The sequence below is a fragment of the Amycolatopsis sp. NPDC045836 genome (genome assembly GCF_056431745.1).
This window is the reverse complement of the sequence record NZ_JBWKKF010000009.1, coordinates 228,299-341,888: the sequence shown is the minus strand read 5'-3', so window position 1 is coordinate 341,888 and position 113,590 is coordinate 228,299. Positions and strand designations below refer to the sequence as shown.

Annotated in this window: 103 protein-coding genes, 3 tRNA genes and 2 pseudogenes (2 of these 108 cut by a window edge); 51 read left to right on the top strand and 57 right to left on the bottom strand. The window is 70.6% G+C overall.

All coding sequences use genetic code 11. The annotated features are described in order from the left end of the window. The 3 genes in view from AC07EG_RS20225 to AC07EG_RS20215 are tightly spaced (each overlapping or abutting the next) and all read left to right on the top strand, a layout consistent with a single transcriptional unit that may run on beyond the window. On the top strand, positions 1-1,201 hold the 3' portion of the coding sequence (locus AC07EG_RS20225) for a glycosyltransferase family 4 protein (protein ID WP_478254650.1). It extends 410 nt beyond the left edge of the window; the window shows 1,201 of its 1,611 coding nt (coding positions 411-1,611); its start codon lies beyond the left edge, outside the window; its stop codon occupies positions 1,199-1,201. Continuing rightward, positions 1,194-1,757 carry a hypothetical protein gene (locus AC07EG_RS20220; protein ID WP_478254649.1) on the top strand — a complete coding sequence of 188 codons (564 nt, stop codon included), beginning with the start codon at positions 1,194-1,196 and terminating at the stop codon, positions 1,755-1,757. Before AC07EG_RS20225 ends, AC07EG_RS20220 begins: the two co-directional genes overlap by 8 nt. Beyond that, on the top strand, positions 1,757-3,520 hold the full coding sequence (locus AC07EG_RS20215; protein WP_478254648.1) for a glycosyltransferase family protein: 1,764 nt from the start codon (positions 1,757-1,759) through the stop codon (positions 3,518-3,520). Before AC07EG_RS20220 ends, AC07EG_RS20215 begins: the two co-directional genes overlap by 1 nt. Before the next feature lie 502 nt (positions 3,521-4,022). Here the strand turns inward: AC07EG_RS20215 and AC07EG_RS20210 are convergent. From AC07EG_RS20210 to AC07EG_RS20200, 3 genes are all read right to left on the bottom strand, one after another. Beyond that, positions 4,023-4,469 (bottom strand): hypothetical protein, encoded by a 447-nt coding sequence (locus AC07EG_RS20210; RefSeq protein ID WP_478254647.1) that lies wholly within the window; start codon positions 4,467-4,469, stop codon positions 4,023-4,025. A gap of 96 nt (positions 4,470-4,565) precedes the next feature. Beyond that, positions 4,566-5,237 (bottom strand): response regulator, encoded by a 672-nt coding sequence (locus AC07EG_RS20205; protein ID WP_478254646.1) that lies wholly within the window; start codon positions 5,235-5,237, stop codon positions 4,566-4,568. Further along, positions 5,234-6,385, bottom strand: coding sequence for a sensor histidine kinase (locus AC07EG_RS20200; RefSeq protein ID WP_478254645.1), 1,152 nt, complete (start codon positions 6,383-6,385; stop codon positions 5,234-5,236). The genes AC07EG_RS20205 and AC07EG_RS20200 overlap by 4 nt, the downstream gene beginning before the upstream one ends. Positions 6,386-6,451: 66 nt before the next feature. Between AC07EG_RS20200 and AC07EG_RS20195 the strand changes: the two genes are divergently transcribed. After that, a complete protein-coding gene (locus AC07EG_RS20195) occupies positions 6,452-6,787 on the top strand; it encodes a hypothetical protein (protein WP_478254644.1) in 336 nt (111 codons plus the stop codon). Between the two features lie 3 nt (positions 6,788-6,790). On the opposite strand, the gene AC07EG_RS20190 is transcribed toward AC07EG_RS20195, so the two are convergent. Beyond that, entirely contained in the window at positions 6,791-7,777 is a 987-nt protein-coding gene (locus AC07EG_RS20190) for a LysR family transcriptional regulator (protein WP_478254643.1), read from the bottom strand. A gap of 174 nt (positions 7,778-7,951) precedes the next feature. Next, positions 7,952-8,500: a hypothetical protein gene (locus AC07EG_RS20185; RefSeq protein ID WP_478254642.1), complete on the bottom strand. Its 549-nt coding sequence runs from the start codon at positions 8,498-8,500 to the stop codon at positions 7,952-7,954. A 77-nt stretch (positions 8,501-8,577) separates the two neighbouring features. Between AC07EG_RS20185 and AC07EG_RS20180 the strand changes: the two are divergent. Together AC07EG_RS20180 and AC07EG_RS20175 are read left to right on the top strand one after the other, a co-directional pair. After that, positions 8,578-8,872, top strand: a pseudogene (locus AC07EG_RS20180) (RNA polymerase subunit sigma-24); the annotation flags it as partial. Further along, a pseudogene (locus AC07EG_RS20175) lies at positions 8,815-9,722 on the top strand (VOC family protein). The pseudogenes AC07EG_RS20180 and AC07EG_RS20175, both read left to right, overlap by 58 nt. A gap of 40 nt (positions 9,723-9,762) precedes the next feature. Here the strand turns inward: AC07EG_RS20175 and AC07EG_RS20170 are convergent. Continuing rightward, the gene (locus AC07EG_RS20170) at positions 9,763-11,532 is read right to left on the bottom strand and encodes a gamma-glutamyltransferase family protein (RefSeq protein WP_478254641.1); all 1,770 of its coding nucleotides are present in this window, start codon (positions 11,530-11,532) and stop codon (positions 9,763-9,765) included. A 20-nt stretch (positions 11,533-11,552) separates the two neighbouring features. Next, positions 11,553-12,125 carry a TetR/AcrR family transcriptional regulator gene (locus AC07EG_RS20165; protein ID WP_478254640.1) on the bottom strand — a complete coding sequence of 191 codons (573 nt, stop codon included), beginning with the start codon at positions 12,123-12,125 and terminating at the stop codon, positions 11,553-11,555. Positions 12,126-12,195: 70 nt separating this feature from the next. Between AC07EG_RS20165 and AC07EG_RS20160 the strand changes: the two genes are divergently transcribed. Continuing rightward, entirely contained in the window at positions 12,196-13,083 is an 888-nt protein-coding gene (locus AC07EG_RS20160) for a DMT family transporter (protein WP_478254639.1), read from the top strand. Here the strand turns inward: AC07EG_RS20160 and AC07EG_RS20155 are convergent. After that, positions 13,022-14,332 carry a UDP-glucose dehydrogenase family protein gene (locus AC07EG_RS20155; protein ID WP_478254638.1) on the bottom strand — a complete coding sequence of 437 codons (1,311 nt, stop codon included), beginning with the start codon at positions 14,330-14,332 and terminating at the stop codon, positions 13,022-13,024. The two genes, AC07EG_RS20160 and AC07EG_RS20155, sit on opposite strands and share 62 nt — an antisense overlap. 142 nt (positions 14,333-14,474) lie before the next feature. Between AC07EG_RS20155 and AC07EG_RS20150 the strand changes: the two genes are divergently transcribed. Further along, positions 14,475-15,233 (top strand): SDR family NAD(P)-dependent oxidoreductase, encoded by a 759-nt coding sequence (locus AC07EG_RS20150; RefSeq protein WP_478254637.1) that lies wholly within the window; start codon positions 14,475-14,477, stop codon positions 15,231-15,233. Here the strand turns inward: AC07EG_RS20150 and AC07EG_RS20145 are convergent. Further along, on the bottom strand, positions 15,230-16,861 hold the full coding sequence (locus AC07EG_RS20145; protein ID WP_478254636.1) for a TM0106 family RecB-like putative nuclease: 1,632 nt from the start codon (positions 16,859-16,861) through the stop codon (positions 15,230-15,232). The genes AC07EG_RS20150 and AC07EG_RS20145 overlap by 4 nt on opposite strands. Positions 16,862-16,977: 116 nt before the next feature. Between AC07EG_RS20145 and AC07EG_RS20140 the strand changes: the two genes are divergently transcribed. Continuing rightward, positions 16,978-17,442, top strand: a complete 465-nt coding sequence (locus tag AC07EG_RS20140) for a DUF6474 family protein (protein ID WP_478254635.1) — start codon at positions 16,978-16,980, stop codon at positions 17,440-17,442. Between the two features lie 53 nt (positions 17,443-17,495). On the opposite strand, the gene AC07EG_RS20135 is transcribed toward AC07EG_RS20140, so the two are convergent. Genes AC07EG_RS20135 through AC07EG_RS20115 form a run of 5 tightly spaced genes read right to left on the bottom strand, consistent with a single transcriptional unit; the run spans position 17,496 to position 22,827 of the window. Beyond that, a complete protein-coding gene (locus tag AC07EG_RS20135; RefSeq protein ID WP_478254634.1) occupies positions 17,496-18,461 on the bottom strand; it encodes a glycine betaine ABC transporter substrate-binding protein in 966 nt (321 codons plus the stop codon). Continuing rightward, entirely contained in the window at positions 18,458-19,243 is a 786-nt protein-coding gene (locus AC07EG_RS20130) for an ABC transporter permease (RefSeq protein ID WP_478254633.1), read from the bottom strand. The genes AC07EG_RS20135 and AC07EG_RS20130 overlap by 4 nt, the downstream gene beginning before the upstream one ends. After that, the gene (locus AC07EG_RS20125; protein ID WP_478254632.1) at positions 19,240-20,436 is read right to left on the bottom strand and encodes an ABC transporter ATP-binding protein; all 1,197 of its coding nucleotides are present in this window, start codon (positions 20,434-20,436) and stop codon (positions 19,240-19,242) included. Before AC07EG_RS20125 ends, AC07EG_RS20130 begins: the two co-directional genes overlap by 4 nt. Continuing rightward, positions 20,423-21,070 (bottom strand): ABC transporter permease, encoded by a 648-nt coding sequence (locus AC07EG_RS20120; protein ID WP_478254631.1) that lies wholly within the window; start codon positions 21,068-21,070, stop codon positions 20,423-20,425. Before AC07EG_RS20120 ends, AC07EG_RS20125 begins: the two co-directional genes overlap by 14 nt. Further along, positions 21,067-22,827: a BCCT family transporter gene (locus AC07EG_RS20115; protein WP_478254630.1), complete on the bottom strand. Its 1,761-nt coding sequence runs from the start codon at positions 22,825-22,827 to the stop codon at positions 21,067-21,069. Before AC07EG_RS20115 ends, AC07EG_RS20120 begins: the two co-directional genes overlap by 4 nt. A 321-nt stretch (positions 22,828-23,148) precedes the next feature. Here AC07EG_RS20115 and AC07EG_RS20110 point away from each other — a divergent pair, with 321 nt between their 5' ends. The 8 genes from AC07EG_RS20110 to AC07EG_RS20075 all read left to right on the top strand — a co-directional run bounded on the left by AC07EG_RS20110 (position 23,149) and on the right by AC07EG_RS20075 (position 31,756). Then, on the top strand, positions 23,149-23,688 hold the full coding sequence (locus AC07EG_RS20110) for a hypothetical protein (RefSeq protein ID WP_478254629.1): 540 nt from the start codon (positions 23,149-23,151) through the stop codon (positions 23,686-23,688). A 43-nt stretch (positions 23,689-23,731) separates the two neighbouring features. Then, a complete protein-coding gene (locus tag AC07EG_RS20105) occupies positions 23,732-24,514 on the top strand; it encodes a YcnI family copper-binding membrane protein (RefSeq protein WP_478254628.1) in 783 nt (260 codons plus the stop codon). Continuing rightward, positions 24,511-25,050 (top strand): copper resistance CopC family protein, encoded by a 540-nt coding sequence (locus tag AC07EG_RS20100; protein ID WP_478254627.1) that lies wholly within the window; start codon positions 24,511-24,513, stop codon positions 25,048-25,050. Before AC07EG_RS20105 ends, AC07EG_RS20100 begins: the two co-directional genes overlap by 4 nt. Then, the gene (locus tag AC07EG_RS20095; protein WP_478254626.1) at positions 25,047-26,069 is read left to right on the top strand and encodes a copper resistance D family protein; all 1,023 of its coding nucleotides are present in this window, start codon (positions 25,047-25,049) and stop codon (positions 26,067-26,069) included. Before AC07EG_RS20100 ends, AC07EG_RS20095 begins: the two co-directional genes overlap by 4 nt. Positions 26,070-26,277: 208 nt before the next feature. Further along, entirely contained in the window at positions 26,278-27,474 is a 1,197-nt protein-coding gene (locus tag AC07EG_RS20090) for a helix-turn-helix domain-containing protein (RefSeq protein ID WP_478254625.1), read from the top strand. 588 nt (positions 27,475-28,062) lie between these two features. Next, on the top strand, positions 28,063-28,575 hold the full coding sequence (locus tag AC07EG_RS20085) for a helix-turn-helix domain-containing protein (protein ID WP_478254624.1): 513 nt from the start codon (positions 28,063-28,065) through the stop codon (positions 28,573-28,575). 94 nt (positions 28,576-28,669) lie between these two features. After that, positions 28,670-29,593: a helix-turn-helix domain-containing protein gene (locus AC07EG_RS20080; RefSeq protein ID WP_478254623.1), complete on the top strand. Its 924-nt coding sequence runs from the start codon at positions 28,670-28,672 to the stop codon at positions 29,591-29,593. Between the two features lie 177 nt (positions 29,594-29,770). Beyond that, positions 29,771-31,756: an ATP-binding protein gene (locus AC07EG_RS20075; protein ID WP_478254622.1), complete on the top strand. Its 1,986-nt coding sequence runs from the start codon at positions 29,771-29,773 to the stop codon at positions 31,754-31,756. Between the two features lie 187 nt (positions 31,757-31,943). Here AC07EG_RS20075 and AC07EG_RS20070 read toward each other — a convergent pair whose 3' ends face one another. After that, positions 31,944-32,831 carry a phosphotransferase enzyme family protein gene (locus tag AC07EG_RS20070; RefSeq protein WP_478254692.1) on the bottom strand — a complete coding sequence of 296 codons (888 nt, stop codon included), beginning with the start codon at positions 32,829-32,831 and terminating at the stop codon, positions 31,944-31,946. A 43-nt stretch (positions 32,832-32,874) separates the two neighbouring features. Continuing rightward, complete coding sequence (locus AC07EG_RS20065; RefSeq protein WP_478254621.1) at positions 32,875-34,266, bottom strand: helix-turn-helix domain-containing protein; 1,392 nt, start codon at positions 34,264-34,266, stop codon at positions 32,875-32,877. 365 nt (positions 34,267-34,631) lie between these two features. On the opposite strand from AC07EG_RS20065, the gene AC07EG_RS20060 reads away from it, so the two are divergent. Together AC07EG_RS20060 and AC07EG_RS20055 are read left to right on the top strand one after the other, a co-directional pair. Next, positions 34,632-34,892, top strand: coding sequence for a hypothetical protein (locus tag AC07EG_RS20060; protein ID WP_209663346.1), 261 nt, complete (start codon positions 34,632-34,634; stop codon positions 34,890-34,892). Between the two features lie 13 nt (positions 34,893-34,905). Further along, positions 34,906-35,304 carry a hypothetical protein gene (locus AC07EG_RS20055; protein ID WP_478254620.1) on the top strand — a complete coding sequence of 133 codons (399 nt, stop codon included), beginning with the start codon at positions 34,906-34,908 and terminating at the stop codon, positions 35,302-35,304. A gap of 334 nt (positions 35,305-35,638) precedes the next feature. Here AC07EG_RS20055 and AC07EG_RS20050 read toward each other — a convergent pair whose 3' ends face one another. Both AC07EG_RS20050 and AC07EG_RS20045 read right to left on the bottom strand, forming a co-directional pair. Then, a complete protein-coding gene (locus AC07EG_RS20050; RefSeq protein WP_478254619.1) occupies positions 35,639-36,880 on the bottom strand; it encodes an MFS transporter in 1,242 nt (413 codons plus the stop codon). Further along, the gene (locus AC07EG_RS20045) at positions 36,870-38,186 is read right to left on the bottom strand and encodes a GH1 family beta-glucosidase (RefSeq protein WP_478254618.1); all 1,317 of its coding nucleotides are present in this window, start codon (positions 38,184-38,186) and stop codon (positions 36,870-36,872) included. Before AC07EG_RS20045 ends, AC07EG_RS20050 begins: the two co-directional genes overlap by 11 nt. A 128-nt stretch (positions 38,187-38,314) precedes the next feature. On the opposite strand from AC07EG_RS20045, the gene AC07EG_RS20040 reads away from it, so the two are divergent. Further along, entirely contained in the window at positions 38,315-38,983 is a 669-nt protein-coding gene (locus AC07EG_RS20040; RefSeq protein WP_478254617.1) for a TetR/AcrR family transcriptional regulator, read from the top strand. Positions 38,984-39,729: 746 nt separating this feature from the next. On the opposite strand, the gene AC07EG_RS20035 is transcribed toward AC07EG_RS20040, so the two are convergent. Beyond that, on the bottom strand, positions 39,730-40,917 hold the full coding sequence (locus tag AC07EG_RS20035) for an amino acid deaminase/aldolase (protein WP_478254616.1): 1,188 nt from the start codon (positions 40,915-40,917) through the stop codon (positions 39,730-39,732). Positions 40,918-41,002: 85 nt separating this feature from the next. On the opposite strand from AC07EG_RS20035, the gene AC07EG_RS20030 reads away from it, so the two are divergent. Further along, positions 41,003-42,310 carry a D-arabinono-1,4-lactone oxidase gene (locus AC07EG_RS20030; protein ID WP_478254615.1) on the top strand — a complete coding sequence of 436 codons (1,308 nt, stop codon included), beginning with the start codon at positions 41,003-41,005 and terminating at the stop codon, positions 42,308-42,310. Here AC07EG_RS20030 and AC07EG_RS20025 read toward each other — a convergent pair. The 5 genes from AC07EG_RS20025 to AC07EG_RS20005 all read right to left on the bottom strand — a co-directional run bounded on the left by AC07EG_RS20025 (position 42,307) and on the right by AC07EG_RS20005 (position 50,270). Next, a complete protein-coding gene (locus AC07EG_RS20025) occupies positions 42,307-42,957 on the bottom strand; it encodes an NAD(P)H-binding protein (RefSeq protein WP_478254614.1) in 651 nt (216 codons plus the stop codon). The genes AC07EG_RS20030 and AC07EG_RS20025 overlap by 4 nt on opposite strands. Before the next feature lie 22 nt (positions 42,958-42,979). Continuing rightward, entirely contained in the window at positions 42,980-43,621 is a 642-nt protein-coding gene (locus tag AC07EG_RS20020; protein ID WP_478254613.1) for a hypothetical protein, read from the bottom strand. Positions 43,622-43,843: 222 nt separating this feature from the next. Then, the gene (locus AC07EG_RS20015) at positions 43,844-46,108 is read right to left on the bottom strand and encodes a serine/threonine-protein kinase (RefSeq protein WP_478254612.1); all 2,265 of its coding nucleotides are present in this window, start codon (positions 46,106-46,108) and stop codon (positions 43,844-43,846) included. Next, positions 46,105-48,291: a serine/threonine-protein kinase gene (locus AC07EG_RS20010; protein WP_478254611.1), complete on the bottom strand. Its 2,187-nt coding sequence runs from the start codon at positions 48,289-48,291 to the stop codon at positions 46,105-46,107. Before AC07EG_RS20010 ends, AC07EG_RS20015 begins: the two co-directional genes overlap by 4 nt. Continuing rightward, positions 48,288-50,270 (bottom strand): serine/threonine protein kinase, encoded by a 1,983-nt coding sequence (locus tag AC07EG_RS20005; RefSeq protein WP_478254610.1) that lies wholly within the window; start codon positions 50,268-50,270, stop codon positions 48,288-48,290. The genes AC07EG_RS20010 and AC07EG_RS20005 overlap by 4 nt, the downstream gene beginning before the upstream one ends. 260 nt (positions 50,271-50,530) lie before the next feature. Here AC07EG_RS20005 and AC07EG_RS20000 point away from each other — a divergent pair, with 260 nt between their 5' ends. The 6 genes from AC07EG_RS20000 (at position 50,531) to AC07EG_RS19975 (ending at position 56,814) form a co-directional block, all read left to right on the top strand. After that, positions 50,531-51,589 carry an HpcH/HpaI aldolase/citrate lyase family protein gene (locus AC07EG_RS20000; protein ID WP_478254609.1) on the top strand — a complete coding sequence of 353 codons (1,059 nt, stop codon included), beginning with the start codon at positions 50,531-50,533 and terminating at the stop codon, positions 51,587-51,589. Further along, on the top strand, positions 51,586-52,440 hold the full coding sequence (locus AC07EG_RS19995) for an HpcH/HpaI aldolase/citrate lyase family protein (protein ID WP_478254608.1): 855 nt from the start codon (positions 51,586-51,588) through the stop codon (positions 52,438-52,440). Before AC07EG_RS20000 ends, AC07EG_RS19995 begins: the two co-directional genes overlap by 4 nt. 25 nt (positions 52,441-52,465) lie before the next feature. Further along, positions 52,466-53,545 carry an AAA family ATPase gene (locus tag AC07EG_RS19990; protein ID WP_478254607.1) on the top strand — a complete coding sequence of 360 codons (1,080 nt, stop codon included), beginning with the start codon at positions 52,466-52,468 and terminating at the stop codon, positions 53,543-53,545. Beyond that, on the top strand, positions 53,538-54,185 hold the full coding sequence (locus AC07EG_RS19985; RefSeq protein WP_478254606.1) for a DUF4276 family protein: 648 nt from the start codon (positions 53,538-53,540) through the stop codon (positions 54,183-54,185). Before AC07EG_RS19990 ends, AC07EG_RS19985 begins: the two co-directional genes overlap by 8 nt. A 71-nt stretch (positions 54,186-54,256) precedes the next feature. Next, complete coding sequence (locus AC07EG_RS19980; protein WP_478254605.1) at positions 54,257-55,489, top strand: aspartate aminotransferase type Ic; 1,233 nt, start codon at positions 54,257-54,259, stop codon at positions 55,487-55,489. 41 nt (positions 55,490-55,530) lie between these two features. Next, positions 55,531-56,814, top strand: a complete 1,284-nt coding sequence (locus tag AC07EG_RS19975; RefSeq protein ID WP_478254604.1) for an MFS transporter — start codon at positions 55,531-55,533, stop codon at positions 56,812-56,814. On the opposite strand, the gene AC07EG_RS19970 is transcribed toward AC07EG_RS19975, so the two are convergent. From AC07EG_RS19970 to AC07EG_RS19935, 8 genes are read right to left on the bottom strand one after another with little or no spacing between them, the layout of a single operon-like run. Continuing rightward, the gene (locus AC07EG_RS19970) at positions 56,765-58,147 is read right to left on the bottom strand and encodes an amidase (protein WP_478254603.1); all 1,383 of its coding nucleotides are present in this window, start codon (positions 58,145-58,147) and stop codon (positions 56,765-56,767) included. The two genes, AC07EG_RS19975 and AC07EG_RS19970, sit on opposite strands and share 50 nt — an antisense overlap. A 15-nt stretch (positions 58,148-58,162) precedes the next feature. Continuing rightward, entirely contained in the window at positions 58,163-58,927 is a 765-nt protein-coding gene (locus AC07EG_RS19965) for an SDR family NAD(P)-dependent oxidoreductase (RefSeq protein WP_478254602.1), read from the bottom strand. Next, positions 58,924-60,360 carry an aldehyde dehydrogenase family protein gene (locus tag AC07EG_RS19960; RefSeq protein ID WP_478254691.1) on the bottom strand — a complete coding sequence of 479 codons (1,437 nt, stop codon included), beginning with the start codon at positions 60,358-60,360 and terminating at the stop codon, positions 58,924-58,926. Before AC07EG_RS19960 ends, AC07EG_RS19965 begins: the two co-directional genes overlap by 4 nt. Further along, complete coding sequence (locus AC07EG_RS19955) at positions 60,357-61,115, bottom strand: ABC transporter ATP-binding protein (protein ID WP_478254601.1); 759 nt, start codon at positions 61,113-61,115, stop codon at positions 60,357-60,359. The genes AC07EG_RS19960 and AC07EG_RS19955 overlap by 4 nt, the downstream gene beginning before the upstream one ends. After that, on the bottom strand, positions 61,112-61,876 hold the full coding sequence (locus AC07EG_RS19950; RefSeq protein ID WP_478254690.1) for an ATP-binding cassette domain-containing protein: 765 nt from the start codon (positions 61,874-61,876) through the stop codon (positions 61,112-61,114). The genes AC07EG_RS19955 and AC07EG_RS19950 overlap by 4 nt, the downstream gene beginning before the upstream one ends. Next, positions 61,866-62,672 carry an ABC transporter permease gene (locus AC07EG_RS19945; RefSeq protein ID WP_478254600.1) on the bottom strand — a complete coding sequence of 269 codons (807 nt, stop codon included), beginning with the start codon at positions 62,670-62,672 and terminating at the stop codon, positions 61,866-61,868. Before AC07EG_RS19945 ends, AC07EG_RS19950 begins: the two co-directional genes overlap by 11 nt. Then, the gene (locus tag AC07EG_RS19940) at positions 62,669-63,616 is read right to left on the bottom strand and encodes an ABC transporter permease (protein ID WP_478254599.1); all 948 of its coding nucleotides are present in this window, start codon (positions 63,614-63,616) and stop codon (positions 62,669-62,671) included. Before AC07EG_RS19940 ends, AC07EG_RS19945 begins: the two co-directional genes overlap by 4 nt. Then, positions 63,613-65,106, bottom strand: coding sequence for an ABC transporter substrate-binding protein (locus AC07EG_RS19935; protein WP_478254598.1), 1,494 nt, complete (start codon positions 65,104-65,106; stop codon positions 63,613-63,615). Before AC07EG_RS19935 ends, AC07EG_RS19940 begins: the two co-directional genes overlap by 4 nt. An 83-nt stretch (positions 65,107-65,189) precedes the next feature. On the opposite strand from AC07EG_RS19935, the gene AC07EG_RS19930 reads away from it, so the two are divergent. Together AC07EG_RS19930 and AC07EG_RS19925 are read left to right on the top strand one after the other, a co-directional pair. Continuing rightward, a complete protein-coding gene (locus tag AC07EG_RS19930) occupies positions 65,190-65,942 on the top strand; it encodes a FadR/GntR family transcriptional regulator (protein ID WP_478254597.1) in 753 nt (250 codons plus the stop codon). A 4-nt stretch (positions 65,943-65,946) separates the two neighbouring features. Further along, entirely contained in the window at positions 65,947-66,999 is a 1,053-nt protein-coding gene (locus tag AC07EG_RS19925) for a patatin-like phospholipase family protein (RefSeq protein ID WP_478254596.1), read from the top strand. A gap of 8 nt (positions 67,000-67,007) precedes the next feature. On the opposite strand, the gene AC07EG_RS19920 is transcribed toward AC07EG_RS19925, so the two are convergent. From AC07EG_RS19920 to AC07EG_RS19910, 3 genes are all read right to left on the bottom strand, one after another. Next, a complete protein-coding gene (locus tag AC07EG_RS19920; protein WP_478254595.1) occupies positions 67,008-68,060 on the bottom strand; it encodes a trans-sulfuration enzyme family protein in 1,053 nt (350 codons plus the stop codon). A gap of 50 nt (positions 68,061-68,110) precedes the next feature. Further along, the gene (locus AC07EG_RS19915; protein WP_478254689.1) at positions 68,111-69,061 is read right to left on the bottom strand and encodes an SGNH/GDSL hydrolase family protein; all 951 of its coding nucleotides are present in this window, start codon (positions 69,059-69,061) and stop codon (positions 68,111-68,113) included. A gap of 83 nt (positions 69,062-69,144) precedes the next feature. Next, positions 69,145-71,952 (bottom strand): penicillin acylase family protein, encoded by a 2,808-nt coding sequence (locus AC07EG_RS19910; protein WP_478254594.1) that lies wholly within the window; start codon positions 71,950-71,952, stop codon positions 69,145-69,147. 170 nt (positions 71,953-72,122) lie between these two features. Between AC07EG_RS19910 and AC07EG_RS19905 the strand changes: the two genes are divergently transcribed. The 4 genes from AC07EG_RS19905 (at position 72,123) to AC07EG_RS19890 (ending at position 75,873) form a co-directional block, all read left to right on the top strand. Next, the gene (locus tag AC07EG_RS19905) at positions 72,123-72,497 is read left to right on the top strand and encodes an FKBP-type peptidyl-prolyl cis-trans isomerase (protein ID WP_478254593.1); all 375 of its coding nucleotides are present in this window, start codon (positions 72,123-72,125) and stop codon (positions 72,495-72,497) included. Positions 72,498-72,540: 43 nt separating this feature from the next. Further along, entirely contained in the window at positions 72,541-72,855 is a 315-nt protein-coding gene (locus AC07EG_RS19900; RefSeq protein WP_478254592.1) for a hypothetical protein, read from the top strand. Continuing rightward, entirely contained in the window at positions 72,852-73,670 is an 819-nt protein-coding gene (locus tag AC07EG_RS19895) for a hypothetical protein (protein ID WP_478254591.1), read from the top strand. Before AC07EG_RS19900 ends, AC07EG_RS19895 begins: the two co-directional genes overlap by 4 nt. Positions 73,671-73,782: 112 nt before the next feature. Next, positions 73,783-75,873, top strand: coding sequence for a serine/threonine-protein kinase (locus AC07EG_RS19890; RefSeq protein ID WP_478254590.1), 2,091 nt, complete (start codon positions 73,783-73,785; stop codon positions 75,871-75,873). A gap of 329 nt (positions 75,874-76,202) precedes the next feature. On the opposite strand, the gene AC07EG_RS19885 is transcribed toward AC07EG_RS19890, so the two are convergent. Continuing rightward, positions 76,203-76,285 (bottom strand) — tRNA-Leu (locus tag AC07EG_RS19885). A 133-nt stretch (positions 76,286-76,418) separates the two neighbouring features. Between AC07EG_RS19885 and AC07EG_RS19880 the strand changes: the two genes are divergently transcribed. From AC07EG_RS19880 to pknB, 7 genes are all read left to right on the top strand, one after another. Continuing rightward, a complete protein-coding gene (locus AC07EG_RS19880) occupies positions 76,419-77,717 on the top strand; it encodes a DUF3662 and FHA domain-containing protein (RefSeq protein WP_478254589.1) in 1,299 nt (432 codons plus the stop codon). 101 nt (positions 77,718-77,818) lie between these two features. Further along, the gene (locus AC07EG_RS19875) at positions 77,819-78,283 is read left to right on the top strand and encodes an FHA domain-containing protein FhaB/FipA (RefSeq protein WP_478254588.1); all 465 of its coding nucleotides are present in this window, start codon (positions 77,819-77,821) and stop codon (positions 78,281-78,283) included. Further along, positions 78,280-79,728: a PP2C family protein-serine/threonine phosphatase gene (locus AC07EG_RS19870; protein ID WP_478254587.1), complete on the top strand. Its 1,449-nt coding sequence runs from the start codon at positions 78,280-78,282 to the stop codon at positions 79,726-79,728. The genes AC07EG_RS19875 and AC07EG_RS19870 overlap by 4 nt, the downstream gene beginning before the upstream one ends. Next, positions 79,728-81,182, top strand: coding sequence for an FtsW/RodA/SpoVE family cell cycle protein (locus tag AC07EG_RS19865; RefSeq protein ID WP_478254586.1), 1,455 nt, complete (start codon positions 79,728-79,730; stop codon positions 81,180-81,182). Before AC07EG_RS19870 ends, AC07EG_RS19865 begins: the two co-directional genes overlap by 1 nt. After that, positions 81,179-82,648 (top strand): penicillin-binding transpeptidase domain-containing protein, encoded by a 1,470-nt coding sequence (locus tag AC07EG_RS19860; protein WP_478254585.1) that lies wholly within the window; start codon positions 81,179-81,181, stop codon positions 82,646-82,648. The genes AC07EG_RS19865 and AC07EG_RS19860 overlap by 4 nt, the downstream gene beginning before the upstream one ends. 4 nt (positions 82,649-82,652) lie before the next feature. Next, positions 82,653-84,002 (top strand): serine/threonine-protein kinase, encoded by a 1,350-nt coding sequence (locus tag AC07EG_RS19855; protein ID WP_478254584.1) that lies wholly within the window; start codon positions 82,653-82,655, stop codon positions 84,000-84,002. Further along, on the top strand, positions 83,999-85,972 hold the full coding sequence (gene pknB, locus AC07EG_RS19850) for a Stk1 family PASTA domain-containing Ser/Thr kinase (protein WP_478254583.1): 1,974 nt from the start codon (positions 83,999-84,001) through the stop codon (positions 85,970-85,972). Before AC07EG_RS19855 ends, pknB begins: the two co-directional genes overlap by 4 nt. Positions 85,973-86,037: 65 nt before the next feature. On the opposite strand, the gene AC07EG_RS19845 is transcribed toward pknB, so the two are convergent. Further along, the gene (locus AC07EG_RS19845) at positions 86,038-86,679 is read right to left on the bottom strand and encodes an aminodeoxychorismate/anthranilate synthase component II (protein ID WP_478254582.1); all 642 of its coding nucleotides are present in this window, start codon (positions 86,677-86,679) and stop codon (positions 86,038-86,040) included. A 155-nt stretch (positions 86,680-86,834) separates the two neighbouring features. Between AC07EG_RS19845 and AC07EG_RS19840 the strand changes: the two genes are divergently transcribed. After that, positions 86,835-88,151: a ferredoxin--NADP reductase domain-containing protein gene (locus AC07EG_RS19840; RefSeq protein ID WP_478254688.1), complete on the top strand. Its 1,317-nt coding sequence runs from the start codon at positions 86,835-86,837 to the stop codon at positions 88,149-88,151. Here AC07EG_RS19840 and AC07EG_RS19835 read toward each other — a convergent pair whose 3' ends face one another. Both AC07EG_RS19835 and AC07EG_RS19830 read right to left on the bottom strand, forming a co-directional pair. After that, positions 88,152-88,307 carry a hypothetical protein gene (locus AC07EG_RS19835; RefSeq protein ID WP_478254581.1) on the bottom strand — a complete coding sequence of 52 codons (156 nt, stop codon included), beginning with the start codon at positions 88,305-88,307 and terminating at the stop codon, positions 88,152-88,154. Further along, positions 88,307-89,170 (bottom strand): class E sortase, encoded by an 864-nt coding sequence (locus AC07EG_RS19830; RefSeq protein WP_478254580.1) that lies wholly within the window; start codon positions 89,168-89,170, stop codon positions 88,307-88,309. The genes AC07EG_RS19835 and AC07EG_RS19830 overlap by 1 nt, the downstream gene beginning before the upstream one ends. Positions 89,171-89,310: 140 nt before the next feature. Here AC07EG_RS19830 and crgA point away from each other — a divergent pair, with 140 nt between their 5' ends. Together crgA and AC07EG_RS19820 are read left to right on the top strand one after the other, a co-directional pair. After that, the gene (gene crgA / locus AC07EG_RS19825; protein ID WP_478254579.1) at positions 89,311-89,577 is read left to right on the top strand and encodes a cell division protein CrgA; all 267 of its coding nucleotides are present in this window, start codon (positions 89,311-89,313) and stop codon (positions 89,575-89,577) included. A gap of 67 nt (positions 89,578-89,644) precedes the next feature. Further along, positions 89,645-90,073 (top strand): PH domain-containing protein, encoded by a 429-nt coding sequence (locus AC07EG_RS19820; protein ID WP_478254578.1) that lies wholly within the window; start codon positions 89,645-89,647, stop codon positions 90,071-90,073. Here AC07EG_RS19820 and AC07EG_RS19815 read toward each other — a convergent pair. Continuing rightward, entirely contained in the window at positions 90,056-91,039 is a 984-nt protein-coding gene (locus tag AC07EG_RS19815; RefSeq protein ID WP_478254577.1) for a rhomboid family intramembrane serine protease, read from the bottom strand. The genes AC07EG_RS19820 and AC07EG_RS19815 overlap by 18 nt on opposite strands. Before the next feature lie 48 nt (positions 91,040-91,087). Then, positions 91,088-91,639 (bottom strand): peptidylprolyl isomerase, encoded by a 552-nt coding sequence (locus tag AC07EG_RS19810; protein WP_478254687.1) that lies wholly within the window; start codon positions 91,637-91,639, stop codon positions 91,088-91,090. 92 nt (positions 91,640-91,731) lie between these two features. On the opposite strand from AC07EG_RS19810, the gene AC07EG_RS19805 reads away from it, so the two are divergent. Beyond that, positions 91,732-92,472, top strand: a complete 741-nt coding sequence (locus AC07EG_RS19805) for a hypothetical protein (RefSeq protein WP_478254576.1) — start codon at positions 91,732-91,734, stop codon at positions 92,470-92,472. 60 nt (positions 92,473-92,532) lie between these two features. Here the strand turns inward: AC07EG_RS19805 and AC07EG_RS19800 are convergent, their stop codons facing one another. Both AC07EG_RS19800 and AC07EG_RS19795 read right to left on the bottom strand, forming a co-directional pair. Then, positions 92,533-92,985, bottom strand: coding sequence for a DUF6918 family protein (locus AC07EG_RS19800; RefSeq protein ID WP_478254575.1), 453 nt, complete (start codon positions 92,983-92,985; stop codon positions 92,533-92,535). A 165-nt stretch (positions 92,986-93,150) separates the two neighbouring features. After that, positions 93,151-93,675 carry a DUF2020 domain-containing protein gene (locus AC07EG_RS19795; protein ID WP_478254574.1) on the bottom strand — a complete coding sequence of 175 codons (525 nt, stop codon included), beginning with the start codon at positions 93,673-93,675 and terminating at the stop codon, positions 93,151-93,153. 47 nt (positions 93,676-93,722) lie between these two features. On the opposite strand from AC07EG_RS19795, the gene AC07EG_RS19790 reads away from it, so the two are divergent. Beyond that, a complete protein-coding gene (locus tag AC07EG_RS19790) occupies positions 93,723-94,580 on the top strand; it encodes a hypothetical protein (protein WP_478254573.1) in 858 nt (285 codons plus the stop codon). Here AC07EG_RS19790 and AC07EG_RS19785 read toward each other — a convergent pair. After that, positions 94,574-95,017, bottom strand: a complete 444-nt coding sequence (locus tag AC07EG_RS19785; RefSeq protein ID WP_478254572.1) for a DUF4262 domain-containing protein — start codon at positions 95,015-95,017, stop codon at positions 94,574-94,576. The genes AC07EG_RS19790 and AC07EG_RS19785 overlap by 7 nt on opposite strands. Before the next feature lie 111 nt (positions 95,018-95,128). Between AC07EG_RS19785 and AC07EG_RS19780 the strand changes: the two genes are divergently transcribed. After that, positions 95,129-95,767 carry a helix-turn-helix transcriptional regulator gene (locus tag AC07EG_RS19780; protein ID WP_478254571.1) on the top strand — a complete coding sequence of 213 codons (639 nt, stop codon included), beginning with the start codon at positions 95,129-95,131 and terminating at the stop codon, positions 95,765-95,767. Further along, complete coding sequence (locus AC07EG_RS19775) at positions 95,767-96,717, top strand: pyridoxal-phosphate dependent enzyme (RefSeq protein ID WP_478254570.1); 951 nt, start codon at positions 95,767-95,769, stop codon at positions 96,715-96,717. Before AC07EG_RS19780 ends, AC07EG_RS19775 begins: the two co-directional genes overlap by 1 nt. Here AC07EG_RS19775 and AC07EG_RS19770 read toward each other — a convergent pair. Beyond that, positions 96,714-97,487: a sporulation protein gene (locus AC07EG_RS19770; RefSeq protein WP_478254569.1), complete on the bottom strand. Its 774-nt coding sequence runs from the start codon at positions 97,485-97,487 to the stop codon at positions 96,714-96,716. The genes AC07EG_RS19775 and AC07EG_RS19770 overlap by 4 nt on opposite strands. 61 nt (positions 97,488-97,548) lie before the next feature. Between AC07EG_RS19770 and AC07EG_RS19765 the strand changes: the two genes are divergently transcribed. Together AC07EG_RS19765 and AC07EG_RS19760 are read left to right on the top strand one after the other, a co-directional pair. Then, a complete protein-coding gene (locus tag AC07EG_RS19765) occupies positions 97,549-98,607 on the top strand; it encodes a serine hydrolase domain-containing protein (protein ID WP_478254568.1) in 1,059 nt (352 codons plus the stop codon). 58 nt (positions 98,608-98,665) lie between these two features. After that, positions 98,666-99,844, top strand: coding sequence for an FUSC family protein (locus tag AC07EG_RS19760; protein WP_478254567.1), 1,179 nt, complete (start codon positions 98,666-98,668; stop codon positions 99,842-99,844). A gap of 90 nt (positions 99,845-99,934) precedes the next feature. Here the strand turns inward: AC07EG_RS19760 and AC07EG_RS19755 are convergent. Together AC07EG_RS19755 and AC07EG_RS19750 are read right to left on the bottom strand one after the other, a co-directional pair. Next, a tRNA-Ala gene (locus tag AC07EG_RS19755) sits at positions 99,935-100,007 on the bottom strand. Between the two features lie 37 nt (positions 100,008-100,044). After that, positions 100,045-100,230: a DLW-39 family protein gene (locus tag AC07EG_RS19750; protein ID WP_478254566.1), complete on the bottom strand. Its 186-nt coding sequence runs from the start codon at positions 100,228-100,230 to the stop codon at positions 100,045-100,047. A gap of 127 nt (positions 100,231-100,357) precedes the next feature. Here AC07EG_RS19750 and mbp1 point away from each other — a divergent pair, with 127 nt between their 5' ends. Continuing rightward, entirely contained in the window at positions 100,358-100,591 is a 234-nt protein-coding gene (gene mbp1, locus AC07EG_RS19745; RefSeq protein WP_478254565.1) for a microaggregate-binding protein 1, read from the top strand. Positions 100,592-100,643: 52 nt separating this feature from the next. On the opposite strand, the gene AC07EG_RS19740 is transcribed toward mbp1, so the two are convergent. From AC07EG_RS19740 to dnaN, 9 genes are all read right to left on the bottom strand, one after another. Further along, positions 100,644-101,144 (bottom strand): hemerythrin domain-containing protein, encoded by a 501-nt coding sequence (locus AC07EG_RS19740; RefSeq protein ID WP_478254564.1) that lies wholly within the window; start codon positions 101,142-101,144, stop codon positions 100,644-100,646. Between the two features lie 109 nt (positions 101,145-101,253). Further along, positions 101,254-101,327, bottom strand: a tRNA-Ile gene (locus AC07EG_RS19735). A gap of 50 nt (positions 101,328-101,377) precedes the next feature. Further along, positions 101,378-102,220 carry a DUF3566 domain-containing protein gene (locus AC07EG_RS19730; RefSeq protein ID WP_478254563.1) on the bottom strand — a complete coding sequence of 281 codons (843 nt, stop codon included), beginning with the start codon at positions 102,218-102,220 and terminating at the stop codon, positions 101,378-101,380. Positions 102,221-102,251: 31 nt separating this feature from the next. After that, complete coding sequence (gene gyrA, locus AC07EG_RS19725) at positions 102,252-104,762, bottom strand: DNA gyrase subunit A (RefSeq protein ID WP_478254562.1); 2,511 nt, start codon at positions 104,760-104,762, stop codon at positions 102,252-102,254. 38 nt (positions 104,763-104,800) lie between these two features. Next, complete coding sequence (gene gyrB, locus AC07EG_RS19720; protein ID WP_478254561.1) at positions 104,801-106,768, bottom strand: DNA topoisomerase (ATP-hydrolyzing) subunit B; 1,968 nt, start codon at positions 106,766-106,768, stop codon at positions 104,801-104,803. A gap of 199 nt (positions 106,769-106,967) precedes the next feature. Continuing rightward, the gene (locus AC07EG_RS19715; protein ID WP_478254560.1) at positions 106,968-107,603 is read right to left on the bottom strand and encodes a DciA family protein; all 636 of its coding nucleotides are present in this window, start codon (positions 107,601-107,603) and stop codon (positions 106,968-106,970) included. A gap of 101 nt (positions 107,604-107,704) precedes the next feature. Beyond that, on the bottom strand, positions 107,705-108,862 hold the full coding sequence (gene recF / locus AC07EG_RS19710) for a DNA replication/repair protein RecF (protein WP_478254559.1): 1,158 nt from the start codon (positions 108,860-108,862) through the stop codon (positions 107,705-107,707). A gap of 10 nt (positions 108,863-108,872) precedes the next feature. Next, positions 108,873-109,763, bottom strand: coding sequence for a phosphogluconate dehydrogenase (NAD(+)-dependent, decarboxylating) (gene gnd, locus AC07EG_RS19705; RefSeq protein ID WP_478254558.1), 891 nt, complete (start codon positions 109,761-109,763; stop codon positions 108,873-108,875). A gap of 32 nt (positions 109,764-109,795) precedes the next feature. Further along, on the bottom strand, positions 109,796-110,929 hold the full coding sequence (gene dnaN / locus AC07EG_RS19700) for a DNA polymerase III subunit beta (protein WP_478254557.1): 1,134 nt from the start codon (positions 110,927-110,929) through the stop codon (positions 109,796-109,798). 834 nt (positions 110,930-111,763) lie between these two features. On the opposite strand from dnaN, the gene AC07EG_RS19695 reads away from it, so the two are divergent. Beyond that, the gene (locus AC07EG_RS19695) at positions 111,764-112,369 is read left to right on the top strand and encodes a CGNR zinc finger domain-containing protein (RefSeq protein ID WP_478254556.1); all 606 of its coding nucleotides are present in this window, start codon (positions 111,764-111,766) and stop codon (positions 112,367-112,369) included. A 25-nt stretch (positions 112,370-112,394) separates the two neighbouring features. On the opposite strand, the gene dnaA is transcribed toward AC07EG_RS19695, so the two are convergent. Beyond that, a protein-coding gene (dnaA, locus tag AC07EG_RS19690; RefSeq protein ID WP_478254555.1) for a chromosomal replication initiator protein DnaA crosses the window boundary here: on the bottom strand, positions 112,395-113,590 show its 3' portion. Its footprint extends 478 nt past the window's final position; the window shows 1,196 of its 1,674 coding nt (coding positions 479-1,674); the start codon falls outside the window, past its right edge; its stop codon occupies positions 112,395-112,397.

Here is a 113,590-nt window from a genome sequence, read left to right as displayed (position 1 = left end):
CAGCCTGCTCACCCGGGTGCGCGCCGAGGCCGATCCGCGTCACGTGCTGGTCTTCGGGCACGGCCTGAACCTCGGCGGCGGGCAGCTGTGGCTGCAGGAACTGCTGAACGGGCTGGTCAAGCAGCACGGCTGGCGGGTCACCGTGGTGGCACCGGTGGACGGGCCGCTGCGGCAGGACTGCGCCGACCTCGGCGTCGACGTGCACCTGACCCGGCCGTACCAGGTGGACACCGTCGCCGCCTACGAAGGCCACGTCGCCGAACTGGCGCTGGTCGCGAAGGCGTCCGGCGCGAGCGTGGCCCTGGTCAACACGATCACCGCGTTCCCCGGGGTGGACGCCGCCCGGCGGGCCGGGCTGCCGACGACCTGGGCGGTGCACGAGAGCTTCCCGCTGGGCACCTTCGCCTACGAGACCTGGCGGTCCGGGATGAACCCGACCGTGCGCGCCCGCTGGGAGCAGTTGTTCGCCGAAGTCGAGCAGCTGACCTTCGTCGCCGATGCCACCCGGGAGATGTACGAGCGGTACAGCCCGCCGCACCGCGGCCGGACCATCCGCTACGGCTCGCCGATGGTGCGGTTCGACGGGCGGACCAGCGGTCGCGTGCGGCACGAGGCCAGGGAACGGCTGGGCCTGCCGCCGGACGCGCTGGTGGTGCTGAACGTCGGCATCATGGAACCGCGCAAGGGCCAGGCCGGGCTGATCGCGGCGATGGACCGGGTGCGGCGGCGGTTCCCCGAGGTGCTGCTGACCGTGGTCGGTTACCACGAGTCGCAGTACGGCCGGGCCACCGCGGACCTGGTGCGGAAGATGGGGCTCGGCGACTGGGTGAACCTGGTCGAGGTGCAGCGCGACCCGGTGCCGTGGTTCCAGGCCGCGGACCTGTTCGTGAACAGCTCGGACCTGGAGTCGCTGCCGCGGTCGATCCTCGAAGCGGTGTGCGTCGGGCTGCCGGTGGTGGCCAGTGACGTGTTCGGCGCGCGGGAGATCGTCGCGGACGGCCGCACCGGCTGGTTGTTCGAGCCGAACGACGTGGACGCGCTGACCGTCGCGCTGCTGCGGGCGCTGGAGACGCCGGCGCCGGAACGGGCCGAGATCGCCGCGCGGGCGTTCGGCGAGCTGGTCGGCTGGCTGGACCCGGCCGGTTACGCCGCCGAATACTCGCAGGTGCTGGAATCGCTGCTAGGGGACCACGATGGGTAACGAAGAAAGTCTGCCCGGCCCGATCCGGGCCGAGCTGACCCGGTTGCGGGCCGAGCGCGAGGTCTACACCGCCGAGCGCGAACGCCTGCGGGGTGAGCTGGCCGAAACCGAGGCGAAGCTGGCCGCGGTCGTCGCCGAGCGGGACGAGCTGGCGGAAACCCTGGCCGGGGAACGGTCCGAAGCGCACTTCGCCGAGCTGACCCAGCGCGCCGAGCAGGCGGAGGTGGTGGCTCGTGAGAAGAGCGCCGAGGCCGAGGCGCTGCGCCAGGAGACCACCGCCGCCCGCGCCGAGCGGGACACCCTGCGAGCCGAGCTGTCCGACCTCCGCGGTGAACGCGACCGCCTGCGGCTGACCCTGCTCGACGCCGAGCTGAGCCTGGCCGGGCAGCCGCTGCCGGTGCGCCGCGCCCCGCGTGGGCCGGTGGACGAGGAACGCGCGGGTCAGCTGGCGGCCGAGGTGGCGGCGCTGTCGAACGAGCTGGCAGCGACCAAGGCCACGATCAGCTGGCGCGTCACCGCGCCGCTGCGAGCCGTGCGGAAGCGGACCGCGCGCTGATGGTGGACCTGTGCTTCGTCTCCGGCATCGGCGGCTCGGTGTTCATGGACGAGCTGCTCGACGTGGTCGCCGACGCCGTGGTCCGGGTGGGCGGGCGCGCGCGGACCGCCTCCGGGCGGTTCCCGGAGCCGCGGGCGGACACGGTCTACGTGATCGTGCCGCACGAGTACTTCATCGTCACCCCGGAACACCTCCAGCCGACGCCGGAGCAGCTGGCCCGCACCATCGGCTTCTGCGTGGAGCACCCCGGCACGCTGTCGTTCGAGCGGACCGCGCGGTTCGTGCCGCGGCTGGCGTGCGGGGTCGACATCAACCTGGACTCGACCGAGGAACTCCGGCGCCAGGGCAACCGCATCGAGCACTTCCAGCTCGGGTACACCCCGCTGTGGGACCGCTGGGGCGGTGACCCGGACAGCCCGCGTGAGGTGGACGTCACCTATCTCGGCACCGAGGAACGACGGCGGTCGCGGCTGATCTCCTCGTACTGGCGCGATCTCGAAGGCGTGCGCTCACGCCTGTTCGTCCCCCCGCACGAGATGATGGGGCCCCCGCGGGTCGACTTCCTGCCAGGTTCGGCGAAGCACGAGCACCTGGCGAACTCGCGCACGCTGATCAACCTGCACCGCGGCACCACGGTCGCGCTGGAATGGGTGCGGGTGCTGGAGGCGCTGTGCAACGGGTGCGTGGTGCTGACCGAGCCGTCGGCGGACATGGCCCCGCTGATCCCCGGTGAGCACCTGGTCGTCGCGCGGCCGGAAGCCCTCGGCGCCGCGGCGGCGGCGCTGGTCGCCCAGCCGTCGCGCGAGCACGACCTGCGGATGGCCGGGTACGACTTCGTGCGGAACAAGCTGGATCTGCCGGGGTCGGCGCGGATGCTGCTCTCGCTGGCCGCCGAGCTGGTTTCGGGTTCTTCCGAACTGGTGGAAACGCCGTTGACGCGGCTCGCGGTCGGTTCGCGGTCACCGGCCGAATCGCTTTCGGTGGACACCCCTTCGTGGGACGTGCGGTTCGACCCGGCTGCCGGTGATTCGGACGCCGCGGCGTGCGCGATGGCCGTCGACCGGATCCGATACGCCCGGCGGGCGGCTTCGCGGCGCTGGGTCCCGGGCACGCCGGTTTTCGCGGAGGCCACCCGAGCCCCCGTCGACGTCCTGCTGGTGCGGCGGCCGGGTGAACCGGACCCGGTCGAGCTGGCGAACGACCTGCTCAACGGCACCGTCCTGCCGCGTCGGCTGCTCGTCGGCGAGGACGGCGCGCTGACCAGTTCGGCGACGCGACCGTATGACGTGCTGGAACACGAATTCGCGCTGGGCCGGGGTTTCACGCGGAACGCACTGCTGGAGCGTTCGGACGCGCCCTGGCTGCTGGTGGTCGACGCGGGACTGCGGGCTTCGCCGGAGCTGCTTTCGCGGTTGCTGGCCGCGGGCACGGAGTCGGCCGTGGTGCACTGCCTGATCGGCGACCCCGTCGAGGGCCTGGTCGCCGCCCTGCCCGCGGAGGCGCGCCGCCTGCGCCGGCTGCCGTACCTGGGTTGCGGCTACCTGGTGCACCGCTCGCTGCTCGACCAACTGGGCGGCTGGACCGAAGAGCCCCTGTTCGACGAGCTGGAGGACCACGTCTTCTGGCAGGGCGTGGCCGAGGGGGGTCACCGGAGCACCCTGGTCCAGCAGGTGCTGCTGCGCCGAACCCGCCCCGATCCGCCACCCCGCCCCCTCGACCTCGACCCGCAACGGGTGTGGGCGGCGGTTCAGGCGAACGGGTGAGGTCGGGCCGTGTCGGGGAACGCTTCCCCCCGCTGCGCGCCCCCATATCGGAACATCCGTTGGGAAAGGAGGCGTCATGTGGGTGGAAATCACCGTGGTCGCCGCACTGGCGGTCGTCTTCTTGATCCGCGTCGCCCGCCAACTCCGCCGAAACTGACCCACCTGCTCACGCAGACGGGCCGGTTGGCCACTCCTGCAGTTCCGTGCCTGTTTCGGCGCCGCTGCCAAATACCCGCACAACTGCTGCCCGGCCGATGCAACACCAACATGCCTCCGCCACTCCCAGGGGGGCGTCCCCAAGTCGATTCCATCGCCGAAAACCCCACTCGGGGGTGCGGTCGGTCGAGGTGTGGATGGTGGCGGGGGTTGTGGACAGCGAAGGTGCGTGTGCGGCTTTCGATTGCTGAATGTCGAGACTCGGCTGCACGGAAGCCCAACTTGGGACGCGTATGTGAGGCTCAGAACGCGGATGGCCGACTTCGCGAACGTTCGAGGTGAACGCTCAAGCAGCGACGACCGCGGTCAACTTGGCTTGGTACCAGTCCGGCATGTGCGCTTCGTCCCGGGGGAACTCGTGTTGTTCGGTGGCGACGTCGTGGTCACCGAGGGGGGCGCGGAAGGCCGGTTCGACGGTGTTGTTGTACTGGATGCTGAACTGCTCGGGACCGTCCAGCACGTAGCGGGCGGCGAACCAGGTGCCCTCCCCGTCCCGGTACATGCCGCCCCGCAGGTCCTGGAAGCGGTGCCAGGTCTCGGCCGGCGGGTTCCACACCTCGGTCTCGCCCGACTCGCCGGTCAGCCCGGTCCGCACGTCGATGTGCGCGCCGACCTGGCGGTATTCGATGGCCAGTTGCTGCCAGCCTTCCGGGAGCGCGGCGAGCACGGTGCTCGTCAGCTGCTCCAGCGTGGCGCGCTGCTGCTCATCGTCGAGAGACGGCCAGGCGGCCATGACGCATCGGTCCCCTCATGATCGAACTACTGTCCGAAGTGACCATATCGCTCCATTGGTGTAACCGCAGCGTTTTCATCGTGAGCTTTGTGACGTTTAGTGAGGGTCCCGAGGTTTGACCAGGCCGGACTCGTAGGCCAGCACCACCAGCTGCGCGCGGTCCCGTGCGGCGATCTTGGTCATGATGCGGCTGACGTGCGTGCGCGCGGTCGCCGTGGAGATCACCAGTTGCTCGGCGATCTCGTCGTTCGACAACCCGCCCGCGACCAGCGCCAGCACCTCCCGCTCCCGCTCGGTGATCTCCCGGATCGCCCCGGTGTCCACCCGGCGGTGTTCCGGTCGCCCGACGAACTCGGCGATCAGGCGCCGGGTCACCGTGGGGGCCAGCAGCGCCTCGCCGGAGGCGATCACCCGCAGGGCCCGCAGCAGTTCCACCGGTTCGGTGTCCTTCAGCAGGAACCCGCTCGCCCCGGACCGCAGCGCCTCGTAGACGTACTCGTCCTCGTCGAAGGTGGTCAGCACGAGCACCTTCACCCCGGCCAGCTCGGGGTTCGCGGTGATCCGGCGGGTGGCCTCCAGCCCGTCCGTGCCGGGCATGCGGACGTCCATCACCACGACGTCCGGCCGCTGCGCCGCGGCCAGTTCGACCGCCTCGGCCCCGTTGCCCGCCTCCCCGCAGACCTCGAAGCCGTCCTCGGTTTCCAGCAGCACCCGGAACCCGGCGCGCACCAGCGCCTGGTCGTCGGCCAGCACCACCCGGATCGTCATGCGCCGTCCTTCCCGTTCACCGGCAACCGCAGCCGGACCTCGAACCCGCCACCGGCCACCGGGCCCGCCTCGACGCTGCCGCCGAGCGCGTCGGCGCGCTCGCGCATGCCACGCAGGCCGTTGCCCAGCCGCGGCGGGGTGGCGCCCATGCCGTCGTCGCGCACGCGCAGCTCCAGCCCACCGCCGGGCCGCCCGAAATGTATGTCCACACTGGACGCTTGAGTGGCGTGCCGGACCACGTTGGTCAGCGACTCCTGCAGGATGCGGTAGGCGGCGCCGTCGGTGGGCGCGGGCAGCTCACCCGGACGGCCGTGCACGCGCACGGTCAGCCCGGCGGCCCTGGCGTGGTCGAGCAGCTCGTCCATCTGCGCCAGCCCCTGCACCGGCCCGCGTTCCTGACCCGAGCGCAGCACGGCCAGCGTGGCCCGCAGGTCCACCAGCGCGGACGCGCTCGCCTCCTTGATGTTGAGCAGCGCCTCCTTCGCCTGCTCCGGCCGCCGGTCGGCGACGTGCACGGCGACCCCGGCCTGCACGTTGATCATCGCGAGGCTGTGCGCGACCACGTCGTGCACCTCGCGGGCGATGCGCAGCCGTTCCTGCTCGGCCAGCCGCTGCTCGTGCTCCCGCGCCTGGTCCTGCGCGGCGCGCGTGGCCACCCGGCGCGCGCGGATCGCCGCGCCGACGCCGACCATCGCCACCGCGGCCCCGGCCAGCGCGCCGGAGGCGGGCGTCGGCAGCCAGTCGCCGGTGGACACCACGTGCGCCGCGTACATCGCGACCAGCAGCGTGCCGCCCGCGATCGCACCCGGCAGCACACCGCGGAGCACGGTCAACACGAAGAGCGAGATCGCCGAGGCCACGCTGACCGGCCCGCCGGGGTAATCGGTCCAGTAGTAGGTGAACGCCAGCGCGGAGCAGACGGCGAAGGCGGCGTACGGGAAGCGGCGCACGAGCAGCAGCGGCAGCACGGCGGCGACCAGCCAGCCGTAGCCGAGTGCGTCCAGCTGGCGGAACGGCTCGGCCGCCGGATCCCACCGGGCCTGCCACCGCGAGGCGCCGGAGGTGAAGCCCACCACGAACACCGTGACCAGCCCGGTGAGCAGCAGATCGCCCCATCCCGGACCGCGTGTTCGACTCCCCGTGACCACCCTTGAAAACTACGGCACCGGATGGACCAGCACGTCCGTTCAAAAGCGGCTGTTGGATTACGACGGGTGCCTTACGCGCGCAGCTTCGCCGCCGTCTCCTCGTTCGCCGGGGTGTACCAGGTGATCCGGCCCCGGCGAGCTGCGCGACCTCCTCGTGGCGCAGCCCGGGCGTGCGACGGCGGGGGTCGTGCGGCAGGCACCCTGACCCCCGCCGGGCTGACCACCGTGCAGCAGACGTCGACGGCGCTGGGCGTGGCCGCGTTCGGCACCCTGTTCGCCGCCGCGGCCGAGCCGTCCGCACTCGGCACGGGAAATGCGTTGGTGCTGATCATGACGATTCAGGTGCTCACTTCGGCGGCATTGTCCATTTTTTCGACTAAATTGCCGGGCCCGCGGTGGTAAAAGCTATTCCCGCCATTCCGAGTGCTGGCGGAGCAGGGCGTCCCAAAGCAATTTCACCGCCGGTGAGGACTCCCCGCGGCGGGCGAAGGCGCCGACGAGCACTTCCAGCCGCGGGTCCACGTCGTTGACCACCGGCACGACGCGCAGGCCGCCGCCCTCGGGGATCCGCCCGTCGGTGGCGGCCTCGCCGATGCCGCGGGTGACCAGCATGCAGCCGCGCACCAGCCCGGAGTGCAGCAGTTCGAACCCGTAGTTCAGCGTGTCGATCTCCGCGGCCACGTCCAGCTTTTCCCGGTAGCCCTGGCCGAACCAGCCACGCAGGATCTCCGCGATCAACCCGGTCGCGGAGATGACCAGCGGCAGCGTGTGCAGTTCCTTCGCGTGCAGCACCGGGCCGGGGAGCTGGGCCTCCGGCAGGTTGGTGATCACCGAGAGCCCGCTGCGGCGCCACTCCAGCACCTGGCACCCGGCGAGTTCGTCGCCGCCGGAGGTGACCACGCTGCCGCACACCACGTCGGCGCGCTTGTCGGCCAGCGCGGGCAGCAGGTCCTTGGTGCGCAGGTGCAGGAACCGCAGGTCCACGCCGAGGCGCGTGAGCTCGCCGGCGATCTGCTCGCTGACGTCGGTGACAAAACCGAGGGTGAACCGGGTGGTGCCGACGGTCAGCGTCTCGCCGGTGCGGCGGCGGCCCTCGTCGATTTCGTCGAGCCAGTCGGTGAGCGTGCGCCGGGCGCGTTCCACCATCGCCTTGCCGGTTTCGGTGAACAGCACGTCCTGCCCGCGGCCCTGCTTGACCACCAGCGGCTCACCGCAGAGCTCGCCGAAGTTGCGGTTGAGCGTGTCGAGCTGCTTCTGGATGCTGGACTGGGCGCGGCCGAGCGCCCGGGCCGCACCCAGCGCCGTACCGGTGTCACGGACCGCGATCAGCGTGCGCAGCTGATCCATCGTGGTGTCCAGCAATGTTTGCGGGCTCTGGAGCAACCGGCTCATATCCCGGAGTGTAGACCGGCCGAAACTGATCCCGGCACCACTTGAACAAATCTCAAAATTACTTCCGACAATTGCTTCTCAACGCCGCCCGCGGCGTGCCAGTATTTCGCCACCGCCAGCTGGTTGCCCGCGAACAACCGGTGTGCGCGCGCCGCGAAGGGGGTTCGTGAGCGGTCAGGGTTCCTCCGGCCACTCACGGGGCAGAGCGGGGCGCAGGTCGGGCCGGGTCGCCGCGTAGCGGTAGGCCCGGTCCTTGGCGGTCCACGGCACCGGGCGGGAGATGATCAGCACCCGGCGGGCCCGGCGCAGCTCGCCGGGTGTCTGCAACTGCCGCAGATCGTTGCCGAGCACCTCGGCGAAGGCGGTCGCCGCGGTGTCCTCGTCCACGAACAGGTCCGTGTACAGCGACTCCAGGATCGCCTCCGGTGGTTCGGGCGCCTCCAGCCGCCGGCGGTACTCGGCCCAGAACTCGTCGGTGTGCGCCGGGTCGAGCGCCCGCCGGATCTCCACCGTCACCGGATACGCGTCCAGCAGGTCGAGCAGGGCGAAGCCGTAGAGCAGCCGGGCGTAGCCGGTCAGGTAGGGCTCTTCGAGCAGCTCACGCGCCCATTCGTGGGCGACCTCGTCGGCGCTGATCTCTTCCCCGCGCGCCAGCCACACCCCGTCTTCGCAGGTCACCTCCCGATCGGCGAGCCAGCTCCGCACGCGTTCGACCACGTCCATGCCGCCAGGGTGCCCACGGGACGGGAGTTCTCACGCGAAGACGTCGGAGTTCCGTGCCACCGGACGACGATGGGGTGGTGAACGAACCCAGGGTGCAGCGGGACCCGGCGTTCGCGCTGCTCGAGCTGTACGACGCGGCGTTGCCGGAGGTCTACGGCTACCTCCTGGCCAGGTGCGGGGACCGGGTGGTCGCCGAGGAGCTGACCTCGGAGACCTTCTCGGCGCGGTCCGCACCTGCCGCAAGGCGGGTGCTGTGCCCGCGAAGAACGCGGGCTGCGCCTGGTGCACGACGAACAACCCGAAACCGTCGACCCGTGGGACGCCGAACTCGACGGGCTGCGGGCGCGGGAGGTGCTCGCTTCGCTCGGCGCCCTCCGCGGTGCCCCGAGCCCGTCGACCCGGACCCGCGATTCGCCGACGAACTGCGCGACCGGTTGCGCCGCGCGGTGCTGAACGGAGGAGAGATGACCACGACAACCGCCGTGACCCGGAGCGAGGTCCGCGCGCTGACCCCGTACCTGGTGGTGACCGACGCCCGGCGGGCGCTGGACTTCTACCTCGACGCGTTCGGCGCGACCCGGCGAGCCGATCCGCTCGTGATGGACGACGGGGTCGGGCACGCCGAACTGGCCATCGGCGACTCCGTGTTGTTCCTCGCCGAGGAGTTCCCCGAGCTGGGCAACGTGGTCGCGCCGGAAGGCGGTGCGCTGATCCGGGTGGAGGTGGCGGACGTGCACACCTCGGTGAACCGCGCGGTCGAGCTGGGCGCCGAGCTGCTGCGCCCGGCCGAGGACCACGGTTACGGGCTGACCGGACACCTGAAGGACCCGTTCGGCCAGCGCCAGCTGGTCGCCCGGGCGGCGGCGCGGCCGTTCGAGGACGCCCGGCGGTCCGGCACGGGCACGCCCGGTACTTCACCTTCCAGGTGCCCGACGACGCCGCCAAGGCGTTCTACGGCTCGGTGCTCGGCTGGCAGTTCAGCCCGGGCAGCGTCGAGCACGGCTGGCGGATCGAGGGCAACGGGTTGCCGGGCGGGCTGTGGGGCGGTGACCGCCGGGTCGGCTGGAAGCTGATGTACGCGGTGGACGACCTGGCGGCCGCGATGGACCGGGTCCGCGCGGCGGGCGGTCGCGTGCTCGACGGGCCGAAGCGGGAACCGTACGGCCTGACCGCCGACTGCGCCGACGATCAGGGGGTCGAATTCTGGCTCCGGGAAGCATGATCCAGCGCCGCGCAGCGGCTCCGTTGAAGGTGGTGGTGGGCTAGCGGCCGACGGCGTATCCCTGCATGCCGCGGGGGTTCGCCGCCGCGCGCAGGACGCCGTTTTCGCTGGACACCGCGGAAAGCCGCCCCAGGCCCCATTCGCCGCCGTCGAGGACCCGGTGGCCCCACGCCCGCAGCTGGTCCACAGTGGACTGACCCAGTCGTGACTCCACCACGATCTCGCGCGGGGTCCACGCCCGCGGGTAGAACGAGCTGGGGAAGGCGTTGGTGTGCCACGCCGGGGCGTCGATGCTCTCCTGCAGGTTCAGCCCGCCGACGGTGTGCGCCAGCCAGAAGCACAGCTGCCACTGGTCCTGCTGGTCGCCGCCCGGGGTGCCGAAGGCGAGCCGCGGCACGCCGTCGCGCAGCGCCATCGACGGCGACAGGGTGATGCGCGGGCGCTTGCGCGGCGCCAGCGAGTTCGGCAGGCCCTGTTCCAGCCAGAACATCTGCCCCCGCGAGTCGAGGCAGAAGCCGAGTTCGGGGATCGCCGGGCTGGACTGCAGCCAGCCGCCGGACGGGGTGGCCGAGACCAGGCTGCCGAACCGGTCGGCGACGTCGATGTGCACGGTGTCGCCGCGGGTGTCGCCGGTCGGCATGACCGTCGGCTCGCCGACCGCGCCGGCGGCGGCGGTCGCGTCCCGCAGCGAGTCGAGGATCTTCGGCAGCTTCGGCGTGCGGCCGCCGGGTGACCCCGGGCGCAGCTCGCCGCTGGCCTCGTCGCCGATCAGTTCGCGGCGCTGGGCGGCGTATTCGCGGGACAGCAGGTCGTCCAGCGGGACGTCCGTGTCGCCGTACCAGGCTTCCCGGTCGGCGAAGGCCAGCTTCGCCGCCTCGACGGCCAGGTGCACCGTGCGCGCGGTCGGCTTGCCATCCACATAGGACAATTCGTCCCGCAGGCCGTCCAGCAGCAGCACCTGCTGCGCCAGCGCGGGCCCCTGGGTCCAGCCGCCGGGCTTGACCAGGCTCCACCCGTCGAGGTCGACCACCACGGCGTCTTCGTAGGTCGCTTCCCAGTTCGCCAGGTCGTCGCCGGTGAGCAGGCCGGCGTGGTCGCGGCCCGAGTCGTCGCGGAAGCGGTGGCGGGAGAACGCGTCGACCGCCTCCGCGACGAACCCCTGCGACCAGGCGCGGCGGGCGGCGTCGATCTGCGCCTCCCGGCCGCTGACCGCCTCGGCTTCTTCGAGCAGCCGCGTCCAGGTGCGGGCCAGCGTCGGGTTGCGGTGCACGCCCTTGGCCGACTTGCCGTCCGGCAGCCAGATCTCCGCCGACGTCGGCCAGTGGTCGGTGAACAGCTCGGCCACCAGGTCGATCGTCGCGCTGACGCGGTCGACCAGCGGAACCCCGTGCTCGGCGTAGGAGATCGCGTAACCGAGGACCTCACGCAGGGACTTGGTGCCGTGGTCGCGCAGGAGCAGCAGCCAGCCGTCCCAGGCGCCGGGCACCGTGGCGGCCAGCAGCCCGCTGCCGGGGATCAGGTCGAGGCCCAGTTCGGCGAAGTGCTCCGGGGTGGCGGCCGCCGGCGACGGTCCCTGCGCGGCGAGCAGGCGCGGCGTCGGGTCGTCCGCCCTGGTGAACAGCGCCGGGACCTGCCCGGCCGGGCCGCAGAGGTGCGGTTCGGCGACCTGCAGCACGAAGCCGGCCGCGACCGCCGCGTCGAAGGCGTTGCCGCCGCTTTCGAGCACCGCCATGCCGGTGGCCGAGCCGAGCCAGTGTGTCGACGCCACCATGCCGTGTGTGCCGGTCAGCTCCGGCCGAGTCGTGAACACGATTCCGATAGTACGCGTTGCTAACGGTTTTGCTGAGCCCCGATCAGGCCCGCGGCGATGCCCTTCGCCGCCTCGACCGCGTCCGGCACCAGGTCCAGCGAACCGGCCACGGTCGCGCCTTCGAGCAGGATCAGCAACGCCCCAGCCAGTTCCTCCGGATCCGGCAACCCGGCTCGCTCGGCGAGTTCGCGCAGGTAGTCACGCAACCAGCGCTTCTGCTCGGCGATCGCGTGCCGGCCGGGGTGGTCGCCGTCGGGCAGTTCGGCGTGTGCGTTGACGAAGGCGCAGCCACGCGGGTTCATCGCCCGCATCCACCGGTCCAGCGCGTCGAAGACCAGCAGCAGGCCGTCGACCGGCGCCGCGTCGCCGACCACGGCGCGCACGTGTGCCCGCCAGCGCTCGTCCCGGCGCCGCAGGTAGTGGCCGATCAACGCGTCCTTCGAGCCGAACCGGTCGTACAGCGTCTTCTTGGTGACCCCGGCCTCACCCGCGATCAGGTCCACGCCGACCGCGTGGATGCCCCTGGCGTAGAAGAGCCTGCCTGCCACTTCGAGCACCCGCTCGGCCGCCGGGGTCAGTTCCTTCGCCGCCATCGTTTGACAGTACACCGATCTGTCTACTCTACTCGCACGAGTAAACCGTTCTGTTTAGTCAGGAGGCCCCGTGCGCACCGGATTCGTGCTGATGTGGAGTTCCGGCTTCGTCGGGGCCGCGCTCGCCGCCGGCACCGCGAGCAGCGGCACCACCCTGCTGTGGCGGTGCCTGCTCGCCGCGGTGCTGATCGGCGGCTGGTGGCTGCTCTTCCGGCGGCGCGCGCTGAGCTTCGCCGAGGTCCGGCTGCAGGTGGTGATCGGCCTGCTCTCCCAGTGCGCCTACCTGGCGGGCATCTTCTGGGCGGTCGGCATCGGCGTGCCGTCGGGCACGGCGGCGCTGATCGCCGCGCTGCAGCCGATCGTGGCCACCGTGCTCGGCCAGTTCGTGCTGGACGAACGCGCGTCGGGCGGGCAGTGGGCCGGGCTGGTGCTCGGCCTCGGCGGGGTGGCGCTGGTGGTCGGCGGTGACCTCTCCGGCGGCGGCGCGCCCGCGCTCGCCTACGCCCTGCCGGGGCTTTCGATGCTCGGCCTGGTCGCCGGCACACTGGTCGAACGCCGCGCCCGGGTCCGCACGCCGCTGGTGGACAGCCTGGCGATCCAGTGCACCACCAGCGCGGTGGTGTTCACCGCGCTGGCCGCCGCCACCGGGCAGCTGGTGCTGCCGTCGAGCGGTTCGTTCTGGCTCGCCATCGCCTGGCTGGTGCTGCTGTCCACCTTCGGCGGTTACGGCTTCTACTGGCTCAACCTGCGGCGCAGCTCGGTGGCCTCGGTGTCCGGCCTGCTCTACCTGACCCCGCCGACCACCATGCTGGCCGCGTTCCTCCTCTTCGACGAGACGCTGGACGCGCGCGGCCTGCTCGGCGTCGCGGTCTGCGCGGTCGCGGTGTTCCTGGTGCTCAGGAAACCGCGGTCTTCGGAAAAAGCGCCTCCCGAGCCCGGCCGATGCCCTGCCAGCTGAGCCCGGCGTCGAGCACCTTCCGCGGTTCGAGCAGGTTGCGGGTGTCCACCACGGCGTCGCCCGCCATCAGCTCGGCCAGGTACACCCAGTCCAGCCTGCGGAACTCGGCCCATTCGGTGAGCACCACCACCGCGTCCGCGCCCTTGGCCACCTGGTACGGGTCGTCCACCACGACCATGCCGGGCAGTTCACCGCCGACGGCCGGGTCGTAGGCGGTCAGCTCGGCGCCGTGCGCGGCGAGCACCGAGGCCACCGCCAGCGCGGGCGAATCCCGCAGGTCGTTCGTCCCGGCCTTGAAGGCCAGCCCGAGCAGGCCGATCCGGGCACCGGCCAGCGAACCGCCGACGGCACCGGCGATCTTGGCGATGATCCGGTCGCGCTGGGCCACGTTCTCGTCGATCGCCGCGCGCAGCAGGCCGAAGTCGAAGTCGGCGGCCTCGGCGATGCGGGTCAGCGCGTGGGTGTCCTTCGGCAGGCAGGAGCCGCCCCAGCCGGGGCCGGGCTTGAGGAACGAGCGGCCGATGCGCCGGTCGTGCCCCATGCCCTCGGTGACCGCCTCGATGTCGGCACCCAGCCGCTCGCACAGTTCGGCGATCGCGTTGACGTAGGAGAGCTTGGTGGCCAGGAAGCAGTTGGCCGCGTACTTGACCAGCTCGGCGCTGGCCGCGTCGGTGACCACGCTCGGCGCGGCCAGCTCGGCGTAGAGCCCGGCCACCCAGTGCGCCGCGGCCGGGTCGTCCGAGCCGACCACGATGCGGTCGGGGTGCAGGAAGTCGGCCACCGCGGTGCCCTCGCGGAGGAACTCCGGATTGGACACCACCGGCACGTCCGCGCGGCCGAGCAGTTCGCGGATCCGCCGCGAGGTGCCCACCGGCACGGTCGACTTGGTGATCAGCGCGCACCCGGCGGGCAGGACGGCACCGATCTCGGCGGTCACCGCCTCCACCGCCCGCAGGTCGGCCGAACCGCCCGCGCCCATCGGCGTCGGCACGCACAGGAAGACGGCGTCGGCCGCGGCGGCCGCGGGCCGCGCGCCCACCACGAAGGACAGGCGCCCGCTGGTCAGCCCGCGGCCGACCAGTTCGGCCAGGCCGGGTTCGAGGATGTCCACCCGGCCGGCGGCCAGCCGGGCCACCTTCGCCTCGTCCACGTCGACGCAGGTCACCTGGTGACCGAGCGACGCCAGGCAGGCGCCCGTGGTCAGTCCTACGTATCCGGTCCCCACCACCACGATCCGAGCTGGACTCATGCTGGTGAAGGTGACAGCCGGAGTTGACCGCGAAACCAACAGCAGCGAACGCACCCGCGTACTGCTGCGGACGGGTCGGCTCGACCGCTGCGAACGAGCGTTAACCTGATGGGGTACTGAGCCAGGAAGGACACAGCGAACCATGCAGATCACCGACACCGCGGCCGTAGTCACCGGGGGCGCGTCCGGGCTCGGCGGCGCCACCGCCAAGGCGCTGGCCGCCGGGGGCGCGAAGGTCTTCGCGCTCGACCTCGCCCCGTCCATCGAGAAGGCGGACCAGGTCGACGGCATCACCTACGTCGAGGCCGACGTGACCCAGCCGGAGCAGGTCCGGGCCGCGGTGGGGCGGGCCGCCGACTCCGGTGTGCCGCTGCGCGTGGTGGTGAACTGCGCCGGCATCGGGCCGTCCGCGCGCATCCTGTCCAAGAAGGGGCCGCACGACCTCGACCTGTTCCGCAAGGTCGTCGAGATCAACCTGATCGGCACGTTCAACGTGGTCACCGTGGCCGCCGAGGCGATCGCCAAGACCGAACCGCTGGCCGACGACGCCCGCGGCGTGATCATCAACACCGCGTCGGTGGCCGCGTTCGACGGGCAGATCGGGCAGGCCGCCTACGCCGCGTCGAAGGGCGGGGTGGTCGGGCTGAACCTCTCGGCCGCGCGTGACCTGGCCTCGCAGGGCATCCGGGTGATGACCATCGCGCCGGGCGTCATCGACACCCCGATGCTGGCCACGGTCAGCGAGGAGTTCCGCGCCGGGCTGGCCGCCGGGGTGCCGTTCCCGAAGCGCCTCGGGCAGCCGGAGGAGTACGCCAAGCTGGCGCTGTCGATCATCGACCACGACTACCTCAACGGCGAGGTCATCCGGATGGACGGCTCGCTGCGGATGGCTCCCCGCTAAAGGTCGCCCATGAAAGGCACGTTCTGCGCTTCGTCGCTCATCCAGCGGCGGAGCGTGAACGTGGCCAGCACGTCGTCCTCGTTGTAGCGCAGGATGCGTTCGGCCTGCTCCGGGCGCGGTTCGTCACCGTCCATGCCGACCGCGTCGCGGTACCAGCGCATCGAAGCCTCCCCGCTGGCCTCCGGGTCGCGCCAGCTGAACCCGGCCACCGGCGCGATCACCTTGAGCCCCTTGCCGTGCGAGCAGAGGAACTGGTCGGAGACCAGCTGGAACAGGTCCACCCACTGCTCGGAATCCACAAAGGACTGGATGGCCGAGCGCGGCGGGATGCCGTCCTGCCCGGCGAAGCGCTTGGCCGTGCCGAACAGCCAGCGGTTCTCGGCGAGCGCGTTGTAGCAGTAGGCGCGGAAGGTCAGCCCGGCCTTCTCGGCGCGCTCCCGGACTTCGGTGAGCCAGCCCCAGAACTCGGCGAACGAACGCGCCTCGTCGTCGGTGGGCAGCGGCTCCCAGGTGGCGAACGCGTGATAGCCCTGGCGCACCCCGACGTCGGCGCCGGAGAGCAGACAACCCCACAGGTAGGCGCCGGAATCGCCGAAGCTCTCCATGTCCACGTCGACCTCGACGTCGGCCCGCGGCACCTCGACCCGGTCCACCTTGCGCACCACGTTGAGATCGGCCAGCCAGGCCCTGGCCAGCATCACCGAGTTGCCGAAGGACTCCCCGGTCAGCGGCACCGGCGGTCCATCGGCCGGGTCCAGCGCGGCCAGCTTGTCCACAGTGGACACCCCGGCGCGGCGCAGCTCCACGCCGTCCTCCCCGCGCACCACCAGGCTGACGTCCCTGGCCGCGAGCAGCTGGTCACCGCAGATCGGCCACCACGGGCAGTGGCGGCACTCGAGCACGCGCGACGGCTGCGCGAGCGCCTCCTGGCCGGTGGCGGCCGCCTTGGCCACGGCGAGCCGATCGGCGAAGCGGGCGTCGTACTCGTCCAGCGCCCCACGGCCACCGGGCCAGGTCGGCGCGTTGAGGTCGTGCCAGAGCACCACGTCCGCGTCCAGCCCGATCACCCCGCCGAGCGCCCGCGGATCGGCCAGGCCCTGCTTCTGCAGCATCCGGCGGATGTGCGCCAGGCGCAGCTGGTCCCGCGGGTGCGAGCGGACCTTGCGCGCCGGGTCGGGGGTGGCGTTGTCCGGGTCGAGATCGGTGAGGCCGGTGGTCATCGCGCCCTCACCGCGATCGGTGATGCGGTGGCGCACCACCAGCACCGGCACGTACCCCGAAGCCGTGCGCACCAGCACCTCGACCCCGCCGCGGCGGCCGCCGTCGGGGTCCACCGGCAGCAGCGCACCCCAGATGAACGGCGCGCGGGTGGCCAGCGCGGATTCGGTCAGCGCGGCCCGGTCCGGCACCGGCAGCTCACGCGGCACGCTGGCCCAGCCCTCGCCGGTGGCCGCGATCAGCCGCCGGGCGATCTCGTCGCGGTGGGCGGCGGCGTCGGCGATCCGCTGCGCGGCGGACGGGTCCTGCGGGGCGCGCGGCACCTCGCGCACGGTCGGGTCGTGGTCGAGGTGCACCCGGCGACGGCAGCGGGTGACCGCTCCCGCGTCCAGCAACACCTCGTTCTCCATCCCCCCACTCTAGGTCGCGGGTACGACAGAAGATCACCGCCCACCTGGTGCGTGCCGAGGTGCTCCGGCCGGGGCAGGGCAGTAAGTTCTCGGTGGACACGGGAAGGTGGCGAGCGATGGGCCGCAGGAAGATCAAGGAAGAGGCCGAGGGCCTGTTCACCCCGAAGAAGGCCCGCAACGCCCTCGCAGTGGCGAAGGTGGTCGGGCCCGCGGTGCTCCCCGTGGTGGCGCCGTTCGCCGTGCGCGCCGCCGGGGCCGCCAGGGACGCCTACGACCGGTACCAGGCCCGCAAGCTCGGCGTCGACGTCGGCAGGCTCGGCGAGTTCACCGGCCGGGGCGCGCGGCTGCACGCGCGCATCGCCGGGGTCGGCGAGGGCCTGGACGACCTGCGTTCCGCCGCCAACGCCTCCCCGGAGGACACCAGGTTCGCCGACCGCGCCGCCGGCACGCTGCACCAGCTGGCCGCCTCGGTGCGGGCCGCGGAACGCATGCCGGCCGCCCGGCGCCGGGCCGCCCACCGGGCCGTCGCCGGCGAACTGGACCACCTGGAAGGCCAGCTGCTGCACCGCCTGGGCATCTGACCCGGCGAAGAAAGCGGGGCACCCCCTGGCCGGGGCTGCCCCACCTGCTGCGCTCAACCAGCCGTGACGAAGCCCTTTTCGACCATCCAGTCCCTGGCCACGGCACCCGCGTCCCGACCTTCGATGTCCACCTTCTTGCCCAGCTGGATCATCTGGTCGTTGGTCATCTCCGCGGCCACCGGCCGCAGCACGTCGGCGATCTCCGGGTGGGCGGTGAGGTAGTCCTGCCGCAGCGTCGGGCAGACGTTGTACTGCGGGAAGAACTTCTTGTCGTCCGCCAGCACGGTCAGGTTCAGCCCGGCGATCCGGCCGTCGGTGGTGAAGACCTCGCCGAACCGGCAGGTGTTGTTCGCGATCGAGGCGTAGATCGCCCCGGTGCCGAACTGCTTGACCTCGGTGGCCGGGAAGTCGTAGGTCTTCTGCACCCCGGGGAAACCGTCCTGGCGGCTGGCGAACTCCGTCTCCACGCAGAACACCGCCTCCTGCGGGTTCTGCTTGAGGAAGTTCGTCATGTCCGTGGTGGTCTTCAGGTTGTGCTGCTGCGCGAACTCCGCCGTGGTGGCGAAGGCGTAGGTGTTGTTCACCGGCGAGTAGTCCAGCCAGGCGATCCCGTTCTGCTCGAGGTCCGCCCGCCGCACCGCCTCGTACTGCTGCTGCTCGTCCGGGATCGGATCGGTGTTGCCGAGGTAGTTGATCCAGCCGGTGCCGGTGTACTCCCAGCTCATGTCGACCTCACCGGCGAGCAGCGCCTGCCGCGCGTTCGTCGACCCCTTGATGTCGGACAGGTCGGTGACGTCCATGCCCGCCGCCGACAACGCCAGTTCGGCCATGTAGGCCAGCAGGATGTTCTCGGTGAAGTCCTTCGAGCCGACCGTGACGTCCACACCGGACAGCGCGGGCACCGCCTTGATCGAGCCCGGCCCCACCGCGTACGGCAGCGCGGCGTTGGTCTCCAGCCCGCACGCGCTCACCGAGGCGGCCAGCAGCACGGCACCGAATACCGCCTTGAGCCGGTTCATCGCAGTCCCTTCGGTCCCAGGTACTGCTCGGCGACCGCGCCGAGCCAGTCCACGATCAGCGCCGTGCCCACCGCCAGCACCGCGCCCACCACGATCACGCGGTTGAGCTGCAGCTTGTACCCGGTGTCGATGAGCACGCCGAAACCACCGCCGTTGACGAAGACCGCCAGCGTCGCGGTGCCCACCGCGAGCACCAGCGAGGTCCGCAGCCCGGCCAGGATCAGCGGCACGGCCAGCGGCAGTTCGATGCGCCGGAGCACCGCCGGGGCGGACATGCCGATGCCGCGCCCGGCGTCGATCAGCGCCGGGTCCACCTGCTGCAGGCCGACCATGGTGTTCCGCAGCACCGGCAGCAGCGAGTAGAAGGCCAGCGGGATGGCGACCACCCACAGCCCCTCCCAGCCGGTCCACAGGAAGAACAGCACCAGCACACCCAGCGCCGGGGCGGCCTGCCCGATGTTCGCGATGGCCAGGAAGAACGGCGCCGCCGGTTTCGCCCAGCGCCGGGTCAGCGCGATGCCGAGCGGCACCGCGACCACCACCACCATGGCGGTGACCACCACGGTGATCAGCAGGTGCTCGCCGAGCGTGGTGAACAGCGTGCTCGCGTTGAGCGTCTTCTGCTCGTTCGGCTTCAGCTCGCTGGAGAACACCCACGCCAGCACCGCGCCGACGACCAGCACGACCACCAGCGGCTGCGCGAACAACCGCACCCGCTCGGCGCGTGCCGAACCCGATTCGGTGGTGAACCCGGAGGTGTCGGTCTGCGCCGCCGTGGTCATGCGTCGTCCCCGTGCTCGGCCCGCAGCTGCCGGACGGTGTCCATCACGGTCTCGATGTCCACCCCGCCGACGTACTCGCCACGCGGTCCGGTGACCACCGCGCGGCCGCCTTCGGTGAGGATCGCCTCCAGCGCGTCCTGCAGGGTCGACTGGGTGCTCACCGAGTCACCGATCGGCCGGGCCACCGCGCTCAGCGAACCGGCCGAGACCAGGTCGCGCACGTGCACCCAGCTCAGCGGGCGGCGCCGGTCGTCGAGCACCAGGCCGTAGGTCTTGCGGGCCTCGGTCAGCCGCTTGCGCGCCTCGGCGGGTGAATCGCTCAGCGACAGGGTGGGCAGGCCGTCGTCGCGGTAGTCGATGTCCCGCACGCGCAGCAGGGTCAGCTGCTTGAGCGAGGCACCGGCCCCGACGAACCCGGCCACCGTGTCGTTCGCCGGATTGGCCAGGATCGCGTCCGGGGTGTCGTACTGCAGGATCGACGACCGGTCACCGAGCACGGCGATCTTGTCGCCGAGCTTGACCGCTTCGCCGAAGTCGTGCGTGACGAAGACGATGGTCTTCTTCAGCTCGGTCTGCAGGCGCAGCAGCTCGTCCTGCAGGTTGCCGCGGGTGATCGGGTCGACCGCGCCGAACGGCTCGTCCATCAGCAGCACCGGCGGGTCGGCGGCCAGCGCGCGGGCCACCCCGACGCGCTGCTGCTGCCCACCGGAGAGCTGCCGGGGGAACCGGTCGCGGAACTGCGCCGGGTCCAGCCCGACCAGGTCCATCATCTCCTCGACCCGGTTGGCCACCTTCTGCTTGTCCCAGCCGAGCAGGCCGGGCACCACGGCGATGTTCTGCCCCACGGTGAAGTGCGGGAACAACCCGGCCTGCTGGATCGCGTAGCCGATGGTGCGCCGGAGCCGGTCCGGGTTCAGCGAGAGCGCGTCCTGACCGCCGATGGTGATCTTGCCCGAGGTGGGCTCGATCAGCCGGTTGATCATCCGCATGGTGGTGGTCTTGCCGCAGCCGGACGGCCCGACGAAGATGACGATCTTCCCGGCGGGCACCACCATGGAGAAGTCCTCCACCGCGGGCTGCTTCTGCCCGGGGTAGCGCTTGGTGACCTGCTCGAGCTGGATCTCCACCCCGGAGACCCCTTCGCCGCTGTCGGCGGCGGTCGCCGATGTAACCACGTTCTCAGCCACGGACACCCCTTGAGATGGTGAAACGGGAGATCAGGAAGTACACGCCCTCGAGCAGCAGCGCGAGGATCACCACGCCGATCGTGCCGACCAGCGCCTCGTTGACCGCGTTGGCGCTGCCCGCGCGGACCAGCCCGGAGAACACCTCGTCACCGAGGCCGGGCCCCTTGGCGTAGGCCGCGATCACCGCGATGCCCATCAGCATCTGGGTGGCGACCCGCATCCCGGCCAGGATGGCGGGCCAGGCCAGCCGCAGCTCCACCCTGGTCAGCACGCCGAACCGGCTCATCCCGATGCCCTTGGCCGCGTCGGCGATCGCCGGGTCCACCCCGCCGAGGCCGACGATGGTGTTGCGCACGATCGGCAGCAGGGCGTAGAGCACCAGCGCGATCACCGTCGGCTCGGTGCCGAGGCCGACCACCGGGATGAGCAGGCCGAGCAGCGCGAACGACGGGATGGTCAGGATCGCGCTGGCCAGTGCGGTGGCCACGGCCGAGCCGATCGGGGAGCGGTAGACCGCCACCCCGGTCAGCACGCCGAGCACCGCGGCGATGACCGTGCACTGCACGACCGCGCTCACGTGCAGCCACGCCTCGACCGAGATCCGGTCCCAGCGGTCGACGACGAACTCGAAGACGTTCACGGCCGGCGGCCCTTGAGCAGCCGCCGCCGGGGCCTGGCGCCCCCGCCGGTGCGTTCCTCGTGGATCTCTTCCAGTGACCTCATCATCTCGTCCTCCCGCAGTACCAGCGGATCACGGCGCAGGTCGCGCCAGACGGCGACGCAGAGACCGATCATCACCACCACGAACGGCACGGCGATGAGGATGGTCAGGTTCTGCAGGCCCTTCAGGCCCTCGTTGCCGCCGACCAGCAGCATCACCGCCGCGACGGCACCCATCAGCACGCCCCAGAAGATCACCACGTTCTTCTTCGGGTGCACCGAACCGCGTTGCGACAGCGTGCCCATCACCACCGACGCGGCGTCCGCGCCGGAGACGAAGAAGATCGACACCAGCACCATCACCAGGATCGCGATCGGGAGGAACCACGGCAGCGTCTCCAGCAGTTCGAAGGTCGCCGACTGCTCGCTGCCCGCACCGGCGATGTCCACCCCGTTCTGCTGGCGGTCGATCGCCGCGCCGCCGAAGATGGCGAACCAGATCAGGCTGACCACGCTCGGCACCGCGATCACGCCGATGATGAACTGGCGGATGGTGCGCCCGCGCGAGATGCGCGCGATGAACATGCCGACGAACGGCGTCCAGGAGATCCACCAGGCCCAGTAGAAGACCGTCCAGCCGGACAGCCAGGTCTGCATCTCCTCGCCGCCGGTGGCCCCGGTCCGGCCGGACATCTCGGCCAGCTCGCGGAAGTAGTCCCCGATCGCGCCGGGCACCAGGTTGAAGATCAGCACGGTCGGGCCGACCACCAGCACGAACAACGCCAGCACCGCGGCCAGCACCATGTTGGTGTTGGACAGCCACTGGATGCCCTTGGCCACCCCGGACACCGCCGAGGCGATGAACGCGATGGTCAGCACGGCGATGATGGCCACCAGCACGCCCTTGCCGGGGTTGTCGATCCAGCCGACCGCGCCGAGACCGCCGCCGACCTGCAGCGCACCGAGGCCCAGCGAAGCGGCCGATCCGAACAGCGTGGCGAAGATCGCCATCACGTCGATGGCCTTGCCCAGGGGACCCTCGGTGCGGCGCTGCCCGAGCAGCGGCGCGAACACCGAGCTGATCAGCTGGCTGCGGCCCTTGCGGAAGGTGCTGTAGGCGATGGCGAGGCCGACCACCGCGTAGATCGCCCACGGGTGCACGGTCCAGTGGAACAGCGTGGTCGCCATCGCGGTGTGCACGGCCTCGTCGGAACCGGCCGGGGCGGTGCCCGGCGGCGGGCTCGCGAGGTGCGAAACCGGTTCGTAGACGCCGAAGAACATCAGCCCGATGCCCATTCCGGCGCTGAACATCATGGCGATCCACGAGGAGGTGCGGAATTCCGGGCGTTCCTTGTCCTGGCCCAGCGGAATGCGGCCGTAGCGGCTGATCGCCAAGCAGACGGCGAACAACACGAATCCACTGGCGGTGAGCACGAATGCCCAGCCACCGTAAGGAATTACCGCTTTGTTGAGCAGGGTCTTGGCGACCGACGCGAGGCTCGACGGGGACGACACGCCCCAGGCGATCAGGGCGAGGGCGAGCACCGCGGCGACCCCGAAGACGACCTTGTCCGTCTCGGCCGGTCTCTCCGCGGCGAGTTCGAGTGGGATGTGCTCCTCTGGGCTGTGACCTGCGCCGGTGGTGTCCGGCGCGTTCGCGAGGTCGTGGGTGTCCGCGCGGTGCGCGCCCCCGACCTCCGCTTCGCCTGGCTTGCCGTCCTGCGAACCCGTAGTCATGTCCACACGCCGACGAATCGGCGCGACCTCCTTCCGGCCCCGTGGGTAACCCGTTCGGTGCAGCACCCTAACCCGTACCCCGTACGCGGCGTGCCTCGAATCGCTGACCAGGTCAAGCCGCCATTGGGTGGGACCACATTTGCGGAAGATCACCCGCTCGGCAAGCACAACGGCGTGTCAATCGGAACCCGATTGCCGCCGTCCGCCGTTCCAGCTGCGTGAATCTGGTATTTCTGCCAGTCGCGCGCCGGATTTCTCCACCGGTGCTCATCTCCCGGGAGGGGCTTCGCCGCAGGTGGGGCGGTCCCATACGCTGTTCTGGTGAGCAGGAGCCGTGAGCACAGCGCGTTGCGCGTCGTGCGCGGCGTGTTGCTGGCCTCGGCGTCGGCGGCGCTGGCGATCACCGCTCACGCACTGGCCGACGGCGCGGTGCCGAACTTCTCGCTCACCCTCCTGCTGACCGCCCTGATCGGGTGGACTTCGACCGCGCTCGCCGACCGCACGCGCGGCCTGCCCGGCATCCTGGCCGTGCTGGCGCCCGCGCAGGTGGTGATGCACTTCGTGCTCACCGAGCTGGGCGGGCACGCGGCGGCCCACGGCGTCCCGGCCGCTTCGCTGCCGATGACCGCGGCGCACGCGGTGGCCGTGCTCGGCACGGCGGTGCTGCTGGCCCGCGCCGAGTCGCTGCTGCTGGTCGTGCTGTCGAGCCTGCGGCTGCTGCTGCCGGTGGCCTGGTCGGCGCTCCCGGTGCGGGGTGAGCCGGTGCGCCCGGTCACCGTCCACCCCGAACTCTCCGCCGGGGCGGTCCCGGTGTTCCTGCGGACCGTGCTCGGCAGGCGCGGTCCGCCCGTCGCTGCCTGAACCAGCCCCTTTCGAAATCCCCCCTGTTCAGGAGCGAATCTTCATGTCGACGAAGCGATTTGTGCAGCGTGCCGCGGTGCTCGCGGGCGTGGCCGGGCTCACCGGCCTGATGGGTGCCGGACTGGCCTCGGCGCACGTCACCGCGGACTACTACGGGCAGGCCCCGCAGAAGGGCGGCCGCGCGCTGATCCTGCTGCGCGTGCCCAACGAGGAGGCCGACGCCGGTACCACCAAGGTCGAGGTCGCCTTTCCGGCGGAGTACGGCATCACCTCCGCCCGCACCAAGCCGGTGCCGGGCTGGACCGCCGAGATCGCCAAGGTGACCCTGCCCACGCCGGTGAAGAACGGCAAGGGCGCCGACGTCAGCGAAGTGGTTAGCAAGATCACCTGGACCGCGCAGGGCGGGACCAAGATCGCCGCCGGTTCCGGCGAGTACCAGGAGTTCGAGTTCAACGCCTCCACCCTGCCATCCACTGTGGACACGCTGGTGCTGCCGGCCACGCAGACCTACGAGAACGGCAAGGTGGTGGCCTGGGACGCGCCGCCGCCCCCGGAGGGCGGGGAGGAGCCGGAGCACCCGGCGCCGACGGTCAAGCTGGCCGCGGCGAGCAGCGGTGGTGACCACGGGCACGAGGCCGCGAGCCCGGCCACGGGCACGGGCTCGGGTGAGCAGGCCGGATCCGGGCACACCGACCAGGCCGCTTCGGCCACCGACGACACCGCCCGCTGGCTCGGCGGCGCCGGCCTCGCCGTCGGCGCGCTCGGCCTCGGTGTCGGCGCCGGCGCGACCATCCGCGCGCGGAAGTCGTCGAGGGCGGGCGCATGAAGCGGCTCCTGGTCGCGGTGCTGACCGCGACGGCCCTGCTCGGCCTGGCCTCCCCGGCGCTGGCGCACAACGTGCTGGTGTCGTCCGATCCGGCGAAGGGCGCGTCGCTGCAGGAAGGGCCGCCGCGGGTCACGCTGACCTTCGACCAGTACGTGCAGTCGGCCGACGTGAACCAGGTCGCGGTCACCGGCCCGGACGGCTCGCAGTGGGCCGAGGGCACGGTCGAGGTCAAGGGCAACGTGGTCAGCGCGCCGCTGCGCCCGCTCGGCCCGGCCGGTGAGTACACGCTGGGCTTCCGCATCCTGTCGGCGGACGGGCACGCGGTGACCGACGAGATCAAGTTCACCCTGGCGAAGGCGGGCAACGGCACCCCGGCGGCCGCGGACGCCGCCCGATCGGGTGACACCGGCGGCGGCACCGCGGACAGCGGTTCCGGCGGGGTGCCGCTGTGGGTGTGGATCGCCGGCGCCGTGGTGCTGCTCGCGCTGGGCCTGGTGTTCGCGTTGCGGGCGGGCAAGGAGCCGACGAAGTCATGACCCGGGCCGAGACCACCTCGCCGGTCCGGTACACCACGCTGGTCTGCGTGGTCGCCGCCGCACTGCTGGGCGCGCTGGTCGGCGTGGCCCTGTCGGCGACCGCGCCGATCCCGGGGGTGACCGAGGTCAGCGAGGCGGTCTCGGTGGCCATCCCGCTCGTGCGGGTGCTGCTGGACCTCGCGGCGGTCACCACGATCGGGTTGTCGCTGCTGTCGGTGCTGGTCGGCTACGACCGGCCGAAGCTGACCGAACCGGTGCTGCGCCTGGCCCGCCCGGCGGCGGTGGCCGGCGCACTGGTGTGGTCGGCCACCGCGTTCGTCGCGCTGGTGTTGCAGACCGCGGAGTTCCGGCCGCAGTCGGAGACCATCGGCGCGGGTGACGTGTGGGACTACATCGTGCAGATCGGCGCCGGGAAGGCGCTGCTCGTGGTGGGCGTGCTGGCGCTGGTGCACGCCGGGCTGGGCGTGCTGACCCTGCGCCACGGCGAAAAGGTGCCCGCCGAGGTGCGGGTCGGGCTGGGCCTGTTCGCGCTGCTGCCGCTCCCGGTCACCGGCCACGCGTCGAACTGGGACTACCACGACTACACGATGATCTCGATGGAGCTGCACGTGATGAGCGCCGTCGCCTGGACCGGCGGCCTCGGCGCGATGGCGGTGCTGCTGATCGGGAACCGCACCCTGCTCGCCCACGCCCTGCCGCGGTTCTCGAAGCTGGCCACCCTGTGCCTGCTCCTGTCCGCGGCCACCGGCCTGTTCAACGGCGTCGTCGAAATCAACCTGAACCCGACGATGGACCTGGTGACCGGCCTGCTCACCACCCCGTACGGCCAGCTGGTGCTGCTGAAACTGGTGTGCACCGGCGTCATCGCCCTGCTCGGCGCCCACGTGCGGTGGCGCCTGATGCCCCGGATCCTGCGCCACGAACGCACGGCACTGGCGATGTGGGCCACGCTGGAACTCACGGTGATGGGACTGGCCTTCGGTTTCGCGGTGGTACTGACCCGGGCACCGGTCGCCTGAACGATCCCTTGCGTCGGCAGTAGTGGACTGACTGCGTGCCTGGCCTGTACCGGGGGCGCTCAGCTGCCGCCAGGGTCTGGGTTGCCGCTGGCAGAGGTGCTTGCGATGCAATCACGGGTAGCCTGTGGAGGTATCTCTTCGCGGAGTACACGCCCCCGGTCGACGGGCCGGGGTTCCGCGGAGGGGACGAGCGCGAAGAGGTGCACTGATGGACGCTGACCTTGGCCGCCGCCTGCGCGAAATTCGAGAATGGCGAGGGCTCAGCCTTCGCGCTGCCGCCCAGTTGTCCGGCTATTCGTTCACCTACCTCGGCGAGCTCGAACGCGGTGACAAGCCGTTGAACAACCGGAAAGTCCTCGAAGCCCTGGCCCGCACGCTACGAGTCTCCCCCACGGAAATCAGCCAGCGCCCGCACCTCAGCGCCGACCCGCTCAGTGCGAGTGCTCGGGCTTCACTTCTGCGCATCGAGGCCATCCTCACGGAATGGCACCCGGGCGAAGTTCCGGACGATTACCCCCCACGTCCCTGGGAAGAGGTGTGGTCCGAATCCAACACGCTGGTCAATACCCTTCGCCCGGCCTCGGACTACGCCGGGCAGGGGGAGGTCCTGCCGAACTTGATCCACGATCTTCTGTGCCACGCCGCGCCCGCCAGCGAACATCGGACACGGGCCCTTCGTGTGCTGGTCGCCGCCTACCACGCCGCGGGCAACCTCGCCGCCAGAATGGGCACCAGGCACTTGGGATATGTCGCCGCCGACCGGGTCACCCAGGCCGCGGAGTTGCTCGGCGAACCGGAATGGCTCGGGGTCGCGGGGTGGACGCGCGCTCAGTTCCTGTCGTCGATCTCCCGTGCGCGTCAGTACCGCCTGGCCGTCGCCGCGGTCGACCTGCCCGGTGCCCGACTTGAGAGCCGTGGCATGTCCCACCTCACCGCTGCGCTCGCCGCGGCTGCCACCGGAGACGACTCCATGGCTCGGACGCACCTCGACGAGGCCGAGGCCATGGCCAACTGCCTTGACCTGGACAACTCATCGTGGGGAGCGGGCACGATGAATTTCGGGCGCGCGAACGTCGGCATCTGGAAGATCAGCATCGGCGTCGAGGTCGGTGACGGCGGGAGGGTCGCCGAGATCGCCAACGGAGTACCCCTGGCAACCGTGCCCACGTCGAGGCAAGGCGCGTTCTGGATAGACCTCGGCCGCGGTCTCATCGCCGAGAAGAAGACGCAGTCCGACGGGCTCCAAGCGCTGCTCAAAGCGGAAGAGCTGACCCCCCAGCAAGTCCGGAACAACAACTTCGCGCGAGAAGCAGTCGCGGCAGTTCTCCGTGTCGCTCGGCGAGACGCTGGGGGCCGCGAACTGCGAGGTTTGGCGTGGCGGATGGGAATTGCCCCGACTGGGTGAAACCGGCGGGTGTACGCAAGCAGCGTACAAAGCGCCCGCAGGGAGTCTTAGCGTCACCTCCTGATCACAAGGAGGTGCTCGACGGTGAGCGCGAAAGTTCAGTTACCGGTCTTGCGATGTGACGACCCGGTGGGCCGAGTGGCGGCGCTGCGCTGGTGGCACTCCTGCCGCCGGTGCCGCATGGTGGGCCGGTCGATCTTCGAAACCCTGCTGTCCCAACAGCAGTGCCAGGACGGCACCCCGTGAGGACCGGCAACTCCGGTGTCGGTGATCGCTGCGCTCTGACCCCTTGTCCCGTCGAGGAGGGCAGCGAGCCTGACAGCCCCGACTCTCCGCAGTCGGTTCTCGACGACCTCGTCAAGGCCGGATTGAGCTCCGCAATTCCGTGGGCCACCGATGAGGAAGTGGAAGCGTTCTGCGATTCCTCGCTTCGAGGAATGGCGCCATGACTTCGCCATCGTCGACGTTCTCCGAGGCGCGCCAGAAACAAGTCGATCGACTCGTCGCTCGATATCGCGCCCTGGCAGTCAGGCAACCGCCGGAGGTTGTGCGGAACACGATGCTGGACGAGCTGAGCCGGGGGCCAATGTGGTGGAGACCCAGGGCCTGGTGGAAGCCCGCGTGCAGGCGGCGCGTCGACCAATACGCGCTGCTGATCGTGGCGGTCGAGCGCTTGGCGGCCGGGTCATGACCTTCCAACGCGAACTCGGCCGGAACTTGCGGATGGAGCGGGTCAGGGCGGGCCTGAGCCGTGAGGACGTGGCGGCGCGGATGCTGACCGAGGTTTGCGCGGCCACGATCGGGTCGTATGAGACAGGCGCACGGTCGATCCCGATCGACAAGCTGCTCGAATACTGCCGGGTGATCGGCCAGCCGGTCCAGGTGGTGTGGCCGATGGCGGGGCGCCGGGTACAGGTGGTTCACACCCGGCGCTTGCGCGCCGTCGACGACCCGCGGTTGCAGCCCCTCGCGGCTTGGGCGAAGAACTACGGCAACGGCCTGATCCGATTGACACCGCAAGCCATCGAGGCGGCCGCACAGCTCTGCGGTGTACCGCCGGACTGGCTGCAACGGCGGTTGCTGGAGATCCAGCGCTTTTAGTCGCTCCGATTCCGCAGGAACGAGCGCGTCATTCCATCAGAACAGGAGTCGAGTGAACAGCGAGCGTGCACCGCGTTTCAACCCAGGAGGGTCCATGTCGATCTCCATCCAGGGCCGTCGGCCCGAACTCGGCGCTCTGTTCCGGCAACTCCGCGAAGGAGCCGGCGTCTCCCGCGAACAAGCCGCCGCCGTCCTCGGGTGCACGACCTCAAAGATCGGCGACCTGGAACTCGCGCGCTCGACCCCGAAACCGGCCGAGGCGGAGAAGCTGCTGGAGGAATACCGGGTTCCGGACGAACAGCGCGCCCGGATCCTGGCGCACGTGCGGCGGCAGGCCGGGCGCAAGCGGTACGGCACCTACGGCGACTACGTGCCGCCACCGCGGCTTCGCCGCATCGTCGAACTCGAAGCCCAGGCCGTCACCGCCTGCTACTACTCCGGCGAGGTGATACCGCCCCTGCTGCAGGTGCGGTCCTATGCCGAGGCGCTGAGCGCGTCCACCGAACCGACCACCCGCGGGGCCACGGACCTGGCGGAGTTCCAACTCACCCGCCAGCACCTCCTCCACCGGCCCGATACCAGGCCGCCGCTGCACTACCGCTGCTACCTCGGTGAAGCCGTGCTGCACACCAAGATCGGCGGCGAAGCCACCATGCGCGAACAACTCGCCCACCTGCGCGACCTCGCCCTGGACCTGTCCAACTTCGAGCTGCACCTCGTACCGTTCAACGTCGGCAGCCACCCACTGCTGGGCTGCTCCGCGACGCTCTACCACTTCCCCAGGCCGGCCCCGCCACAGCTCATCTCCGAAGTAGCCGGCCACAGCTTCACGCGCCGACACGGAGCTTCAACACTCAACCCGAGCGATGCGTTCGATCAGCTGGCCAAAACGGCCCTCAGCCGCAACGACACCGTCCTCCACCTGAGCACCCGGACCGGTTCCGCGCTCCCGACCCGTCAACTCAGCCCCGGTCGAAGGTACGCAACAGGGCCGTTCGGGCGGCGGGGATTGGGCTGAACGGGCGGACTCCCGGGCGAAGCCCGCTGTGGGGGGAACCACACGCCCGGATCGCTCGTCTGGACGCGTGTGCACAGCGGAGCAGCAGGCGTGAGCCCCAGCCCGAACCCCAGTCCCAGCCCGGCCGGCCAGGTCACCGCCCCGGCGCCGCGGCGGTCGCCCGAGGCGGAGCCGGTGGTGCCCAGGGAGTTGGAGCAGCCACCCGCCCACTTCACCAACCGCACCGAGCAGCTCGCGGTGCTCGACCGGTTGCTCGACGAGCCCGCCGACCGGCCGCTGGTGCAGGTGATCTGCGGGCTCGGCGGCATCGGCAAGTCGGCGCTGGCGCGCCACTGGGTGCACCGCGTCCGCACCCGCTTCCCCCGCGGTCAGCTTTACGCCGATCTCGGCGCCTTCAACGCCACCGGTCCCACCGAGACGGGTGAACTGCTCAAGCGCTTCCTCGTCGCCTTCGGGATCGACGCCAAGAGGCAGCCCGCCGGGCTCGACGAGCTGAAGGCGATGTACCGCACCGAGACCGCGGGCCGCCCGCTGCTGGTGGTGCTCGACGACGCCGTCTCCTCCGAGCAGGTGGCGCCGCTCATCCCCACCGCTCCCGGCACCGTGGTGCTGGTGACCAGCCGGTTCCGCCTCGGCGGCCTGCGTGCCAGCCACGGCGCGAAGCGCCTCGAACTGACCAAGTTCGAGCACGGCCACGGCATCCAGCTGCTCTCCGCGATCGTCGACGACGAGCGCACCGCCGAACCCGATCCGCACCTGCAGAAGATGGTCACCTTCTGCGACGGCCTGCCGATCGCGCTGCACGTGCTCGGGGTGAAGCTGGCCAACCAGCCCCACCTCTCCGCTGCGCGCGCGGTGGCCCAGCTGGAACGATTGCGGCTGGCGGCATTGGCGGACCAGAAGGAGAACCTCTCGGTGACCAGCACCTTCGACCTCTCGTACCAGGACCTGTCCCCCGACGCGGCGCAGCTCTACCGCGCGCTGGGCCTGCACCCCGGGCCCGAGTTCGGTCTCGGCGCGGCGACCGGGGCCGCCGGGCGGTCGGTGGACGACACCGAGGCGCTGCTCGGGGAACTCGTGCAGTCCGGCCTGCTCGAAGCGCAGAAGGGCCGCTTCGGCTTCCACGACCTGGTGCGCCTGCACGCCGAGGACAAAGCCGCCGAGAACCCCGAGGAAGCCGAAGCCGCACGGCGTCGCATCCTCGAGTGGTACCTGCGGGCCGCTCGCCGCACCGAGGACACGCTGACCGTGCCCGACCAGGACCGCATCCCGTACGAGTTCGGCGACCGCGGCCCCGACCCGGAGTCGCTGCCCGGCAACGACGACGCGTTGCCCTGGCTGGAACGCGAGCGCCCCAACCTGATCGCCGCCATCCAGACCGCGTACGAGCAGGAGCTGCCCGAACTCGCCTGGCAGCTGGCTGCCGCGATGTGGCCGCTGTTCCTGCTGCGCAAGCACTACCGCGACTACCTCACGGTCAGCCAGCTCGGGGTGAAGTGCGCCGAGCAGTGGGGCAACCCCTCGGCCAAGGCGCTGATGCTGAACCGCTCGGCGGGCGCCTGCCGCGGCGCCGGGCGGTTCGAGGAGGCCATCGAGTACTACAAGGCGGGCAAGGACGCCCTGGCCGGCGGCGGTGACCAGGCGATCGCCATCCGCTCGGTGGAGGGGCTGGGCCTGGTCGCGCTGGCCCAGGGCCGGGTCGAGGACGCGCTGACCCACTTCGAGGAGGAACTGGCCTACGCCCGCCGCCTCGAACGCGCCCACGACGTGAACCTGGCGCTGATCAACCTCGGGGCGACGCTGGTCAAGGCCGGTCGTGGCGCGGAGGCCGCCGAACGGCTGGCGCAGGCCAAGTCGCTGCTCGACGCCCAGGGTGACGTCTACAACCGCGCGCGGGCCCAGATCGACCTCGGGCGGGCGCTGGCGCACGACGAACGGTTCGGCGAAGCGCGTGCCGAGCTGCACGAGGCCCTCGCCACGATGGAATCGGCCGGTTCGGCGTTCGAACAGGCGCGGGCGATCCACGCCCTCGGCGACGTCGCGAAGCTCGCCGGCGATATCGAAGAGGCCAAGTCACGTTACGAAGCGGCATTGCCCATTTACACAGAGCTGAACCGGCCCGAGGCGAAACCGCTCGCGGAAGAGTTGCGCTCACTCCCCTGAGCAGGCAAGACGATCTTCGCCACCGGTTTTCGGTGGCGGTGGGTAATCAGTGCGCGTTCATTCTGCGTAACGAATGCTCGAGAAGGGGTGATCGGTCGGGCCGAATTCACTGCCTGCAGCTTGCCGTTCGGGCAGAAACGACGAACGGTCATTCCCCAGCGCCGAATGTCGCGTTTTTTACGACCGTTCAGCGGTACCGGCTCCACCGGGTACCGGTCCGCCCGGCCCGCAGGTCGGCCAGGCGCATGCGCAGCTGCCCCCGGACGTACGGGTGGCTGCGCAGGATGGGCAGCACGCTGGTGGTCAGCTTGAGTTCACGGGCGGCCCGCAGCGCCGGGAAGCCGGACCAGCGGGTCACGTCGAAGCCGTAGCCCTCGACCAGCTCCCGGTAGCGCCCGGCCGGATCACCGAACCGCTCCCGGCCGACGGCCAGCGGGATCAGGTCCCACTCCGGCGGGCCGACGCAGGAGGAGTCGAAGTCGCACAGCACCGGGCCGTCCGGCCCGGCGATCACGTTGCCGGGGTGCGCGTCGCCGTGCACCAGCGCGGCGGGCAACGCGAATTCGACCTGGGCCAGCTGTTCTTCGACCTCGGCGCACCGGTCCAGCAGGAACCGCCGGTCGCCGGGCGCCAGTTCCTCGGCGTCGGCCACGCGGGCGCGGACGTCGTCCAGCGGTGCCCACCCGCCGACGCCGTCCGGTGGTTCGAGCTGGTGCACCCGGCGCAGCAGCGCGGCCAGGTCGGCGGCCGTGCCGTGACCGGCCTCGCCCGGCACCCGCTCCCACACCGTCGCCAGGTGTTCGCCCAGCTCCAGGGGTTGCGGCAGGTCACCGAACAGGCGGATGGCCGGCACGCCGTGCCGGGCGAAGTGCTCGGCCACGGCGACCACCTTGTGGGCGCGGTGGCGCAGCGTGCGGGACCCGACGATGCGCACCACGATCGGCGCCCCGGCCAGCGAGTACACCGCGTTGTTGGTGAAGCGCAGCAGCCGCGCCCCGTCGGCGTCCACGCCGAGCAGGGCGCACGCCCGAGCGAGCGCCCCGTCCAGCTTCTCCCTGGTGAACCGGCCGTCCAAAGCGCCTTCCAGAGTCGCCGACACCGGGTCCCGCCCGCCTCGCTCAGGCGGCGTAGAACGCGTTGATCCGGTCGGCCAGGTCGCGGGCGTCGGCGTTGTTCCGGCGCCGTTCGGCCTCGACCTTGAGCGGCATCATCCGGTCCTTGATCCGCGCCGACTTCAGCCCCTCGGCCGCGTCCAGCGCCTTGCCGCCCACCTTCGCGCCCTGGTCGAGGTCGCCTTCGAGCAGGTGGTTGGTGGCCAGCGCGCTCAGGTTGAACACCCGGCTGCGGGCCATGTCGTCGCCGTAGGACTCGACCGCCCTGGTCAGCGCCGGAATGGCGTACTTGGTGTGGTCGGCCTTGCCCTCGATGGCCAGCGCGGTGTGCACCGTGCCGATCATCGCGTAGACGTCGGTTTCGTTGAAGAACTGCACCCAGGACTCGGCGTTGGCGATGTCCGCGCGGGCGAACTCGTCCTTGGTGCGGCCCAGCAGCTTGAGCGCCTGCTCCTCGTTGCCCATCATCGCGTAGGCCCACGCCTGGTTCGCGCAGAGCACGGAGATGGCCAGCTCGGAGCCCGACTCCTGGGCCGCGATCTGGCCCAGCTGGAACAGCTTGAGCGCGTCGTTCGGCGCGTCCTGGTGCAGGTAGACCCGGCCCATCCGGTAGAGCACGTTGGCCACCAGCGGGTTGTTGTCGCCCTGCTTGGCCAGGTCGAGCGCGTTGGCGAAGTGCCCCCGCGCCGAGTCGACCAGGCCGGTGTCGAACGAGGTCCAGCCCGCCAGGCTGTGCAGGTCGGCCAGTGCCACGTAGAGCCGGGACTTGACCAGTTCGGCACCGCTGGATTCGAGCATCTGCTGTCCCCAGGACAGCTGCGCCACCACCGCGTCGCGGCAGAACCCGCCGCCGTACTGGTAGTCCAATGCGCGCAGCGCCCGGGTGGCGGCCTCCATCTGCCGGACGTCGGTCATCCCGATCCGGCCTGGCGCCGGTGTCCTCGCGGGACGCGTCGCCCAAGCCTCGGACGCCGGTCCGAAGACCGCTGCACCCATGGTGACCTGCGCGGCGTGCGCGAGGAACTTCCGCCGTTTCACGGACTCGTCCTCCTCAGCCTGCGGGCCGTCGGCGTTGCCGACGACCTGTATCGCCGTGGCCTCGTCGTAGGCGAGGCCCATGTATCCCCTGGCGACACCCAGGCCGTCGGCGATCCGGACCAGGACGTCGTAGGCCATCACCTGCCGTCCCTTGAGGATCTCCGACACCTCGGACTGCGACTGGCCGGTCATCGCGGCGATCTGGCGCTGGGACACACCGTGCTTGCGCAGCTGGCGGTAGACCGAGCTGATCTCGCGAGCGGCGAGCGCCTCTCGCATCTCCGGCTGCTCCCAGGCAGTCGGCGGGATGGGATGACCAGCCTGTCCCTGGTGGGACCCAGTGCTGTTCATGGCGTCCATTCGCGCCCCCTCACAGTCCGTCGGGCGTCTGTCCACAGCGTAGGCACACCCATTCAACCGTGCGAAACGCCGATTGCCGAGCCTGATCGGCCGGGGTGAACTCCGCCGACCGCTTATCGTGGAACTCAGGCCGGTCGCCGCTATGACTGCGGTGCAGGGTTCTTTCCGCCTCGCTTTCACCGCAATGTAGATCTCAGTTCTCCGTGAGCGGTCCGGCACCCCGGGTGATCACGGACAGCGACCACCAACGGCCGCCCTTCACGGAGAGCTACGAAACACGGATATTGCGAGCGACGAGCAGAGCGGAGTAGCCGGTGGAGTTCCTGGACTCGATCCCGACAGGTCGTACGGCCACCGTGACCCCTGTGCGTTCTTCCGTCCCGCGCGCCGTGCCACAGGCGGTCGACCCGCGCTCGGCGAACCTTCGCCGGCACGAAGGCGGGCAGACGGTCTGGCGCGTGCAGTGCGGTGACCTGATCAACCGCGAGCGCTGCGTCACGGTTTTCGTCGACGACAGCCAGGTCGTGCTGGTCGGCCCGCCCGGTGAAACGGCGCGGATGACCGGCAGCCAGCTCGGCCAGCTCCGGACCGCGCTCAACGAAGCCGCCAAACTGGCGGAAAGGTAACGGTGAGTTCCAGGTGGACCAGATCCTCGGGCAGGTGCTCCGCAATGCCGTGTGGGAGCGCCTCGACATGCTCTCCGACCTCGCCAACCGCGCGGACGCGCAGTCACTGGTCTCGGTGGCCCGTTCCGAACTGCCGCGGTTGACCGAGGGGTGGCGCGCCATGCTCCGCGCCCACGAGCCGGACGAGCGCGGTGACTGCCCGACCTGCTCCACCCGGTGGCACCGCTGCAAGGCGCCGTGCTCGGTGTGGCAGGTGGCGCACGAGCACCTGGTGGCGGGCGGGCTGGCCCCGCAGCCGGACGTGCCCGGCCGCCGCGGGGGCCGCGTGCCGGCGCAGAACCGCGCCGAGAGCCGCGCCCCCGGCCGTCACGCGCTGGTCACCTCGCCGAGGCAGGCGATCGCCACCACCTGACCACCCACCGGTGAGCCCGATCCCCCGCGGGCTCCTCCCCGACCGGCGGTCGGCTCATCCGTACCCCCGAGCGAGATGAGTCGACCGCCCCCCAACTCCCCGATCCCCGCCGGTTCTACGATTAATCGTAGAAATTACGTGAATCGGCTAGCCAGCGCAGTAATCGAACGCTAACGTGAGCGTCAAGCCCACGGGCGCAAAATTGCACAACGCAACCCGTGGTCTGTCCCGCCCTCCCCCGAGCGGGCCCCGAAACCCCGCGGACCGGTGCCGTTGCACTCCCCCTCCCCCTCCCCCGACCGGCACCGGTCCGCGGTCCCAATCCCGCTTCTGGTCAGCGCACTGATCGGATTCGAGTGATCACCACCCCGGCCAGTCCGGTGGCCACCGCCGAAGCGGCGAACAATCCGGAATAACCGCCCAATCCGGCCAGGATGGCGGTTGCCAGCAGCGGGGCGGCCACCTGCGGCAGCGCGTTCGCGATGTTGACCACACCGAGGTCCTTCGCCCGGTCCTGGGCGGCGGGCAGCACCTGCGTCAGGATCGCCATCGCCACCGCCCAGTAGGTGCCGAACCCGATGCCGAGCAGCGGGGCCGCAGCCAGCGCGGCGGGCCAGGTCGGCGAAACGACGAGCAGCAGCGCGGCCAGCGCCATCGCCGCCGACGCCCAGACCACGTACGGCTTGCGGCGACCGGAGCGGTCCGACAGCACCCCGGCCCCCAGCGCCCCGGCGATCAACGCGACCCCGTACAGGCCCATCAGCACCAGCAGGCCGGTGTCCGGGTCCGGGTGGCCGACCGCGTCCTTCAGGAAGAACAGCAGGTAGAGCGTGCCGAGCGCGTTGCCGAGCCCGATCAGGAAGTGGCAGCCCCACGCCCGCGCGAAGTCCGGGTGGCGCCGCGGCGAAATCCACATCCGGCGTGGCAGCTCCCGCAGTGAACCGCCCGGCCGCCAGGCGAGCGGCAGGGCGGCGTCCGGGGTGCGCAACACGAACGCGGCGGCACCGGCGAGCACGACCAGCGCGCAGGCCAGGTAACCCCCCGGCAGGCCGGTGACCAGCACGGTGACCAGCACCGCGCCGAGCACCGTGCCGAACATCTGGCTGATGCCGATGAAGCCGCCGATCCGCGCGCGCTGCCCGACCGGCACCCGATCGGGCAGCGCGGAGGTCAGCGTGGCGAGCATGCCGTTCAGCCCGGCTTGGACCAGGCACCAGCCGACCGTCATCAGCAGCACGTCCGGCGCGACGGCCAGCAAGCCGAGACCGGCGGCGCCGACCAGCGCACCCACCGCCGTCCACGGGTGGCGTCGGCCGAAGCGCGAGGTGGTGCGGTCCGAGAGCAGGCCGATCGCCGGATTGGCGACCAGCGAGACGACCGCACCGACCCCGGTGACGACACCGAACACGAGTTCCTTGTGCGCCGCGTCGAGCAGCTCGGCCTGACGCGGCAGCAGCACCTGGATGGGTGCGTAGAAAGCCAGCCACAGCCCGAAGTTCGCCAGGAACAGCAGGCCCGTCCAACCCGGACGGACCCGGTCCACCGGTTCGGTGAGCGCCGCCGGCCTAGTGTCCATGGGCCGCGATCACTTCGCGGAACCAGGAGAAGGAGTCCTTCGGGGTGCGGACCTGGGTTTCGTAGTCGACGTGCACCAGGCCGAACCGGGGTGCGTAGCCCTTGGCCCACTCGAAGTTGTCGAGCAGGGACCAGACGAAGTAACCGCGGACGTCGACCCCGGCGTCCATCGCGGCACGCACCGCCCACAGGTGCTCACGCAGGAAGTCGATGCGCGCCGCGTCGGGCACGCGGCCGTCGGGCGTGACCTCGTCGGCGAAGCTGCAGCCGTTCTCGGTGATGTGGATGGGCGGGAGGCGGTCGCCGTAGCGGTCCTTGAGCTGCACCAGCAGTTCGCGGAAGGCGTCGGGCACGATCGGCGAATCGTTGGTGGTCTTCGGATATCCCTCGATCGGGCGGAGTTCGAAGGGCAGCGGGTTGCCCTCGCCGGGAGCGGCGGCGCCCTGCGGTTCGTAGTAGTTGACGCCGTAGAAGTCGAGCGGCTGCGCGATGACCGGCAGGTCGTCGGCGAATCCGGCGGGCAGGTGTTCGTGGAATTCCGCGGGGTACTCGCCGAGCAGCACCGGGTCGGCGAAGAGGCGGTTGAGCAGCGCGTCGAGCCGGCGGGCGCCCTCGACGTCGGCGGCGGACCCGGTGGCGGGCCAGATCGGCGAGTGGTTGTTGGCCGTGCCGATGGTCTTCGCCCCGGCAGCCCGGAGCGCCTCGACCGCGAGCCCGTGGGCGAGGTGCTGGTGGTGCGCGGTGGGGATGGCGCCGAGGAGCAGCGTCCGGCCGGGCGCGTATTCACCGGTGGCGTAGCCGAAGATCGACATGACCATCGGCTCGTTGAGCGGGATCCACATCTTCACGCGATCGGCGAAGCGCGTGCCGAGGACCTCGGCGTACTCGCCGAAGCGCTCGGCGGTGTCGCGGGCGAGCCAGCCGCCGGCGTCTTCGAGGGCCTGCGGGGTGTCCCAGTGGTAGAGGGTGGCGACCGGGTCGATGCCCGCGGCGCAGATTTCGTCGAGCAGGCGGTCGTAGAAGGCGAGGCCGCGGGGTTCGGGGGCGCCCTTGCCGGTGGGCTGGATGCGGGGCCAGGCGAAGGAGAACCGGTAGGCGTCGACGCCGAGCCGGGCCATCAGCGCGACGTCCTCGCGGTAGCGGTGGTAGTGGTCGGCGGCGACGCGCGCGTGCTCCCCGTTCGCGACGCGGGTGAATGTGTCCCAAATGGACGGACCGCGACCGTCCTCGGTGACCGCGCCCTCGATCTGGAAGGCGGAAGTGGACACGCCCCAGCGGAAGCCGGGCGGGAAGTTCGGGTGCTCCACCAGCTATTCGCCTTTCGCCCAGGCTTAATGTGAATAGTTCTCATATCCTAACCCGTTCCCTCGACCGGGGGGAAGGGTTCGCACGCGGTAGGGTCCTGACCAGCGGGGAGCGACATCGGCAAGATCGAATGCCGGGGCGTTGCGGCTGGGAGGAGCAGGACGTGTCCGAGAACAAGGCACCCGGCGCGGAAGCCACTCCACTGCGCCGCCAGCCGGTGCAGCAACGCAGCGCGAAGCGGGTCGAGCAGATGCTGGACGCCGGGGCCGCGCTGATCGACGAGGTCGGTTACGACGCGCTGACCACCACGCTGATCGCGAAGCGGGCCGGGGTGGCGGTGGGCTCGCTGTACCAGTTCTTCCCGGACAAGCGGGCCGTGGTGCAGGCGCTCACCCAGCGGAACCTGGACCGGTTCATGGCCGCCGTCGGGGAGCGGCTGAGCGGGGTTTCGCACTCGCACTGGTGGGACGTGGTCGACTCGATCCTGGACATCTACCTGGACATGCACCGGAACGTGCCCGGCTTCTCGAAGGTCCACTTCGGCGACGTCGTCGACCGCCAGTTGCTGGACGAAAGCCGGGACAACAACCGGGTGATCGCGGACGCTTTGACGGAACTGCTCTCGGAATACCTGGATGTGCCGCAGGAACGCCTTTGGTTCGCCATCACCATCGCGAACGAAGCCGCGGACTCGCTGCTGAAACTAGCCTTCCACCGCGACCCCAACGGGGACGCGGAGGTGGTGGAGGAAACCAAGTACCTGATCAAAACCTACTTGGCCAGCCGCCTAGGCGATTGACCCTTCGAGCCCGCAGCGAACTCACCCACAAGAGGCATCAGCGAGCAGAAGCCGCGAGATTCCTGCGAAAAGACCTTCGCAAGAGCCTCCGCAAAAGAATCACAAGGCGCCTCAACCGAGGCTTCTCCAAAGGAATATTCGCGAGGGGCGGCACCCAACGCAACCCACACCCCACCCCATCCCCGGTGCACAGCCCAAAACACGGTGGGGATTCCTTTGTCAAGGTACTCTTTCCCGCCTTGACAAAGGAATCCCCACCGTAGTCACAATTGAACACCGGGGTGGCCCAATCCCCTCCCCCATCCACAGGCAACCCCCACTGTGGACAACCCCGTCAAAATCCGGATCCGCCAAGGCCCCCTCGGATAGAGTGGACTTGGGAACGCCCCCCTGGGTGCGGCGGGGGCTGGAGTTCGAATTTTTGGGGTGGCGTGGAACAGGGGCTCGGCGCCTGGGAGGGCGGGTCAGGCGCGGCAAGGTGGGCTCAGCGAACTTGGGCATCGGCTACGTGCAGCAGGGCTGGCGAACTCGGCTGCCTCGATGCGTCAGTTGCACGAGCGTGGGTCGGATGCCTGAACGTGGGATCCGGCTCCGCGCGGGTGCCTCAAGGCAGAACGGCGCTGTACGACCATGCGGCTCGACTGCACAAGCTTGCGACTCGGTGCGCGAGCACGCGACTCGAAGCGGCCCCACGCCGCAGAAGTGGAGTGCGGCTCCCGCGCTCGCCAAGGTGAGGCACCGGGAAGTCAGCCGAAGTTCCGCTGTTCCCCCCGATAAGTGGGAACGGTTTCGGTCACGCGATCCCCCTGCACCAAGTGGTAGTGGGTGAAGCGTTCCGCCAGTTCCCCCGCCTTGGCGTGGCGCAGCCACACCCGGTCCCCCACGGACAGGGTCCGCGCGCCCTTGCCCGAGACCGGCGTCTGCACTTCGCCGGCGCCTTCGAGGGCGAGCAACTTCAGGCCCGCGGGCAGGTGGGGCGAGGGCAGGCGCGAAGCCTGCGCCGGGCCGGAGGCGACGTAGCCGCCGGCGAAGAGGGTGGCGATGGAGCGGGTCGGTTTGCGGACCACCGGCAGGGCGAACAGCGCTGCCGGGCGCGGGCGGAAGCGGCTGTAGCCGTCGAACAGGGTGGGGCCCAGCAGGCCCGAGCCCGCGGCGATCTCCGTGACCGCCCCGTCCGCACCGGTGAGCTCGACGCTGCCGGTGCCGCCGCCGTTGACGAACTCCAGGTCGGCGACCTCCCGCACCGCGCGCACCGCGGCACCCCGGCGTCGCAGCAGTTCCGCTGCCGACTTCCGCTGCATCCACTGGACCAGGCCGGACTGCGCGCGACCGCCCGCCGCGTCCGGGAAACCGGCGATCTGGCCTTCGTAGGCCATCATGCCCGCCAGCCGGAACCCCGGCCGCCGCGTGATGACCGCGGCGAAGTCGCGGGCCTGCCGCGGGGTGAACACCGGCGACCGCCGCGTGCCGACGTGCAGGGCAGGCAGCGGCCGCCACGAAGCGTCCAGTTCCAGGCAGACCCGGATCTCCGGGTGCTCCATGCCCACCGCCGAGTCGACCAGGTCCAGGTGCGCCGGTGAATCCACCATGATGGAAATGGCCGCGCGGGCCCGCTCGTCGGCGGCCAGGCGGCGCAGGGCGGCGTGGTCCACGGTCGGGTACGCGACCACGACGTCGTCCGTCGTACCGCTTTCGACCAGCCACAACGCCTCGGCCAGCGAGTAGCACATGACCCCGCGGAAGCCCGGCTTCGCCAGCACGCGTTCCAGCAGCGCCCGGCAGCGCACCGACTTGCTCACCACGCGGATGGGTTTGCTCGCCCGTCGCACGAGGTCGTCGGCGTTCGCGTCGAAGGCCGCCAGGTCGATGACCGCCAGCGGTGGATCGAGGTCCTTCGTCGCCAGTTCGAACGCCGTGGCGTCAGGGAGGGTCACCCCCGATACGGTACGACAAACAGGCTTGAAACGCGAATACTATTCACTTATCGTTCGCTTACCCATCCAGCGACGGGATCAGTTGATGACACGGTGGACGAACTGGGCAGGCACCGCGACGGCCAGCCCGCAACGCGTGCACAAACCGCGCAGCGTCGCGGAAATCGCCGAAGCCGTGGCTGATGCGGCGGTGGACGGCCGCCGGGTGCGCGCGCTCGGCAGCGGGCACTCGTTCACCCCGATCGCGGTCGCCGACTCCGACGCGATTTCACTCACCCAGTGGACGGGCTTGGCCTCGGTCGACCTCGACGCCAAGCGGGTCACCGTGCGCTCCGGCACCACGCTGCGCGAGCTGACCGCCGAACTCGACCGGCTCGGCCTGGCGATGACCAATCTGGGGGACATCGACGCGCAGACCATCGCCGGTGCCATCTCCACCGGCACGCACGGCACCGGTGCCGCGTTCGGCGGGCTCGCCACCCAGGTCGCCGCGCTGGAACTGGTGCTGGCCGACGGCACGGTGGTCGGCTGCTCGGCGGACCGGCGCCCGGAACTGTTCCAAGCCGCCCGCGTCGGCCTCGGCGCGCTCGGGGTGATCAGCACGGTCACCCTGCAGTGCGAACCGGCCTTCGTGCTGACCGCCGAGGAACGCCCCGAACCGCTGGAGGGCGTGCTCGAATCCTTCCACGACCAGGCCGACGCCAACGACCACTTCGAGTTCTACTGGTTCCCGTACGGCCGGAACGCGCTGGTCAAGCGCAACAACCGGCAGCCGGCCGGCACCGAGCCCGAGCCGCTGAGCCGGGCCAGGCAGTTCGTCGACTACCGGATCGTGGAGAACACCGCGTTCGGCGCGTTGTGCCGGATCGGCCGCACGGTGCCGGGGCTGGTCCGGCCGCTGGGGAGGTTCGCCTCGTCGGTGTTGTCCGCTCGCGAGTACAGCGACACCTCGCACCGGGTTTTTGTCACCCATCGGGGGGTTCGGTTCGTCGAATCCGAATTCGCCGTTCCGCGTGAATCCGTGCACGACGTGCTCGGTGAACTCCGCGCGCTGGTGCCGAAGCTGGAGAACCCGGTGGCCTTCCCGGTGGAGGTGCGGGTGGCCGCGGCCGACGACATCTGGCTGTCCACCGCCCACGGCCGCGACTCGGCCTACATCGCCGTCCACCAGTTCGTCGGCATGCCCCACCGCGAGTACTTCGCCGCGTTCGCGCGGATCGCGGGTGCGGTCGGCGGCCGTCCGCACTGGGGCAAGATGCACGACCTCGATGCGGCCGCGCTGCGTGAGCGGTACCCCCGCTTCGACGACTTCCTCGCGGTGCGCAAGGAGGTCGATCCCAGCGGGGTGTTCACCAACGCCTACCTGGACCGCGTACTGGGCCCGCGCGACTAAACCCTTTCCAGGGCTTCCTCGATCGGTGTGTGGCCGCCGACCAGTTCGAGGGTGCGGCGCACGGTCCGGGGCTCGTCCAGCAGCGCGACCAGCACGGCGGCCACGTCGTCCCGGGTGACGTCGCCGCGGTCGACGGACTCCGCCAGGTGGACCTGGCCGGTGCCCGGGTCGTCGGTGAGGCGGCCGGGCCGGAGGATGGTCCAGTCCAGGTCGCGGGCCCGCAGGTCCGCCTCGGCGGCGGCCTTGGCCTTCAGGTAGACGGCGAAGACCTCGTCCATGCCGGGGTCGTCGGCGCGGTCCAGGCCCATCGCGCTGACCTGGAGGTGCCGCCGGACCCCGGCGCGCTCGGCGGCGTCGGCGAACAAGGCCGCCGCCGCGCGGTCCACGGTGTCCTTGCGGGCGGTGCCGCTGCCCGGACCCGCGCCCGCGGCGAACACCGCGGCGTCGGCGCCCCGCAGGACTTCGGCGACGGCGTCCGGTTCGGCGTTCTCCAGGTCGAGCACCACCGGCTCGGCGCTGGAGTCACGCAGGTCGGCGGCCTGGTCGGCGTTGCGGATGAGGCCCACCGCGTGGTCCCCGCGCGCGGCGAGCAACCGCTCCAGCCGCAGCGCGATCTGTCCGTGTCCGCCGGCAATCACAACTCGCATGCCACCGACCCTAAGCGGAAACTCAGTCGACGGCAGCGGGCATCTCGTGGGCGAGCAGCAGCTCGTAGGCGACCTCGTTGACCCAGCGGGAGATCGGGTCGCCGGTGACCAGCAGCCGCTCGTTGTGGCCGAGCAGGTCGGTCCGCACCTCACCCTGCTCGTCGGCGGTCAGCACGGCCATGCCGTAGGTGCGCGCCCTCGGCAGGCAGTTGTCCACGTAGTCCTCGGTCAGCGTCGCGGCCGACGGCAGCACCATCGCGGTTTCGCCGTATCGGGCGAACGGCACCAGCGCGGCCAGGCCGGTCCGCCAGTGGCGCTGCACGGTGAGCACGCCGGTGATCTCCACCGCCGCGGCCGGCGCGCTGCCGACGAACTCGGGCCAGGTCCAGGTGTCCACCACGGCGCGGTCGGTGACCGGCGCCACGCCCATCGCGATGCGCTCGGCGTGGGCCACCGTGCGCAGCCGCGCGACCAGGTTGACCTTCCGCCCGAGCAGGCGGACCTCCGGCAGCACGACACCGGGCCAGCCGAGCCGCTCGGCGGCCGGGCGGGCCAGCTCGTCCGGCGTCGCGGGCAGCTGGTGCGGCGGCACGACGCGGCTCGGCAACGACCGGGTGCCGTTCGCACCGCCGGTCACCGCGACCTCTCCTGGTGTCACCGCCACGGGTCCGCCTCCTCTTTCCCTCGTCCGCAGGTTTCACGCGCCTCGTGAAAAGAGGCACATGGATTTGGTACCAGGGCCCCCAGCCGAGAGCGCCACGCCAACCGGTCACCTGCGATCGGCGGCACCCAGCCATCGGTGACCGGTCGACGGGCGGTCATCGGACTTCGGTCCTACGGTGCCGCCAAGCGGGTGAGGGACCGCCGAACGGCTGCTTCGCCGGGCTCAGTTCCATTCCGCGGAATTGAGCGCCGCCTCCAGTCCGGGCACGTTCCACTCGTCCGCGATCACCACGTTCTCCGAGGGCACGAACCAGATTCGCTGGCTCACCTCGACCCCGCTCGCAGCCGTGCCGGAACCACGCGGAACGCATTCCACGGTCCACCGCTCGAACCGCGCTTCCCGGCCGCCGACCTGCGTGGTCTTGCTCTCGTCCAGGGTGGATTCCCCGTCCTGCCACAGGTCCTTGCGGCCGGCGGCATTGCACGCGCGGCCGTTCGCGCTGCGGCGATAAGGCTTTCCCGGTTCATAAGCGGGTTGTTCCGCATTCGCTTTTGTGTTGTCGGTCACCATGAAGTAGCGGCAGTTGAAGTACTTGATCGGATCGGCGCATTGCGTGGTGTCCACCACCACCCGTTCCAGTCCCTGCGGGCGCTGGGTCCAGGTCGAGGGCGCTTGAAAGGTGAGCGGGCCCACATCGAGCGCGTCACCGGGGGCACCGGCACTGGCACTGGAACTGCTGGGCGGCGGCGCGGCGCCCACCCTCGCCGGCAAGCCGGGCGGGAGCAGACCACCGAGGCGGTCGTAGGAGACCTCGCTGTCGTTGACCCCGCACGCGGTGGAGCCGCCGTAGGACTGCATCTCCACGGTGAACTCGACGCCGTCCGGGGTCAGCATCGCCTCGAACGGGCGCTCGATGGGATCGGCTTCGGTCACCGTCTCGACCGGAATGGCCGGTCTGGTGGTCCGTTCCCCGCACGGGTCGCCGTCCGGCCAGAGCACCTCGGCCAGCTCCGCCATGCCCGCCGCGGTCAGCTTCTCCTCGGCGAGCGGGCTGACCACTTCGCCGGTGCGCAGGTCGAAGGTCAGCGCCGAACTCTTGAACATCCAGGTCGAGTGCGGTGGATTGGTCACCTCGTGCTGGTAGCGGATGGACAGCAGGTCGTCGTTGTGCAGGCCGATCACCGGCTCGGTGCCGATCACCGGCGGGCCGCCGCCGTTCTGCTCCCAGTCCGCCGCGGACCGGCTGACGTAGGCGACCCAGCGGTCGACCGGCTCCCGCAGCGCGGTGTTGATCCGCTGCACCACGGCCGGGTCCGCCCCACCGCCCACGCTGAGGAACTGCGCGCTGACGTCCACAGTGGACCCCGGCGCGCGGTCGGTGGTGGTGTTGGTGTTCACCTGCAACGCCACGTTCCGCACCACCGGCGGCGGGTCGTCACCGGCGTTGCCGACCACCACGATCACCCCGGTGCCGACCAGCGCCACACCGGCGAGGATCGCGCCCGCCTTCACCAGCACCCCGCCACCGGCACCCGCGGCGGCCACGCCACCGGAACCGGCGACCGCGGCACCCGCACCGGCGCCGGCCGGGGCCAGCACGGAGGCGCCCGCGAGCATGGCCAGCGGCGACAGCGCCAGCAGGGCACCGGCGCGTTGCGCGAGACGACCCCAGCCGCGTTGCTCCCAGTCCCGGCCGTACGCGGCGGCGGCGGTCGATTCCAGTTCGGCCAGGAAGGCGTCGGCGGAGGCGGGCCGCTCGCCCGGGTCCTTCGCCATGCCACGGGAAATCAGGCCGCGCACCGGTTCCGGCGCTTCACCGAACGGGATGGGCGCGTGTTCGTGCAGGGTGCGCAGCACCTCGGTGCTGTCCGCTTCGAACGGCCGGTGCCCGGCGACGCACTGGAAGAACACGCAGGTCGCCGCGTAGACGTCGGTCGCGGGTGAAGCCGTGCCACCCGACCACTGCTCGGGTGCCATGTACGCGGGCGTGCCGACGGTGAGCCCGGTCTGCCCGGCGAGCACGGCGATGCCGAAGTCGACCAGCTTGCTCCGGCGCTGGGTGTCGACCAGCACGTTGTCCGGTTTGTAGTCGCGGTGGACGATGCCCGCGTGGTGCGCGGCGGACAGGCCGAGCAGCGAGCCCTTGAGCACCGCCAGCGCCGCTTCGGGTTCGAGGGTGCCGTCGGTTTCCAGCAGCCCGCGCAACGGCACCCCCGGCACGGCCTCCATCACGATCGCCGCGCCTTCCGGCGTTTCGACGAACTCGTGCAGCTTCGCCACGTGCGGGCTGTCCACCTGCGACAACACGCGGGCTTCCTGGCGGAACGCCGCCACCAGCCGGGGGTCGGCCAGGTGCTGGGCGAACAGGTACTTGATCGCCACCGGGTGCCCGGTCCGGTCCTGGCGGGCCAGCACCACGCGGCCGAAGCTGCCCTCCCCCAGCCGGTTCACCTCGGTGAACCCCGGCAGCGCCCATTCGCCGCTCACCGCCACTTCGCACGCTCCAGGATCTCGTCCAGCCCGGGGGTGTTCCAGTCGTCGATGAAGGTGATGCCGGTCTTGGGCAGCACCCACGACCGTTCGACGAACTCCGCACCGCCGGAGCAGGTGAACCGCCACTCCTCGTAAGCGGCCTTCTTCGTTCCGACGGGGCGCAGGTCCTGCCGGATCCGCTCGGCGCCGGTGGTGAACTGATCCGGCGCGTTCGCCGGGGTGCACAGGCGACCCGGCACGTGCTCGCCGAGGCTGGCTTCGTAGGCGATCCGCACGCCGGGGCAGCCGTCCAGCACGCAGCCGTCGGAGTGCGCGAGGAGCGGGCCGGTGCTCGCCTGGTTGGCCAGCCGCCACTGCACCGGCACTTCGAGGGTGACGGAGCCGAGGTCGATCCGCTGGGTGGCGGGTGCCGGTCCACCGCGGTTCAGCAGTGCCGCGGTTTCCGGGGTCATCAGGTCGGCCACCTCGGCGTACGGGACCACGACCGTGAGGTGGTCACAAGCCATCGGACCGCCGAAGGCCGGGCCGTAGACGTCGAACTCGACCGCGTCGGCGGCGAAGATCGCCTGGACCGCCGGGTCGCCGTCGCCGGCGGTGTAGGGCTCGGTCAGGTGCCCCGGCTCCAGTGGACGGCGTTCGTCGGCGGGCACCCCACTGCAGAAACCGCCGGGTGAGCGCGCGAGCAGCCGGTCCTCCAGCGCGGTCGCCCCGGACCGGGTGGACGCGGCGTCGGCGAACACCTTGGGCGTGTCCAGCACTTCGCCGGTCTTCAGGTCGACGGTGACGCCGCGGATGCTGAACCCGCCGCGGTTGCCGAACTGCGGGGAATCGATCCTGCGGATGTAGCGCACCGAGACCACCCGGTCGTCCTGCCGCCGGATCTCGGCCTGCGTGCTCAGGTGCGGGGTGTCGGTGGCCGGATCGATGCCGACCTCGCGGACGTAGCCGATCCACTCGTCGACCGGGACCATCAGCGCCTGGTTGACGCGCTCCTGCACAGCCGGATCACCGATGCCGCTGATCGCCACGTACTGGCCGTTGAAGTCGAAGGTGCCGAAGTTCTCCGTGCGGGTGCGTAGATCGGCGGTCAGCGCGACCTGCTCGACGGCGGGCGGGGCGGCCGGCGGCGGTTCGTCCCCGGTGGTCGTGTTGACCACGATGACCGCGCCGGTGCCGACCAGCGCCGCACCGGCCAGGATCGCGCCCGCCTTGACCAGCAGGCCACCACCGGCGCCCGCGGCGACCACCCCGCCAGAACCGGCGACCGCACCCGCACCGGCGGGCGCGAGCATCGTCGCCCCGGCGAGCATCGCCAGCGGTGACACCGCGAGCAGCGCCCCCGCGCGCTGGGCCAGCCGCGTCCAGCCGCGGTTCTCCCAGTCCCGGCCGTATGCCTCGACCGCCACCGTCTCCAACTCGGCCAGGAAGGCCGCCGCGGTGCCCGGCCGTTGCGCCGGATCCTTCGCCATGCCGCGGATGAGCAGGCCGTGCAAGGGTTCCGGCAGTTCGCCGAACGGAATGGGCGCGTGGGTGTGCAGGTTGCGCAGGGTTTCGCGGTCGTCCGCCTCGAACGGCCGGTGCCCGGTGACGCACTGGAAGAACACGCAGGTGGCCGCGTAGACGTCGGTGGCGGGCGTGGCCGCGTTCCCGGCCCACTGCTCCGGTGCCATGTACCCCGGTGTGCCGACGGACAGCCCGGTTTCCCCGGCCAGCACGGCGATGCCGAAGTCGACCAGCTTGCTCTGGCGGTCCGGCCGCACCAGCACGTTGTCCGGTTTGTAGTCGCGGTGCACCACCCCGGCGGTGTGCGCGGCGGACAGGCCGAGCAGCGAGCCCTTCAGCACGACCAGCGCGCCTTCCGGGTCGAGGGTGCCGTCGGTCTCGAGGATTTCCCGCAGCGAGACGCCCGGCACGGCCTCCATCACGATCGCCGCGCCCCGCGGGGTCTCGATGAACTCGTGCAGCTTGACGACGTGCGGGCTGCTCACCTGCGCCAGCACCCGCGCTTCCTGGCGGAACGCGGCCACCAGGCGCGCGTCGGCCAGGTGCTCGGCGTACAGGTACTTGATCGCCACTTCGGCGCCGGTGCCGTCCTGGCGCGCCAGCACCACGCGGCCGAAACCGCCTTCCCCCAGTGCTTTCAGTTCGGTGAAGCCGGGGAGCGTCCAGTCGCTCACCGCCAGACCGCCTTCGCCAGCGCCGACTCCAGTTCGGGCACGCCCCACTCGTCGGCGATCACGTAGTTCTTCGACGGCACGAACCAGACCCGCTGGCTCAGCTCGGCTTCGGCCTCGTCGGTGCCGGGCCGGACGCACGGCACGGTCCACTTCTCGTAGGTGGCGTCCTGGTCGCCGACCTTCACCGTGGCGCTGTCGACCAGCGTGGGGGTGCCCTGCTGCTTGAGGTCCTTGCGGCCGACGGCGTTGCAGGCGCGGCCGGTCGCGCTACGGACGTACGGTTTGCCCGGTTCGTACTTCGGCTGCTCGACGCTGGCCTGGGTGTTGTCGGTGACCAGGAAGTACCGGCAGTTGTAGTAGCGCTTCGGGTCCGGGCAGCCGGTGCCGTCCACCACCACCTTCTCCAGGCCCTGGTGCTGCAGGGAGAAGCGGGTCGGCAGGCGGAGGTTCAGCGGGCCGAAGCGGAACGGCTCGTCCTTCGGCGGCGGGGTGGTCGTGGTCGGTGCCGGCGGCACCGAACGCTGGTCGGGGAGCAGTTTGAGTACCTCCGGGGAGAGCAGGTCGGTCATGCGCGCGTACGGGAGCACGACGGTTTCCGGCCGGCAGGCCAGCACGAACACCACGCCGTCCGGGGCGAGCGCTACCACCAAGTCGTCGGCGGTGAGCTTTTTGTTCTCGCAGCGGCGGGCGAGGTCCAACCGCTGGGACAACTGGTTGAGGCCGTCGCCGGTCAGCGCTTCGGGGGTCAGCAGTTCGCGCAAGCCCAGTGGCCTGCCGTCGTCGAGCGCGATGGTGGTGGTCCGGGTGTAGGGCTGCTCACCGCCGTAGGAGTTGTCGTAGCGGACGGACAGCAGTTCGTCGGTGTGCAACAGGATCTGCGGCTTCGAGGTGGACGGCTTGCCCGCCGGCTCGCCGTCGGCGTAGGCGGTGCGCGAGTTCGCCCGGTGGTCGTCGAACGGCTGGCGCAACGCCTGGTTCACGCGATCGCCGACGACGGGGTCGGCGTAGCCGTTGACCCGCACGATCGCGCCTTCGATGGTGAAGGCGTCCTCGCGCTCGGAGACCGGCTGCTGCTCGACGGTCAGCACCTGCTGCAATGGTTGCGGTGGGGCCGCGTGCGGTGGCGCGTCTTCCGCCGTCACGACGAAAACGACTCCGGCGGCGACCACGGCCAGGCCGAGCACCACGGCACCGCTCTTGAGCAGCAACCCGGTCGCGGCCGGTTCGACCGGCTCGGCCGCCAGGATCGCGCGGCCGCGGCTCTCCCACTTCTTGCCGTAAGCCTCGGTCGCCACGTTCTCCAGTGCGTCGGCGAACTGCTCGGCGTTGGCCGGCCGGTACGCCGGATCCTTCGCCATGCCCCAGTTGAGCAGGCCCCACAACGGTTCCGGCACCTCGCCGAACGGGATGGGCGCGTAGCGGTGCAGGTGCACCAGCGCGTCTGGGTCCTCGGCTTCGTAGGGCGGGTGCCCGGTGAGGGCCTCGAAGAACACGCAGGTGGCGGCGTAGATGTCGGCGGCGGGGGTACCGGTCTCGCCGGCCAGCGCGGTGATGCCGAAGTCGACCAGCTGGGTGTGCCCGTCGTCGGCGACCAGCACGTTGGCCGCCTTGACGTCGCGGTGCACCAGTTCGGCGGCGTGCGCGTCGGCCAGGCCGAGCAGGGTGTTCTTGAACACCGTGAGCGCGGCTTCGGGCGGGAGCGCGCCCCGGTCCCGGAGCACGCGGTGCAGCGAGACGCCCGGCACGGCCTCCATCACCAGTGCCCGCGAGGACTCGATGAACTCGTGCAGGCGGACCACGTACGGGCTGTTGAGGCGCTGCCAGGCGGCGGCTTCGCCGCGGAACTCGTCGAGCGGGTACCAGTCGAAGAGGTGCTTGACGGCGACCAACGCGCCGGTGCCGTCCTGGCGGGCGAGCACCACCCGGCCGAAGTTGCCGTCGCCGAGGGATTCCAGCTCCGTGAACCCCGGCTCGCTCACCCTGCCCTCCCGTCGCCCACCGCCACCCTCAATGGAGCCGCTTCGCGGCACTGCGCTTCCGTTCCGTCGCCCACCGCCACCCTCAACGGAGCCGCTTCGCGGCACTGCGCTTCCGTCCCGTCGCCCACCGCCACCCTCAACGGAGCCGCTTCGTGGCGCGGCGATTCCGATTGCCCCTATTGGAGGTGATGTGCACCGCAGCGGTTCCCGGCATCCAGGGTTAGGGTTACCCGTCGGTACGCCAACCCGCTGGAGGTTCGATGCGCTCGCCGAAGGACTTCTTCGCCCCGCTGGCCGTGGGCGCGCCGGAGCCGGTGCGGCAGATCCCCGCGCTGCCGTCGCGGATGATCCACTTCTTCGACCCCAGCAACGAGAAGATGGCCGCGAAGGCGCCGGAAATCGCCAAGAAGGTCGACGTGCTGCTCGGCAACCTGGAGGACGCGGTCAGGGCCGACCGCAAGGAGGCCGCGCGCGCCGGGCTGGTCGAGATCGCCAAGGCCAACGACTTCGGCCGCACCCAGCTGTGGACCCGGGTGAACAGCCTCGATTCGCCGTGGGTGCTCGACGACCTGATCACCCTGGTCACCGAGATCGGCGACCAGCTCGACGTGATCATGGTGCCGAAGGTGGAGGGCGCGCAGGACATCCACTACGTCGACCGGCTGCTGGCGCAGCTGGAGGCGCGCGCCGGGCTGACCAGGCCCCTGCTGGTGCACGCGATCCTGGAGACCGCGTCCGGCGTGGCCAACGTCGAGGAGATCGCCGGGGCCAGCCCGCGGATGCAGGGCATTTCGCTCGGACCGGCGGACCTGGCCGCGAGCAGGCGGATGAAGACCACCCGGGTGGGGGGCGGACATCCGGGTTACCTGGTGCGCACCGACCCGGTCGGCGAGGACCTCAACGCCGGGCGGACCACCTACCAGCAGGACCTGTGGCACTACACGGTGGCACGCATGGTGGACGCGTGTGCGATGCACGGGATCCTGCCGTACTACGGGCCGTTCGGGGACATCCGCGACGTGGTCGGCTGCGAGGACCAGTTCCGCAACGCGTTCCTGCTCGGGTGCGTGGGCGCGTGGAGCCTGCACCCGGCGCAGATCGACATCGCGAAGCGGGTGTTCTCGCCGTCGCCGGAGGACGTGGCGTGGGCGCGCCGGGTGATCGCCGAGATGGGTGACGGCACCGGCGCGGTGATGATCGACGGGAAGATGCAGGACGACGCCTCGGTGAAGCAGTGCCGGGTGGTGGCGGAGCTGGCCGACGCGCTGGCCGCTTCGGACCCGGAACTGGCCGAGGCCTACCGGGAGGCGCAGTCGTGAGACCACGCAGGTCCGTGCTCTACATGCCCGGCGCGAACGAACGCGCGCTGGAGAAGGCGAAGACGCTGCCCGCGGACGCGCTCATCCTCGACCTCGAGGACGCCGTCGCGCCGGACGCCAAGGAAGCGGCGCGGGAACGGGTGTGCGCTTCGGTGTCCCAGTACGGCTCGCGCGAGGTGACGATCCGGATCAACGGCCTGGACACCTCGTGGCACGACGCGGATCTCCGGGCCGCGGCCCAGGCGGGTCCGGCCGCGGTGGTGGTGCCGAAGGTGAACTCGCCGGGCGACGTGCACAACGTCGAGCGGGCGCTCGAGCTGGGCGGAGCGCCGGCCGGGACGAAGATCTGGGCGATGCTGGAAACCCCGGTCGCCATGCTGCGGGCCGCCGAGATCGCGGCGGCTTCGGACCGGTTGACCGTGCTGGTGATGGGCACGAACGACCTGGCGAAGGAGCTGCACGCGGAGTTCGTGCCGGGGCGGGGTCCGCTGCTGGGGAGCCTCTCGCTGGCCCTGCTCGGCGCGCGGGCGGCGGGAAAGGTCATCCTCGACGGCGTCTACAACGACGTGAAGGACGTCGAGGGTTTCGAAGCGGAATGCGTGCAGGGCCGCCAGTTCGGCTTCGACGGCAAAACCCTCATCCACCCGGCGCAGCTGGAGCCGTGCAACCGGATCTTCGCCCCCTCCGCGGACGAAATCGCTTCGGCGCGGAAGATCACCGCCGCCTTCGAAGAGGCACGGGCCGCCGGCCGCGGCGTGGTGACGGTGGACGGGCGGATGATCGAGAACCTGCACGTGGAAAACGCCCGCCGAATCCTGGACCTGGCCGAAGCCATCGGCAAGGCGGAGTGACGGGCGGACCGCCTAGAGTTGGCGCATGACCAGCGGGCTGCGTTCGATCGAGATCGAGGGGTTCACCTCGATCCGCTCCGCCGCGGTCGAGCTCGGGGCCCTCAACGTGCTGGTCGGCGCCAACGGCGCGGGCAAGAGCAACTTCGTGCACGCCTTCGAACTGCTCGGCCGGATCGCGGACCGCCGGCTCGGGATGTTCGTCGGCCTCGCCGGGGGCGCTTCCGCGCTGCTGCACCACGGCGCTGAGGAGAAGCGGATCGGACTCGAGGTGCACGCGGCTGACGGCGACTACCTCGCTGTGCTGGTCCCCGCGGCCGACGATGAGCTCGTTTTCGACATCGAAGCTTTCTCGGCCGGGACTTCACAGGAGCCGCCGGACCGCGGCGGTCACCGCGAGTCGCACCTGCACGACGAGCCGATCCTCGAACTGCTCCGCGCCTGCCGGGTCTTCCACTTCCAGGACACGAGCCGCGACGCCCCGGTCAAGCAACGCGTACCGACCGCCGACAACCTCTCCCTGCGCAACGACGCCGGGAACCTGGCGGCCGTGCTGCTCGGCCTCCAGTCCAGTGAGAACACTCAGGAACGGGCTGCCTACCAGCGCATCGTCCGCACCATCCGGCTGATCGCCCCGTTCTTCGACGATTTCGTGCTGGTTCCGGAGAGCAGCGAGCGCGTGTTGCTGCGCTGGCGTCAGCAGGGGTCGGACGCGGTGTTCTCCGGCAACCAGATGTCCGATGGCACCCTTCGGTTCGTCTGCCTGGTGACGCTGCTCCAGCAGCCGAACCTGCCCGCCGTCGTGGTGCTCGACGAACCGGAACTCGGTCTGCACCCGTCGGCCATCGTGTTGCTGGCGGACCTGATCAAGCAGGCGTCCGCGCGCAGTCAGGTCCTGCTGGCCACCCAGTCGGTCACCCTGATGAACCAGTTCAGCGTGCAGGACCTGATCGTGGTCGAGCGGGACGAGCGAGGGGGGTCGGTCTTCACCAGGCCCGACCCGGACCGGCTGCGGGACTGGCTGGACGAGTACTCCCTCGGTGAATTGTGGGAGAAGCACCTGATCGGCGGACAGCCGGGGACGCGAGGCAGCATCACCGATGCCTGACCGGTTGCACCTGCTGGTCGAGGGGCAGACCGAGGAGGAAGTCGTCCGGCTCGTGCTCCGGCCCCACCTCGCCGCCCGGGGCTGGCTCGTGACCTCGTCGATCGTGCGCACCCGGCAGGCCGCCGATGCCCGGCGGGGTGGGGTGACCAGCTGGGCCAAGATCGAACGGGACATCCGGATGTTGCTCGGCAGCACCAACCTCCGGAGGTTGACGACCTTGTTCGACTACTACGGCTTCCCTGCCGACGCACCCGGGATGGCGGATCGTCCCGCTTCGTCCGCGGTCGAGCGAGTGCGCCACGTCGAGCGGGCGCTGGCGGACAAGATCGGTGACCACCGGTTCGTCCCCCACCTGGTGCTCCATGAGACCGAGACCTGGGTGTTCGCCGCCGGGGCGGAGTTGGCTGAGTTGCGCGGCACCCCAGAACTGGCCGAGCGGCTCAGAGCCGACATCGCGGCGGCGGGTGGAGCCGAACTCGTCAACGACTCACCCGAGACCGCGCCGTCGAAGCGGCTCGGCGCGTACTGCGACGGCTACGCGAAGGTGGTCGAGGGGCCGTTGGCCATCGAAGACCTGGGAATCGATCGGCTCCGGGAGGGTTGCCCGCACTTCGCGGAGTGGCTGGGGCGTCTCGGCTGACCTGGTGGGCCGGGGGTGGAGGGGATGGCCGACAATCGGGGGAAAGCGGACCCTCCCCGTTAGGAAGTACGTTGACCGATCTCACCGCGTTGCGGGCAGAGCACGAGCGGCTGTGCGCCGAAGGACTGAAGCTCGACCTGACCCGTGGCAAGCCCGCGCCCGACCAGCTGGAGCTGTCCACCGCGTTGCTCGACCTGCCGGGGGCCGCCGGGTTCCGGGCGGCGGACGGCACGGACACCCGCAACTACGGCGGGCTGCAGGGGCTGGCCGAGCTGCGTGAGATCTGGAGCGAGGTGCTCGGCATCCCCGCCGCGCAGTTGATCACCGGGGGCAACTCCAGCCTGGCGGTGATGCACGACGCGGTGGTCGCGGCGCTGCTGAACGGGACCACGGACGGACCGGCGTGGGCCGGGCAGCAGATCAAGTTCCTCTGCCCGGTGCCCGGCTACGACCGCCACTTCGCCATCTGCGAGCAGTTCGGCATCGAGATGATCCCGGTGCCGATGGACGAGCACGGCCCCGACCTGGCCGAGGTCAAGCGCCTGGTGGCCGAGGACGCGCAGATCAAGGGCATGTGGTGCGTGCCGAAGTACAGCAACCCGAGCGGCATCTCCTACTCCGACGAGGTGGTCGCCGAGCTGGCCTCGATGCCGGCCGCGGCGCCGGACTTCCGGCTGTTCTGGGACAACGCCTACGCGGTGCACCACCTGACCGACACCGCGGTGGAGATCGCCGACGTGCTGGCGCTGGCCGCCGAGGCCGGCCACCCGGATCGGCCGTTCGTGTTCGCGTCCACCTCGAAGATCACGCTGGCCGGTAGCGGGGTGTCGTTCTTCGGCGGGTCCGAGGCCAACGTGAAGTGGCTGCTCGCGCACCTGAGCAAGCGCACCATCGGCCCGGACAAGGTCAACGAGCTGCGGCACGCGCGCTTCCTGCCGGACGCCAAGAGCGTCACCGAGCACATGCACCGCCACCGCGAACTCATCCAGCCGAAGTTCGACCTGGTGCTCTCCATCCTGGACGCCGAACTGGGCCAGGTGGACGGCGTGAGCTGGACCAAGCCCGAAGGCGGTTACTTCATCAGCCTCGACGTGCCGGACGGCTGCGCCAAGCGCGTGGTCGAGCTGGCCGGTGACGCCGGGGTCAAGCTCACCCCGGCGGGCGCGACCTTCCCGCTGGGCCAGGATCCGCGTGACCGCAACATCCGCCTCGCCCCGACCTTCCCGAAGATCGACGAGGTCGAGGCCGCGACGCGGGGACTCGCCGTGTGCGTGCGGCTCGCGGTGGCTGAAGCCCAGCGTTAAACCGGTGGCCCCATCCCCACGTAACGAATAACTTCGTGGGGATGGGGAAACAGGGGGCGCCGCGCAGCGGCTCAGTCGAGGGCGGTGGCGGGCAGGCGCCTGGGCTCGGGGGCGACTTCGCGCGCCTGTGGTCGGCGAACGCGGCGACCAACATCGGGGACGGGGTGGCGCTGGCCGCCGGTCCCCTGCTGGTGGCCTCCCTCACCAGCGATCCCCGGCTGGTGGCCGCCGCCGCTTTTGCCCAGCAGTTGCCGTGGCTGCTGCTGTCCCTGGTCAGCGGCGTTTTTGTGGACCGGCTCGATCGGCGGAAGCTGATCGCCGCGGTCAACGGGTTCCGCGCGCTGGTGATCGGCGGGCTGGCCGTCGCCATCCAGGCCGAGGTCGCCACGGTGTGGTTGATCTACCTGGCCTTCTTCCTGGTCGGCACCGCGGAAACGCTGGCCGACAACGCCTCCAGCACGATCCTGCCCAGCCTGGTGCCGGAACCGCTGCTGCCCAAGGCGAACGCCCGCCTGGTCGCGCTCCACATGGTCGCCAACCAGTTCGCCGCGCCCCCGCTGGGCGCGGCGTTGTTCGCGCTGGCCGCGGCGGTGCCGTTCGGGGTGAACGCGGTGATGTTCGTGGTCGCCGGGCTGCTGGTGCTCGGCATCAAGGGCGGGCAGCGCACCGAGCCACCCGGGGAGAAGCGCCCGATCCGCACCGAGATCGCCGAAGGCGTGCGCTGGCTGGCGAACCACCGGGTGCTGCGCATGCTCGCGGTGACCATCTGCCTGATGAACGTGACGCTGATGGCCGCGTTCGCGATCCTGGTGCTCTACGCCCGTGAACGGCTGGGCCTCGGCGAAGTCGGCTTCGGCCTGCTGCTCACCTCGACCGCCGTCGGTGGCCTCGCCGGGACCGCGCTGGTCGGGCCGATGCGGGCGCGGTTCGCCGATTCGACGCTGCTGCGCGTCGGGCTGGTCGTCGAGACGCTCACGCACGTCGGCCTCGCGCTCACGCAGACGCCGTGGGTCGCCGCGGTGACGCTGGTGGTCTTCGGGGTGCACGGCTCGATCTGGGGCGTGATCGCGATTTCCTGGCGCCAGCGGGTGGTGCCGGAGAACCTGCGCGGGCGCGTGCACAGCGCCTACATGCTGTTCTCCATCGGCGGGGCGGCGCTGGGCAGCGCGATCAGCGGCCCGATCGCGAGCCGGTTCGGCATCACCGCACCGTTCTGGGGGTCCGCGGCGGTGATGGGGTTGGTGACGTTGGTGGCTTGGCGGTTGCTGAAATCGGTCAGACCGGCCACGGACGTTGCTCCGGCCGAAGCTGCTCCACCGCGGTAGCCAGCCGCAGCACGCCGAGGTCGTCGAACCGGCGGCCCGAGATCTGCAAGCCGATCGGCAGGCCGTCGGCGGTGTACCCGCAGTTCACCGAGATCGCCGGTTGCCCGGACATGTTGTACGGCACGGTGAACGCGATGTGCTCGAACGGCCGCTCCGGATCGTTCGTCGGCGACGCGTGGTCCGCCGGTGGCGCGGAGACCGGGCAGGTCGGCGACAACACGAAGTCGTACGGCTCGGTGGCCCGCAGGGTCCTCGCGCTCATCACGTCGATGCAGGAGAACCCGCGGTACCCGGTCAGCCCGTCGACGCCGACGGCTCCCCGGGCCCAGTCGGCGATGTACGGCAGCACCTTCGCCTGGCGGTCGGCGGGCAGCGCGCTGATGTCCGACCAGGCCCGGATGCGCCAGAACACGTCGAGCCCGTTGAGCAGTTCGCTGGTCAGGAACGGTTCCACGGGTTCGACCGCGGCACCCGCCTGCTCCAGCCGCCGCGCCACCTCGGTGACCGCGGCCAGCGTCGCCGGTTCGACGGACAACCCGGCACCCGGGTCCACGTGCAGGCCGATGCGCAGGCCGCGCACGTCCGGCTCCAGCTCGAGCCACGGGATCTCCGCTGGCGGCAGGCTCAGGTGGTCACGTGCGTCCGGCCGCGCGATGACGTCCATCAGCAACGCGGTGTCGGCGACGGTCCGGGTCATCGGCCCGGCGACCCGGCCGATGTACGGCGGATCGACCGGCACCCGGCCGAAGCTCGGCTTCAGCCCGGCGAGCCCGCACCAGCCCGCCGGCAGCCGGATCGAGCCGCCGATGTCGGTGCCGACGTGCAGCGGCCCGTAACCCGCGGCCGCCGCCGAACCCGCACCGGCGCTCGAACCACCCGGCGTCCTCGCGGTGTCCCAAGGATTGCGGGAAGCGGTGTGGAAGCTGGACAGGCCCGAGGTGAGCATGCCGTAGTCGGGCATGGTGGTCTTCGCCAGCAGCACCCCGCCGGATTCGCGGATGCGGGCCGCCGCCGGGGCGTCCTGGCGCGCGGGCCGGAGTTCGGTGGCGGCCGTGCCCAGCGGCACCGGCGTGCCCTCGGTGGCGATGTTCTCCTTGAGCGTCAACGGAACGCCGTCGATCGGGCCGAGCGGTTCACCCGCCTGCCAGCGCGCCTCGGACTCCTTCGCCAGTGCTCGGGCGGACGACGGGTCGTAGGCGTAGAGCGCGTGCAACTCCGGTTCACGGGCTTCGATGCGGGTGAGCACCGCGTCGGTCACCTCGACCGGTGAGACCGTGCCCGCGCGGTAGGCCGCGACGAGTTCGGTGGCGGAGAGATCGGGCAGGTCGGTCATGCGTCCTCCAGCAACTCAGGCGGGCGGGGTGAAGCGGCCGTCGACGGCGGTCCAGCCGCCGTCCACCGCGAGCACCGAGCCGGTGACGAAGGTCGACGCGTCGGAGGCCAGGTAGACCACGGCGCCGGCGAGTTCCTCCGGTTTCGCCCACCGGCCGAGCGCGCCCTTGTCGGCGTACGCCCGGTACCAGTCGGCGTCGGCCTTGATCTGGGCGGTCAACGGGGTTTCCACCACACCCGGCGCGATCGCGTTCACCCGGACCCCGGCGGGCCCGAACTCGGCGGCGGCGGTGCGGAAGAACTGCACCAGCCCGGCCTTGGTCGCCGCGTACACCCCCTGCCCGGGTTCGACCGTCGTGCCGCGGATCGACGAGAAGCCGATGATGCTGCCGCGCCCGCGGTCCACCATGCCCGCGCCGAACGCCCGCACCACCTCGAAGGTGGCGCCGAGGTTCAGCCCGACCACGCGGTCGAACTCCGCGCGGGTGTAGTCGAGGATCCGCTTGCGCACGTTCATCGCGGCGGTGAGCACCACGATGTCGATGTCGCCGAGGTCGGCGGCGGCCCGGTGCACGGCGTCGGTGTCGAGCAGGTCGACCTCGTAGGACTCGCCGCCGATCATCTCGGCGGTGGCGATCGCGGTCCCGGCGTCACGATCGGCGCAGACCACCGACGCGCCCTGGGCCGCCAGCGCTTTCGCCGCTTCACGCCCGATCCCGCTGCCCGCGCCGAGCACCACGGCATGACGGCCGTCGAGCCGGAACAGCTTTTCGTAGTTCACGGCCGGATCACCGCCATCCGCGTCACCGTCAGCTCCTCGACGGCGAACCGCGGCCCTTCCCGCCCGATACCGGAGTCCTTGACCCCGCCGTACGGCATCGTGTCCGACCGGAACCCCGGCACCTCGTTGACCACCACACCACCCACTTCCAGCTGGTCCAGCGCCCGGAACGCGGTGTGCAGCGAGCGGCTGAACACACTGGCGTGCAGCCCGTACCGCGACGCGTTGACCAGTTCGAACGCTTCGTCCACATCGGACACGCGGCGCAGGCACACCACCGGTCCGAAGATCTCCTCCGCCCAGCAGTCGGCGTCGTCCGGCACGTCGGCGAGCACCGTCGGCCGCACGACCGGCCCTTCGGCACCCCCACCGCCGAGCACCTTCGCACCCGCTTCGACCGCCTGCTCCACCCATTCCAGCACGCGCCGCGTGGACCGTTCGTCGATCAACGCGGACACGCGCGTGCTCTCCTCGCGCGGATCACCGACGACCACTTCGTCCAGCCGCGCCAGCAGCTTCGCGGTGAACTCGTCGGCCACCGCGTCGACCACCAGCAGCCGCTGCACCGAGATGCACGCCTGGCCGGAGGCGTAGAAGCCACCACGCAGCACGGCGTCCGCGGCGGCGTCCAGGTCGGCGTCCTCGGCGACCACCAGCGCGGCGTTCGACCCCAGCTCCAGCAGCGTCTTGCGGGGTGCCGCGTCCCGGGCGATCCGGTGCCCGACCGCCGCCGAACCGGTGAACGACACCGCGCCCACCCGCGGATCGGTGACCAGCGTCGAGCCGACCTCCACGTCGCCGGTGACCAGCTGGGCCACCGGCACCGGCGCGCCCGCTTCCGCCGCCGCCTCGCGCACCAGGTGGACCAGCCACAACGTGGCCAGCGGGGTGGCGGGCGCGGGCTTGGCCACCACCGGGCAGCCCGCCGCGATCGACGGCGCGATCTTGTGCGACGCCAGCAGCAGCGGGTAGTTGAACCCGGCGATGCCGACCACCACGCCGATCGGCTTGCGCACCCAGAAGCCGACCAGGCCGTCCCCGGAGGGCAGCAGGTCCAGCGGCACCGTCTCGCCGTGCAGGCGCGCCACCTCCTCGGCCGCCGCCTCCCAGGTGACCAGCGTGCGCGCCACCTCGACCCGGCAGTCCACCAGCGGTTTCCCGGTTTCGGCGACCAGCAGCCCGACCAGTTCGTCCTGGTGGGCGGCCAGCCGGTCACGCACGCCGGTCAGCACCGCACGCCGGACGCGCGAGGGCAGCGCCGCCACCGCGGGCGCGACCGCCACCGCTTCGTCCAGCGCCCGCCGGGCCAGTTCCGCCGTGCCCACCGGCGCCGTGGCGACCACGCTGCCGTCGTACGGGAACCGCACCGGCTCGGTGTCCGGAGTGGACACCCAGGCGGTGCCGATCGGCAGGCCGTCCGGATAGCGCATCAGTTCTCCCCGAGTTCGCTCAGTACCGCCCGCAACGTCGGCGCCGCCGCGATCAGGTCGCGGGTGTACTCGTGCGACGGCGTGTCGTAGACCCGGTCGACCGGGCCCAGTTCGACGATCTCGCCCGCCCGCATCACCGCCACGGTGTCGCAGAGGTGCCGCACCACGGACAGGTCGTGCGAGACGAACACCAGCGTCAGCGCGAAGCGGTCGGCGAGATCGGCGAGCAGGTCGAGGACCTGGCCGCGCACCGAGACGTCCAGCGCGCTGACCGCCTCGTCGGCCAGCAGCACCGCAGGCCGGGGCGCCAGCGCGCGGGCGATGGAGATCCGCTGCCGCTGCCCGCCGGAGAACTGGTGCGGGTAGCGCTGCCCGGCGTCGGCGGGCAGGCCGACGGCGTCGAGCAGTTCGGCCACCCGATCCGCCCGGTCCGGCGACCGGCCCAGCGGTTCGGCGATGATGTCGCGCACGCGCATCCGGGGGTCGAGCGAGCCCATCGGGTCCTGGAAGACGAGTTGCAGCGAGGACCGCAGGAACCGCAGCCGCCGCTCCGGCACCCCGTCGATCCGCCTGCCCTGGAAGCGGATCTCGCCGGAGGTCGGCTGGTCCAGCGCGGCCAGCAGTCTGACCAGAGTGGACTTGCCGGACCCGGATTCGCCGACGATGCCGAACCGCTGCCCGGCTTCGACGGTGAACGAGACCCCGCGCAGGGCTTCGGCCCGCTGGTAGACCCGCCACAGGTCACGGACTTCGATCATCGCCGCGCCTCCAGGTCCGAGGCCGCCAGCAGCTTCTTCGTGTAGTCGTGGGCCGGGTTCAGGAACACCTCGCGCACCGGGCCCTCCTCGACGATCCGCCCGTCCAGCATCACCAGCACGCGCTGGCACATCCGCGCCACCACGGCCAGGTCGTGCGTGATGAACAGCAGCGCCTTGCCGTCGACCCCGGCGCGGATCAGGTCGAGGACCTGCGCCTGCACGGTGACGTCGAGCGCGGTGGTCGGCTCGTCGCAGATGAGCAGCGCCGGATCGTTGGCCAGCGCGATCGCCAGCACCACGCGCTGGCGCTGCCCGCCGGAGAGCTGGTGCGGATAGGCGCGGGCGATGCGTTCCGGCTCGGGCAGGCGCACCTGGTCGAGCAGGTCGATCGCGGCGCGTTTCGCCGCCTTCCGATCGGGTTGCGTGCGGTGCACCCGCATCACCTCGGCGACCTGGTTGCCGACGCGCATCGACGGGTTGAGCGCGGTCATCGGCTCCTGGAACACCATGGCCAGCTCGCGCCCGCGCAGTCCGGACAGCTCCCGCTCGGACGCCCGCAGCAGGTCGCGGCCGCCGAGTTCGACGGTGCCGGTGGCGGTCACCCCGTGCGGCAGCAGGCCGAGCACGGCGGACGCGGTCAGCGACTTGCCGGAACCGGATTCACCGATCAGCCCGACCCGTTCACCGCGGTCCACGGTGAACGAAACTCCGTGGACCAGGCCGTGGCCACCGGTGGACAGGCTCAGCCGCTCAACCCGCAACACGGCGCACCTCCAGCTTCGGGTCGAACCGGTCGCGCAGGCCGTCACCGAGCAGGTTGAAGCCGAGCACCGCGACCGCGATGGCGATGCCGGGCACCAGCGCCAGCCGCGGTTGCACGGCCAGCAGTTCCTGCGACTCCTGGAGCATCCGGCCCCACGACGGCGTCGGCGGCCGCGTGCCGAAACCGAGGAACGACAACGCCGCCTCGGCCAGCACGGCGATCGCGAACGACACCGACGCCTGCACGATCAGCAGGCCGGAGATGTTCGGGAACACGTGCCGGACCGCGATGTGCCACCGCGAGCGACCGGCCGCACGGGCGGCGAGCACGTACTCCGTGCTCATCACGCGCAGCGTGCCGGACCGGGCGATGCGCGCGAACGACGGCACGGTGGCGATGCCGATGGCGATCATCGCGGTGAGCGTGTCGGCGCCGAACACCGCGCCGAACAGGATGGCCAGCAGCAACGCCGGGAAGGCGAGCACCAGGTCGTTGACCCGCATGATGAACTCGCCCAGCCAGCGGTGCGACATCCCGGCCAGGATGCCCAGCGGTGTGCCGAGCACCGCGGCCACCCCGACCGCCACCACGCCGACGTACAACGTGGTGCGCGCGCCGACCATCAGCTGGCTGGCCACGTCCCGGCCGAACTTGTCGGTGCCGAACAGGTGGTCGCCGGTCGGCCCGAGCAGGCGTTCCCCGGCGCTGACCGCGGTCGGGTCGTACGGCGTCCAGAGGAAGGAGAGCAGCGCGGCGAGCGCCACGAGAACGACGAGGAGGCCACCGAACTTCACCGCGCACCTCGCAGCTTCGGGTCGAGCACCGTGTAGAGCAGGTCGACCAGGAAGTTCACCAGCAGCGCGCCGGCCACCAGCACCAGCACGATGCCCTGCACGGTGAGCAGGTCGCGGGCGGACACCGCGTCCAGCAGCATGCTGCCGAGCCCCGGCAGCACGAAGACGCGTTCCACCACCACGGCGCCGACCAGCAGCGTGGTCAATTGCAGGCCCAGCACGGTGACCACCGGGATCGCCGCGTTGCGCAGCCCGTGCCGGACCAGCGCCCGCCCCGGCATCAGCCCCTTCGACCGCGCGGTCCGCAGGTAGTCCTCCCCGAGCACGTCGAGCACCGACGACCGGACGTAGCGGGTCAGCACCGCGCCCTGCACCACCCCCAGCGACAACGCGGGCAGGACCAGCCCGCGCAGGAACTCGCCGGGGTCCTGGACCGGCGGTGTCCAGCCACCGGAGGGCAGCCACTGCAACCGCACCGCGAACACCTGCACCAGCAGGATCCCGGCGAGGAAGGCGGGTACCGCGATGCCGAGCTGGGAAGCCGCCGACACGACCGTGCCGCTGGCCCTGCGGTGGCGGACGGCGGCGAGCGTGCCCGCCGGAACGGCGATCAGCAAGGCCACCAGCATGCCCGCGCCGACCAGCCACAGCGTCACGCCGAGCCGGTCGGCGAGCTGCGGCCCGATGGCGTCGCGCGTGACGTACGACCGGCCGAAGTCGCCGGTGAGCACCCCGCCGATCCAGTCCAGGTACTGGGTGGGCAGCGCCCGGTCGATGCCGAACTCCTGCCGGGTCTGCGCGAGCAGTTCCGGGGTGGCGTTGACGCCGAGCGCCACCTGCGCCGGATCGCCGGGCAGCACCGCGGTGAACACGAACACCACGATCGACGCGGCCAGCAGGCTGACCACGAAGATCGCCGTGCGGCGCAGGATCCGGGCGGTCACTCGGACCTCCCCAGCGTGGTCAGGTCGAACGACTCGCTGACCTGGTTGCGCACCAGGCCGGTCACCTTCTTCTTGGCGGCGACCACGTTCGGGAACAGGAACAGCCAGTCGGCGGCGGCGTCCGCGCTGAGCGTCCGCGCCACTTCGCGCATCGCGGTGACCTGCTCCTCGGGGGTGCCGGAGTCGGCCTTCGCCAGCAGGTCACGGGTTTGCCGGCTGTCGTAGCCCCAGTAGAACGACGGCCTGCCGAAGGTGGTGATGTCGCGGGCTTCCACGTGCTGGATGATCGACAGGTCGTAGTCGTGGTCGGTGAACACCTGCTTCAGCCAGACCGCCGGGAAGTCCAGCGGCTCGATCGTCACCGTCACCCCGACCTCGGCCAGCTGCGACGCCACCACCTGCGCGCTCGACACCGCGTACGGCAGGTTCGGAATGCGCAGCCGCAGGTTCAGCCGGGGCTTGCCCGCCTCGGCGAGCAGGGCGCGGGCCTGCGCCGGATCGTGCGGGTAGGCGCCGGAAAGGTCTTCGTACCAGGGGTCCGTGGGCGGGACCATGCTGCCGATCAGCGTGCCGCGCCCGGCCCACGCGGTGTCCAGCAGCGCCCTGCGGTCGATCGCCATGGTCAGCGCCCGCCGCACGCGCACGTCGTTCAGCGGCTCCTTGGCGTTGTTGAACGCCAGCACCACCTCGCTGTTCGTGGTGCCCTGGAGCACGTTGAACCGGCTGTCCGCCTCGAACTGCGGGATCGAGTCGGGTGCGGTGATCGTGCCGATCACGTCGATGCCGTTGCTCAGCAGGGCGTTGTTCAACGCGGTCGGGTCCTTGTAGTACTTCAGGTAGACCGTGCGGTAGGCCGGCTCGGGGCCGCGGAAGCGCTGGTTCGCCCGCAGCACGACCGAATCGCCGCGCCGCCGGGAAGCCACCTCGTACGGCCCGGTGCCGACCGGCTTGTTCGCCAGGTCCGCGATGCCGGTGGGGGTGAACATCACGCCGACCCGGCTGGCCATGTCGAACAACCACGCGTTGCTCGGCTTGCTCAGCACCACCCTGGCGTGCCGCGGGCCGAGCACCTCGACCCGGTCCACGACGTCCATTTTGGACTTGATGGAAATGGTCCAGTCGGTCTTCACCCGGTTGATCGAGAACTTCACGTCCTCGGCGGTGAACTCGGTGCCGTTGCTGAAGACCACGTCCGGTTTCAGGGTGAAGTCGTAGGTGAGCCGGTCCGGGCTGACCGTCCACGATTCGGCCAGCAGCGGGACCACCCGGCCCTGGTCGTCGAGCTTCACCAAGCCCTCGTAGACGTTGTACAGCAGCGCCTGCGGAATGGCGGCACCATCGGTGCGGGTGAAGTCGAAGTTCTGCGGTTCGGCGGCGAAGCCGACGGCCAGCGTGGACCCGTCGTCGGGCACGAAGGCGGACGAGCCCGCGGAGCAGCCCGAAGCCACCAGCAGCAGCGTGAGCGCCGCGGCGAGAAGTCGGGCTTTCATCACTCCTCCAACCCAGTAGACTGGTCGGACCAGTAGCCGTTAGCGAAGCACCGCCGCCACCCCGAGGTCAAGAGGTGCCCGAGATGGAGTTCGAGCCGGTCGCCCCGGTCCGCGCCTACGAGCGGGTCGTCGAGCAGGTGGAGCAGGCCGTGTTCACCGGCCGGTTGAAGGCCGGGGAGCGGCTGCCCAGCGAGCGCGAGCTGATGGCGCAGTTCGGGGTGAGCCGGTCGACCGTGCGCGAGGCGCTGCGGGTGCTCCAGGCGGGCGGCATGATCCGGTCGAAGCCGGGCGATCCGCGCGGGCCGGAGATCCTGCCCGCGTCGCCGGTGAACCTGCACAAGTCCATGCACCGGCTGGCGCGCGCGGAGAGCATGAGCCTGGCCGAACTGCTCCAGTTCCGGATGCTGCTGGAGGGTTCGGCGTACCTGCTGGCCGCGCGGTTGCGCACCGACGAGCAGCTCGCCGAACTGGACGCGGCGATGACGGCGATGACCGCCGCGGCCGGGCGCGGGTACGAGGAGTTCAGCCGCGCGGACGTCGCGTTCCACGAGACCATCGCGCGAGCCACGCAGAACACGCTGATCGTGGTGTGCGGTGAGGTGGTGCGCGGCATCGTGCTGGACCTGATCGAGGACAAGCTCTCGCACGCCGACGACCGCCGCGCGCTGATGTCGGCCTGGCTGGCGCACCACGCCGAAGTGCTGGAAGCGGTGCGCGCCGGGGACGGGGTGCGGGCGCAGCACCTGGCCAGGCGGGCGATCTACGACCACTACTCCGATTACGTCCCGGAATCGGCTCGGAGCTTGCTGGCCCCCCTGCTGGAAGCGGCAGAATGAGCCGGTGACCACTGACAGCATCGGGCTCTGCCTGTCCGGTGGCGGATTCCGCGCGATGCTCTTCCACACCGGCGCGCTGTGGCGGCTCAACGAACTCGGTGTGCTGTCCCGCCTGGACGTCATTTCCAGTGTCTCCGGCGGTTCGATCACCGCGGGCGCGCTCGCCAGGGCCTGGCCGGAGCTGGAGTTCGAAGACGGGGTGGCGGTGAACTTCGTGCCCGCCGTCGCCGAACCCCTGCGGCGGCTGGCGAACCGCAACATCGACGTGCGGGTGGTGCTGCGCGGCCTGCTGCTGCCGGGCCGGACGGCCGGCGACGAGGTGGCCACGGTGTTGCGCGAGCACCTGCTCGGGGAGCGCCGGATGAGCGAGCTGCCGGAGTCGCCGCAGTTCGTGTTCAACGCGACCAACCTGCAGAACGGCGAACTGTGGTGGTTCTACCGCGACAAGGAGCCGCCGACCGCGGCCGGTGAACCGATCCTGCTGGCCACCGCCGTCGCCGCGTCCTCGGCGTTCCCGCCGTTCCTGTCGCCGGTGCTGGTGCCGACCAGCGCGAGCGAGCAGGAGAGCGGGTTGCCGGACAAGGCCGTGCTCAGCGACGCGGGCGTGTTCGACAACCTCGGCCTGGACCCGGTGCTGCCGCGCTGCGACACGGTCCTGGTCAGCGACGCCGGGCAGAAGTTCGACTTCCACCGGCGGGTCAAGCGGAGCTGGCCGATGCAGCTGCTGCGCGTGCTCGACGTGATCGACAACCAGGTGCGCTCACTGCGCAAACGCGGCCTCATCGAGTGCTACGTCGAAGGCGAGGCGTCGGGCACGTACTGGGCCGCGCACAGCGACATCGCCGACTTCGAGATGCCGGACACGCTGCCGGTGCCGAAGGAGCGCTCGGACCAGCTGGCCGCCGTTCCCACCCGCCTGCACCGGCTCGACCAGGAACTCCAGCGGGGCCTGATCAACTGGGGCTACGCGGTCACCGACGCCGCCCTCCGCAAACACGTCCTGGCCGACGCCGAACCCCCGGCGGACTGGCCGTACCCGGAGACCCCGCTGGGTTGAGCACGCGGCTAACCCAGTGCCCTTTGCAAGTCGCGCCAAAGGTCTTCGGGATCTTCGAGGCCGACGGAGAACCGGATCAGGCCCGGGGGCACGTGGGCGTCACCGGCCAGCCAGGCGCGGCGTTCCACGCAGCTCTCGACGCCGCCGAGGCTGGTGGCGTGCCGGATGAGGCGCAGGCCGGTGCACACCGCGTCGGCTGCTTCGGCGCCGTCGAGTTCGAAGGCGATCATCTGGCCCGCGCCCGGGTAGCGCACGCGCGTGACGTTCGGGTGCCCGCGAAGGCGTTCGGCGAGGAACTCCGCGCTGCGCGACGCCTCGGCCAGCCGCACCGGCAGCGTGCGCAGGCCGCGCAGCGCGAGGTAAGCCTCCAGCGCACCGGGTGTCGCGCCGTTGCGGGTGCGGGCGTCGCGAAGCGCCTTCGCCAGCTCCTCGTCCTTCGTCACGGTCAGGCCGAGCAGCAGGTCGCTGTGCCCGCCGATCAGCTTGGTCGCGCTGTGCACCACGATGTCGGCGCCCCGGTCGAGCGGCTGCTGGCCGAGCGGGGTGGCGAAGGTGTTGTCCACCACCACCTTCGCCAGGTGTCCCTTGGCCGCTTCGGCGACCGCGCCGATGTCGATCACGTCCAGCGTCGGGTTCGTCGGCGACTCCAGCCAGACCAGATCGGCCCACTCGGCGGCGGCCGTCCACGCGGCCAGGTCCGACGGCTCCAGCTCGACCGCCCGCAGGCGCCCGTTCTTCGCCGCGTGGCCGAGCAGGCCGCGCGTGCCGGCGTAGCTGAACCGCGGCACGGCCACCTCGGCCCCGACCGGCAGCAGGTCGATCACCGCCGCCGCGGTCGCGATGCCCGAGGCGAAGGCGGTCGCGTGACCGCCTTCGAGCAGGCCGATCGCCTCCTCCAGCGCCGCCCAGCTCGGCGTACCGTCCTCGCGTGAGTAGGCCCGCGCACCACCGGCGTGGAAGGTGCTCACCGGCACGATCGGGGTGTTCAGCGGCTCCCCCGGCTCCTGCGGCCGTCCCGCCGCCACCGCCCGGGTCCGGGGTGACCAGTCGTCGAAGTCCACCCGGTCAACCTAACCGCAGGTCAGCACTCCCGCTGGGGGACGGGTGGCGCCTAGTGACCGTGCACACTCGCCACCTGGCTCCGTGAGGCCACGGGCCCCGAGTACTCCGGTGCCTTCAGCTTCGCCGGGGACGAGCCGGTCAGCACGGACTGGACCTCGGTGGCCACCCCGACCATGCCCGACCGCCGCGGGTGGTAGTTCAGCGCGCCGAGCAGGTTGATGTCCTTGCCCTGGATCCACGCCGCCCCACCGGGTGCGCAGGCGTCGTGCCCGAGCGAAGCCGGGTACATGTCGACGAAGGTGGTGTCGCCGTCCTCCGCCGCGGCCTTCTCCAGCGCGCCGTTCAACGCCTGCTCGACGCTGTCCAGCCACCGCAGGTCACCGTCGGCGAAGGGCAGGATGTTCGGGCAGGTCCCGGTCGGCGGCCCGATCCGCGGATAACCGACCAGCACCACCTTCGCGTTCGGGGACCGCTCGTGCACGCCGTCGAGCACCTCGGTCACCCGGGTGCCGGTCTGCTCGATGCGCTGCTTGATGGTGTCCACACCGTCGACGGTGAACTTCTCCCGGCACGGCGAACCGGTCGGGTCCTGCTCCCGCAGCGGCGGGCAGTCACCGATCAGGGTGCCGAACACGCCGTGGTCGTTGCCGCCGATGCCGATGGTGACCAGGTCGGTGTCCGCCTTGAGCGCGTTGAACTGCGGCGGGTTCGAGCCGAGCGGCACCGACTGCGCGTTGGTCATGTTCGTGGTGTCCGCGCCGCCGCAGCTGACGTCGGTGAACGAGCCGACGTCGAGGTTGCGGGCCAGGTAGGCGGGGTAGTTGTTGGTGGACCGGGCGCAGCCCAGCGGATCCAGGCGCATCAGCGGGATCAGCGGGCCGGAGGTGTAGGAATCCCCCAGCGCGACGTAGTTCTCGTAGGCCGGAGCCGCCGAAGCGACCCCGCTCCCCGCGGAAATCCCCGCCAGCAGCGCAGCGGCGACCAATGCACCTTTTTTCATCACGCCCAACTCTCTGCTTGACCCTCAGTTAGCGCTCGAACTCACCCAGTATCGGCAGGTCGAAGCCGTCCGCACACCCCCCATCAGGCTGTTCCTCGCCGGGCGGCGAACTCGACCACCTGCTGGTAGGTGGGCCGGTTCTGGGTGCTGATCTTGTCCTGGGTGATGCCGCCGAGCGGCCGGTGGATCAGCGAGTCGGCGCACCACTGGTCGCCCGCGGCGCAGTCGGCGTCGCCCGGGTAGACCTCGTTGATCGGCTGGGCGGCGGCCTGCTTCACGGTGTTCAGCAGGATCGCCCGGCACGCCGCCACGTCCCCGCCACCGCAGTACTCGGCGCCGAGCGGGCCAGCCACCTGGTCCCCGAGCACCGCACGGAGGTCCTTGTGCACGTAACCCCACCAGCCCGACTGGTACGCCGAACCCTGGTGCCCCTGCCCGACGTGCTTGCCCGGCACCTCGTTCTGCCAGCCGGACGGTGACTCGTTGATCTTGAGCACGCCCGTCATCGCGTTGAACGCCGGTGTGCCGAGCCCCGGTTCGAACTGGGCGCGCACCAGCAGCGGCCACCAGGCGTCCATGATCTTGATGGCGTCCGCGTCGGCGTAGGTCTTGCTGCCGGGGCTGGTCGTCGCCCGCAGCGCGCCCCGGCCGAGCCAGTCCTTCAGCTTGGTGACCGCGGCCGCGGCGGCCGGATCGGTGACCGGCGCGCTTTCGACCACCCGCAGCAGCTGCGGCAGGACCTTCTCCGCCCGCAGGTCGGCCAGCCCCGCCTCGGCCATCGCCTGGGTCAGGTTCACCCTGGTCACCTTGGTGCCGCTGTCGATCAGCCCGCGGACCCGGCGGTCGAGCAGATCACCCCGGTGCACCGCCGACTTCTCGTACCCGCTGGCCGCGTAGTCCCTGGCCTGCGCGTTGTTCCAGCTGATGTAGTAGTCCTGGTTGATCGAGTTCGGGTGCTGCTCGAACGGCGTGTAGTCGGCCCGGTTGGTGGCCGCGTTCCAGTTGCGCCACTCCAGCCCGGCGCCCGCCTTGATCGGCATGCTCGGATCTGCCGCCGGGTGGCGCACCGGGTTCGCGCCCGAGTTGTAGTAGGCGGTGTCGTTCGCGTCGGCGTAGAACCAGTTGAACGTGTAGTTGATGTGCGAAGCCGCGCGCTGGAAGTCGGCGGCGGACTTCACCGCGTCCGGATCGTTGAACTCCTGGAACCCGATCAGCGCGTCGACCTCGTGGAAGTAGCTGGTGCGCAATGCCGCGTAGGCGACCGGCTTGCCGTCGACGATCGCCCGGTGCGTCACCGGCCCGTACTTCGTGCGGAAGGCGCGCAGCGTGTACGAACCGGCCGGGGTGCCGTCGGCGATGGTCGGCTTCCACGAGTTCTTCCGCTCGATGACCTCCATCGGCGTGCACTGGCCGCCGAACAGGTAGGCGTTGGACTCCTTGGTGGCCGGTGCCCCCGAGGGATCGCACAGCTCCAGCGCGTAGGTGTCGATGATGTCCTGGTTGGCGCTGGTCGCGCTCCACGAGTAGTCCTGGCCGCGGCCGAGCAGCACGTACAGGCTGACGCCGGCGAACGAGGCACCGCGCGCGCTGATCCCGGGGCCCTGCAGTTCCTGCAGCATCAGCAGCTGCGGGGCGAAGTAGCTGGTCTGCGGGCCGAACACGGCGACCGGGTGCCCGCTGGCGGTGTGCTGCCCCGACACCACCAGCGCGTTCGACATGCCGTGCTTCTCGCTGAGCAGGTCGCCGGGGAGCACCCCGTCGGCGTACATGTCGCGGGCCGGTTCCAGTTCGGCGGGCGCGGGGGTGCGCACCGGGGCGCCCTTGCCGCCCACCTCGTCGAAGACCGTCTGTTGTGGACTGACCGAACCCGGCTGCGGCATCGCCACGCCCTGCGGGTTCGCCGGGGTCTTGCCGTACGGGAAGCTCTGGCCGTCGTGCAGCGTGTAGACGGTCTCGGGATCGTTCTCCGACCGCAGGCTCCGCCAGACCTTCTCGCCTTCCTCGACGCCGTAGCGCTCCTGGATGGCCAGCTTGGCGATCGCGGCTTCGACCTCACCGCCGCCACCGCCGCCGAACTGCGCGCCGACCACCGACGACAGCACCACCATGTCGGTCAGCTTGAACGGCTCGATCTTGCCCGCGTTGGTGATCGCGTCGATATGCCCGGTCAGCACGTACTCACCGGGGAAGTAGCGGCCGCTGTGGGAATCGCTGATGTACTTGTTGATCCCCTCGACGTACGCGGTCGCGTCGGCGAAGCCCTGCGCGCCACGCGGTCCGGAGTTCTTCACCTCGTCGATCTGGCGTTGCAGCTCTTCTTCGGTGTACGGCGCGCTGGCGAAGAACTGGCGCTCCAGCGCGCGGTTGCCTTCGGCACCACCGGCGAACGACGACAGCTGCCCGCGGCCGACGCGGCGCATCACGTCCATCAGCCACAGCCGGTCCTGCGCCGCGGCGTACCCGGCGCCGAACTCGGTCCCCGAGCGCGTGGTGCCGGTGATGTGCGGGACGCCGGTCGCCTTGTCGCGCACGATGGTCACGTCGGAACGCGGTTTGATGGTGCTCTCCACCTGTCCCGGCGGTACGCCGAAGGAGGCGTCGTTGAAGAACTCGCTGATCGTCTCGGTGGTCAGGCCGCGGTAGTTCGCGCCGAGGTCGGCGTACTTGCCGAGCTGGTCGGCGGCGTGCGCCGGCCGGGTGCCGAGCAGCTTGTGCGCCAGGATGCCGGCGAGCGTGGCGTTGCCGTTCTGCCCCGGCGGCAGGATGTCCGCGCACTGGTTGCCGCAGTAGTCGATCGGCGGTGCCTGGGCCACCGCCAGCTGTGGTGGCACGACCACCAGGGCCGCGGCGAGCGCCCCCAGTCCGATGAACGTCCCGATGCGTCGGCGCATGCCACCGGCTCCCTTCGACGGTGTGACGTGCGACACCGTACGCACGCGGAGGGTTGTTTGTGAATACCTCTCACGTTTTGTCGTCCCGACGGAGTATCGCCACCCCCGGCGAACGGCCGGGGCATCGCCTACGGTGGGTCACTCGTGCAACGAACAGGGAGGAACGCGGTATGGCACTGGAGAAGCCCGAGGTCGACGCCCCGGAGGGACCTCCGCCCGCCGAGCTGACGGTGGTCGACCTCACCGAGGGCGACGGTCCCCAGGCGCAGGCCGGGAGCACGGTCTCCGTGCACTACGTCGGGGTCGCCCACTCCACCGGTGAGGAGTTCGACGCCTCGTGGAACCGCGGGCAGACGCTGGACTTCCCGCTCGGCGCCGGTTACGTCATCCCCGGCTGGGACCAGGGCGTGGCCGGGATGAAGGTGGGCGGGCGCCGCCACCTGACCATTCCGCCGCACCTGGCTTACGGCGACCGCGGGGCGGGCGACAAGATCAAGCCGGGCGAGACCCTCGTCTTCGTCGTCGACCTGGTCGGCGTCCGCTAGAAAACCCCCGGCAGCGGTCAGCGGCGCGGTAGGGTTCCCGACCGTGCTGCTGACCGAGTTCTGCACCCGGTTGCCCGAGTTGCGCCGCCTGCTGCGGGGGTCGCGGCGGGCGGAGTTCGAGCGGACCGTGCTGGCCGCGCGCAACGGCGAACCGGTGGACGAGCAGCTGGAGAAGCTCGGTGTCGGTTCGGGGATCCGGGCGCGGGTGACCGAGGTGCACGGTCCCTCGGCCGGGGTCACCGGCGCCTACCTCTGCCCCGGTGGCAAGTGCGCCAGGGTGGTCTACCGCGGGGCCGGCGAGGACCTGCCCACCTGCCCGCTGTTCGAGCGGGACCTGCGGTTCGTGGCGGACGGGTGAGCGCCACCACGCTGGTCACCGAGTTCGGCAAGCAGACCGCCGAGCGCTGGCTCGCCCTGCTCGCGCTGCCGGGACTGGTGTTCACCGGCTTCGCCGCCATCGCCGTGCTGCTCGGCCAGGAGCGCTGGTCGGACTTCCGCGAGGCCGGCACCCGGCTGGCGGCGTGGCCGGCCGGTGAGGGCACGCTGCTGGTGGTGCTCCTGGTGGTGGCCGCCGCGGCAGCAGCGGGATACCTCGCCCGCGCACTCGGCGGTGGTGTGGAGAACCTGTGCACCGGGCAGTGGTCGCGGCTGGGCGAACCGCTCGCCACCTCGTTGACCGCCCGGCGGCGGCAGCGGTGGGACCGGCTGAACGACGGTGAGCACAACGAGCAGCGCAACCGGCTCGCGCTGAGCCCGCCGATCCGCCCGACCTGGATCGGCGACCGGCTGAGCGCGCCCGCGGTCCGCATCCGGCAGGACTACGGCCTCGACCTGGTCAGCACCTGGCCGCGGCTCTGGCTGCTGCTGCCGGAGACCATGCGTGAACCGCTGTCCGCCGCCCGCACCCGGCTCGACGCGGCGTTCGGCCTCGGCGGCTGGGCGGTGCTGTACCTGGCGCTCGGCTTCCGGTGGTGGCCGTCGGCGGTGGTCGGTGCCGGACTGGTGCTGGTCAGCCGGCGGCAGGCCCGCTCCGCCGCGGCCGGGTACGCCGACCTCGTCGAATCCGCCGTCGACGTGCGGCGCGACGAACTGGTCCGGCACTTCGCCCCGACCCCGGAAATCGGCCGCTTGCAGGGCTTGGACCTGACCGAACGGTTCCGCAAGGGCACCTGAGCCCCTCCGGGTGACGGACCTTGTCGACGGCGGGATCCCGCAGTACCTTCGGTGCGTCGCATGTGACAACGACGATCGGACTGTCACAGATGCGGACGAGGGGGCCACACACATGACTTCAGCGAACTGGGTGCTGCCGGGGTTCACCGAACTGGCGCGGCTCGGGGAGGGTTCGTTCGGCCGCGTCGTGCTGGCGCGGCACGAACAGAGCGGCACCGAGGTGGCGATCAAGTACCTGTTCCCGCGGTACCTGGGCGACCCGGAGCACGTCGCGCGGTTCCGCGAGGAAGCGCGGCAGGCAGCCAGGGTGATCAGCCCGCACGTGGCGAAGCTGCACGAGTTCGTCGAAACGCCGGAAGGCGCGGCGATCGTGATGGAGGCCGTGCCGGGGGTGTCGCTGAAGGCGGTGCTGGCCGAAGGACCGCTCGAACCGGAAGCCGCGCTCGCCGTGTTGAAGGGCTCGCTGCTCGGCCTGGCCGCCGCGCACGCGGTCGGCACCGTGCACCGCGACTACAAACCGGACAACGTGCTGGTGGGCGCGGACCGCCAGAGCAAGCTGGTCGACTTCGGACTGGCCGTGCTGGCCGGGTCCACCGGCGTCCCGGCGGGCACGCCCGCGTACATGGCCCCGGAGCAGTGGTCGTACTCCACCGCCACGCCGTCCACCGACGTCTACGCGGCCACCTGCGTTTTCTTCCAGTGCGTCACCGGGGAACGGCCGTACGCCGCCGACGATTCGACCGTGCTGCGCGATCTGCACGAGTACGCGCCGATCCCGTTCGGCCAGGCACCGGAACCCGTGCGCGAGCTGGTTCGCCGTGGCATGGCCAAGAAACCCGAGCAGCGACCGGCGAACGCCGCCGAGTTCGTGTCCGAAGTGGAGCGAGCGGCACGCGCGGGTTACGGCGACGACTGGGAAAACCGGGGCCTGGCCCGGCTGGCCCGGCGAGCCGCCGCCGTGCTGGCGCTGTCCCCGGTGGCGATGCTCGCGGCCGCCGCGCACCTCGCGCCCGCGACCGGCGCGGCGGCGGGCAGCGGCACCGCGGCTTCGATCGGCGCGGGTGCCGGAAAGGCCGTTCTCGGTGGCACCACGGCAAAGGTGGTCGTGGGCGTGGCCACGCTCGCGGTGCTGGCGGGCGCGGGCGCCGCGGTCGTCATCGCCAACCAGGACGACCCACCCCCGCAGGCACCGCCACCGATCGCCGCCCCCGCGCAGACCGGCCCGGCGTTCCGCATCCAGCCGGCCGTCCGGGAGGTGCCCGGCACCACGATCTCGGTGCCGGTCCAGCACGGGCAGGTGACCGGACTGCCGAACCCGGACGTGGAGCGGAAGGTCAACGAAGCGCTGCGGGAGCCGGACTCCCGGTTCGGCGGCTACCTGATCAACGCGAGCGACCCGAGCGGTGCCGCGGGCACGGCGGAGTTCCGGATGCGGGGACCGCGATTGGTCTCGCTGCGGCACGACTTCACCTCGTCGACCGGCCAGTTCCCCGTGCCGTCGATGTCGATCACCGTCGACCTGGAAACCGGGGACATCATCGAGGTCTCCGACTTCCTCGACGACGTCGGCGATTCCGGGGCGGAACGGCTGTACGACCGGGTGTCCGCGCGCCTGGCCGACTGCCCGGCCGCGGAACCGTTCACCGCCGACAGCTTCCGCGCGGTGCGCAGCGCACCCCCGCAGGTCCAGCCGATCGCCACCGCGGACGGGCTCGACCTGATGCTGGTGCTCGGCCCGCCCTGCGGTACGCGTGAAGTGGTCGTGCCCTACGCCGAACTGGCCGACCTGCTGAACCCGGAGTTCGCCGCGAAACTGCCGCCGGGCACAGTGCCGACCACCCAGGCACCACCACCGCCTTCGGACTCGGTGCCGCACTCACCGGAGGGCGCGGCGATGGTGCTCGACCGCTACTTCCACGCCGTGGGCGCGAAGAACACCGAGGTGGTCTGCGAAATCAGCGAACCGGCCTGGGACGCCGATGCGGGCGACTGCACCGAGTTGTTCCAGGTCCTCTTCGACCACCTGACCCCGCAGGAGCTGACCAAGGCCAAGGCCGCGAAAACCGACCCCGGCAAGCTCCGCCGCGAAACCGCGGACCGCATCGTCGCCCCTCCGTCGGCCCTGGTCCCCATCACCGGCATCGACACCACCGGCGGCTTCACCCTCGAATGGCGCCACCACACCTGGCAAATCGTCGACTGACCCCGCCCCTATGACCCTCCCCACACCCAGCTCCGGCCGCAGGTAACAGAGAAGCCCACACGCACCAAGCCCAGCCAAAGGGAAGAGGAGCACACCGCTGGCCCGAGCCCAAGCGCACCCATACAAAACAGCTGGTCCATCCCCACGCACCTCCAGCAAGCAGCTGGCCAGACCCCAGGTGTCCAGCGAAGCCGCTGGTTCAGGCCCACGCGCCCAGCGCCCGCCCAGCCGAGGAGCACGCACCGCGGGGATTTGGGGGCTCGGCCCCCAAGAAAAACAAGGACAACGGGAAAGGGCCCCTCCGCGAGGCGGAGGGGCCCTGAACAGCGTGGGCGAGGAGGGAGTTGAACCCTCACGTCCTTTCGGACACACGGACCTGAACCGTGCGCGTCTGCCATTCCGCCACTCGCCCGAGTGCTTCACTGCGACAGCGAGAGCAGCCTATCAGGCCCCCGGAGGCGGTTTCACCGGGGGCCGTGTAGAACCGCCCGTACCCGGATAGGATCGATGCGGAAGCACAGCCGCGTGAGGGGAGGGTTTGCCCGGTGGGCCGCGCTAAGCGTTTCGATCGGCGCCTCGAGGGCCTGGTAGGCAACACCTTCGCGCGCATGTTCGGTGGCAATGTCGTCACTCAGGAAGTGGCGCAGGCACTGGAGCGTGAGAGTGAGGACAACGTTCGTGAGCTGGCCGGTGGCCGTGAGCTCGCGCCCAACCACTACATCGTGTCGCTGGGCCCGACCGACCACGACCGGATGGCCGGTGACGAACAGCGCGTCACCCGCGTGCTCGCCGAAGCGGTGGCGGAGCACCTCGCCGAGCAGGGGTGGGACACCTATGGTGACGTCGTAGTTTCGCTCGAGCGCAGCGAGGCGCTGCATACTGGACAGTTCAAGACACGCTCGTCCGTCGATCCCGATGTCAAGGCCAGCGAGATCACCGCCCCCGGCACCGGGAGTCCTGGACGGTCAGCACCACCCAGCAACGCAGGAGACCCAGCAATGAGTCAGCCCCCCGGCTACGGCCAATACGACCAGGGTGACCCGTACGGCCAGCAGGGCCAGTACGGCTACGGACAGCAGGGCCAGCCCGGTTACGACCAGGCCGGCTACGGCGGCCAGCAGGGCGGCTACGACCAAGGTGGCTACGGCGGCGGCCAGCCCGGCTACGACCAGGGCGGTTACGGCGGTGGCCAGCCCGGCTACGACCAGGGCGGTTACGGCGGCCAGCAGCCGGGTTACGACCAAGGCGGTTACGGCGGTGGCCAGCCCGGCTACGACCAGGGCGGTTACGGCGGCGGTCAGCCCGGCTACGACCAGGGCGGCTACGGCGGCGGTCAGCCGGGTTACGACCAGGGCGGTCAGCCCGGCTACGACCAGGGCGGTTACGGCGGTGGCCAGCCCGGCTACGACCAGGGCGGCTACGGCGGCGGCCAGCCGGGCTACGACCAGTACGGCGGCGGCCAGCAACAGCAGCAGCCGTACGGCCAGCCCGCCGCGCCGGACCCGTACGCGCAGGCCGGTTACCAGCCGCCCGCCACGCAGAGCCCCAACCGCCAGCTCGCCGCGAGCCTGCAGCTGGACGACGGTTCGAACCGGACCTACTCCCTCAAGCAGGGCGGCAACGTGGTCGGGCGCGGGCAGGACGCCGACTTCCGGCTGCCCGACACCGGCGTTTCCCGGCGCCACCTGGAGATCACCTGGGACGGCCAGAGCGCCACGCTGGCCGACATCGGGTCCACCAACGGCACCACGGTCAACGGCACCCCGGTGCAGACCTGGCAGCTGGCCGACGGCGACGTGATCAGGGTCGGTCACTCGTCGCTGGTGTTCCGCACCCAGGGCTGACTTCCGCCCCGTCCGAGCGCTCCCGCAGAATGAGGGTCCGCGGGAGCGTTGCGACGTACCGTCGTCGCTGCAAGAAGCCGCATGAGGAGCTGACACACAAGGTGCCAGAGCTGGTCGTCCAACTGACCAGGGTGGGATTTCTCGTCCTGCTCTGGCTGTTCGTGCTGGCCGCGCTGCGGGTGGTCCGCTCCGATCTGTACGCGGCGTCGGGCCTGCGCGTGGCGTTGCCGAGCCTGCGGCGGAACAAGGAGAAGAAGCCACCGCGTGGCGGGAAGGTGCCCCGGCAGATGGTCGTCACGCACGGTGCGCTGGCCGGCACGCGGATCTCCCTGGACGGCCGCCCGATCCTGATCGGGCGGGCCGACGACTCCACGCTGGTGCTCGACGACGACTACGCCTCCACCCGGCACGCCCGCCTGTCCCTGCGTGGAGAAGACTGGTACGTGGAAGATCTGGGCTCGACGAACGGGACCTACCTGGACCGGGCTAAGGTCACAGCACCCCTCCGAGTACCTCTCGGCGTCCCCATCCGGATCGGCAAGACGGTGATCGAGCTTCGCCCATGACCCTCGTCCTCCGCTACGCGGCCCGCAGCGACCGTGGCCTGGTGCGATCCAACAACCAGGACTCCGTCTACGCCGGCCCCCGCCTGCTCGCCCTGGCCGACGGCATGGGCGGGCACGCCGCCGGTGAAGTGGCCAGCAAGGTCGTCATCGCCTCACTGGCCCCGCTCGACGACGACGAACCCGGTGACGACCTGCTCTCGCAACTGCGTGACGCGGTCGCCGCCGGCAACGGCGCGATCGCCGAACTCGTCGCCAACGACCCCGACCTCGACGGCATGGGCACCACGCTGACCGCGGTGCTGTTCTCCGGTTCGCGGCTGGGCCTGGTGCACGTCGGCGACTCCCGCGCCTACCTGCTGCGCGACGGGCAGTTCACCCAGATCACCCGTGACGACAGCTTCGTCAACGAACTGCTGGAGCAGGGCCGCATCACCGAGGAGGAGGCGGCCACCCACCCGCAGCGCTCGCTGCTGCTCAAGGCGCTGACCGGGCACGAGGTGGAACCGAGCCTGACCGTGCGCGAAGCCCGCGCCGGCGACCGCTACCTGGTCTGCTCCGACGGGCTGTCCGGCATGGTCAGCGACGAGACCATGGCCGAGGCCATGCGCATCCCGGACCCGCAGGACTGCGCGGACCGGATGATCGAGCTGGCGCTCAAGGGCGGCGGCACGGACAACGTCACGGTGATCATCGCCGATGTGGTGGACGTCGACTACGGCGAGAACGCGCCGATCGTCGGCGGGGCCGCCGGTGACGGCAGTGACGACTACAACCACCAGGGCGATTCCCCCGCCGCGCGGGCCAGGGCGCTGACCGCGCCCCCGCCCCAGCCGCGGCGCCAGGACTCCCCGCCCCCACCCGATCCCAAGGCCAAGCGCCGGAAGCTGTTCCGCGTCTTCGGCGTGCTGATCCTGGTGCTGATCGTGCTCGCCGCGGGCACCATCGCCACCAGGTACTGGGTGCTGAGCCAGTACTACGTCGGCGCGGGCGCGAACGACGAGGTGGTCATCTACCAGGGCGTTTCCGGCAGCGTGCTGGGCCTGGACCTGCAGGAGCAGGTGGAGGACTCGTGTGCGCCCGGCGCCAACCTGTGCGACCGGCTGCTGCTGTCCGACCTGCAGGAAGCGCCCCGCGAGGACGTGCGCAACGGGGTCAGGATGGACAGCCTGCCCGCGGCGCGGGACTACATCGACTCGCTGTGGGACAAGCGGCTGCCGATCTGCCCCGAGCCCCCGAGCCAGGGCGGCGGCATCCCGGGTGAGGTCCCGGGTTCCGGTGGTGGCCTGATCGGCGGCTTCGGCGCGCAGCAGCAGACCCCGGTGCAACCGCCGCCGTCGGCGCCTTCCTCGGCTCCTCCGGTCGAGCCGTCCTCCGTGCCGGTCGACCCGCCGAGTCCGGATCGCCCGGGGGTGGACTGCCGGCTCGCCACGGGCGGCGTCCGCTGATGGCCCAGCCCACCTCCGATCCCGCCGGTCAGTACGTCACCAATCCCCCGCGTGAGCTGCCGACCCGGCGTGGGACGGAACTGGCCATGCTCGGCTTCGCCGCGTTCATCGTGACCGCGGCGTTCATGCTGGTGGAGGCGAACCAGGAGCAGGAGCTCAGCTTCGCCATCCTCTGGTACGGCCTGGCGTACATGGCGATCTTCACCGTGGCGCACCTCGCCGTGCGCAAGTGGGCGCCCTACGCGGACCCGCTGATCCTGCCGTGCGTGGCCCTGCTCAACGGCCTCGGCCTGGTGATGATCTACCGGATCGACCTGGCCCTGACCGAACGGGCGCTCCAGCTCGGCCGCGAGTTCTCGCCGAACGCGCCGAAGCAGGTGATGTGGACGGTCGTCGCGCTGGGGTTGTTCCTGGCCGTGCTGCTGCTGGTCAAGGACCACCGCACGCTGACCCGCTACGCCTACACCTTCGGCCTGGTCGGCATCATCGCGCTGGCCCTGCCCGCGGTGCTGCCCAGTTCGATGTCCGAGGTCAACGGCGCGAAGGTGTGGATCCGGTTCGGGTTCGCGCAGATCCAGCCGGGTGAGTTCGCGAAGATCCTGCTGATGGTCTTCTTCTCCTCGTTCCTGGTGCAGAAGCGCGACCTGTTCATGGCCGCGGGCAAGCGGGTGCTCGGCGTCGAACTGCCGAGGGCGCGCGACCTCGGGCCGATCCTGATCGCCGCGGTGGCCTGCCTCGGCATCCTGGTCTTCGAAAAGGACCTCGGCACCTCGCTGCTGTTCTTCGGCGTGGTCCTGATGATGTTGTACGTGGCCACCGAGCGGGTCATCTGGGTGGTGCTGGGCCTCGGCCTGTTCTTCGGCGGCTGCCTCATCGCCTTCCAGCTCTTCACGCACGTGCAGCAGCGGGTGGCGAACTGGATGGACCCGCTGGCCACCTACGACGACCCGGGTGGCGGTTACCAGATCGCCCAGGGCCTGTTCGGCCTCGGCACCGGCGGGGTCGGCGGCACCGGCCTCGGGGCCGGGCGCCCGGAGATGGTGCCCGAGTCGAGCACCGACTTCATCACCGCCGCGATCGGCGAGGAGCTCGGCTTCATCGGGCTCTGCGCGCTCCTGATGGTCTACTTGATCCTGGCGATGCGCGGCATGCGCAGCGCGCTGGCGGTGCGCGACACCTTCGGCAAGCTGCTCGGCGGCGGCCTGTCCTTCGCCATCGTGATGCAGTTGTTCGTCATCGTCGGCGGGGTCACCAAGCTGATCCCGATGACCGGTATCACCACGCCGTTCCTGTCCTACGGTGGTTCGTCGCTGCTGGCGAACTACATCCTGATCGCGTTGCTGCTGCGCATCTCCGACGCCGCCCGCCGCCCGCAGACCAGTGCGAAGCCGCGCCCGCAGCAGCAGGCGCCGCTGGCCGAAGCCCATACGGTGATGGTGGAGCGCCCGAAATGAACACACCACTGCGCCGCGTCGGCGTGACCATGCTCGTGATGCTGCTGCTGTTGCTGGTGAACGCCACCTACGTGCAGTTCATCAAGGCCGACGACTACCGCACCGACAGCCGCAACGCGCGGGTGCTGCTCGACGAGTACTCCCGCCAGCGCGGCAAGATCATCGCGGCGGCCAACGGCCAGGTGCTGGCCGGGATCGAGCCGACCAACGACAAGTACAAGTTCCTCCGCACCTACCCCGGCGGCGCGATGTACGCCCCGGTCACCGGCTTCTACTCGATCCGGTACGGCGCGGGCGGCATGGAGCGCGCCCAGGACGAGGTGCTCAACGGCTCCGACCCGCGGTTGTTCGTGCGGCGGCTGTCGGACATGGTCACCGGGCGCGACCCGCGGGGCGGGAACGTGGCGCTGACCATCAACCCCGACGTGCAGAAGGCCGCCTACGAAGGCATGTCGAAGAAGGGGTACACCGGCGCGCTGGTGGCGCTGGACCCGAAGACCGGCGAGATCCTGGCCATGGTCTCCACCCCGTCCTACGACCCGAGCGGCCTGGCCTCGCACGACGGCAAGGAGCAGGAGAAGGTCTGGTCGGAGCTGGACGCCGACAAGTCCAAGCCGATGCTGAACCGGGCGATCTCGGAGACCTACCCGCCCGGCTCGACGTTCAAGATCGTCACCACCGCGGCCGCGCTCGAAGACGGCATGAAGGCCGACAGCCAGGTCACCACCGCCGCCAACGTCAAGCTGCCCGGCACCAACGCCGACCTGGAGAACTTCGGCGGCGCCACCTGCCAGGGCAGCACGCTCAAGGACGCGCTGGCCTACTCGTGCAACACCGCGTTCGCCGAGATCGCCGGTGGCCTCGGCAAGGACAAGCTGACCGAGACCGCGGAGAAGTTCGGCATCGGCCAGACCGATCTGACCGTGCCGATGCGGGTGGCCCCGTCCGGCCTCGGCGACCTGGCGGGCAAGCCGCAGCTGTACCAGAGCGGCATCGGCCAGCGCGACGTCCGGCTGACCCCGCTGCAGGTGGCGCTGCTGTCCGCGGGCGTGGCCAACGGCGGCACGGTGATGAAGCCGCAGCTGATCAAGTCGCTGCTGGCGCAGGACCTCTCGGAGATGGAGAAGATCAGTCCGGAGGAGCTGACCGGCGACCCGGCGATGTCCGCGGGCAACGCCGCGGTGCTGAAGGACATGATGCTGGCGTCGGAGGCCAATACCAAGGGTGGCGGCAAGAACGACGCGCTGCAGATCGCCTCGAAGACCGGCACCGCCGAGCACGGCACCGATCCGAAGGCCACCCCGCCGCACGCCTGGTACACCGCCTTCGCCCCGGCCGACGACCCGAAGATCGCGCTCGCGGTGATCGTCGAGTCCGGTGGTGACCGCGGCCTGGCCGCGACCGGTGGCACGGTGGCCGCGGAGATCGGCCGCGCCGCCATCGCCGCCGCGCTCGGGGGTGGATGAGCCGATGCTGTCCACGGGTCAGCTGCTCGCCGAGCGCTACCGGCTCACCAGCCGGATCGCGGTCGGCGGCATGGGTGAGGTCTGGCAGGCCAGCGACACCCGGCTCGACCGCACCGTGGCGGTGAAGGTGCTCAAGGCCGAACTCTCCGGGGACGCGGAGTTCCTGCACCGCTTCCGCACCGAGGCCAGGACCACGGCCTCGCTGAACCACGCCGGCATCGCCGCGGTGCACGACTACGGCGAGACCGTGGCCGACGAGCTGAGCATCGCGTACCTGGTGATGGAGCTGGTGGAGGGCGATCCGCTGGCGGCCATCCTGGCCAAGCAGGGGCGCATCTCCCCGGAGTTCACCCTGGACCTGCTCGAGCAGGCCGGGCGCGCGCTGCAGGCGGCGCACGAGCGCGGGCTGGTGCACCGGGACGTCAAACCGGGCAACATCCTGGTCACCCCGGCCGGTCAGGTGAAGCTGACCGACTTCGGCATCGCCAAGGCCGCCGACGCGGCCCCGGTCACCCGCAACGGCATGGTGATGGGCACCGCCCACTACATCGCACCGGAACAGGCCCTCGGCCACGACGCCGAGCCCGCCAGCGACGTCTACTCGCTGGCGGTGTGCGGTTACGAGTGCCTCGTCGGCTACCGGCCGTTCCTGTCCGAGAACGCGGTGACGGTCGCCATGATGCACATCCGCGACATCCCGCCGCCGCTGCCACCGGACGTGCCGCCCGGGGTGCGGGCGCTGATCGAGGCGACGCTGGTCAAGGATCCGCGGCAGCGCTACAACAACGGCGGTGAGTTCGCGAACGCGGTGGCCGCGGTCCGCGCCGGGCGGCCGCTGCCCGCGCCGCTGGGCCTCGCCTCGGCTTACGCACAGGCTTCCGGCCAGCCGATGCCGGTAAACTCGCACGCGCCGGTCGGTCCCGTCTCGCACCCGGCGCTCCAGCCGGTGCCGCCGCCTGCTCATCCGGCGGGCCCGGCGAGCGGTGTCGGGCCGATGGTCCCGCCCCGGCGGCGCAGTCACACGGGCTGGTGGATCCTGCTGGCGCTGGTGGTCGTCGCGGTGCTGGTGGCGGCGGCGCTGGTGGTTCCGAAGCTGCTCAGCGGCTCCGGGCGCGACGCACCGTCGGGGAACGTCGAGACCAGCGAGCCGGTGGGTGAACCGGGGTACGAGCCGACGGTGCAACGGCCGGCGAAGCCCAGCGCCGGGCCGCCGCACCACACGCCCCAACCGGGGGACGGCGAGAACGAGAACGGAGACAACGCGACGGAGGGTTCCGTGCGTTCACCCGGAGACGACGGCTTGCCAGGGATGATGGACCCAACATGGATGGAACGGAACGGCACGCACCGATGAGCACACCCCGACTGCTCTCCAATCGTTACGAGCTCGGCGACACGCTCGGCTACGGCGGCATGTCCGAGGTCCACCATGGGCACGACGTCCGCCTCGGCCGCGAGGTCGCGATCAAGATCCTCCGGGCCGACCTGGCCAGGGATCCCCAGTTCCAGGAGCGGTTCCGCCGGGAGGCGCAGAACGCGGCGGCGCTGAACCACCCGGCCATCGTCGCGGTCTACGACACCGGCGAGACGCAGACCGAGTACGGGCCGCTGCCCTACATCGTGATGGAGTTCGTCTCCGGGCGCACGCTGCGCGACATCGTCAAGACCGAGGGTCCGATGTCGCAGAAGCGCGCCATGGAGGTGATGGCCGACGTCTGCGCGGCGCTGGACTTCTCGCACCGGCACGGCATCGTGCACCGCGACGTGAAGCCGGCCAACGTGATGATCACCACCAGCGGCGCGGTCAAGGTGATGGACTTCGGCATCGCCCGCGCCATCCACGACGGCCAGTCGGCGATGACGCAGACGGCCGCGGTGATCGGCACCGCCCAGTACCTCTCGCCGGAGCAGGCACGCGGTGAGTCCGTCGACGCCCGCAGCGACGTCTACGCCGCCGGGTGCGTGCTGTACGAGCTGATCACCGGGGAGCCGCCGTTCACCGGTGACTCCCCGGTCGCGGTGGCCTACCAGCACGTGCGGGAGGACCCGAACCCGCCGTCGTCGGTGAACCCGGCGGTGTCCCCGGAGCTGGACGCGGTGGTGCTGAAGGCGCTGGCCAAGGGCCCGGCGAACCGGTACCAGTCGGCTGCGGAGATGCGCTCGGACATGGTCCGCACGCTGTCCGGCCAGCACCCGCTCGCGCCGATGGTGATGTCGGAGGACGAGCGCACGCAGGTGATGAACAGCCGTCGCCCGGCTGCCGCCTACGACGACGGCTACAGCGGTGGCGACGGGTACGACCCGGTCGCCGAGGACCGCGCCAGACGGAGCAAGCGCAACAAGATCCTGGCCGCGCTCGCCGTGGTCGGCGTGCTGCTGGTGGCCGCGGTGATGTACTTCGCCGGCGTGTTCGACGAGAAGAAGGAACTCGTCGCGATCCCGCCGGTCACCGGCCAGCAGGAAGCGCAGGCGATGGACGCGTTGCGCACCGCCGGCCTGCAGCCGGAGCGGGAAGAGGTCATCTGCTCGGCCCCCCGGGCGGGCACCGAGCCGCCGTGCAGCAGCGACGAGATCAACAAGGTCGTCTCGACCAATCCGCAGGTGGGCTTCGAGGTGGCCAAGGGCTCGGTGGTCAAGGTGCAGATCGGCACCGCGCCGAAGAAGGTCAAGGTGCCCGACCTGGTCGGCAAGGAGCAGGGCCCGGCGGCCGACGCGGCCAAGGAGGCCGGGTTCGAGATCGACCCGAACATCGAAGAGGTCGAGACCAAGGACCCGAACGAGTACGGCAAGGTCATCGAGCAGAACCCGCGGTCGGGCGTCGAGGCCGAGCAGGGCACGGCGATCAAGCTGACCGTCGGCAAGCGGCCCAACCAGGTGCTGGCGCAGAGCCAGGTCGGCAAGAAGTACAGCGAGGCGAAGAAGGCGCTCGAGGAGCTGAACCTGAAGGTGACCCGCAAGGACGTCACCTCGGACAAGCCGAAGGAAGAGGTCGTCGCGCAGAACCCGGTCGGCGGCACGGTCGACGAGGGCACCACGATCACGCTCGAGGTATCGACCGGGGCGAAGGAGCAGATCTCCATGCCGGACCTGCGGGGGGCGACCCTGGAGCAGGCGAAGAAGGAGCTGCGGGAGGCCGGCTGGAGCGGTCAGCTGGTGACCCTGGAGGACGAGGTCAACGACGAGGACCTGGAGGGCAGGGTCACCAACAGCGACCCGTCCGGTGGCACCACGATCACCAAGGACCAGACGATCACCGTGTTCGTCGGCAAGCAGAACGGCAACGGCGGCATCCCGTCGATCCCGGGTGTACCGGGCGGGAGCTGACGCCAGACGGAGGAAGGGCCCCGCCGGTTTCCGGCGGGGCCCTTCGTCGTTCCGGTGGGACCGCCTCAGGCGATGGCGGCCTTCTGCAGGGCGCGGGTGGTGGATTCGAGGTCGCGCACGGTGTGGGCGGGCACGGGGTGACCGGCACCGGCCATCCAGTTGGCGAGCATCCGGTGACCGCCTTCGGTGAGCACGGATTCCGGGTGGAACTGCACGCCCTCCAGCCGCAGCGAGCGGTGGCGCATGCCCATCACGATGCCCGACTCGGTCCGCCCGGTGACCTCGAACTCGTCCGGGATGGTGTCCGCGAGCACGGTCAGCGAGTGGTACCGGGTGGCGGTGAACGGGTCCGGCAGCCCGGCCAGCACACCGGCGCCCGAGTGGCCGACGCGGCTGGTCTTGCCGTGCAGCAGTTCCTCGGCCCGGTCGACGGTGGCGCCGAAGGCGACCCCGAGCGCCTGGTGGCCGAGGCACACACCGAGCATCGGCAGGTCCCGCGAAGCGCACTCCCGGACCACTTCGATGCTCTGGCCAGCGCGTTCCGGGGTGCCGGGGCCGGGGGAGACCAGCACGCCGTCGAACTCGCCGAGGCGGGAGACGTCCACCACGTCGTTGCGCCACACCGTGCAGTCGGCGCCGAGCTGAGCCAGGTACTGGACCAGGTTGTAGACAAAACTGTCGTAGTTGTCGACGACGAGCACGCGCATGCGGCCAGCTTAACCGCTGTCCACCTGGTGGACGGGTACGCCAGATCACAATGAAAGTTAGGCTGGCCTTACCTTACCGTGGAAGCGTAGGCCCCTCCTGCGACTCGACCGAGAACGAGGTAAGTGCATTGAGCCGTCCACTGCGTGTGGCGATCATCGGCGCCGGCCCGGCCGGCATCTACGCCGCCGACATCCTGGACAAGTCCGATACACCCACCCACATCGATCTCTTCGAGCGCATGCCGGCGCCGTTCGGGCTGATCCGCTACGGCGTGGCCCCCGACCACCCGCGCATCAAGGGCATCGTCACCGCGCTGCACAAGGTGCTCGACCGCCCCGGCATCCGGCTGATCGGCAACGTCGACTACGGCACCGACCTCAAGCTGGACGAACTGCGCGAGTTCTACGACGCGGTCATCTTCTCCACCGGTGCCTCCGCCGACCGCCCGCTGGACATCCCCGGCATCGACCTGCCCGGCAGCTACGGTGCCGCCGACTTCGTCTCCTGGTACGACGGCCACCCCGACGTGCCGCGCACCTGGCCGCTCGAAGCGACCAGCGTGGCGGTGCTCGGCGTCGGCAACGTGGCGCTGGACGTGGCCCGCGTGCTCGCCAAGACCGCCGACGAACTGCTCAGCACCGAGATCCCGCCGAACGTCTACGACGGGCTCAAGGCCAGCCCGGTCACCGACGTGCACGTGTTCGGCCGCCGCGGTCCGGCGCAGGCCAAGTTCACCCCGATGGAGCTGCGTGAACTGGACCACTCCCCCAACGTCGAGGTGATCGTCGACCCCGAGGACATCGAGTTCGACGAGGGCTCGATGACCGCGATCCGCTCCTCCAAGCAGATCGACATGGTGGTCAAGACGCTGCAGGAGTGGGCGATCCGCGACTCGCGCAACCGGCCGAAGCGGCTGCACCTGCACTTCTTCCACTCCCCCGCCGAGGTCCTCGGTGACGGCGGGGTGACCGGCCTGCGCACCGAGCGGACCGAGCTCACCGGCGACGGCAACGTCCGCGGCACCGGCGTGTTCCACGACTGGGACGTGCAGGCGGTCTACCGCGCCGTCGGCTACCTGTCCTCGCACCTGGCCGAAATCCCGTTCGACCACCTCACCGGCACCGTGCCGAACCAGGCGGGCCGGGTCCTCGACATCGACGAGAACCAGGTGCCCGGCGTCTACGTGACCGGCTGGATCAAGCGCGGCCCGGTCGGCCTGATCGGGCACACCAAGGGCGACGCGGCGGAGACCATCGCCAGCCTGCTCGCCGACGCCGACACGCTGACCGGCGCCACCCGCAACGAGCCCGACGCGATCATGGACTTCCTCGTCGACCGCGGTGTGCCGTTCACCACCTGGGACGGCTGGGGCAGGCTCGACGCGCACGAGCGCGCGCTCGGCGAGCCGCAGGGCCGCGAGCGGGTGAAGGTGGTCGAGCGCGAGGAGATGCTGCGGGTCAGCCGCGGCTGATCACTGCACCGCGACGTCGTTGAACGGGAGCATCGGCTCCACCCACGGGAACACCACGAACATCAGCAGGGCGATCACCGCCAGCACCAGCACCAGTGCGGTGATCGCCCGCACCGCCACCGGCCCGGGCAGGCGCCGCCAGATCCAGCCGTACATCACGCCTCCCCGATCGCCTTGAGCAGTTCCGGATAACCCGCACCCGGCGCCTTGGCCAGCTGCTTGACCAGCGCGCCGTGGATGATCAGCCGCTCGCGGTCGGAGAACTGCGGGTGGCAGGTGGTCAGGGTGACCAGCGGCGCGCGCGACGCGGGCGGGGTCGCGCTGTCCGCGTGGTAGGGCACCGGCGCGACCGCGTCACCGCGGTCCGGCGTGACGATCCGGCGGCCGACGGTCTCCTGGTAGTCCGGCACCTCCCGCAGCGTGGGCACGCCGGCGCACTTGGCCTCGCGGCCGCGGCCCTCGGCCCAGCCGGCCAGCTCCTCGGCCTTGGGCAGCATCCGGTAGACGAAGAAGTCGGTGGCCGTTTCGACGACGATCGCGTCGCAGGATTCGAGCAGGTCGAGGTCGTTGAACGGCGCACCCTTGCCGACCCGGTGCCCGGCGACGGCGAAGTTGCCCGGCTCGCCCGGCCAGGCGGTGCCCTTGTAGTGCCCGGGTCCGACCTCCAGCGCGTCCGCGCCGACGCCCTCCTGGACGGTGAACCGGTAGTCCGGCCCGAACGCGGGGATGTAGAGGCGGGCGAACGCCTCCCCGTCGGCGGGGTCGAGGTGGAGCTGCCGCTGCGGTCCGGCCCACCGGCCGTCGAGCGAAGCCTCCGCGTCGGCCTGCTTCTCGGCGGAGAACCAGTCGGTCACCACCAGCTCGTAGGTGACGAACAGCAGCACGACGATACCCAGCGTTATCAAAACTTCACCGGTGGTGCGAACCGCCGTTCGCCAGCGCGGGTCACCGCGTTCGGCCGTGCTGACCGGGCCGGAATCGGGCCCGACGAGCTTCCGCTCGCCGTCGGACACCGCCACAGGGGCTCCTCTCAAGCCAAACTCGGCCGGACGGAGTAGTCGTCCCCCGTTCTTGCCCGGCCCCGATTACGTTAACGTGTTGGGGTGGCCCTGGTTGCGCACCGGCCACCCGAACGAGCCCATGAGCAGCGAGGACTCCGATGCCCAAGTCCAAGGTCCGCAAGAAGACCGCCTACACCCCGCCCGCCGACCGGCGCACGCCGGTCAAGGTGCGGGCGGCGGGTCCGTCACCCTTGATCTACAAGATCGTGATGTTCGGCCTGATGCTGCTCGGGCTGGCCTGGCTCGTGGTGAACTACCTCGCCAGCGACAAGATCACGTTCATGGCGGAGCTGGGCAACTGGAACTTCGCCATCGGTTTCGCGCTGATGATCTCCGGTCTGCTGATGACGATGAGGTGGCGTTGATCCGGCCGAATGGCGGCTTGACAGCGAATTACACCCGTGTGACTAGTCCCCATTGTGGATAAGCCCTGTGGATAACCAGTCGGCAAGCTGGGCACCGAGGCCACTGCTCGTCGGGGTCGGCTGGCTGCTCGCCGCCCTGGCGACGGCGGCGGCCGTGCTCACCGGCCTGTCCGGCGACCGGGCCGGACCGGTGCTGTTCGGCGTGGCGGCGCTGGCACTGGCCGGGTTCGCGGCCAACGGCAGCGCGATCCGGCCGAAGCTGAGCGCGGACACGCGCGGGGTCCGGGTGCGCACGCTCACCGGCGACCACCGGCTCGAGTGGTCGCAGGTCCGCGTCCGGCTGGTGAACACCCGGCGGCTCGGCCGGGAGGTGCCCACGCTGGAGATCGAGTGCGAGGACATCCCGCCGCACCTGCTGGTGCTGGGCTGGCTGGAGCTGGGCACCGATCCGCGTGACGTGCTGGACGTGCTGAGCGCGCTACGCGCCAGAGGGTAGCTGCGCCGGGTCCTGGCAGATGATCTCCTGGGTGCTGCGCACCACGCCGCACACCTGCCCGGCCAGCTGCGCGTCGCGGACCAGGATCAGCGCCGCCAGCGCGATCGCGACCAGCACCAGCGCGATGACCTGGTAGGGCAGCTGGTTGCGCTGCGGGGCGTAGACCAGCGCCGCCACCGCCACCGCCCCGACCACGAAGCCGCCGAGGTGGCCGAGGAACGAGATGTTCGGGATGGAGAAGGTCAGCACCAGGTTCAGCCCGATGGTGACCAGCGCCATCGTCGGGTTCAGCTTCAGCCGGAACACCGCGATCAGCACACCGCCCATCAGCCCGAAGATGGCGCCGGAAGCGCCGACCGTCGGCTGGCCGACGTCCCCGAGCACGAACTCCGCCGCCGAGCCGCCGAGCAGCGACAGGAAGTAGACGGCGAGGAACCGGCCCCGGCCGAGCAGCACCTCCACGTCCCGCCCGAGCACCCACAGCGCGAGCATGTTCATCGCCAGGTGCAGCAGGCCGAAGTGCAGGAACCCGGAGGTGACCAGGCGCCACCACTCGTCGAAGAAGGTGATGCCGTACGGCCACAGCGAGCCCTGGGTCATCAGCTCGGCACCCGAGTTGTTCATCGGGTTCTGCGCCTGGACCGCGGTGGCGAGGAAGACCAGCACGTTCACCGCGATGAGCACCGGGGTCACCAGCGGCTTGCGCACCCGGGCACCGGCGACCGTGCGCGCGCCGTACCCGGCGGCCCGGTACTGCTTCCGCCGGCTGCGGTCCTGGACCTGACCGGCCTGCACGCAGTCGACGCACTGCGAGCCGACGGAGGCCTCCCGCAGGCAGTCGGGGCAGGCCGGCCGGTCGCAGCGCACGCAGCGCAGGCCGGTCTGCCGCTTGGGGTGCCACCAGCAGGTGGGCAGGGCCTGCTCGTGGGCGGGACCCGAAGGCGGGGGATACGGGGGCTGAGTCACGATGTGTCCAACTTACCCGCATCCACCCCCTGCTTCAGCGTCGTGCGATCAGCCGAGCGAGATCCGCTCGATCACCACGTCGTTCAACGGGCGGTCGGCGGGCCCGGTGGCGGTGTGGGCGATCTGGTCGACCACGTTGCGCGAGTCCTGGTCGGCCACCTCACCGAAGATGGTGTGCTTGAAGTTCAGGTGGGTGGTCGGCGCCACGGTGATGAAGAACTGCGAGCCGTTGGTCCCGGGGCCCGCGTTCGCCATGGCCAGCAGGTACGGCTTGGTGAACTGCAGTTCCGGGTGGAACTCGTCGCCGAACTTGTAGCCGGGGCCGCCGCGGCCGGTGCCGGTCGGGTCACCGCCCTGGATCATGAAGCCGTCGATCACCCGGTGGAAGATCGAGCCGTCGTAGAACGGGCCGGAGTTCTCGCCCTTGGCGTTCGGCTGGGTGTAGTCCTTGCTGCCGTCGGCCAGGCCGGTGAAGTTCCCCACGGTTTTGGGCGCGTGGTCGGGGAACAGGTTCAGGTGAATGTCGCCGTGGTTGGTGTGCAGCGTCGCCTTGCGCACGCCACCGGCGGGGGATCCGTTGCTTTCGGTCACGGGGCCAATCGTGCCATCTGCGGCGGGATCCGCGGAAAAGGGGCACGATAGGTTAAGGGGAACCAGACAGATGCCAAACGTAACGACGGAAGGACAAGGCCATGACCCGGGCCTCAGAAGCGGTGGGTGAGTCGGTGAAGACCGGGCTGTCCACGGCACGCAAGCGCGCTGTTGAAGCCGGAACCCAAGCCGCTCAGGTGGCCGAGCTGCGGCTCGCCGAAGGCGCCGAAGTGGCACGCAAGGAAGGACGCCGGGCCAGCAAGAAGCTGGCGAAGCAGGCCAAGAAGACCGGCAAGGACCTGGCGCGCAGCTCCAAGACCGCCCGCAAGGAGGCCGCCGAGCGCCTCGCCGAGATGCGCAAGCCCGGCCGCAAGGCCAAGAAGGCCGCGATCAAGGCAGCGAAGTCGGCAGGCCAGTCCAAGCGACGCGGCAAGAAGGACTTCAAGGCCGCGAAGAAGGACTTCAGGGCCGCGCTGATCGAGGCGAAGATCGCCGCCAAGGGCGACAAGAAGCGCCGCAAGTGGCCGTGGCTGATCGGGATCGCCGTGGTGGCGGCCGGCGCCGCGCTCGCCATGCGGTCCAAGCCCGAACCGCCCATCGCTCCCGCTCCGCCGCGCACCGGCGGTGACGGCAGCAAGCCGCAGACCCCGCAGGCCGCGCCGACCCAGCAGGCCGCGCCGACGCCGCAGCAGAAGCCCTCGGCCACCCCCGAGGCGCCGAAGGCCGCGGCCAAGCCCGCTCCCGCGCCGACCCCGGCGCCGGGCAAGACCGCCACTCCGAAGGCGCAGGGCGCCAACGGCCAGCAGGCCCAGCGCGCCTCCGGCACGGAGAAGAAGAACTGATCAACGCGTGAAAAGGGCCCCGGGACGTACCCCCGGGGCCCTTTCCGATCAGTCAGCGAGTCACGCGGTGGCGGCGTGCTTGTCGATCAGCTTGCCCAGGCGGGGCAGGGCCTCTTCGACGTTCTTCTTGCCGTTCGGGCGCAGCTTGCCGTAGACCTTCTTGATGCTGTCGCGGCTGCTCTTCTCCGCACGGGCGTCGGTCACGCTGAGCAGCGCGTCGGCGGCCTCGTCCGAACGGCCGGACAGGTAGGCACCGAAGTCGGCGCCGCCCTTGGCCCGGTAGTCGCCGTAGAACGGCTCGAGCGCCAGCGCGAAGTCGTCGAGCAGGGTGTCGACGGCGGCGGGGATGATGCCCGGCTTGATCTTCTTGACGGCCGCGTAGCCGGTCTTGACGACCGCGCCCGAGACACCGCCCTTGTCCGAGACCTCTTCGTCAACCAGGTTCTGCAGGTCGGTCACGACAGCCGGACGACGACCGGAGTCAAGCAGGATTTCCTTCAGGGTTTCAGCCACGGCTTCATATCCTTCATGTGAATCGAATTAACCGACTGTGTCCAGCCTTCACGCCCGGTAGCGACCGGCGTTTCCGGCTGACTGTGCGCGAGTCCTCGACGCCTGCGCGTGGCGGCCAGGGTAATACAAGATCAATTTGCGCCGGTGAGTGGGAACCCGTATTGCTCACAGGCCCAGTGCCGCGATAGCTTGCTTGGCCACCTCGCGGGCCTTCACCGTCTGCCCCTGGTTCGTCGTGACCACAACGGCGTTGCCGCCCTTGGCCACCGCGTACACCGCGCCCTCGCCGATCGGCTGCATGCCGCCCCGCCACCCGGCGGGCTGGTCGGCCGGGTTCGAGGTGGCGATCGGCGCCGCCTGATCGACAACGGCCTCGGCCACCTCGGGTCCCCCGGTGTACACGCGGGTGGTGAGCTGCAGTTTCCCGTTGAGGGCGTAGAAAAAGCAGGCGGGCGGCTGGTCGGCGGACAGCCGCACCTTCAACACCCGTTGCCCGTTCGCCTTCTCCACGGCGGTGTCACCGAGGTACGGGCACGGGCCGTCCGCGACCGGCTCGGGCGAGGCCGGTGCCACCGGTGCGGCGGAACTGGCCGGCGGCTCCGGTGCCGGTGGCGGAGCGGGGGTTTCCGGTGCCGAGCAACCGGCCAGCAGGCCGAGCGCCACGGCGGCGGCGAAGAGGTGTGCGCGCATAGCCCGGTCAGTCAACCAGAACCGCCGGACTCTGCCAGGATGAGCAGGTGCTCACCCCTGACCAGTACCTCGGCGTGGTCGCGGAACGCGTGCAGCGGTCCGGCGGTCAGCTGCGGCAGATCCAGATCGGCCCGGTCAACGCCGTGCTCGGCCTGTTCACCGAGTCGATCATGATGTCGACGATGAACTACGCGGTGGTCGCCGCCCCGCTCGCGGACGTCACCGCCGCCGCCCTGTACGACTTCACCGGGCACGCCACCCAGCACGCCCGTGCGAACGTGGTCGGCACCATCGGCTGGACCGCCGCCTCGGTGGTGATCGCCGGACTGGTCGGCGAACGCGTCCACCCGGACGCCGTGCAGGCGGCCACCGCCAAACCGGGCAACCAGTTCGGCGGCGAAACCCGCATGGTCGCGGTCGACCTGTCCGGCGGGCAGACGCACACCTTCACCGGCAGCAAGGTCTGGGGCGCCGCGGTGCAGGGTTCGATCAAGGCCAAGGTGTTCTTCGTCTTCCCGCAGCCCGGGGAGGCGTACCAGCAACTGCAGTGGCAACAGCAGCAACCGGGTTACGGGCAGGCACCGCAACAGCAGTACCCGCCGCAACAGCCCGCGCAGCAGCCGTACCCGCAGCAGCAGCCCTACGGCCAGCAACCGGGCCAACCGCATCCCGGGCAACCGCAGCACCCCGGGCAGCCGCAACCGGGCCAACCACATCCCGGGCAACCGCAGCACCCCGGGCAGCCGCAGCCGGGCCAGCCGCAGCATCCCGGGCAGCCGCAACCTGGCCAGCCACCGCACCCCGGGCAGCAGTATCCCGGGCACCCCGGGCAGCCGCAGCAGTACCCGCAGCAGCCGTACCCGCCGCAGCAACCCGGGTACGGTCCGCCGCCGCGGGGTTACTGACCGAGCAGCGGCTGCCGGTCCACCGGCAGGGAATACCCCTCCTCCCAGGGGAAGTAGCCGCGCCGATCGTCGGTGACCACCTGCAGCGCGGGCACCGGCGACCGGAACAGGCGGTTGGCGTCGACCAGGTACGGCCGCGAATCGGGCACCGGCACCAGCGTGGCGCGGTGGATGCGCTCGTCGAAGGCGACCAGCTGGCCCGCGCGCAGCCGCTCGCCGCCGACCACCCGCGCGGCCAGCTCGTCCAGCATCACCGCGGTGTTGTCCGCGCCGAAGCCGAACATCAGCAGTTCGGGGTGGTCCAGTTCGCTCAGGCCCACGGTGTAGCCGAACGGCGCGCCCTCGGCCGCCCAGCCGTCCACGTAGCGGACCGCCCACCCGGAGATCCGGATGAACTCCCACGTGCGGTCGTCCTCGTCGAGAATGGTGTTGTTCAAGACGCACCCCCGGAATCAGGCTTCGAACTTTTGTTCGATGCTACCGCGCACCACCGACAGTTTTCGAGCACTCACTGGACATAAAGTCCAACGTCTGTACATACTGTCCAAGTGACTGCCGACGCCGTGCTCCACGCCCTGCGCCCCGTGCTCGACGGGCTCGCCGCGACCTTCGGCCCGAACTGCGAGGTGGTGCTGCACGACTACCGCAGGCGGGACGCGTCGGTGGTCGCGGTCGCGGGCGGGGTCACCCAGCGCGCGGTCGGCGGGGCGATGAGCGAGATCGGCCTCGGCCTGCTCGCCCGCGGCAAGAACGCCGAGGACCAGCTGAACTACGTCACGCGCACGGCCACCGGCAGGCTGGTCAAGTCCTCGACCATGCTGCTGCGCGACGAAGCCGGCGAGGTGTTCGGCGCGCTCTGCGTCAACGTCGACATCACCGAACTGCGGCACACCGCCGTGCTGCTCGGCGAGCTTTCCGCGCTGGACGCCATTCCCGACGACACCACCACCTTCACCAACGACGTCACCGAGTTGATCCGCGCGGTGGTGCAGGCCGAGGAACTCAAGCTCGGCCGCCCGGTGGACCGGCTCTCCCGCGCCGAACGCCTCGAACTGTTCCGCGCACTGGACGAACGCGGGGTGTTCGGGTTGCAGAAGGCGATGCCCGAAGTGGCTGCCGCGCTGGGCATCTCCCGCGCGTCGGCGTACAGCTACCTGACCGAAATACGGAAATCCGGGGAGAACTGATGGTCACCATCGACGACGTCCGTGCCGCGGCCGCGAGGCTGGACGGCCGGGCCAACCGCACACCGGTGCTCACCTCGCGCACGCTGGACTCCCGCACCGGCGCCGAAGTCCACCTCAAGGCGGAGAACTTCCAGCGCGTCGGCGCGTTCAAGTTCCGCGGTGCCTACAACGCGATCGCGCAACTCGGCGAGGCGCAACTGGCCGCGGGCGTGTGCACGCACTCGTCCGGCAACCACGCGCAGGCCGTCGCGCTGGCGGCCCGGCTGCTCGGCACCAAGGCCACCATCCTGATGCCGCACGACGCCCCTGTGTCCAAAGTGGATGCCGTGCTCGGCTACGGCGCCGAGGTGCGCCGGTTCGACCGCTACACCGAGGACCGGTTCGCCCTGTGCGAAGAACTGGCCCAGGACAACGGTTACGCGTTGATCCCGCCGTTCGACCACCCGCACGTGATCGCCGGTCAGGGCACCGCGACGCTGGAATTCCTCGACGAGTGCCCGGAACTCGACGTGCTCGTCGCGCCGATGGGCGGCGGCGGGCTGATGGCGGGCGCGGCCACCGTGGCGAGCGCGCTGCGGCCGGAACTCACCCTGATCGGCGTCGAGCCCGAAGCCGGTGACGACCAGAAGCAGTCGCTGGCCAAGGGGGAACGCGTGGTGATCCCGGTGCCGCAGACGGTGGCCGACGGCCTCGCGCTGCCGTCGCCGGGCGTGCTGAACTTCGAGATCAACCGGCAGCACGTGCGCGAGATCGTCACGGTCACCGACGCGCAGATCGTCGACGCGATGCGTTTCCTCTTCGAGCGCCTGAAGATCGTCGTCGAGCCGAGCGGGGCGGCGGCGGTCGCGGCGCTGCTGGCCGAACAGGTGCGGCTGCCGGGCAAGCGCGTCGGTGTCATCCTGTCCGGCGGCAACATCGCCGCCGCCCGGTTCGCCGCGCTGACCGGCTAGAGCCAGCCGCTGCCCATCGGTTCGATCACCCGGTGCAGCTCACCGGCCCAGTCGGCCTGGTCCACCGCGCGGTAGTCCACCCGCAGCAGGTTGGTCAGGTCGCGGCCGCCGGTGAGCAGCCCGGCCTTCTTGTCCGCTTCGAGCACCACGTCCATGCCGTCCGGCCCGGCGACGAAGCTGACTTCGAGCTGCTTGAGCCGCGGGTACCGGGGCGAGCCGCGGAACTCGATCTCCTGGTAGAACGGCAGTGTCTGCCGGGTACCGCGGAGGTACCCGGCTTCCACGTCCGCCGAGTGCAGGTGGAAACCGAGGCTCTCCACCGCGGCCAGCAGCACGTGCTGCGCGGGCAGCGCGCCGACGCCGATCGGGTCGTTGTCGGTGGCGTCGAGCGCACCGGCGATCTCCAGCGTGGTGCGCACGGCGACGGTGGTGCCGGGCAGCTGCCGGTAGTCGTAGAAGTTGATCGGGATTTCCAGCGGTGCGGGCAGCCGGAACGGCAGCTCGATCGTCTGGCGTGGCGCGAGCGGCACCCCGCGGCGGACGTCGGTGCGCCCGAAGGTGCGGTGGACGTCGATCTCGCGGTCGTCGGCTTCGTGCTCCACGCGCGTCACGAATTCGACCAGCACGCCCGAGATCTCCTGCGGCACTTCCCCGCCGCGCAGCCGGATCACCCCTTCGATCACCCCACCCGGTTGGACCCCGGGGGTGAACAGTTCGGTCTCGACCTCGGCCCCGCCCACTCCGACGGCGGCGAGCAGCTTCTTGAACATGCCGCGAGTCTTCCCACAACCCGGCTCGCTGTCCACGATTCGCGGCAGGTGTACTGGCGGGGTGATCGCTCGGGTACTGAACGATGAGATCGAAGCGGGCCGCCTGCCCGGCGCCGTGGTCGGCATCCTGCGCGGGGGCGAACCCGTGTACCTGGAGGCCTTCGGCTACCGCGACCCGGTCGCGCGCACGCCGATGACCACGGACACCCTGTTCTGGCTAGCGTCGATGACCAAGCCGGTGGTCACCGCGGGCGCGTTGAAGCTGTACGAACGCGGACTGCTCATTTTGGACACCCCGGTCGGCGAACTGTTGCCCGCACTGGCGGACCGGCAGGTCGACGGCGCCCCGGCCGAGCGCCAGCCGACGGTGCTCGACCTGCTGCGGCACACTTCCGGCATGGTGGAGGGCCTGCTCGGTTCGAGCCCGGTGCACGAGTTGTACGCCGAGGCCGTCGGCGACGGGATGACCTCGTTCACCGGCGCGGAGTTCGTCGAACGGCTGGCGCCGCTGCCGTTGCTGCACCAGCCGGGGAGGGTGTGGCACTACGGCTGGGGTCTCGATCTGGTGGGGCAGATCATCGAACGCCTCACCGGCCGTCGACTGCGCGACTACTTGCGGGAAGAGGTCTTCGAACCGGTTGGCATGCACGACACCGGGTTCGGCGTGCCGGACGAAAGCCGGTTCGCGCGTGCCCTCGACCCGTCGGCCATTCCGGACCTGTCCCGCGCGCGGTTCGACTCGGGCGGCGCCGGCCTGGTCGGCACGGCGCCGGACTACCTGCGGTTCATCGGCGCGCTGCTGGGTTACGGCGATCTGCTGCACCGGAAGACGCGGGAGTTCATGACCACCGACCAGTTGCCGCCGGGCACCGACGAGTCGTGGCTGCAACGCATGGAACCGGGCTACGGCTTCGGCCTCGGCGTCGCCGTACGGCGCGGCGTCGCCGGGGGCCCGACCGCGGGCTCCCCCGGCGAATTCACCTGGCCGGGCGCTAGCGGCACTTGTTGGTGGGCGGACCCGGTGGAGGACCTCGGCGTGGTGTTCCTGGCGCACGCCCCGGACCAGCGGCGGCGGTACTTCCCGCTGATCCGGGCCCTGGCCCTGCAATCCCTCGACTGACCGCAGGCCACGCCGGACGATCAGGTTGATCGATTCCGTGGCGGGGTAGTCGCGGGGTATGGCGCAGCGGACATCGGTGGCGCGGCAGGACCTGGCGTCGCGCGTTCGGCAGTGGTTCGTGCGGGCTCGATCGGACAGCCACGAGCGGCACACGCTCGCGTTGATCGGCAAGAGCGCGCTCGCCGCCACGGTCTCGTGGGTCGTGGCGCACGACCTGATGCACGCCCGGTCGCCGGCGTTCGCGCCGTTTTCGGCGGTGCTGATCATGCAGGTGACGGTGTACCAGTCGTTCGTGCAGGCGCTGCGGTACGTCGGCGCGGTGTCCGCCGGGGTGGCGCTGCAGCTGGTGCTCGGCCTGGCCGCCGGGCCCGCGCTGGTGACCTTCGTGCTGATGACCGTGGCCGCGATGCTGATCGGCCGCTGGCGCGCCCTCGGTGCACAGGGCTCACAGGTGGTCACGGCGGCGTTTTTCGCCTTCTCCACCTACGTTTCCGCGAGCACCGGGCTCGAACGGCTGACGCAGCTGGGCCAGATCGTGCTGCTGGTGGTCATCGGCTGCGGCACCGGCGTCCTGGTGAACCTGATGATCCTGCCGCCCATGCGGTACCGGAGCGCGGAACACGGCATCCAGACGCTCGCGCACTCCCTGTGCGACCTGCTCAGCGACATGCACCCCGCGTTGCGCGAGGGACTGCTGGAGGAGGAACGCACCAGCCACTGGCGTCACCGCGCCACCCGGCTCGGACCGCTGACGGCACAGGCGCAGTCCGCGGTGCGGACCGCCCAGGAAAGCGTGTACCTGAACCCGCGGCGGCTGTTCCGCCGTCATTCGCACCACACCAGTTTCACCGGTTACCAGACCGTCATCGACGCCCTGGAACGCGTGACGTACCAGGTCGGCTCGATGACGCGCAGCCTGAACCAGTGGCACGGCAACGAGAACCCGCACGAGTTCCTGGCCCACTACGGCGATTTCCTGGCCGCCATCGCCGAAGTCATGCACACCCTGACCGAAATCGACGAAAACCGGCTTCCCGAGCAGACTTCTCGGCTCTGCTCCGCCACCAAGGCCGCGCAAGAGCAACAACGGCGCCTGGACGACTACGCCGCCAACAGCGACCTGCCGGTCAGCGACCCCTCGCACCCCTACGGCATCCTGCTCGCCGAAGCCACCCGCCTCATGGACGAAGCCCAGCACACCTGCGACGTCCTACAACACCAAACCAAGCCCGACTGATGGAGTCCCGGTGGGAGTCCGGGGGCTCGGCCCCCACAACGGGAAAGGGTGCTGGGAGGGTGGCCGAAGGCCACGCGAACACCACTCGCGTGGAGCTGAGGGGAATCGAACCCCTGACCCCCGCCTTGCAAAGGCGGTGCTCTACCAATTGAGCTACAGCCCCGGAGCGGGCGGCCTCACCGGCCGCTCGCGTCGGAAGTTCAGTTGTTCGCGGCGTCCGAGGCCTTGGCCGGGGCGCTGCCGTTGTTCGACACGGCACCGAGCGGCTTGCCGGTCGGGGCGGTGGCCTCGCGCCAGAGGTCGGCTTCGGCCTTCGCGTCCTTGTTGCGCTTGACGACAAAAAGAACGCCGGCCGCGACAACCGCGAGCGCCAACAGCTTCTTCACCCTGGGCCCCTCTCCACGAACAAATCCGCTTGCCCGGTCGATGCTACTGCACTCGGCGGTGCCCCGTTTGCGCGGTCCACGACCGGGTAGCCGAGGGGTGGCCACGTTTGCCGACAGGAGGGACGAGATGACTCACCGGGACGAACAGCAGGAAGGCGTCAAGGGAGCCGTCGAAGACGTCAAGGGCAAGGTCAAGGAGACCGCGGGCACTTTCCTCGGCAACGACGACCTGCAGCGCGAAGGCCAGGCCCAGCAGGACAAGGGCCAGTCGCAGCAGGAGGTCGCCGACAAGGAGGACGAGCTGCGCCGGGCCAAGGAGAAGGCCAAGATCGACGAGGCCAGGCAGCGCGCCGAACAGTGACGGGATGAACAAGGGGCGGGGTGCGCACCCCGCCCTTGTTCCACGTGGAACCTCAGTCGATCCGGTCCTTGGTCTTCTCCACGACCAGCCGCACGTTCTCGAGGCGACCGCAGTTGGTCTTCAGCAGGGTGTCCCTGGCCACCAGGAACGCCGCCCCCAGCTTCGCCCGCTCGTCCGCGGGCACCTCTTCACGCGCGTCGTTGAGCAGGGTCTGCTCCTCCTCGTTGACGTGGTGGTTGAGCTTCTCGGCGAGTTCTTCGAGCTTCTCGTCGTAGTCGTCCCCGTTGAGGTCTTCGACCTCCAGGAACTCCAGCAGCGCCTTGTTGATCTCGGCGTGCTCCTCTTCGCTGTGCTCGACGTCCTCGTCGTCGGAGGCCTTCTTCTCCAGCTGCGGGTAGACCTCGCGCTCCTCGGCCTCGCCGTGCGCCACGAGCAACTGCGACAGCTCGTCACGCAGCTTGGCCCGGTCGGAGGACGAGTCCCGCAGGCCGCGCAGCAGCTCTTCGAACCTGCGGTGGTCGTTCAGGATCAGTTCGACGACGTCATCGGACATCGGAGTCCTCCATGGGGAAGCCGGTGGTGGTCAGCTACGCCAGGAAGTGCCCCGCCGGCCCGGAAACGAAACAACCCCCGCCATCAGGTGACGGGGGTTGTTCCGAGGGTGGGCCCACCAGGACTTGAACCTGGGACCTCTTCGTTATCAGCGAAGCGCTCTAACCGCCTGAGCTATGAGCCCTGAGAACGAGGAGAAGCTTACCCGACGCCTTCCCCGCTCCGTTCACGGGGTCACTCCCGTTCCGAGAGGGTCACCTCCAGGCCCCCGGCGAGGTCGGCGGAGACGTTGTAGATGAACGCGCTGACCGTGGCCAGCGCCGACAGCAGCACGATGTTGATCGCGCCGATGATGGCCGCGATGCCGAACACGCGACCGGCGCTGATCAGCGGTTCCGCCGCGGTGGCGGTCCCCTCGCCCTGGACCAGGGAGGTGTAGGTGCCGTTCAGCTTCTCCCACACGCCCATGCCGTCGAGCACGGTGTAGAGCACGCCGACCGCGACCAGCCAGACGAAGAACATGGCCACGCCGAGCACCAGCGACAGCTTCAGCACCGACCACGGGTCGAACCGCTTGATCTGCAGGCTCGCCCGCCGCGGGCCGCGGCCGGGGCGGCGCAGGGCGGTCGTCGTGGGCCGCTTGCCGGAGCCACCCGATTCCCTGGCCGGGGCGCTGTCGCCGCCGAACAGCCGGGAGGTCGCCGAGCCGCTGGCCAGCGGCTGCTCACCGCTGGAGGGGTTGTGGTCGTACTGCACCGGCGGGGGCGCGGCGGCGGGCTGGGGTGGCTCCGCCGCCACCGGCCACTTCTCCTGGACCGTCGCCTCGCTGCCGGACTCCGCCGAAGCCGGAGCCGACGCCGGAGCCGCGGCCGAAGCCGAAACCGGGGCTGAAGCCGGAACCGGGTTCGAAGCCGGAGCCGCGGCTGAGGTGGGAGGCACCGCGGGCGTGGTGGCGGGCTCCGGGGCGGCCGGGGCCGAACCGTTGCCCTCCTCCTTCGCCACGCGCTGCCACGGCGGCGTCGCCGGCCCCGCCGTACCGTTCGATCCGTGGGTCTCGGGCTTCTCGGGTGGTGTCACGAAGCGTCAGTCCTTACCGAATCCGGAACCACTAATCCTGTGGCTCCTGCGTGTCGTCTACTCCGGCTGCACCGTTGACGTCTGACGGCTCGTCCGCGTTGCGCGCGACGGCGAGCAGCGTAGTGCCTTCGCCGAGGTTCATCAGCCGCACGCCCTTGGTCTGCCGACCGGCCTTGCGCACCTGCTCCGCCGGGGTGCGGATGACCCCCCCGCTCGAGGTGATGGCGTACAGCTCGTCGTCGGCATCGACGATGAGCGCCGCCACCAGCCTGCCACGGCGCTGGTCGTGCTGGATGGTCAGAACGCCCTTGCCGCCGCGGCCCTGGATCGGGTAGTCCTCGATCGGCGTGCGCTTGGCGTACCCGCCGTCCGTGGCGACCAGCAGGAACTTGTCCGCGGTGACCACGTTGATGCCGAGCAGCTCGTCGCCGTCGTTGAACCGCATGCCCAGCACACCGGAGGTGGCGCGGCCCATCGGCCGCAGCGCCTCGTCGGTGGCGTGGAAGCGGATGGACTGGCCGTCCGAGGAGACCAGCAGCAGGTCGTCCTCGGCCGAGACCAGCACCGCGCCGACCAGCTCGTCGCCCTCGCGCAGGTTGACCCCGATCAGCCCGCCGGAGCGGTTCGAGTCGAAGTCGGCCAGCTTGGTCTTCTTGACCAGGCCCCGTCGCGTCGCCAGCACCAGGTACGGCGCGACCTGGTAGTCCTTGATCTGGATCACGCTGGCGATCTGCTCGTCCGGCTGGAACGCCAGCAGGTTCGCCACGTGCTGACCGCGGGCGTTGCGGTTGGCCTCGGGCAGGTCGTACGCCTTCGCGCGGTAGACGCGGCCCTTGTTCGTGAAGAACAGGATCCAGTCGTGCGTGGAGCAGACGAAGAAGTGCTGGACGATGTCGTCCTGCTTGAGCGTGGCGCCCTGCACGCCCTTGCCGCCGCGCCGCTGCGAGCGGTACAGGTCGGTCTTGGTCCGCTTGGCGTACCCGGTCCTGGTGATGGTGACCACCACGTCCTCGACCGCGATCAGGTCCTCGATGGAGACCTCGCCGTCGAACGGGATGATCTGGGTGCGCCGGTCGTCGCCGTGCTTGCCGACGATCTCGGTCAGCTCGTCGGAGATGATCTGCCGCTGGCGCTCCGGCCGGTCCAGGATGTCCTTCAGGTCGGCGATCTCGGCCTCGATCCTGGCCAGTTCGTCGACGATCTTCTGGCGTTCCAGCGCGGCCAGCCGGCGCAGCTGCATGTCCAGGATGGCGGTGGCCTGGACCTCGTCCACGTCGAGCAGCTGGATCAGCCCGGTCCGCGCCTCGTCGGCCGACGGCGACCGGCGGATCAACGCGATCACCTCGTCGAGCATGTCCAGCGCCTTGACCAGGCCGCGCAGGATGTGGGCGCGTTCCTCGGCCTTGCGCAGCCGGAACCGGGTCCGGCGGACGATGACTTCGACCTGGTGCTTGACGTAGTGCCGGATGATCTGGTCCAGCCGCAGCGTGCGCGGCACGCCGTCGACCAGCGCCAGCATGTTGACGCCGAAGTTGTACTGCAGCTGGGTGTGCTTGTAGAGGTTGTTCAGCACCACCTTCGCCACCGCGTCCCGCTTCAGCGTGACCACGATGCGCATGCCGCGGCGGCTGTTGGACTCGTCGGCGATGTCCGCGATGCCGGTGAGCTTGCCGTCCCGGACCAGGTTGGCGATGTTCTCCACCAGGTTGTCCGGGTTGACCTGGTACGGCAGCTCGGTGACCACCAGGATGGTGCGGCCCTTGGCGTCCTCTTCGACCTCGACCACCGCGCGCATGCGGACCGAACCGCGGCCGGTGCGGTAGGCGTCCTCGATGCCGGCGTGGCCGAGGATCAGGCCCTTGGTCGGGAAGTCCGGCCCCTTGATCCGCTGCAGCAGCGCGGCGAGCAGTTCGTCCTCGGAGGCGTCCGGGTGCTCCAGCGCCCAGATCACCCCGTCGGCGACCTCGCGCAGGTTGTGCGGCGGGATGTTCGTCGCCATCCCGACCGCGATGCCGGAACCGCCGTTGACCAGCAAGTTCGGGAACCGCGACGGCAGCACGTCCGGTTCCTGGGTGCGGCCGTCGTAGTTGTCCGAGAAGTCGACGGTGTCCTCGTCGATGTCGCGGAGCATCTCCATCGCCAGCGGCGCGAGGCGGGCCTCGGTGTACCGCATGGCGGCGGCCGGGTCGTTGCCCGAGGAGCCGAAGTTGCCCTGGCCGTCGATCAGCGGGTTGCGCATCGACCACGGCTGCGCGAGGCGGACCAGCGCGTCGTAGATCGCCGAGTCACCGTGCGGGTGGTAGTTGCCCATCACGTCGCCGACCACGCGCGAGCACTTGTTGTACCCGCGCTCGGGCCGGAACCCGGAGTCGTACATCGAGTACAGGATCCGGCGGGCCACCGGCTTCAACCCGTCACGCACGTCCGGCAGCGCCCGCGACACGATCACGCTCATCGCGTAGTCGATGTAGGAGCGCTGCATCTCCTGCTGGATGTCGACCGGTTCGACGCGGTCGTTCTCCGGCGGCAAGGTTTCCGTCATCTGGTCCTTCTATGGTTCAGGAAGAGTCCGTGGCGGGACTACACGTCGAGGAAGCGGACGTCCTTGGCGTTGCGGGTGATGAACGAGCGGCGGGCCTCCACGTCCTCGCCCATCAGGACCGAGAACAGCTCGTCGGCGGTGGCCGCGTCGTCCAGGGTGACCTGGCCGAGCAGCCGGTTGGCCGGGTCCATCGTGGTCTCCCACAGCTCCTCGGCGTTCATCTCGCCGAGACCCTTGTAGCGCTGGATGGCGTCGTCCTTGGGGAGCTTCTTGCCCGCGGCCACGCCCTCGGCGATCAGGCCGTCGCGCTCGCGGTCGGAGTAGGCGTACTCCGGCTCCTGCCGCGGCCACTTGATCTTGTACAGCGGCGGCCGCGAGAGGAAGACGTGCCCGTGCTCGATCAGCGGCCGCATGAAGCGGAACAGCAGGGTGAGCAGCAGCGTGGTGATGTGCTGGCCGTCGACGTCGGCGTCGGCCATCAGCACGATCTTGTGGTAGCGCAGCTTGGCGAGGTCGAACTCGTCGTGGATGCCGGTGCCCAGCGCGGTGATCAGCGACTGGACCTCGGTGTTCTTCAGCACCCGGTCGATCCGGGCCTTCTCCACGTTGATGATCTTGCCGCGGATCGGCAGGATCGCCTGGTACATCGAGTCCCGGCCCTCCTTGGCCGAGCCGCCCGCCGAGTCGCCCTCGACGATGTAGAGCTCGCACTCCTCCGGGTTGGTGGAGCGGCAGTCCTTCAGCTTGCCCGGCAGGCCGCCGATCTCCAGCGCGCCCTTGCGGCGGACCAGGTCCCGCGCCTTGCGCGCGGCCATCCGCGCCTGGGCGCTGGAGATGGACTTGTTGATGATGGTCTTGGCCTCGGCCGGGTTGCGCTCGAACCAGTCGGCCAGCCACTCGTTGGTCTTCGACTGGACGAAGGACTTCGCCTCGCTGTTGCCCAGCTTGGTCTTGGTCTGCCCCTCGAACTGCGGTTCGGCCAGCTTCACCGAGACGATCGCGGCGAGGCCCTCGCGCACGTCGTCACCGGTGAGGTTGCTGTCCTTCTCCTTGAGCAGCTTCTTGTCGCGCGCGTAGGCGTTGACGATGCGGGTCAGCGCGGCGCGGAAGCCCTCTTCGTGGGTGCCGCCCTCGTGCGTGTTGATCGTGTTGGCGAAGGTGTAGACCGACGGCGTGAAGCCGGTGTTCCACTGCATCGCGACCTCGACCTCGAGGCCGTCGCCCTTGGCGTCGAAGGAGATGACGCTGCCGTGGATCGGGTCCTTGCTGCCGTTGATGTGCTTGACGAAGTCCTCGAGCCCGCCCGGGTAGCAGTAGACGCGCTCCTTGACCCTGGCCTGCTGGCCGGAGGCGTCCTCCTCGGTGTCCTCCTCGGCCACGCGCTCGTCGCGCAGGCTCAGCGTGAGGCCCTTGTTCAGGAAGGCCATCTCCTGCAGCCGCCTGGCGATGGTCTCGGCGTTGTAGGTGGTGGTCTCGAAGATGTCCGGGTCGGCCCAGAAGGTGACCGTGGTGCCGGTGCGGTCGGTCTCCCCCGCCTCGATCAGCGGCCCGGGCACCGACTTGTCGTAGTGCTGCGTCCAGATCTTGCCGCCGAGGTGGATCTCCACGTCCAGCGCGGTGGACAGCGCGTTCACCACGGAGACGCCGACGCCGTGCAGACCACCGGAGACCGCGTAGGAGTCGCTGTCGAACTTGCCGCCGGCGTGCAGCACGGTGAGCACGACCTCGACGGTGGGCTTCTGCTCCTTGGGGTGCATCTCCACCGGGATGCCGCGGCCGTCGTCGATCACCCGGACCCCGCCGTCGGCCAGTAGGATGACCTCGACCTTGGTCGCGTAGCCCGCCATCGCCTCGTCGACGGAGTTGTCCACGACTTCCTGGACCAGGTGGTGCAGGCCGCGTTCACCGGTCGAGCCGATGTACATGCCGGGGCGCTTGCGGACCGCTTCAAGACCCTCGAGCACGGTGATGGACGATGCGTTGTAGTCGTTCTTCTTCGCTGTCACCGGCGTGTTTTCTCCTCGTCTCGAGCAGCGCGGTCATCCCGCTACTGACATGGTACTTGGCCACGTCCGCTCACATGCGGCAAGGACACCTCTGATTTCGTCACAGAGCCACGAACTCGGCTCGGGTCGACTCGGCTAATGGTTCAGCACGGCTCCGCGCGCTCTCGGGGCAATGAGTCAGCCCCGCGTCAAGCCTCTCTCACCCGTATGTGTCACGCGGGCCGCGGCCGGAGACGTGCCGTGGTCCCTTTCGCCAGCTCGGCGCGGTCGGCCCCTGGATCCGCATGCGCTTGACCACGCCGTTCCCCACCCCGGCGGCGATCTTGCCGATCAGCTGGCCCTGCAGCAGGCGCAGCTGGGTGGCCCAGGCGGTGGAGCTGGCGCGCACGGTCAGCTCGCCGTCCTTCAGCGCCACCGGCTGCGCGTGCTCGGCCACCTCCTCGCCGACCAGCCTGGCCCAGTGGCCGAACACCTGCCCGGAGGCGAGCCTGCCGTTCCACCCGCGTTCCACCGCGATCCGGGACGCGATCCGGCCGAGCGGCTGCGGATCGCGGGAGTCCGCCCCCGGCCCGGACCACCGGCGGCGGCGCGGGTCCTGGCGCGAGCCGGTGACCGGGCGCTTGCCGAGCGGGGTCTTGCGGGACTGCGCCTTCGCGCGCGCGGCCTCCAGGGCCGCCCTGGCCAGGTCCCGGCCGGACTGAGGCTGTGGATCACCGTTCCCGTTCGGCGCAGCGAGTTCGTCACTTCGCGTAGTGGAAGCCGCCGCTTCGGCCGACTGCGAGGCCGTGGACCGCCCATTCGGCCGCTTGGTCACACGCGGCGATAACTGATTCACGGTGTTATCCACACTATCCACAGGTTTGTCCCCAGATGGGTGGGCAACCGCTGCCGTCGCGGTCACCCGGGGTCGCCGGATCGAACTCGGCTCGCACCCGGTCAGGCAAGCCGCACCTCTCCCTCCGTGACGGCGAAGCGCCGCCCGGTCAGCTCCTCGGGCACGTCCTCCGCCACCGCCGCGGTCACCAGCACCTGCTCGGCGGCGGCCGCGACCTCGGCCAGGCGCGCACGGCGCCGCCGGTCCAGTTCGGCGAAGACGTCGTCGAGCAGTAGCACCGGCTCGCCCGCCTCGGCCCGCAGCAGCTCGTAGGAGCCGAGCCGCAGCGCCAGCGCGAACGACCAGGACTCGCCGTGGCTGGCGTAGCCCTTCGCCGGTGCCTCACCGAGCACGAGGTCCAGCTCGTCCCGGTGTGGTCCGACCAGACTTACCCCGCGTTCGAGCTCCTGCGGCCGCGACTCGCCGAGCGCGGTCACCAGTATCTCGGTCAGCTTGCCGATGTCCGCCCGCTCACCTGCGGGAACGCCGTACCCGGACGGCAGCGCTCCGCCCAGGCTCGACCGGTAGGAGATCAGCGCGGGCCGCGAGTCCGGGGCCACCCCCCGGTAGGCGGCCGAGGTGTGCGGGGCCAGGTCCGCGACCAGGTCGAGCCGCCCGGCGAGCAGCTGCGCCCCGGCCGCGGCCAGGTGGTTGTCCCAGACGTCCAGCGTGCTCAGCGCGTACGGGTCCGCCCTGGCACTGCCCCGCTTCTTGCCGGTGGTCTTGAGCAGCGCGTTGCGCTGGCGCAGGATCCGCTCGTAGTCCGCGCGCACCCCGGCGTACCGGGGCGCGCGCTGGACCAGCAGTTCGTCGAGGAACTTCCGGCGTTCGCCGGGGTCGCCGCGCACCAGCGCCAGGTCCTCCGGGCAGAACAGCACCGTGCGGAGGATGCCGAGCACGTCCCGCGGCTTGCCCACCGCGCCCCGGTTCACCCTGGCGCGGTTCGCCCGGCCGGGGGTGATCTCCAGTTCCACGGTCAGCTCGCGGTCCTCGTTGACCACGGCCACCCGCACCAGCGCGCGCTCCTGGCCGTGGCGGACCAGCGGCGCGTCGGTGGCGACCCGGTGCGAGCCGAGCGTGGCGGCGTACCCGATCGCCTCGATCAGGTTCGTCTTGCCACGCCCGTTCTGCCCGACCAGCACGGTCGGGCCCGGTTCGAGCGGCAGGTCGGCGTGCTCCCAGGAGCGGAAGTCCGTGACCTGCAGATGACGGAGGTACACCGCGCTCGGCTCAGCCGCCGGCCTTCTTCACCGCGTGGCCGCCGAACTGCTGGCGCAGCGCGGCCACCGCGCGCATCGCGGAGGAGTGCTCCTGGCGCGAGGCGAACCGGGCGAACAACGCGGCCGAGATGACCGGCGCCGGCACGGCGTTGTTGATCGCCTCTTCCAGGGTCCACCGGCCTTCGCCGGAGTCCTCGACGTAACCCTCGAGGTCGTCCAGCTCCGGGTCCTCGTCCAGGGCGCGGACCAGCAGGTCGAGCAGCCAGGACCGGACCACGGTGCCGCGCTGCCAGCCCTTGATCACCGACGGCACGTCCTCGACCACGTGCGAGGCCTCGAGCAGCTCGAAGCCCTCGGCGAACGCCTGCATCAGGCCGTACTCGATGCCGTTGTGCACCATCTTCGCGTAGTGACCGGCCCCGATCGAGCCCGCGTGCGAGAAGCCCTCCTCACGCGGGCCCTCCGGGCGGAGGGCGTCGAACAGCGGCATCGCGCGCTCGACGTCGGCGGCGGCGCCACCGACCATCAGGCCGTAGCCGTTCTCCTTGCCCCACACCCCGCCGGAGACGCCGACGTCGAGGTACCCGACGCCCTTCGCGGCGAGCAGTTCGGCGTTGAGCTTGTCGTCGGTGAACTTGGAGTTGCCGCCGTCGATGAGGATGTCGCCCTCGTCGAGCAGGTTGCTGAACGCCACCACGGTCTCGCGGGTCGGCTCACCCGCCGGCACCATCACCCAGACGATGCGCGGCGCGGCCAGCTTCGAGACCAGCTCTTCGAGCGAAGCCGTGTCGCTGACCTCGGCGTTGCGGTCGTAGCCGACGACCTCGTGCCCGGCGGCCCGCAGCCGCTCGCGCATGTTGAAGCCCATCTTGCCGAGCCCGACCAGCCCCATCTGCACCATGAATCTCCCCTTACTCCCGTTCGTGGCCGACGTCAGCCCGGCAGCCGGACCGGCATCAGCAGGTAGAGGTACCCGGGCACCACGTTGCCCTCCTCGTCCGCCGGCTTGATCAGCGCGGGGCGGTTCGGCGTGGTGAAGGTCAGCTCGGCGCGGTCGGCGTGCAGCGCACCGAGCCCGTCGACCAGGTAACCCGGGTTGAAGGCGATCGTCACCGCCTCCCCCTCGTAGTCAACCGGCAACTCCTCTTCGGCGCTGCCTTCGTCGTCGCCCCCGGCGGACAGCCGCAGCAGCCCCTCCGAGAACTCGAGCCGCACCTGGGTACCACGCTCGGCGACCAGTGACACGCGCTTGATCGCTTCGGCGAGCGCGCCGACGCCGATCACCGCGCGTGAGGTGTGGCTCGCGGGCAGCAGCTGGCGGTACGGCGGGAACTCGGCGTCGAGCAGGCGGGTGGTCGCGTACCGGCCGGAGCCGGACAGGCCGAGCAGGCCCTCGCCGCTGGCGAGCGCGAGCTTCACCGTGGCGCCGCTGGCCCCCATCGACTTCGCGGCCTCGGCCAGCGTGCGGGCGGGCACCAGGACCGCGGCGTCGGCGAGGCCCTCGGCGGGCTTCCAGGTGAACTCGCGCATGGCCAGCCGGAAGCGGTCGGTGGCGACCAGGGTGACCGTGTCACCGGAGATCTCCAGCCGCATGCCGGTCAGCATCGGCAGCGTGTCGTCCTTGCCGGAGGCGACGGCGACCTGGGCCACCGCCTGGCCGAAGACCTCACCGGCCAGTTCACCGGCGAAGGCGGGCTGGGACGGCAGCTGCGGGTAGTCCTCGACCGGCATGGTCGGCAGGCTGAACCGGGCGTTGCCGCAGGTGATGGACGCGCGGGCGCCGTCGACGGAGATCTCCACCGGCTGCGCGGGCAGCGCCTTGGTGATGTCGGCGAGCAGGCGGCCGGAGACGAGCATGCGCCCGCCGTCGGCGATGGTCGCCGGTACGCCCACGGTGGCCGAGACCTCGTAGTCGAACCCGGAAACGGTGAGCGCGTCGCTTTCGGCGGTGTCGGAGGCTTCGAGGAGGACTCCGCCCAGCACCGGCACGGGGGGCCGCGACGGCAGGCTTCTCGCCACCCAGGCGACGGCGTCCGCCAGCCCGTCGCGCTCGACGCGGATCTTCATGCGCTCATCCTTTCGCGGTAGCCGGGCCCCTCCGGCCCGAGAAGATCGACAAACGCCTCTGGCGTGCGCCCGGATCGAGGGGCGGTACGCGGAGACCTCGCCAGCGTGGTGTGCGGCCCGGGTGACGGCGGCGAGCGCCGCCAGGCGGACCTGGTGTGGGTACTCACGTTAGAGCGTGACCCGCCTCCGCGTCATCCGGCCCACCCTGTCGACAAACCGATCAAGCGACTCCAGCGCGCGACTTGTCCCCAGATTCGCCCCGCCCCTGTTTTTGGTTTGTTCTCCAAGAAGAAGAATTTCCAGTAACAGTAATAAGGGGTGTGGATTGTGTGGACAGCGCCTGTCTTCCCAGCGTGCACGGCGCGGCGGCCTGTGGACACCGGTGGAGCGGATCGGTGGACAGCTTCGGCCGCCGGTGGACAACTCGGCCTGTGCACAAGTTCCGTCCACACCTATCCACAGTTGTCCACACAGCTGTCCCCACCTGTGCGCTGATTTGTACCCAGGCAGTGCACCGGCGGCGGGCGCGAAACCCGTGACGCAGATCGCTCTGCGGGGTGATGTGGACAGTTCTGTGCATGACCTGTGCATGGTTGCTGGTGGACCTGTGTTTTTCCTGTGGAGAAAGGGAAGATCGCCAGGTCGAGCGCCTGGGGACCACTTTTCCCTTGTGGGGCAAGCGAAGCGCACGCACGTAACTTCGTGGTGTAAGTTGCGATGCGCCCCGTCGCGCTACGCGCCGCTTTCCTTGCTATACAAGTGCTTCGCGCGCGTACGCGGCCTTCGCAGCTGTAACCGCTCTAGACGGTGTCCAACACCTTCTATACTGGTTACGTGGATCTGGGCACCAGGTTGGTCACCGGCGTGGACGGGCAGACCTTCCCCTTCGACCCCGGCGCGTTCTTCCTCGAACTGCTCCTCACCGGTGGCCCCGAGGAGGACCAGAGCTGGGAGCTGCTGCGCGGCACGGGCGACCTGGCGAGCTGGCTGGTGGACTCCCGGCTGGCGCTCACCGCGCCGATCGAGGTGGAGGACATCCGCATCCGGCCGGCCGAGCTGCGGGCCGTCAAGCACTTCCGCGACACGCTCTGGACCGTCGCCCAGGTGGTTTCCGCGGGCGAGGAACCGAACGAAGACGAACTGGAAACCATCAACGCGGCGGCGGAAACGTCGATGCGCCCGCGGATCGCGCTCGACACCGGGGTGTGCGCCTGGGCCACGCCGATCACCGGCGCCCAGGTGCTCGGCACCGCGGCGCGCGAGGCGATCGACGTCATCGGCGGTGACCGGATCGACCGGCTGCGTGAGTGCGAAGCGGAGGACTGCGCGCTGGTGTTCCTGGACACCTCGCGCCCCGGCAACCGGCGGTGGTGCTCGATGCAGCGCTGCGGCAACCGCAACAAGGTCAAGGCCTACCGCGAGCGACGGGCCAAGGACTGAGCTACTGACTTGCTGACTTGCTGAGCTACTGGCGGGCGCGCTGCTTGATCCGGGAGGTCAGTTCCTGCACCTGGTCGTAGATGCGCCGCCGCTCGGCCATCTCCTTGCGGATCTTCTTCGCCGCGTGCATCACCGTGGTGTGGTCGCGGCCGCCGAAGGTCTGCCCGATCCGGGGCAGCGACATGTCGGTCAGCTCGCGGCACAGGTACATGGCGATCTGCCGCGCGGTGGCCAGCGCCTTGGTCTTCCCCGGGCCGCACAGGTCGTCCAGCGACACGTCGAAGAACTCGGCGGTGACGCCCATGATGGTCGGCGCGCTGATCTCCGGCGCCTGCGAATCCGGGATGAGGTCGCGCAGCACGATCTCGGCGAGGCCGACGTCGACCGGCTGCTGGTTCAGCGACGCGAACGCGGTGACGCGGATGAGCGCGCCTTCGAGTTCGCGGATGTTCGCCTCGACCCTGGCCGCGATGAACTCCAGCACCTCACCCGGCACGGCGAGCCGGTCCTGCGCGGCCTTCTTCCGCAGGATCGCGATGCGGGTTTCCAGCTCGGGCGGCTGGATGTCGGTGATCAGGCCCCACTCGAACCGCGTGCGCAGCCGGTCCTCCAGGGTTTCCAGCCGCTTCGGCGGCCGGTCGGAGGAGACCACGATCTGCTTGTTCTGGTTGTGCAGGGTGTTGAAGGTGTGGAAGAACTCCTCCTGCGTGCCTTCCTTGCCCTCGAGGAACTGGATGTCGTCGACGAGCAGGATGTCGATGTCGCGGTAGCGGCGCTGGAAGGCCACCTTGCGGTCGTCGCGCAGGGAGTTGATGAAGTCGTTGGTGAACTCCTCGGTGGAGACGTACCGAACGCGCATGCCGGGGAACAGGCGCTGGGCGTAGTGCCCGACGGCGTGCAGCAGGTGCGTCTTGCCGAGGCCGGACTCGCCCCAGATGAACAACGGGTTGTAGGCCCGCGACGGCGCTTCGGCCACGGCGACCGAGGCGGCGTGCGCGAACCGGTTCGAAGCGCCGATGACGAAGGTGTCGAAGGTGTACTTCTCGTTGAGGCGGGTCTTCGAGGTCTGCGGTTGCGCGGGCGCGGTGTACGGCTGACCGGCCACCGGCTGACCGGAGAAGGTCGGCCAGATCTCGTGGACCGTGGCGAGGGCCTCGCCCTCTTCGTCTATTTCCTCTTCCCCGTCGTCGGCGGAATCCACCTGATCGTGGGACCGGGAGA

What these genes read in the sequence shown, in the direction of transcription:
- AC07EG_RS20220 (WP_478254649.1), top strand. Translation starts at nt 1,194, where the DNA reads ATGGGTAACGAAGAAAGTCTGCCCGGCCCGATCCGGGCCGAGCTGACC.
- AC07EG_RS20215 (WP_478254648.1), top strand. Translation starts at nt 1,757, where the DNA reads ATGGTGGACCTGTGCTTCGTCTCCGGCATCGGCGGCTCGGTGTTCATG.
- AC07EG_RS20210 (WP_478254647.1), bottom strand. Translation starts at nt 4,469, where the DNA reads ATGGCCGCCTGGCCGTCTCTCGACGATGAGCAGCAGCGCGCCACGCTG.
- AC07EG_RS20205 (WP_478254646.1), bottom strand. Translation starts at nt 5,237, where the DNA reads ATGACGATCCGGGTGGTGCTGGCCGACGACCAGGCGCTGGTGCGCGCC.
- AC07EG_RS20190 (WP_478254643.1), bottom strand. Translation starts at nt 7,777, where the DNA reads ATGAGCCGGTTGCTCCAGAGCCCGCAAACATTGCTGGACACCACGATG.
- AC07EG_RS20185 (WP_478254642.1), bottom strand. Translation starts at nt 8,500, where the DNA reads ATGGACGTGGTCGAACGCGTGCGGAGCTGGCTCGCCGATCGGGAGGTG.
- AC07EG_RS20165 (WP_478254640.1), bottom strand. Translation starts at nt 12,125, where the DNA reads ATGGCGGCGAAGGAACTGACCCCGGCGGCCGAGCGGGTGCTCGAAGTG.
- AC07EG_RS20155 (WP_478254638.1), bottom strand. Translation starts at nt 14,332, where the DNA reads ATGAGTCCAGCTCGGATCGTGGTGGTGGGGACCGGATACGTAGGACTG.
- AC07EG_RS20150 (WP_478254637.1), top strand. Translation starts at nt 14,475, where the DNA reads ATGCAGATCACCGACACCGCGGCCGTAGTCACCGGGGGCGCGTCCGGG.
- AC07EG_RS20145 (WP_478254636.1), bottom strand. Translation starts at nt 16,861, where the DNA reads ATGGAGAACGAGGTGTTGCTGGACGCGGGAGCGGTCACCCGCTGCCGT.
- AC07EG_RS20140 (WP_478254635.1), top strand. Translation starts at nt 16,978, where the DNA reads ATGGGCCGCAGGAAGATCAAGGAAGAGGCCGAGGGCCTGTTCACCCCG.
- AC07EG_RS20135 (WP_478254634.1), bottom strand. Translation starts at nt 18,461, where the DNA reads ATGAACCGGCTCAAGGCGGTATTCGGTGCCGTGCTGCTGGCCGCCTCG.
- AC07EG_RS20130 (WP_478254633.1), bottom strand. Translation starts at nt 19,243, where the DNA reads ATGACCACGGCGGCGCAGACCGACACCTCCGGGTTCACCACCGAATCG.
- AC07EG_RS20115 (WP_478254630.1), bottom strand. Translation starts at nt 22,827, where the DNA reads ATGACTACGGGTTCGCAGGACGGCAAGCCAGGCGAAGCGGAGGTCGGG.
- AC07EG_RS20105 (WP_478254628.1), top strand. Translation starts at nt 23,732, where the DNA reads ATGTCGACGAAGCGATTTGTGCAGCGTGCCGCGGTGCTCGCGGGCGTG.
- AC07EG_RS20100 (WP_478254627.1), top strand. Translation starts at nt 24,511, where the DNA reads ATGAAGCGGCTCCTGGTCGCGGTGCTGACCGCGACGGCCCTGCTCGGC.
- AC07EG_RS20095 (WP_478254626.1), top strand. Translation starts at nt 25,047, where the DNA reads ATGACCCGGGCCGAGACCACCTCGCCGGTCCGGTACACCACGCTGGTC.
- AC07EG_RS20090 (WP_478254625.1), top strand. Translation starts at nt 26,278, where the DNA reads ATGGACGCTGACCTTGGCCGCCGCCTGCGCGAAATTCGAGAATGGCGA.
- AC07EG_RS20080 (WP_478254623.1), top strand. Translation starts at nt 28,670, where the DNA reads ATGTCGATCTCCATCCAGGGCCGTCGGCCCGAACTCGGCGCTCTGTTC.
- AC07EG_RS20065 (WP_478254621.1), bottom strand. Translation starts at nt 34,266, where the DNA reads ATGGACGCCATGAACAGCACTGGGTCCCACCAGGGACAGGCTGGTCAT.
- AC07EG_RS20050 (WP_478254619.1), bottom strand. Translation starts at nt 36,880, where the DNA reads ATGGACACTAGGCCGGCGGCGCTCACCGAACCGGTGGACCGGGTCCGT.
- AC07EG_RS20040 (WP_478254617.1), top strand. Translation starts at nt 38,315, where the DNA reads ATGCCGGGGCGTTGCGGCTGGGAGGAGCAGGACGTGTCCGAGAACAAG.
- AC07EG_RS20030 (WP_478254615.1), top strand. Translation starts at nt 41,003, where the DNA reads ATGACACGGTGGACGAACTGGGCAGGCACCGCGACGGCCAGCCCGCAA.
- AC07EG_RS20025 (WP_478254614.1), bottom strand. Translation starts at nt 42,957, where the DNA reads ATGCGAGTTGTGATTGCCGGCGGACACGGACAGATCGCGCTGCGGCTG.
- AC07EG_RS20000 (WP_478254609.1), top strand. Translation starts at nt 50,531, where the DNA reads ATGCGCTCGCCGAAGGACTTCTTCGCCCCGCTGGCCGTGGGCGCGCCG.
- AC07EG_RS19990 (WP_478254607.1), top strand. Translation starts at nt 52,466, where the DNA reads ATGACCAGCGGGCTGCGTTCGATCGAGATCGAGGGGTTCACCTCGATC.
- AC07EG_RS19985 (WP_478254606.1), top strand. Translation starts at nt 53,538, where the DNA reads ATGCCTGACCGGTTGCACCTGCTGGTCGAGGGGCAGACCGAGGAGGAA.
- AC07EG_RS19975 (WP_478254604.1), top strand. Translation starts at nt 55,531, where the DNA reads ATGGGGAAACAGGGGGCGCCGCGCAGCGGCTCAGTCGAGGGCGGTGGC.
- AC07EG_RS19970 (WP_478254603.1), bottom strand. Translation starts at nt 58,147, where the DNA reads ATGACCGACCTGCCCGATCTCTCCGCCACCGAACTCGTCGCGGCCTAC.
- AC07EG_RS19955 (WP_478254601.1), bottom strand. Translation starts at nt 61,115, where the DNA reads ATGATCGAAGTCCGTGACCTGTGGCGGGTCTACCAGCGGGCCGAAGCC.
- AC07EG_RS19935 (WP_478254598.1), bottom strand. Translation starts at nt 65,106, where the DNA reads ATGAAAGCCCGACTTCTCGCCGCGGCGCTCACGCTGCTGCTGGTGGCT.
- AC07EG_RS19930 (WP_478254597.1), top strand. Translation starts at nt 65,190, where the DNA reads ATGGAGTTCGAGCCGGTCGCCCCGGTCCGCGCCTACGAGCGGGTCGTC.
- AC07EG_RS19915 (WP_478254689.1), bottom strand. Translation starts at nt 69,061, where the DNA reads ATGAAAAAAGGTGCATTGGTCGCCGCTGCGCTGCTGGCGGGGATTTCC.
- AC07EG_RS19910 (WP_478254594.1), bottom strand. Translation starts at nt 71,952, where the DNA reads ATGCGCCGACGCATCGGGACGTTCATCGGACTGGGGGCGCTCGCCGCG.
- AC07EG_RS19905 (WP_478254593.1), top strand. Translation starts at nt 72,123, where the DNA reads ATGGCACTGGAGAAGCCCGAGGTCGACGCCCCGGAGGGACCTCCGCCC.
- AC07EG_RS19890 (WP_478254590.1), top strand. Translation starts at nt 73,783, where the DNA reads ATGACTTCAGCGAACTGGGTGCTGCCGGGGTTCACCGAACTGGCGCGG.
- AC07EG_RS19870 (WP_478254587.1), top strand. Translation starts at nt 78,280, where the DNA reads ATGACCCTCGTCCTCCGCTACGCGGCCCGCAGCGACCGTGGCCTGGTG.
- AC07EG_RS19865 (WP_478254586.1), top strand. Translation starts at nt 79,728, where the DNA reads ATGGCCCAGCCCACCTCCGATCCCGCCGGTCAGTACGTCACCAATCCC.
- AC07EG_RS19860 (WP_478254585.1), top strand. Translation starts at nt 81,179, where the DNA reads ATGAACACACCACTGCGCCGCGTCGGCGTGACCATGCTCGTGATGCTG.
- AC07EG_RS19855 (WP_478254584.1), top strand. Translation starts at nt 82,653, where the DNA reads ATGCTGTCCACGGGTCAGCTGCTCGCCGAGCGCTACCGGCTCACCAGC.
- pknB (WP_478254583.1), top strand. Translation starts at nt 83,999, where the DNA reads ATGAGCACACCCCGACTGCTCTCCAATCGTTACGAGCTCGGCGACACG.
- AC07EG_RS19845 (WP_478254582.1), bottom strand. Translation starts at nt 86,679, where the DNA reads ATGCGCGTGCTCGTCGTCGACAACTACGACAGTTTTGTCTACAACCTG.
- AC07EG_RS19835 (WP_478254581.1), bottom strand. Translation starts at nt 88,307, where the DNA reads ATGTACGGCTGGATCTGGCGGCGCCTGCCCGGGCCGGTGGCGGTGCGG.
- crgA (WP_478254579.1), top strand. Translation starts at nt 89,311, where the DNA reads ATGCCCAAGTCCAAGGTCCGCAAGAAGACCGCCTACACCCCGCCCGCC.
- AC07EG_RS19805 (WP_478254576.1), top strand. Translation starts at nt 91,732, where the DNA reads ATGACCCGGGCCTCAGAAGCGGTGGGTGAGTCGGTGAAGACCGGGCTG.
- AC07EG_RS19795 (WP_478254574.1), bottom strand. Translation starts at nt 93,675, where the DNA reads ATGCGCGCACACCTCTTCGCCGCCGCCGTGGCGCTCGGCCTGCTGGCC.
- AC07EG_RS19775 (WP_478254570.1), top strand. Translation starts at nt 95,767, where the DNA reads ATGGTCACCATCGACGACGTCCGTGCCGCGGCCGCGAGGCTGGACGGC.
- AC07EG_RS19770 (WP_478254569.1), bottom strand. Translation starts at nt 97,487, where the DNA reads ATGTTCAAGAAGCTGCTCGCCGCCGTCGGAGTGGGCGGGGCCGAGGTC.
- AC07EG_RS19760 (WP_478254567.1), top strand. Translation starts at nt 98,666, where the DNA reads ATGGCGCAGCGGACATCGGTGGCGCGGCAGGACCTGGCGTCGCGCGTT.
- mbp1 (WP_478254565.1), top strand. Translation starts at nt 100,358, where the DNA reads ATGACTCACCGGGACGAACAGCAGGAAGGCGTCAAGGGAGCCGTCGAA.
- AC07EG_RS19740 (WP_478254564.1), bottom strand. Translation starts at nt 101,144, where the DNA reads ATGTCCGATGACGTCGTCGAACTGATCCTGAACGACCACCGCAGGTTC.
- gyrA (WP_478254562.1), bottom strand. Translation starts at nt 104,762, where the DNA reads ATGACGGAAACCTTGCCGCCGGAGAACGACCGCGTCGAACCGGTCGAC.
- gnd (WP_478254558.1), bottom strand. Translation starts at nt 109,763, where the DNA reads ATGGTGCAGATGGGGCTGGTCGGGCTCGGCAAGATGGGCTTCAACATG.
- dnaN (WP_478254557.1), bottom strand. Translation starts at nt 110,929, where the DNA reads ATGAAGATCCGCGTCGAGCGCGACGGGCTGGCGGACGCCGTCGCCTGG.